Origin of the sequence: Bacteroides sp. GM023 (genome assembly GCF_014750685.1) — a bacterium.
GTDB lineage: Bacteria > Bacteroidota > Bacteroidia > Bacteroidales > Bacteroidaceae > Bacteroides.
The window spans coordinates 634384-749726 of the sequence record NZ_JAAXGE010000001.1; the positions used below are offsets into that span (position 1 = coordinate 634384).

General features: G+C 42.0%; 105 protein-coding genes, 2 tRNA genes and 1 riboswitch (2 of these 108 only partly in view). Of the genes, 82 read left to right on the plus strand and 25 right to left on the minus strand.

Features of this window, described 5'->3' with window-relative positions:
* The 5 genes from HC965_RS02370 to HC965_RS02390 form a co-directional block, all read left to right on the plus strand.
* Positions 1-417: the end of an SUMF1/EgtB/PvdO family nonheme iron enzyme gene (locus tag HC965_RS02370; protein WP_223854644.1), read on the plus strand. Its footprint begins 1242 nt before the window's first position; 417 of the gene's 1659 nt are visible here — the last part of the coding sequence; its start codon lies beyond the left edge, outside the window; it ends in the stop codon at positions 415-417.
* 363 nt (positions 418-780) lie between these two features.
* Entirely contained in the window at positions 781-1320 is a 540-nt protein-coding gene (locus HC965_RS02375) for a flavodoxin family protein (RefSeq protein ID WP_191029920.1), read from the plus strand.
* A 130-nt stretch (positions 1321-1450) separates the two neighbouring features.
* Entirely contained in the window at positions 1451-2263 is an 813-nt protein-coding gene (locus tag HC965_RS02380) for an MBL fold metallo-hydrolase (protein ID WP_191029921.1), read from the plus strand.
* Positions 2260-3198, plus strand: a complete 939-nt coding sequence (locus HC965_RS02385; RefSeq protein WP_223854646.1) for a homocysteine S-methyltransferase family protein — start codon at positions 2260-2262, stop codon at positions 3196-3198. Before HC965_RS02380 ends, HC965_RS02385 begins: the two co-directional genes overlap by 4 nt.
* 50 nt (positions 3199-3248) lie before the next feature.
* Positions 3249-6563, plus strand: a complete 3315-nt coding sequence (locus tag HC965_RS02390) for a S41 family peptidase (protein WP_191029922.1) — start codon at positions 3249-3251, stop codon at positions 6561-6563.
* A gap of 52 nt (positions 6564-6615) precedes the next feature.
* On the opposite strand, the gene HC965_RS02395 is transcribed toward HC965_RS02390, so the two are convergent.
* On the minus strand, positions 6616-7518 hold the full coding sequence (locus tag HC965_RS02395; RefSeq protein WP_191029923.1) for an AraC family transcriptional regulator: 903 nt from the start codon (positions 7516-7518) through the stop codon (positions 6616-6618).
* Between the two features lie 155 nt (positions 7519-7673).
* Here HC965_RS02395 and HC965_RS02400 point away from each other — a divergent pair, with 155 nt between their 5' ends.
* Entirely contained in the window at positions 7674-8345 is a 672-nt protein-coding gene (locus HC965_RS02400) for a YitT family protein (RefSeq protein ID WP_191029924.1), read from the plus strand.
* 107 nt (positions 8346-8452) lie between these two features.
* Here the strand turns inward: HC965_RS02400 and HC965_RS02405 are convergent, their stop codons facing one another.
* Complete coding sequence (locus HC965_RS02405) at positions 8453-10210, minus strand: 1-deoxy-D-xylulose-5-phosphate synthase (protein WP_191029925.1); 1758 nt, start codon at positions 10208-10210, stop codon at positions 8453-8455.
* Between the two features lie 195 nt (positions 10211-10405).
* Positions 10406-11311, minus strand: coding sequence for an AraC family transcriptional regulator (locus HC965_RS02410; protein WP_191029926.1), 906 nt, complete (start codon positions 11309-11311; stop codon positions 10406-10408).
* Positions 11312-11583: 272 nt separating this feature from the next.
* Here HC965_RS02410 and HC965_RS02415 point away from each other — a divergent pair, with 272 nt between their 5' ends.
* The 10 genes from HC965_RS02415 to HC965_RS02460 all read left to right on the plus strand — a co-directional run bounded on the left by HC965_RS02415 (position 11584) and on the right by HC965_RS02460 (position 21668).
* On the plus strand, positions 11584-12564 hold the full coding sequence (locus tag HC965_RS02415; RefSeq protein WP_191029927.1) for an aldo/keto reductase: 981 nt from the start codon (positions 11584-11586) through the stop codon (positions 12562-12564).
* Positions 12565-12627: 63 nt separating this feature from the next.
* Positions 12628-13449, plus strand: a complete 822-nt coding sequence (locus HC965_RS02420) for an AraC family transcriptional regulator (RefSeq protein ID WP_191029928.1) — start codon at positions 12628-12630, stop codon at positions 13447-13449.
* Positions 13450-13567: 118 nt separating this feature from the next.
* Complete coding sequence (locus tag HC965_RS02425) at positions 13568-14092, plus strand: cyclophilin-like fold protein (RefSeq protein ID WP_370539955.1); 525 nt, start codon at positions 13568-13570, stop codon at positions 14090-14092.
* Between the two features lie 444 nt (positions 14093-14536).
* Positions 14537-15232, plus strand: a complete 696-nt coding sequence (locus tag HC965_RS02430) for a flavodoxin family protein (protein ID WP_191029929.1) — start codon at positions 14537-14539, stop codon at positions 15230-15232.
* A 14-nt stretch (positions 15233-15246) separates the two neighbouring features.
* Positions 15247-16458 carry an MFS transporter gene (locus HC965_RS02435; RefSeq protein ID WP_191029930.1) on the plus strand — a complete coding sequence of 404 codons (1212 nt, stop codon included), beginning with the start codon at positions 15247-15249 and terminating at the stop codon, positions 16456-16458.
* Positions 16459-16559: 101 nt separating this feature from the next.
* A complete protein-coding gene (locus HC965_RS02440) occupies positions 16560-17423 on the plus strand; it encodes a DUF3737 family protein (protein WP_191029931.1) in 864 nt (287 codons plus the stop codon).
* Positions 17424-17426: 3 nt separating this feature from the next.
* On the plus strand, positions 17427-18584 hold the full coding sequence (locus HC965_RS02445; protein ID WP_191029932.1) for a MalY/PatB family protein: 1158 nt from the start codon (positions 17427-17429) through the stop codon (positions 18582-18584).
* Between the two features lie 66 nt (positions 18585-18650).
* Positions 18651-19574: an EamA family transporter gene (locus HC965_RS02450; RefSeq protein WP_191029933.1), complete on the plus strand. Its 924-nt coding sequence runs from the start codon at positions 18651-18653 to the stop codon at positions 19572-19574.
* A 103-nt stretch (positions 19575-19677) separates the two neighbouring features.
* A complete protein-coding gene (locus tag HC965_RS02455; protein WP_191029934.1) occupies positions 19678-20583 on the plus strand; it encodes an AraC family transcriptional regulator in 906 nt (301 codons plus the stop codon).
* Positions 20584-20666: 83 nt separating this feature from the next.
* The gene (locus HC965_RS02460) at positions 20667-21668 is read left to right on the plus strand and encodes an aldo/keto reductase (protein WP_191029935.1); all 1002 of its coding nucleotides are present in this window, start codon (positions 20667-20669) and stop codon (positions 21666-21668) included.
* 8 nt (positions 21669-21676) lie between these two features.
* On the opposite strand, the gene nrdG is transcribed toward HC965_RS02460, so the two are convergent.
* A complete protein-coding gene (gene nrdG / locus HC965_RS02465; RefSeq protein ID WP_191029936.1) occupies positions 21677-22162 on the minus strand; it encodes an anaerobic ribonucleoside-triphosphate reductase activating protein in 486 nt (161 codons plus the stop codon).
* Positions 22146-24239, minus strand: a complete 2094-nt coding sequence (nrdD, locus tag HC965_RS02470) for an anaerobic ribonucleoside-triphosphate reductase (RefSeq protein WP_191029937.1) — start codon at positions 24237-24239, stop codon at positions 22146-22148. Before nrdD ends, nrdG begins: the two co-directional genes overlap by 17 nt.
* Before the next feature lie 129 nt (positions 24240-24368).
* Positions 24369-24590, minus strand: a riboswitch (cobalamin riboswitch).
* Positions 24591-24830: 240 nt separating this feature from the next.
* Between nrdD and HC965_RS02475 the strand changes: the two genes are divergently transcribed.
* The 10 genes from HC965_RS02475 to HC965_RS02520 all read left to right on the plus strand — a co-directional run bounded on the left by HC965_RS02475 (position 24831) and on the right by HC965_RS02520 (position 35624).
* Entirely contained in the window at positions 24831-25964 is a 1134-nt protein-coding gene (locus HC965_RS02475; RefSeq protein ID WP_191029938.1) for an OmpA family protein, read from the plus strand.
* 214 nt (positions 25965-26178) lie between these two features.
* A complete protein-coding gene (locus HC965_RS02480; RefSeq protein WP_191029939.1) occupies positions 26179-27252 on the plus strand; it encodes an STM4015 family protein in 1074 nt (357 codons plus the stop codon).
* Positions 27253-27257: 5 nt separating this feature from the next.
* Positions 27258-28268, plus strand: coding sequence for an STM4014 family protein (locus tag HC965_RS02485; protein ID WP_191029940.1), 1011 nt, complete (start codon positions 27258-27260; stop codon positions 28266-28268).
* Positions 28255-29109, plus strand: coding sequence for an STM4013/SEN3800 family hydrolase (locus HC965_RS02490; RefSeq protein WP_191029941.1), 855 nt, complete (start codon positions 28255-28257; stop codon positions 29107-29109). The genes HC965_RS02485 and HC965_RS02490 overlap by 14 nt, the downstream gene beginning before the upstream one ends.
* Positions 29106-30383: an STM4012 family radical SAM protein gene (locus HC965_RS02495; protein WP_191029942.1), complete on the plus strand. Its 1278-nt coding sequence runs from the start codon at positions 29106-29108 to the stop codon at positions 30381-30383. The genes HC965_RS02490 and HC965_RS02495 overlap by 4 nt, the downstream gene beginning before the upstream one ends.
* Positions 30384-30394: 11 nt before the next feature.
* The gene (locus HC965_RS02500; RefSeq protein ID WP_191029943.1) at positions 30395-31951 is read left to right on the plus strand and encodes an STM4011 family radical SAM protein; all 1557 of its coding nucleotides are present in this window, start codon (positions 30395-30397) and stop codon (positions 31949-31951) included.
* Positions 31952-32155: 204 nt separating this feature from the next.
* Positions 32156-33520 (plus strand): MATE family efflux transporter, encoded by a 1365-nt coding sequence (locus HC965_RS02505; RefSeq protein WP_191029944.1) that lies wholly within the window; start codon positions 32156-32158, stop codon positions 33518-33520.
* 40 nt (positions 33521-33560) lie between these two features.
* Positions 33561-34109 (plus strand): Crp/Fnr family transcriptional regulator, encoded by a 549-nt coding sequence (locus HC965_RS02510; RefSeq protein ID WP_191029945.1) that lies wholly within the window; start codon positions 33561-33563, stop codon positions 34107-34109.
* Between the two features lie 125 nt (positions 34110-34234).
* Complete coding sequence (locus tag HC965_RS02515; protein WP_191029946.1) at positions 34235-35113, plus strand: AraC family transcriptional regulator; 879 nt, start codon at positions 34235-34237, stop codon at positions 35111-35113.
* A gap of 91 nt (positions 35114-35204) precedes the next feature.
* A complete protein-coding gene (locus HC965_RS02520; RefSeq protein WP_191029947.1) occupies positions 35205-35624 on the plus strand; it encodes a pyridoxamine 5'-phosphate oxidase family protein in 420 nt (139 codons plus the stop codon).
* A gap of 189 nt (positions 35625-35813) precedes the next feature.
* Here HC965_RS02520 and HC965_RS02525 read toward each other — a convergent pair whose 3' ends face one another.
* Both HC965_RS02525 and HC965_RS02530 read right to left on the minus strand, forming a co-directional pair.
* Positions 35814-36434 (minus strand): TetR/AcrR family transcriptional regulator, encoded by a 621-nt coding sequence (locus HC965_RS02525; protein WP_191029948.1) that lies wholly within the window; start codon positions 36432-36434, stop codon positions 35814-35816.
* Between the two features lie 4 nt (positions 36435-36438).
* Positions 36439-40650 (minus strand): acyl-CoA dehydratase activase, encoded by a 4212-nt coding sequence (locus tag HC965_RS02530; RefSeq protein WP_191029949.1) that lies wholly within the window; start codon positions 40648-40650, stop codon positions 36439-36441.
* Between the two features lie 266 nt (positions 40651-40916).
* Here HC965_RS02530 and HC965_RS02535 point away from each other — a divergent pair, with 266 nt between their 5' ends.
* The 4 genes from HC965_RS02535 (at position 40917) to HC965_RS02550 (ending at position 43785) form a co-directional block, all read left to right on the plus strand.
* Entirely contained in the window at positions 40917-41309 is a 393-nt protein-coding gene (locus HC965_RS02535; RefSeq protein ID WP_191029950.1) for an MmcQ/YjbR family DNA-binding protein, read from the plus strand.
* Between the two features lie 115 nt (positions 41310-41424).
* Positions 41425-41982 carry a hypothetical protein gene (locus tag HC965_RS02540; RefSeq protein ID WP_191029951.1) on the plus strand — a complete coding sequence of 186 codons (558 nt, stop codon included), beginning with the start codon at positions 41425-41427 and terminating at the stop codon, positions 41980-41982.
* 357 nt (positions 41983-42339) lie between these two features.
* Positions 42340-43167, plus strand: coding sequence for a carboxymuconolactone decarboxylase family protein (locus tag HC965_RS02545; protein ID WP_191029952.1), 828 nt, complete (start codon positions 42340-42342; stop codon positions 43165-43167).
* Between the two features lie 51 nt (positions 43168-43218).
* Positions 43219-43785 carry a flavodoxin gene (locus HC965_RS02550; RefSeq protein ID WP_191029953.1) on the plus strand — a complete coding sequence of 189 codons (567 nt, stop codon included), beginning with the start codon at positions 43219-43221 and terminating at the stop codon, positions 43783-43785.
* 343 nt (positions 43786-44128) lie between these two features.
* Here the strand turns inward: HC965_RS02550 and HC965_RS02555 are convergent.
* Positions 44129-44202 (minus strand) — tRNA-Asp (locus tag HC965_RS02555).
* 60 nt (positions 44203-44262) lie between these two features.
* Positions 44263-44336 (minus strand) — tRNA-Asp (locus HC965_RS02560).
* A gap of 441 nt (positions 44337-44777) precedes the next feature.
* Between HC965_RS02560 and purU the strand changes: the two genes are divergently transcribed.
* The 10 genes from purU to HC965_RS02610 all read left to right on the plus strand — a co-directional run bounded on the left by purU (position 44778) and on the right by HC965_RS02610 (position 54920).
* Positions 44778-45635, plus strand: a complete 858-nt coding sequence (purU, locus tag HC965_RS02565) for a formyltetrahydrofolate deformylase (protein WP_004297049.1) — start codon at positions 44778-44780, stop codon at positions 45633-45635.
* Positions 45635-46225, plus strand: coding sequence for an imidazole glycerol phosphate synthase subunit HisH (hisH, locus tag HC965_RS02570; protein WP_044653158.1), 591 nt, complete (start codon positions 45635-45637; stop codon positions 46223-46225). Before purU ends, hisH begins: the two co-directional genes overlap by 1 nt.
* Positions 46226-46418: 193 nt before the next feature.
* Positions 46419-47138 carry a 1-(5-phosphoribosyl)-5-[(5-phosphoribosylamino)methylideneamino]imidazole-4-carboxamide isomerase gene (gene hisA, locus HC965_RS02575; RefSeq protein WP_191029954.1) on the plus strand — a complete coding sequence of 240 codons (720 nt, stop codon included), beginning with the start codon at positions 46419-46421 and terminating at the stop codon, positions 47136-47138.
* Positions 47139-47211: 73 nt separating this feature from the next.
* Positions 47212-47967 (plus strand): imidazole glycerol phosphate synthase subunit HisF, encoded by a 756-nt coding sequence (gene hisF, locus HC965_RS02580; RefSeq protein ID WP_191029955.1) that lies wholly within the window; start codon positions 47212-47214, stop codon positions 47965-47967.
* A gap of 21 nt (positions 47968-47988) precedes the next feature.
* Positions 47989-48600 carry a bifunctional phosphoribosyl-AMP cyclohydrolase/phosphoribosyl-ATP diphosphatase HisIE gene (gene hisIE / locus HC965_RS02585; protein WP_191029956.1) on the plus strand — a complete coding sequence of 204 codons (612 nt, stop codon included), beginning with the start codon at positions 47989-47991 and terminating at the stop codon, positions 48598-48600.
* On the plus strand, positions 48585-49310 hold the full coding sequence (locus HC965_RS02590) for a cell division ATP-binding protein FtsE (RefSeq protein ID WP_191029957.1): 726 nt from the start codon (positions 48585-48587) through the stop codon (positions 49308-49310). Before hisIE ends, HC965_RS02590 begins: the two co-directional genes overlap by 16 nt.
* Before the next feature lie 13 nt (positions 49311-49323).
* Positions 49324-50643, plus strand: a complete 1320-nt coding sequence (locus HC965_RS02595) for an aspartate kinase (RefSeq protein ID WP_191029958.1) — start codon at positions 49324-49326, stop codon at positions 50641-50643.
* 77 nt (positions 50644-50720) lie between these two features.
* Positions 50721-51881 carry a diaminopimelate decarboxylase gene (lysA, locus tag HC965_RS02600; protein WP_167966059.1) on the plus strand — a complete coding sequence of 387 codons (1161 nt, stop codon included), beginning with the start codon at positions 50721-50723 and terminating at the stop codon, positions 51879-51881.
* A gap of 141 nt (positions 51882-52022) precedes the next feature.
* Positions 52023-52502: a ferritin gene (locus tag HC965_RS02605; RefSeq protein WP_191029959.1), complete on the plus strand. Its 480-nt coding sequence runs from the start codon at positions 52023-52025 to the stop codon at positions 52500-52502.
* Between the two features lie 162 nt (positions 52503-52664).
* The gene (locus HC965_RS02610; RefSeq protein ID WP_191029960.1) at positions 52665-54920 is read left to right on the plus strand and encodes a sensor histidine kinase; all 2256 of its coding nucleotides are present in this window, start codon (positions 52665-52667) and stop codon (positions 54918-54920) included.
* A 75-nt stretch (positions 54921-54995) separates the two neighbouring features.
* On the opposite strand, the gene HC965_RS02615 is transcribed toward HC965_RS02610, so the two are convergent.
* Both HC965_RS02615 and kbl read right to left on the minus strand, forming a co-directional pair.
* Entirely contained in the window at positions 54996-55403 is a 408-nt protein-coding gene (locus HC965_RS02615) for a DUF2721 domain-containing protein (protein WP_191029961.1), read from the minus strand.
* A 189-nt stretch (positions 55404-55592) separates the two neighbouring features.
* Positions 55593-56783 carry a glycine C-acetyltransferase gene (gene kbl, locus HC965_RS02620; protein WP_191029962.1) on the minus strand — a complete coding sequence of 397 codons (1191 nt, stop codon included), beginning with the start codon at positions 56781-56783 and terminating at the stop codon, positions 55593-55595.
* Between the two features lie 135 nt (positions 56784-56918).
* On the opposite strand from kbl, the gene HC965_RS02625 reads away from it, so the two are divergent.
* From HC965_RS02625 to HC965_RS02645, 5 genes are all read left to right on the plus strand, one after another.
* Positions 56919-57872, plus strand: coding sequence for an NAD-dependent epimerase/dehydratase family protein (locus HC965_RS02625; RefSeq protein ID WP_191029963.1), 954 nt, complete (start codon positions 56919-56921; stop codon positions 57870-57872).
* Positions 57872-58720 (plus strand): DUF4348 domain-containing protein, encoded by an 849-nt coding sequence (locus HC965_RS02630; protein WP_191029964.1) that lies wholly within the window; start codon positions 57872-57874, stop codon positions 58718-58720. The genes HC965_RS02625 and HC965_RS02630 overlap by 1 nt, the downstream gene beginning before the upstream one ends.
* Positions 58721-58739: 19 nt before the next feature.
* On the plus strand, positions 58740-59732 hold the full coding sequence (murB, locus tag HC965_RS02635; protein WP_191030049.1) for a UDP-N-acetylmuramate dehydrogenase: 993 nt from the start codon (positions 58740-58742) through the stop codon (positions 59730-59732).
* 225 nt (positions 59733-59957) lie between these two features.
* The gene (locus HC965_RS02640) at positions 59958-60716 is read left to right on the plus strand and encodes an MBL fold metallo-hydrolase (protein ID WP_191029965.1); all 759 of its coding nucleotides are present in this window, start codon (positions 59958-59960) and stop codon (positions 60714-60716) included.
* 83 nt (positions 60717-60799) lie between these two features.
* A complete protein-coding gene (locus HC965_RS02645) occupies positions 60800-62386 on the plus strand; it encodes a DUF3352 domain-containing protein (protein WP_191029966.1) in 1587 nt (528 codons plus the stop codon).
* A gap of 516 nt (positions 62387-62902) precedes the next feature.
* On the opposite strand, the gene HC965_RS02650 is transcribed toward HC965_RS02645, so the two are convergent.
* Positions 62903-63277: a DUF3127 domain-containing protein gene (locus tag HC965_RS02650; RefSeq protein ID WP_191029967.1), complete on the minus strand. Its 375-nt coding sequence runs from the start codon at positions 63275-63277 to the stop codon at positions 62903-62905.
* Positions 63278-63429: 152 nt separating this feature from the next.
* Here HC965_RS02650 and dnaN point away from each other — a divergent pair, with 152 nt between their 5' ends.
* The 25 genes from dnaN (at position 63430) to HC965_RS02775 (ending at position 92613) form a co-directional block, all read left to right on the plus strand.
* Positions 63430-64551, plus strand: a complete 1122-nt coding sequence (gene dnaN / locus HC965_RS02655) for a DNA polymerase III subunit beta (RefSeq protein ID WP_191029968.1) — start codon at positions 63430-63432, stop codon at positions 64549-64551.
* A gap of 109 nt (positions 64552-64660) precedes the next feature.
* The gene (locus HC965_RS02660; RefSeq protein ID WP_191029969.1) at positions 64661-65440 is read left to right on the plus strand and encodes a 3'-5' exonuclease; all 780 of its coding nucleotides are present in this window, start codon (positions 64661-64663) and stop codon (positions 65438-65440) included.
* Positions 65440-66648 (plus strand): bifunctional phosphopantothenoylcysteine decarboxylase/phosphopantothenate--cysteine ligase CoaBC, encoded by a 1209-nt coding sequence (gene coaBC / locus HC965_RS02665; protein WP_191029970.1) that lies wholly within the window; start codon positions 65440-65442, stop codon positions 66646-66648. The genes HC965_RS02660 and coaBC overlap by 1 nt, the downstream gene beginning before the upstream one ends.
* 26 nt (positions 66649-66674) lie before the next feature.
* Positions 66675-68336, plus strand: a complete 1662-nt coding sequence (gene recN / locus HC965_RS02670) for a DNA repair protein RecN (protein WP_191029971.1) — start codon at positions 66675-66677, stop codon at positions 68334-68336.
* A 55-nt stretch (positions 68337-68391) separates the two neighbouring features.
* Positions 68392-69135, plus strand: coding sequence for a 23S rRNA (guanosine(2251)-2'-O)-methyltransferase RlmB (gene rlmB / locus HC965_RS02675; protein WP_191029972.1), 744 nt, complete (start codon positions 68392-68394; stop codon positions 69133-69135).
* Position 69136: 1 nt separating this feature from the next.
* Positions 69137-70843, plus strand: a complete 1707-nt coding sequence (locus tag HC965_RS02680; RefSeq protein ID WP_191029973.1) for a serine protease — start codon at positions 69137-69139, stop codon at positions 70841-70843.
* Between the two features lie 455 nt (positions 70844-71298).
* Positions 71299-72240, plus strand: a complete 942-nt coding sequence (locus tag HC965_RS02685) for a site-specific integrase (RefSeq protein ID WP_191029974.1) — start codon at positions 71299-71301, stop codon at positions 72238-72240.
* A gap of 363 nt (positions 72241-72603) precedes the next feature.
* Positions 72604-73191, plus strand: coding sequence for a UpxY family transcription antiterminator (locus tag HC965_RS02690; RefSeq protein ID WP_191029975.1), 588 nt, complete (start codon positions 72604-72606; stop codon positions 73189-73191).
* Positions 73178-75592 carry an SLBB domain-containing protein gene (locus tag HC965_RS02695; RefSeq protein WP_191029976.1) on the plus strand — a complete coding sequence of 805 codons (2415 nt, stop codon included), beginning with the start codon at positions 73178-73180 and terminating at the stop codon, positions 75590-75592. Before HC965_RS02690 ends, HC965_RS02695 begins: the two co-directional genes overlap by 14 nt.
* Before the next feature lie 21 nt (positions 75593-75613).
* Positions 75614-76732 (plus strand): chain-length determining protein, encoded by a 1119-nt coding sequence (locus tag HC965_RS02700; protein ID WP_191029977.1) that lies wholly within the window; start codon positions 75614-75616, stop codon positions 76730-76732.
* Positions 76733-76869: 137 nt separating this feature from the next.
* Positions 76870-78018 carry a UDP-galactopyranose mutase gene (gene glf, locus HC965_RS02705; RefSeq protein ID WP_191029978.1) on the plus strand — a complete coding sequence of 383 codons (1149 nt, stop codon included), beginning with the start codon at positions 76870-76872 and terminating at the stop codon, positions 78016-78018.
* A 14-nt stretch (positions 78019-78032) separates the two neighbouring features.
* Complete coding sequence (locus HC965_RS02710) at positions 78033-79571, plus strand: lipopolysaccharide biosynthesis protein (RefSeq protein ID WP_191029979.1); 1539 nt, start codon at positions 78033-78035, stop codon at positions 79569-79571.
* A gap of 1 nt (position 79572) precedes the next feature.
* On the plus strand, positions 79573-80601 hold the full coding sequence (locus HC965_RS02715; RefSeq protein ID WP_191029980.1) for a glycosyltransferase family 2 protein: 1029 nt from the start codon (positions 79573-79575) through the stop codon (positions 80599-80601).
* The gene (locus HC965_RS02720; protein WP_191029981.1) at positions 80567-81547 is read left to right on the plus strand and encodes a glycosyltransferase family 8 protein; all 981 of its coding nucleotides are present in this window, start codon (positions 80567-80569) and stop codon (positions 81545-81547) included. Before HC965_RS02715 ends, HC965_RS02720 begins: the two co-directional genes overlap by 35 nt.
* Positions 81548-81555: 8 nt before the next feature.
* A complete protein-coding gene (locus HC965_RS02725) occupies positions 81556-82389 on the plus strand; it encodes a DUF4422 domain-containing protein (protein WP_191029982.1) in 834 nt (277 codons plus the stop codon).
* A gap of 12 nt (positions 82390-82401) precedes the next feature.
* Positions 82402-83598 carry a glycosyltransferase gene (locus HC965_RS02730; RefSeq protein WP_191029983.1) on the plus strand — a complete coding sequence of 399 codons (1197 nt, stop codon included), beginning with the start codon at positions 82402-82404 and terminating at the stop codon, positions 83596-83598.
* An 81-nt stretch (positions 83599-83679) separates the two neighbouring features.
* Positions 83680-84357: an acyltransferase gene (locus HC965_RS02735; RefSeq protein ID WP_191029984.1), complete on the plus strand. Its 678-nt coding sequence runs from the start codon at positions 83680-83682 to the stop codon at positions 84355-84357.
* A 57-nt stretch (positions 84358-84414) separates the two neighbouring features.
* Positions 84415-85635 (plus strand): hypothetical protein, encoded by a 1221-nt coding sequence (locus HC965_RS02740; RefSeq protein WP_191029985.1) that lies wholly within the window; start codon positions 84415-84417, stop codon positions 85633-85635.
* The gene (locus HC965_RS02745) at positions 85628-86443 is read left to right on the plus strand and encodes a glycosyltransferase family 2 protein (protein ID WP_191029986.1); all 816 of its coding nucleotides are present in this window, start codon (positions 85628-85630) and stop codon (positions 86441-86443) included. Before HC965_RS02740 ends, HC965_RS02745 begins: the two co-directional genes overlap by 8 nt.
* A 21-nt stretch (positions 86444-86464) precedes the next feature.
* Positions 86465-87565 (plus strand): glycosyltransferase, encoded by a 1101-nt coding sequence (locus HC965_RS02750; RefSeq protein WP_223854647.1) that lies wholly within the window; start codon positions 86465-86467, stop codon positions 87563-87565.
* Positions 87558-88679, plus strand: a complete 1122-nt coding sequence (locus HC965_RS02755; RefSeq protein ID WP_191029987.1) for a glycosyltransferase family 4 protein — start codon at positions 87558-87560, stop codon at positions 88677-88679. The genes HC965_RS02750 and HC965_RS02755 overlap by 8 nt, the downstream gene beginning before the upstream one ends.
* A gap of 5 nt (positions 88680-88684) precedes the next feature.
* On the plus strand, positions 88685-89758 hold the full coding sequence (locus HC965_RS02760; RefSeq protein ID WP_191029988.1) for an NAD-dependent epimerase: 1074 nt from the start codon (positions 88685-88687) through the stop codon (positions 89756-89758).
* Complete coding sequence (locus HC965_RS02765) at positions 89755-91071, plus strand: UDP-glucose/GDP-mannose dehydrogenase family protein (RefSeq protein ID WP_191029989.1); 1317 nt, start codon at positions 89755-89757, stop codon at positions 91069-91071. The genes HC965_RS02760 and HC965_RS02765 overlap by 4 nt, the downstream gene beginning before the upstream one ends.
* A gap of 49 nt (positions 91072-91120) precedes the next feature.
* Positions 91121-91747, plus strand: a complete 627-nt coding sequence (locus HC965_RS02770) for a sugar transferase (protein WP_191029990.1) — start codon at positions 91121-91123, stop codon at positions 91745-91747.
* A 632-nt stretch (positions 91748-92379) separates the two neighbouring features.
* Positions 92380-92613 (plus strand): DUF4248 domain-containing protein, encoded by a 234-nt coding sequence (locus HC965_RS02775; protein ID WP_191029991.1) that lies wholly within the window; start codon positions 92380-92382, stop codon positions 92611-92613.
* Positions 92614-92677: 64 nt separating this feature from the next.
* Here the strand turns inward: HC965_RS02775 and HC965_RS02780 are convergent, their stop codons facing one another.
* From HC965_RS02780 to HC965_RS02795, 4 genes are all read right to left on the minus strand, one after another.
* The gene (locus HC965_RS02780; RefSeq protein ID WP_191029992.1) at positions 92678-93121 is read right to left on the minus strand and encodes an N-acetylmuramoyl-L-alanine amidase; all 444 of its coding nucleotides are present in this window, start codon (positions 93119-93121) and stop codon (positions 92678-92680) included.
* An 18-nt stretch (positions 93122-93139) separates the two neighbouring features.
* Entirely contained in the window at positions 93140-93238 is a 99-nt protein-coding gene (locus tag HC965_RS02785) for a smalltalk protein (protein ID WP_156149973.1), read from the minus strand.
* 38 nt (positions 93239-93276) lie between these two features.
* Positions 93277-93750, minus strand: coding sequence for an HU family DNA-binding protein (locus tag HC965_RS02790; protein ID WP_191029993.1), 474 nt, complete (start codon positions 93748-93750; stop codon positions 93277-93279).
* Positions 93751-94005: 255 nt separating this feature from the next.
* On the minus strand, positions 94006-96351 hold the full coding sequence (locus HC965_RS02795; protein WP_191029994.1) for a DUF3987 domain-containing protein: 2346 nt from the start codon (positions 96349-96351) through the stop codon (positions 94006-94008).
* Between the two features lie 152 nt (positions 96352-96503).
* On the opposite strand from HC965_RS02795, the gene HC965_RS02800 reads away from it, so the two are divergent.
* The 3 genes from HC965_RS02800 (at position 96504) to HC965_RS02810 (ending at position 97966) form a co-directional block, all read left to right on the plus strand.
* Entirely contained in the window at positions 96504-96863 is a 360-nt protein-coding gene (locus tag HC965_RS02800) for a hypothetical protein (protein WP_191029995.1), read from the plus strand.
* Positions 96864-97002: 139 nt separating this feature from the next.
* Complete coding sequence (locus HC965_RS02805) at positions 97003-97488, plus strand: DUF805 domain-containing protein (protein ID WP_191029996.1); 486 nt, start codon at positions 97003-97005, stop codon at positions 97486-97488.
* A 103-nt stretch (positions 97489-97591) separates the two neighbouring features.
* Positions 97592-97966 (plus strand): RidA family protein, encoded by a 375-nt coding sequence (locus tag HC965_RS02810; protein ID WP_022137846.1) that lies wholly within the window; start codon positions 97592-97594, stop codon positions 97964-97966.
* Here the strand turns inward: HC965_RS02810 and HC965_RS02815 are convergent.
* Positions 97934-99424 (minus strand): folylpolyglutamate synthase/dihydrofolate synthase family protein, encoded by a 1491-nt coding sequence (locus HC965_RS02815; RefSeq protein WP_191029997.1) that lies wholly within the window; start codon positions 99422-99424, stop codon positions 97934-97936. The genes HC965_RS02810 and HC965_RS02815 overlap by 33 nt on opposite strands.
* Before the next feature lie 132 nt (positions 99425-99556).
* Between HC965_RS02815 and HC965_RS02820 the strand changes: the two genes are divergently transcribed.
* Positions 99557-100882: a PhoH family protein gene (locus HC965_RS02820; RefSeq protein WP_073342841.1), complete on the plus strand. Its 1326-nt coding sequence runs from the start codon at positions 99557-99559 to the stop codon at positions 100880-100882.
* A gap of 84 nt (positions 100883-100966) precedes the next feature.
* On the opposite strand, the gene HC965_RS02825 is transcribed toward HC965_RS02820, so the two are convergent.
* From HC965_RS02825 to HC965_RS02840, 4 genes are all read right to left on the minus strand, one after another.
* A complete protein-coding gene (locus HC965_RS02825; protein WP_191029998.1) occupies positions 100967-101941 on the minus strand; it encodes a dihydroorotate dehydrogenase-like protein in 975 nt (324 codons plus the stop codon).
* Between the two features lie 15 nt (positions 101942-101956).
* On the minus strand, positions 101957-102631 hold the full coding sequence (locus HC965_RS02830) for a YggS family pyridoxal phosphate-dependent enzyme (protein ID WP_191029999.1): 675 nt from the start codon (positions 102629-102631) through the stop codon (positions 101957-101959).
* 6 nt (positions 102632-102637) lie between these two features.
* Positions 102638-103117: a DUF4494 domain-containing protein gene (locus HC965_RS02835; protein ID WP_191030000.1), complete on the minus strand. Its 480-nt coding sequence runs from the start codon at positions 103115-103117 to the stop codon at positions 102638-102640.
* Between the two features lie 83 nt (positions 103118-103200).
* Positions 103201-103764 (minus strand): HdeD family acid-resistance protein, encoded by a 564-nt coding sequence (locus HC965_RS02840; RefSeq protein WP_191030001.1) that lies wholly within the window; start codon positions 103762-103764, stop codon positions 103201-103203.
* A gap of 137 nt (positions 103765-103901) precedes the next feature.
* Here HC965_RS02840 and tpx point away from each other — a divergent pair, with 137 nt between their 5' ends.
* Together tpx and HC965_RS02850 are read left to right on the plus strand one after the other, a co-directional pair.
* Complete coding sequence (gene tpx, locus HC965_RS02845; RefSeq protein ID WP_191030002.1) at positions 103902-104402, plus strand: thiol peroxidase; 501 nt, start codon at positions 103902-103904, stop codon at positions 104400-104402.
* A gap of 138 nt (positions 104403-104540) precedes the next feature.
* Complete coding sequence (locus HC965_RS02850) at positions 104541-105425, plus strand: DUF3078 domain-containing protein (RefSeq protein ID WP_191030003.1); 885 nt, start codon at positions 104541-104543, stop codon at positions 105423-105425.
* A gap of 104 nt (positions 105426-105529) precedes the next feature.
* Here HC965_RS02850 and HC965_RS02855 read toward each other — a convergent pair whose 3' ends face one another.
* The 4 genes from HC965_RS02855 to HC965_RS02870 form a co-directional block, all read right to left on the minus strand.
* The gene (locus tag HC965_RS02855) at positions 105530-106168 is read right to left on the minus strand and encodes a DedA family protein (RefSeq protein WP_167965993.1); all 639 of its coding nucleotides are present in this window, start codon (positions 106166-106168) and stop codon (positions 105530-105532) included.
* Positions 106169-106202: 34 nt separating this feature from the next.
* A complete protein-coding gene (locus tag HC965_RS02860) occupies positions 106203-107645 on the minus strand; it encodes a lipopolysaccharide assembly protein LapB (protein ID WP_191030004.1) in 1443 nt (480 codons plus the stop codon).
* 101 nt (positions 107646-107746) lie between these two features.
* Positions 107747-109489 (minus strand): glutamine--tRNA ligase/YqeY domain fusion protein, encoded by a 1743-nt coding sequence (locus tag HC965_RS02865; RefSeq protein WP_191030005.1) that lies wholly within the window; start codon positions 109487-109489, stop codon positions 107747-107749.
* 50 nt (positions 109490-109539) lie between these two features.
* Complete coding sequence (locus tag HC965_RS02870; protein ID WP_191030006.1) at positions 109540-110352, minus strand: PstS family phosphate ABC transporter substrate-binding protein; 813 nt, start codon at positions 110350-110352, stop codon at positions 109540-109542.
* Between the two features lie 177 nt (positions 110353-110529).
* Between HC965_RS02870 and pstC the strand changes: the two genes are divergently transcribed.
* The 6 genes from pstC to HC965_RS02900 form a co-directional block, all read left to right on the plus strand.
* Positions 110530-111726, plus strand: coding sequence for a phosphate ABC transporter permease subunit PstC (pstC, locus tag HC965_RS02875; protein ID WP_191030007.1), 1197 nt, complete (start codon positions 110530-110532; stop codon positions 111724-111726).
* A gap of 1 nt (position 111727) precedes the next feature.
* Positions 111728-112603 carry a phosphate ABC transporter permease PstA gene (gene pstA / locus HC965_RS02880; RefSeq protein WP_191030008.1) on the plus strand — a complete coding sequence of 292 codons (876 nt, stop codon included), beginning with the start codon at positions 111728-111730 and terminating at the stop codon, positions 112601-112603.
* Positions 112604-112613: 10 nt separating this feature from the next.
* Positions 112614-113372, plus strand: coding sequence for a phosphate ABC transporter ATP-binding protein PstB (gene pstB / locus HC965_RS02885; RefSeq protein ID WP_191030009.1), 759 nt, complete (start codon positions 112614-112616; stop codon positions 113370-113372).
* 130 nt (positions 113373-113502) lie between these two features.
* The gene (phoU, locus tag HC965_RS02890) at positions 113503-114192 is read left to right on the plus strand and encodes a phosphate signaling complex protein PhoU (RefSeq protein ID WP_191030010.1); all 690 of its coding nucleotides are present in this window, start codon (positions 113503-113505) and stop codon (positions 114190-114192) included.
* Between the two features lie 369 nt (positions 114193-114561).
* Positions 114562-115164 (plus strand): riboflavin synthase, encoded by a 603-nt coding sequence (locus tag HC965_RS02895; protein ID WP_191030011.1) that lies wholly within the window; start codon positions 114562-114564, stop codon positions 115162-115164.
* 1 nt (position 115165) lies between these two features.
* A protein-coding gene (locus HC965_RS02900) for a nitroreductase family protein (protein WP_191030012.1) crosses the window boundary here: on the plus strand, positions 115166-115343 show its 5' portion. Its footprint extends 371 nt past the window's final position; only the first 178 of its 549 coding nucleotides appear in the window; the start codon lies at positions 115166-115168; its stop codon lies beyond the right edge, outside the window.

Genomic DNA, 115343 nt, shown 5'->3' on the forward strand with positions numbered 1-115343 from the left:
AACTATCCAGTAGTGAATGTCACCATTGCTGAAGTCACAGCTTATTGCGACTGGCTCACTGCTCATGACAACTCGCATACATATCGTCTTCCAACCGATGAGGAGTGGGTTCTCGCTGCCGGGCACATGCCAAAAGATGTATCTATGAACTCCGGTCATGTAGAGTCGGGATTGACGGCGGTAGACGCTTATAGTCAGACGACTGGTGCTTGTGGAGGTACTGATTTTTGGGGTAATTGCTGGGAATGGACTTCTTCAACCGATGCAAGTGGTTCGTATATCGTTAAAGGAGGCAGTTGGGACTCTGAACGTGATGATTGCCGTAGCGAGAAATCGGATGTCGTGAGGACTGGTACACTAGGCTACACCAATGTCGGTTTTAGAGTGGTAAGGGTTGATTCCTCTGATATAAAATAGGTTCATGAAATCGAAATGCGGATTTATAAATACTTGTAATTTAATAATAGGAGAATTATGATGTCTGCCCAAGGTAATAACAACTGGTAAATGACGGAAAAGGTAACTGCTGAAAAGAAGGATAGAAAACGTAACAAGCCCAAAGAATGTAAAATATGGTTTCATCAGGTAGCTATCGCTGTTTTGTTATCAATGAGAACATACTTTCGATAATCTACTTTTGTGAATGGGCTTGAATCAGTAATTATGGTATGTATCTCTGTAATTTATCTACGTCCGATATACATTTAATTGTCTATTTTTGCAGAGTGGAAATTTGATAAAAGGAATTCTGATAATAGAAAATAATAAAGTAAGAAAGTTATGGCTAAAAAGGTTTTAATTATTTCATCCAGTCCACGTAGAGGTGGCAATTCGGATATGCTTTGTGACGAGTTTATGAAAGGTGCTCTCGAAGCCGGCAATGAAGTAGAAAAGATTTTCTTAAAAGACAAAACGGTTCATCCTTGTACTGGATGCAGTGTTTGCAGTATGTATGGTAAACCTTGTCCGCAGAAAGATGACGCGGACGAAATCGTAGGAAAGATGATTGCCGCAGATGTGATTGTAATGGCGACTCCTGTCTATTTCTACACCATGTGCGGACAGATGAAGATTATGATTGACCGCTGTTGTGCACGCTATACGGAAATGTCCGATAAAGAATTTTATTTCATCATTGCGGCAGCAGAAGAAAATAAAGGGATGATGGAACGCACCATTGACGGTTTCCGTGGCTTCCTTGATTGTTTGGAAAGACCGCAGGAGAAAGGTACTGTTTATGGAATCGGTGCCTGGAAGGTAGGGGAGATTAAAGAGACTCCATATATGCTGGAAGCCTACGAGATGGGTAAACAAATATAACGCTGACGTAAAAAAACTAGTCATTTTTAGTAGATAATTGTCCTGTTTGTTTGTTCTGCTACAGAATTGTTCTAATTTTGTAGCAGAACTTTTTTTGTCTGGTACAATATCTATCTAAAAGTGAAATATCATGAGTTATAAAATAACGACTCTTGTAGAGAACTGTGTTTATGGACGCAAACTTCAAGCAGAACACGGACTTTCTCTATTTATTGAAACAGCAGACAATAAACTACTTTTCGATACCGGAGCATCGGACTTGTTTATTTGGAACGCGCGCCTATTGCATATTGACTTACAAAAGGTGGATTATCTGATACTATCTCATGGACATAGTGACCACACAGGCGGATTACGTCATTTCCTGAAATTGAATACCCATGCCACAGTACTATGTAAACGTAGTATTTTCTCTCCCAAATTTAAAGACGAACGCGAAAATGGAATGAAGCATTGGGAAACATTCGACCTGTCCCGCTTTCACTTTATTGATGAACAGACAGAGCTTATTCCCGGTGTTTTCCTTTTTCCGACGATAGAAATTGTGAACCATGAAGATACTCACTTCGAACGATTCTTTGTTCAGGAAGGAGAGAATAGGATACCGGATACTTTTCAGGATGAACTGGCAGTAGCTTTGATTGATTCGACAGGTATCTCAGTGCTTAGTGCCTGCTCTCATCGTGGCATCACGAATATCTTGCGAACCATAAGAAACTCATTCCCCAATCTTCCTTGCAATCTGCTTTTGGGAGGTTTTCATATCCATAATGCAGAAGAACAAAAATATCAGGTAATTGCGGATTATCTACAAGGATATTTACCTCGTCAGGTTGGCGTATGCCATTGTACGGGAGTAGATAAATATGCTTTTTTCTATAAAGATTTTGGAGATAGAATATTTTATAGCCATACGGGGAAGGTAATTCAAACGAATCTATGAAAACAGACCTGATGAATTTAAAAAAGAGTTTTATATCTCATCCGTTTATTCTTATGGAAGGAGCTTTGGGAGAGCGTCTGAAAAGGGAGTATGGTTTGGATATAAGTGGTACTGTCGCAATGGCTGATTTGATTTATCAAGAACAGGGAAGAATAGCATTGAGGAAATTGTGGAATGAATATATAGATATTGCGCGTACTTATCAAATGCCTTTCATCGCAACGACTCCTACAAGGCGGGCTAATAAGGAACGTGTCTATATGGCTGGTTATAGTGATTCAATCATTATGGATAATGTCGAGTTTCTGCGAGAGATAAAAAAGACGTCAGGAATTGAAATGTATATCGGTGGTCTGATGGGATGCAAAGGAGATGCCTATACAGGTGAAGGTGCATTAAGTAAAGAAGAAGCGATTGATTTTCATCATTGGCAAGCTAATTTATTCCGTTTGGCAAATATTGATTTCCTTTATGCCGGTATTATGCCGGAGTTAATGGAAACATTAGGGATGGCTACAGTTATGTCTGATACGGACATTCCATATATTATAAGTTTCACAATTCAAAAAGATGGAAAACTGATAGACGGGCATACGATAAATTATGCAATACGTTTTATCGATGATAATGTATCCAATAAACCGGTGTGTTACATGACTAATTGCGTGCATCCTGATATTGTTTACCAAGCCCTGTCTCATGATTTCAATCAGACAGAAAGTGTACGAATGCGCTTTATGGGTATTCAGGCAAATACTTCTGCCTTGTCATATAACGAATTGGACGGAGCTAAAGAGCTGCAAACTTCTTCACCTGTCGATTGGGCAAAAGCTATGATGAAATTGAAATCCGATTATCATTTTAAAATCTTTGGCGGATGCTGTGGTACGGACAATAAGCATATGGAAGAAATAGCTAAAAGGATGAAACAATAGAGTGCTCAGACATTCTTAAAACGTGAGTATAATAAAAATAACGATGTAATATGAAGAAACTAATTATTTGTTTATCATTGGCGTTAACTGCGCTATCCGGTTACGCCATTACTCCATTGTGGATGCGTGATGCACGCATTTCACCCGATGGAGCAGAAATCGTCTTTTGTTATAAAGGCGATATTTATAAAGTCCCCGCACAGGGAGGGACTGCCGTTCAGTTGACAACACAAGCGTCTTATGAAGCCAATCCTGTATGGTCGCCCGATGGCAAGCAAATTGCTTTTGCCAGCGACCGTAATGGTAATTTCGACCTTTTTGTTATGCCTGCCACTGGCGGAACGGCCAAGAGACTGACTTATCATTCAGCATCGGAAATTCCCTCTGCTTTTACGCCGGATGGAAAGTATGTGCTTTTTTCCGCTTCTATTCAAGACCCGGCAACCAGTGCATTGTTTCCTACCGGAGCTATGACGGAATTGTATAAAGTTCCTGTTGTCGGCGGACGCACCGAACAAGTTCTGGGTACTCCTGCCGAATGGGTTTGTTTCGATAAAACAGGAAAGAACTTTCTTTATCAAGACCGGAAAGGCTTTGAAGATGAATGGAGAAAACATCATACTTCATCTATCACAAGAGATGTTTGGCTGTACAATACCCAAACCGGAAAGCATACAAACCTGACCAATCGGGCTGGGGAAGACCGTAACCCTGTTTATGCTCCCGATGGAAATACTGTTTATTTTTTGAGTGAACGCAATGGCGGTTCGTTCAATGTTTACTCTTTTCCGTTGAATACTCCGCAGGAAGTGAAAGCAGTAACTACCTTCAAAACCCATCCGGTACGTTTCCTGTCTGTCAGCGATAAGGGTACACTTTGCTATACTTATGATGGCGAGCTTTACACACAAGCGGTAAACGCCCGTCCCCAAAAAGTAAAAGTAGAACTTGTCCGGGATAACGAAGAACAACTTGCCGCACTTAAATTCTCTCAGGGAGCAACTTCAGCTTCTGTATCTCCCGATGGAAAACAGATTGCTTTCATCGTGCGTGGTGATGTATTTGTCACTTCTACTGACTATGCGACGACCAAGCAAATCACGAATACTCCTGCCAAAGAAGCTGCCGTTTCCTTTGCTCCGGATAACCGTACATTGGTCTATGCCAGTGAACGAACCGGAAACTGGCAATTATACACCGCCAAAATAACCCGTAAAGAAGACCCCAACTTTCCCAACGCTACCCTGATTGAAGAAGAAGTATTACTCCCTTCCAAAACCGTAGAACGTGCTTATCCCAAATATTCACCGGACGGAAAAGAACTGGCTTTTATTGAAGACCGCAACCGATTGATGGTGCTCGACCTGAAAACAAAAAAGGTACGTCAGGTCACGGATGGCTCTACATGGTATAGCACCGGTGGTGGATTTGATTATGAATGGTCGCCCGACGGTAAATGGTTCACTCTTGAGTTTATAGGAAATCGGCATGACCCCTATTCGGATATAGGTATAGTCAGTGCGCAGGGAGGAGCAATTACCAATCTGACGAATAGCGGATATATCAGTGGTTCTCCGCTTTGGGTACTCGATGGAAATGCTATTCTTTTTCAGACAGAACGTTATGGTATGCGTGCACATGCTTCCTGGGGTTCACAACAGGATGTCATGCTTGTATTCCTGAACCAGGACGCTTACGACCGCTATCGCCTGAGCAAAGAAGATTTTGAGTTACTCAAAGAATTTGAGAAAGAACAGAAAAAAGCTAAAGAGAACGATAAGGATAAAAACAAGAAATCCGATAAAGATAAAAAGTCTGATAAAGCCAAAAAAGATAAAGACGATAAGGACAAAGACGCTGAAAAGGATTCTGACGAAGCGGATAAAGATAAGGATAAAACAAAGGATATTGTCGTAGAGCTCAACGGCATCGAAGACCGCATCGTCCGTCTTACTCCCAACTCTTCCGACCTGGGCAGTGCCATACTTTCCAAAGACGGAGAGAACCTTTATTATTTCTCTGCTTTTGAAGGTGGATACGACCTTTGGAAGATGAACCTTCGTGAAAAAGAAACGAAACGTCTGCATAAACTAAATTCCGGCTGGGTGTCATTGATGTTGGACAAGAAAGGCGATATATTCTTGCTGGGAAGCAGAAATATGCAGAAGATGGATGCCAAATCAGATGCATTGAAACCAATCAGCTATCAGGCCGAAATGAGAATGGAACTGGCTGCCGAACGTGAAGCCATGTTCGACCATGTCTACAAGCAACATCAGAAACGTTTTTATAACGTCAAGATGCACGGAGTAAACTGGGATGCCATGACTGCCGCTTACCGCAAGTTCCTTCCTCACATTGACAACAACTATGACTTTGCTGAATTATTAAGCGAATGGTTAGGCGAGTTGAACGTCTCTCATACAGGAGGGCGTTATTCTTCGCGAGGTAAGGGAGACGTAACTTCTAATCTCGGTTTATTGTTCGACTGGAATTATCAGGGAAAAGGAATGCAAATCTCAGAAGTTGTGGAGAAAGGGCCGTTCGACCACTCCCGTACCAAAGTAAAAGCCGGCTGCATTATCGAAAAGATAAACGGTGAAGAACTGGCACCCGATAATGACATTACTTATCTGCTGAATAACAAAGCCGGAAAGAAAACCTTGATTTCACTTTACAATCCGGAAAGCAAAGAACGTTGGGAAGAAGTGGTGATGCCTATCACAAGCGGGCAACTGAACGGATTGCTGTACAAACGCTGGGTAAAACAACGTGCCGCCGATGTTGAGAAATGGTCGAACGGACGCCTTGGATATGTCCATATTCAATCTATGGGTGACGGTAGTTTCCGTACTGTTTACTCTGATATTTTGGGTAAATATAACAACTGTGACGGAATAGTAATCGACACTCGTTTCAACGGTGGCGGTCGTCTGCACGAAGATATTGAAATTCTGTTCAGTGGGAAGAAGTACTTCACGCAAGTGGTACGTGGCCGTGAAGCGTGTGATATGCCAAGCCGTCGTTGGAACAAGCCTTCCATCATGTTGCAATGCGAAGCCAACTACTCAAATGCGCACGGTACTCCTTGGGTATATAAACATCAGAATATAGGCAAACTTGTCGGTATGCCTGTTCCGGGAACAATGACAAGCGTATCTTGGGAAACTTTGCAAGACCCGTCTTTAGTATTCGGTATTCCCATTATCGGTTATCGTTTACCTGACGGCAGTTATTTGGAAAATTCCCAATTAGAGCCTGATGTTAAGGTTGCCAATAGCCCCGAAACCGTAGTGAAAGGTGAAGATACACAGTTGAAAGTGGCTGTGGATGAACTTCTGAAAGAGATAGATAGCAAGAAATAAGCTTGATATATAAAATGAAACTGTATTAAAGACAAGTAACTGATACTTTGCTTTAATACAGTTTTTCTTTGTAACATTCATTTCTGTAATTCAATGGGGTCTGACCTGTATTCCTTTTAAAGAATTTGCAAAAGCTGGCGGCATCACTAAAACCTAATTTGGCAGCAATCTCACCAATCGTTGATTTTGTCGAATTCAATAACGTACGTGCTTCCATTACCAGTAATTCTGTGATAATACTGTTGATGGTTTTACCTGTCCCGGTGCGCACTATTCGCGCCAAATACTGTTCGCTGATAGCCAGTTTGTCCGCATAAAAACTCACAAAATGTTCTTCTCTGAAATTAAGGGTAACAAGGGCATGAAATTCTTGCAAGACGTGGTCTTTGCGACTGACTTCTTTTTTGATAATTGTCTTTCGGGAAAGAAAATCGGCTATATCCAAAAATAGGGCATTGCACGCCGCCTGTATCCGCCGGAAAAGGAAATGATGTTTGATATTCATCAGATGCATCAGAACTTCCAATTCCTTATGGATGATTCCGGCTTCGTATTCCGTTAGTTGTATCGTATATTGCTTATTCTGTCTCATCGTTGCCAGTAGCGTAGCTGTTATTTGAGTCAGATAGGAATCGTCCGTCCGCATGGATTCGGAGATGGAGAGGGTGATAAACTTAATATCACGACTCGAATAAAGATGCTCCGTGAGATAATTCGCTCCATGAATAAGCAACATATTCGGCTCTATTGCAATAAACTCCCCATTCAGCAAAATCTCCGAACGGCCTTCAAGAACGAATATCATATACAGTTCCCGATTGAAGTAACGTTCGTTTTCGGGATAACTTCTGTCTTTATATTCACTCTGAAAGCAGACTACTTCCTCTTTATAATGAGGAATTTCAGGATGCTCCTTTAATAGCTGCGTGTTGTCGAATATGCGGGATTTTACCATTTATACCTTCTTTTCAAGACGTAAAAATACGATTTGTTTCGGATATGACAAAAACTGTATGGAATTAGATAACCTATTTCAGATAAAAAAGCGGGAACTTTGCATATCCTTTTCAATATATGGGAGGAAGTTATATAAAGAGGTTACAAAAAGATATGGAAATGAAAGATGTTTTTAAGAGGTATTCGGTGTTTGTTATCGGGCTGTATTTCCTGGCGGCCGGCATTGTTTTGATTATACGTTCCGCATTGGGCACAACTCCTATATCCAGTATCAACTATGTGTTGAGTCTGAATAGTCCTTTATCATTGGGTACTTGTACTTTTATCATCAATATGATACTTATCTTAGGACAGTTTTGGTTAATCCGAAAAAATAAAACCCGGCAGGATATTATTGAAATTCTTCTTCAGATGCCTTTCTCTTTTCTATTTTCGGCATTCATTGATTTCAATATGATGATGACAAGTGAACTGCGTCCTGCCAATTATGGAATGTCAATAGCTTTGTTGCTTACGGGATGTATGGTACAATCTATCGGAGTAGTTCTCGAACTAAAGCCGAAAGTAGCCATGATGAGCGCGGAAGCATTCGTAAAATATGCATCCCGTCGTTATAATAAAGAATTCGGGAAGTTTAAGGTGTATTTTGATGTGACTTTAGTTACTTTGGCGGTTATACTCTCGCTCCTGTTAACTCAAGGCGTTCAAGGAGTACGTGAAGGCTCTCTTATCGCTGCTTGTATAACGGGCTATATCGTCAGCTTCCTGAATCAGAAAATAATGACGAGAAAAACACTTTATAAATTGTTGCCTGTCTTGAAATAAAGAAAGGAGACAGGTCGATACAATTGCCGTAACGGACAATGTGCATCGACCTGCATATATAATGAGCGGGTTTGATTTTAATCCAGACCTTTATCTTAACTTTAATCTTAACCGAGAACAGTCTTTATATCTTCCACAATCTGCTCATCTGTAAGATGATTGGCACGAAGCAACTCCTGTATATCAAAGCGGTCTACAAATTCTTTCTTAGCTCCGTAATTTATCACTTTCATATCACTAACACCATAATACCGGGCAATCTTTTCACCGAAACCACCGTCCAGTACGCCATCTTCCAGTGTAATCACTAATTGATGGTCGGCTTTCAGTTCGTCCATAAGTTTAGTATCTACCCCTGTGATATAACGGGGATTAATCAGCGTTGCATCAATACCCGTTTTTTCTTTCAGCAATGACAGAACCGACTGTCCCAATCCAAAGAAAGAACCTAAAGCCACAATAGCTACTTTCGAACCACGATGCGCAACCTTATAACGATTCAGAATACTATAATCGGACTCAACAGGTTCACCGCAACTTATCACATCTGTTGCCGGTACACGGATAGCAACCGGATGCTCGTTCTGACGGATGCTCCATTCAAGCATCGCAAGATATTCTTCCTTGCAGGTCGGCGCCAAATAGACCATATTAGGAATATTACTGATAAGCGGAATATCGAAGAAGCAGAGATGCGTCACGTCATTCATGCCGGACAAAGTACCCCAAAATACCAGTAAGACAGCCGGATTATTATTAATACAAAGGTCTTGCGAAAGTTGATCGTAGGAACGTTGGATAAATGTGCTGTACACTCCATAGACTGGCTTTCCGCCTGCCTTTGCGATGCCCGAAGCAAGTGCTACCGCGTGCTCTTCGGCAATGCCGACATCTACAAACTGCTTTCCTGCTTCCTGGCGACGGTTGGGTGTAAATCCGAGAACCGTAGGAGTACCCGAAGTGATTGTCACTACACGAGAGTCCTCTTTCATCTTCTTCAGTAGGTATTGGGCAGTTACTTCACTGTAATCTTCTCCTTCATCATTGAATTTCGCTTCTCCGGTTTCTATATTGAACGGGGCACGCCAGTGATAAGTCTCCTTATCTTGTTCGGCACGTTCGTAGCCTTTGCCTTTCAGTGTATTAATATGCACTACTATCGGATGCTGAATATCTTTCACTTTAGAGAAAGCTTCGATTAATGCTTCCACATCGTTGCCGTCATTCACGTACATATAATCCAACCCCATAGCCTTGAAGAAATTGCACTCACATTGACCGTTGCTGTCGCGCAGTTCCTTTAGATTCTTATAGAGTCCACCATGATTCTCAGCAATAGACATCTGATTATCATTGACAATAATAATCATATTCGTACCAAGCTCTGCCACAAAATCCAGTCCTTCGAATGCTTCGCCACCGCTTAAAGAACCATCGCCTATCACAGCTATGATATTTTCATTGCCACCGGTCAGGTCACGTCCTTTGGCTAATCCGCTGGCCAGGCTGACAGAAGTGGAAGTATGACCGATAATAAAGAAATCATGCTCACTTTCCTGCGGCTCGGAATAACCGGACACATTATCATACTCGGCCGGATGAAGAAACGCATCCTTACGTCCGGTCAGCATCTTGTGTACATAACTCTGATGCGATACGTCAAATACGATTTTATCTTTTGGCGAATTGAATACATAGTGTAGCGCAATGGTCGCTTCCACCATTCCGAAATTAGGTCCGAAGTGTCCGCCGTGTTCGCTCAATTTTTGCAGGAGTGACGCACGTATTTCACCACTTAAATCATTCAATTCTTTTACTGACAGCTTCTTAACATCTTCAGGAGAATAAATATTTTCTAAATACATATCAAACAGTTTTTATAAATAACATTTCTACTTATTTTTTTATGACATTGCAAAGATACTGCCACATTTGAAATCTGTTTGTATATGAATTACGGATTATTTTACCTATATTACAGTTGCCCCTAAATTCTCCTTAAATTCTTTCTGAATTCTTCGTAAATGAAAGAATCCGCTCATTCTCTCCATCATCAACCATCAAGCCAAAGCCTGACTTCTGTACTCATTGGGCGTGCAACCGACACGTTTCTTGAACAACCTGCAAAGATGCTGCGGATACTGGAATCCTAAAGAATAAGCTATCTGACTCACCGTTTCATCCGTATCAGTAATATGTTCTTTCGCCAGTTCGATTACTTTTGCCTGAATATGTTCCTGCGGAGTTTTCCCTGTTTCCTTCTTTACCATATCACCGAAATAGTTAGGGGAGAGATAGACTTTATCAGCAAAGTACTTCACGGAAGGCAAACCGTCCTGCATAGGAAGCTCGCTTTGGAAATACTCGTCCAGCAGTTGCTCGAACTTTGTAAGCGCATCTTTATTCGCACTATTCCGCGTAATAAATTGTCTTTCGTAAAAACGCATACAATAATTCAGCAACAGTTCGATATTCATGGCAATTAATGCTTTGCTGTGTTTATCTATGCCATGCTCCAATTCTATACTGATTTTCTTCAGGCAATCCTTTACTATTTCCTTTTCCTGGTCAGAAAGATGCAAAGCCTCGTTGACCGCATAAGAAAAGAAAGTATATTTCTTTATCTCTTTGCCAAGCGATGTGCCGCGTATCAGGTCGGGATGGAAAATAATGCCATAAACCTCAGGACGGATTTCATCTTCAATGGTACTCACACCGGCAGTTTGACCGGGGCCGAAACAGACGATAGTTCCTTCCTGATAATCATAATACTGGCGACCGTATTTAATATCGCAGCTTTTAGTCTCTTTTAGAAAAAGCGCATATATGCCATAATTCATTTGGATATGATTGACCGATTTGGTTGCTTTCGTCAGGTCAACGACACTAACCAAAGGATGCAATGTCTCCAGTCCATACATTTCGTTATACAGATTCACATTCTCTAGTTTTATAACTTTATCCATAGCTTTTGGTATTTTGATGGGTAACAAAGATACAGATAAATATTTTATCTTCATAGAGAGGAAATGATGAATCAGTAATTTGGGTTATGAAATCAGTAATTGGTATAACTAAATCTATACTAAGCTCTTGAGTCCGGTCTCTTATATGAAAAATAGTCCGCACAGCAAAAGTCTTTTGTCTTTACAGCAAAGCCCGATTCGTTTTTACCATCTAACTTTGCAAACGGAAACAGATAAGTCCAATAATGGAATAATATTAAAAAGAATACATTATGAAGAAAAGAAAAATTGGTGCGGCAGGACTGGAAGTCTCGGCTGTTGGTTATGGATGCATGGGGTTGTCACACGGATATGGGGCGACACCGGATAAAAAAGAAGCAATCCGTTTGATGAGTCAGGTCTATGAGTCAGGATGTAATTTCTTTGATACCGCCGAAGGGTATAGTGCCGGTGGCAACGAAGAATTGGTGGGAGAGGGGATTGCTTCCTTTCGTCGGGAAATCATTTTGGCAACGAAGTTTGTGATTCGTCCCGATGAAGAAGTTTCTACTATTCCCCAGCTTATGAGAGTAGTGGAAGCACATTTGGATGCATCGTTGAAACGTCTGAATACGGATTATGTCGACCTTTATTATCAACATCGTATCAGTAAACAAATTCCGGTGGAAGCCATTGCATGGTGTATGGGTGAACTGATTAAGAAAGGTAAAATAAGAGGTTGGGGACAGTCGCAATCCACCGTGGAACAAATCCGACTGGCACACGCTGTCACTCCGATGACTGCCGTGCAGAGTGAATATTCGATGATGGAACGTATGTTTGAGAAAGAAGTGATTCCTGCGTGTAGCGAATTGGGCATTGGCTTTATACCATTCAGCCCGTTAGCTAGTGGTTTCCTTAGTGGAAAATATACATCCGGACAGGAATATAAGGGAGATGATGTGCGCCGTGTGATAACTCGCTTTGAAAAGGAGAATATGGAAGCCAATCAACCGTTGCTTGATTTGTTGAGGCTGTTTGCCCAAGAGAAAAATGTGACGTCGGCACAGATTTCTTTGGCTTGGATGTTACATAAATATGACTTTCTCGTTCCGATTCCAGGTTCACGCAAAATGGAACGTATTGTTGAAAACCTGGGTGCTGCTGACGTGGTATTAACGAAAGAAGAATTTGACAAGATTGAAGCGGAACTTTCAAAGATAGAGATTTACGGAAATAGGACAGATGAAGATATAGCCAAACTTTACCGATAAAATAAGGAGTGAAGTTCTTTTTTACAGATAAAATCGTATTTTTGCTGGTAAACAGTTGTCAACATGGAAGATGAACATTTCATAAACTATTCCAATATCTTTCTTAATATGAAAGTGACGGAGAATACCATATGCGATTATGGAGTAATGGAACATTGTTTGCTGTATGTTTATTCGGGTAAGGTAGAGTTTGAGGAAGCCAACCACTCTGTTACGATTTGTGCAGGAGAATGCGCTTTTATCCGCAAAGGACATCGCATAAAGATGATTAAATATAGTGATAAGGACACTCATATCTATCAGTCTATTCTTTTAAGATTTTCTCGCAAATTCCTGTTAGAATACTATCGTAGTCATGGCAGGGAGAAATTTTTGGAAACAACCAAGCGGAGCAAGGTGAGTATTTTGAAAATACCACCTCTTCCTGCTGTCACAAGTTTATTTGAATCCATATTTCCTTATTATGAATCTTCTGTTGCCCCCGATGAAGAATGGATGGATATGAAATTGAAAGAAGGGTTGTATATCGTACTTAAGTCCGATGCAAAAGTCTATGCTTCACTGTTCGATTTTGCCGAACCATGGAAGATTGATTTATTAGGCTTTATGGAAGAAAACTATATGTACGACCTTTCTATTGAGGAATTAGCATCCTATACAGGGCGGAGCTTGACCGGATTTAAGAATGATTTTCGGAAAGTGAGCGAACTGACTCCACAAAAATGGATTATCAAGCGAAGGTTGGAAGCTGCGCATGAGTTGATAATGAACCGGAATTGCAAGGTTAGTGAAGCGATGCTGAATGTCGGTTTTAAAAATCTGTCACACTTTTCAAGAATATATAAAGAGGTTTATGGAGTAGCGCCTAGTTATAATAATGTATAGATATAGGGCTGACTTTATTTAAACTGTAATTGAGGTTATCATACCCGTAATTTGTCTACAAGAACTTTGCTCCCTTTTATCGAACTTTGCAGTGTACAAATAAATAATAAATTATAGTATGGAATATGCAATGTTAAACAATGGAGTGAAGCGGTTCTCTATGTGCTTTTTTACCATTTTATTAGCCGTTATTTGGATGGCATGTAGCGAACATCCCGATAGTATGGGAAACCCGGAAACAGGTGGAGGAACGGAGATTAATAATGGAAATGAAGAACCCAATAAAGAAAGTATGAAAATTAAAATTACAGTAGGACAGCGTGTGGTGACTGCAACCATGGCTGATAATGCAGCAGCACAGGATTTTGTTTCCCGTTTGCCGCTTGAAGTGAAACTTGACGATTATAATAATACCGAGAAGATATTTTATCCTTCTCCTAAATTAACAATAGAGGGAGTGAAACGTGGATGTACGCCTTCCCCCGGTGACATTACTATTTATGCGCCTTGGGGAAATGTGGCTATATTCTATAAAAGTTGGTCGCAAAGTAATGATTTGATTCTGATAGGTCGTATTGACGGTGACGGAATCGAGGCATTGAGCGTATCGGGGACTGTAACGGTCAAATTTGAAAAGGAATAGAAGATGTCCTTCTTTCCTATTAGTAGAAATGTTCCTTAGCATACCGACTGTGAGCCTACTGTGCTCTTGAAAGGAGTTAGCCATCATTATATTGTATTTAATGATGGCTCTTTAATATAGTATTTTCTTCATTGCCTAATGAGTTTTCGTTCAACAACTGTTGAACGAACGCTCTACATATGTTGAACTATCGTTCGACAACTGTTGAACGAAAACTAACTTGCTACTTGGAGGAATAATATAAGTAAGAGAGAGAATTAAGAATTGCATAGCGTTGGCTTATTGTATGCAACAGCATTGTTTAGCTCATTTCTTGCCGTTTTTATAACCAGTAATTGGGGTTATCATACCCGTAATTCGTCTACAATGGTTTTGCTCTATTCTCCCGATCTTTGTCATGTCGAATAAATCCAACATAAAGAGGACATTAATAATATAAAGAATATGGATAGAAAACATTTTCTGAAAAGCGCACTGTTGACGACCGGTAGCTTATTATTAGGTAGCGCGGCTATCTATCGGTACTTGGGCGATAGGGGAACGACAGATACTCCGCTTCCTCAAGCAATAGATAAAATACAGGATGGAAATATGAAAAAAGTACTTGTAGTGATGAGCGCAGGAACAAAGTGCGGTAATACAGACAGACTGACCGATGCTTATATTAAAGGATTGGTGGAACGGGGACATTCCGTTACAAAAGTCTATCTAGGCAGTATGCGGATAGAAGGATGCAGAGGATGTGGAGTGTGTCAACGTTTGGCTCATCAGTGTGCAATCAAGGATGGTATGCAGGATATATACCCTTTGTTTGCGGAATGTGATACGATAGTGATGGCTTCTCCTTTGTACTTTTGGACGATAACCTCGCGTTTGAAATCTTTCATTGAAAGACTTTACGCCATCTCTACCGATGACAAATATCCTAAAAAAGATGCTGTGTTACTTATGACAGCCGGCGATGACGAGGATGCAACCTTTGAACAGCCTGTGCGATATTTCCGGCTTCTCAATCAGGCATTGGGCTGGAATGAAGCAGGAGTATATTGTGCCGGTGATTGTACCGGATGCGAAAAACTGGCACGGGAGATTGGTAAAGAACATCTTGAAAATGCGTATAAGATGGGATTGGCATTATAAACTGTATAGCAATTATGGAACAAAAGAATAAATTAAAACTCAATTCGGGCGGTTTGCTCGTATTTATCCTTACGGTCGGTGTATTCGGAATTATCAATACGGAAATGGGAGTGATTGGAATATTACCTCTGATAGCCGAAACTTTTCATGTCACTGTTCCCCAAGCGGGATGGACAGTTAGTATATTTGCATTGGTGGTAGCTATATCTGCTCCTGTTATGCCGTTGCTGTTTTCGGGAATGAACCGGAAAAAAGTAATGTTGCTGGCATTGGGGGTATTTACGCTAAGTAATATTATCTCCATGGTGACTTCCAATTTTACCGTATTATTGATTGCCAGGGCGCTTCCGGCCTTTCTTCATCCTGTCTATGTATCTATGGCTTTCACAGTGGCGGCTACATCCGTCAGCAAGGAGAAAGCTCCGAAAGCGGTGGCAAAAGTCTTTATAGGTGTTTCGGCAGGTATGGTGCTGGGCGTGCCGGTGACAAGCTACATAGCGAGTGAAGTTTCGTATTCTATGGGAATGTTGTTCTTCACAGTTGTGAATGCTTTGGTATTCATCGCGACTATCTTTTTAGTACCTTCCATGCCTGTAAAAGAAAAGTTGTCTTATGGTACACAACTCAATGTGTTGAAAAGAAAAGTTGTTTGGTATTCCATTTTGGCAGTGACGCTTATAAACGGGGCTTTATTCGGCTTCTTCAGTTATATGTCTGATTATCTTAAGAATGTGACGGGAGTTTCGTATGGTGTCATCAGTACGATGTTGTTGATTTATGGTTTGGCAAATATCATCGGGAATGTCATAGCCGGAAAGCAACTCGCCACCAATCCGGTGCGCAGCATGATAACAATTCCTTTTGCCTTGCTTGCTTTCTATATCTGTCTGTTTGTCTTGGGAGAATGGCTTGCAGCGATGGCGGTTATCATTCTGATTTTAGGAATATTGGCGGGATACGGTCAGAATACGATGCAGTATATGATAACCGAATCAGCACCCGAAGCACCGGACTTCGCCAACGGATTGTATTTGCTGTCTGCAAATCTTGGAACGACGATTGGAGCAGCTTTCTGCGGAATGTTCATCACTCTTTTCGATACACGATATTCTGTTTTCGGCTCGTTGCTGTTCCTGGTGGTAAGTATAGTATTTGTCGTTTTGAGAATCCGTATGATACAGTCGCGAAAACAGGCTGAAATAGAAGAAAGTATTATCTGTAATTGAGGTAGATATACCCGTAATTTATCTACAAAGAAACTCTTTTTTCTACTGTATTTTTGCAGTGTAGATAATAGGTAATCAATTAATCAAAAAACAATTAAACAATGGAACAAATTAAAAATACACATTACGAAGGCGAACGTCCTTTGTTCGCTTCTCACGGCCTTTACCTGGAAGACGTAACGATTCATACTGGTGAATCAGCGCTAAAAGAATGTAGTGATATAGAGGCTGTAAATTGTCGTTTTGAAGGGAAATATCCTTTTTGGCATAATGATGGTTTTGTAGTCAAAAACTGTCTGTTTACGGAAGGAGCGCGTGCCGCACTTTGGTACTCCAGGAATCTGCAAATGACGGACACACTGGTGGAAGCACCGAAAATGTTCCGCGAAATGGATGGAATAAAACTGGAAAACGTACAGTTGCCTAATGCTTTGGAGACGCTATGGTATTGTCGTAATGTAGAACTGAATAACGTAGAAATAGATAAAGGGGATTACCTCTTTATACATGGCGGTAATATCAAGATTCAAAACTTTGCAATGAAAGGCAACTACTCTTTCCAATACTGCATGAATGTGGAGATTCGCAATGCCGAAATACATTCAAAAGATGCTTTTTGGAATACGGAGAATGTGACAGTTTACGATTCCATACTCGATGGAGAATATTTGGGTTGGCACTCAAGGAATCTGCGCCTGGTGAATTGTAAGATTTCGGGTACTCAGCCACTTTGCTATGCACACGACCTGGTGATGGAGAATTGCACGATGGCGGATGATGCTGACCTTGCTTTCGAGCATAGCAGCGTACAGGCGACTATTAATAGCCCTGTCCATAGTGTGAAAAACCCACGTACGGGAAGTATCACCGCTAATAGTTACGGAACCATTATCCTGGATGAAAACATCAAAGCCCCGGGAAACTGCGAACTGAAACTTTGGGATGATCTGACCTGTTTTGATTGAAATATGAAGTATAATTTCGATGAAATTATTCCACGCAGAGGGACGAATTCTTATAAATGGGATTCATCCGACGATGCGGATGTCTTGCCGATGTGGGTAGCTGATATGGATTTCCGTACAGCTCCCCCTGTCGTGGAAGCATTGAAGAAACGGGTGGAACATGGTATTTTCGGATATGTGCGTGTGCCGGATGCTTATTTTGAAGCGGTGACGGGTTGGTTTGCAAGGCGTCATGCCTGGCCGATAGCTAAGGAATGGATTATATATACTACCGGAGTTGTCCCGGCATTGTCTGCTGTTATTAAAGCACTGACGATACCCGGTGATAAAGTGATAGTGCAGACACCGGTGTATAACTGCTTTTTCTCATCTATCCGTAATAATGGATGCGAAATGGTTGCGAATCCACTGCTTTACAGGAATGGAACCTATCAGATTGACTTTGCAGACCTGGAACTAAAAGCCGCTGACCCTCAAGTCAAAGTCCTGTTATTATGCAATCCTCATAATCCCGCCGGCAGAGTATGGACGAAACAGGAACTAACCCGTATAGGTGAAATCTGTATTCGCAATGATGTATGGATAGTTGCGGATGAGATTCATTGCGAGCTGGTTTTCCCCGGACATAATTATATTCCTTTTGCTTCTATTTCGGAAGAATTTCTAATACATTCTGTAACTTGTACTTCACCCAGTAAGGCATTCAACCTGGCAGGGCTGCAAATAGCCAATATTATTTCCGCCGACATGGATATACGGTTGAAGATAGACAAAGCCATTAATATAAATGAGGTTTGTGATGTGAATCCTTTTGGTGTGGAAGCCTTGATAGCTGCTTACAACGATGGAGAGGAATGGCTTGAAGAACTGAAACACTATCTGTTTGCCAACTATAACTACTTGCGAGCCTATTTTGATGAATATCTTTCGAAATTCCCGGTAATGGCATTGGAAGGTACTTATTTGGTATGGGTGGATTGTTCTGCCCTGAAACAGTCTTCGGAGGAAATAGTAAAAACATTATTGGAGAAAGAAAAACTTAGGGTGAATGGGGGGAGCCTGTATGGAGACGCAGGAGAAGGATTTATACGTATTAATATTGCGTGCCCCCGCCAACGATTGATGGATGGATTGGAAAGATTGAGGCGGACGTGGAAATAAAATAATTGTCAATATATTGAGAGTCCCCCTCCTCACTCCCCGTGAAAACTAATTAAAAGAAGCAATATGGAAAGTCTGAAGCATCCGAATGGGAATATAATAGGTGTCATCATCGCTTATTTCCTTATTTACGTAGTTTGGGGTTCTACCTATTTTTTTATAGGTGTAGCCTTGAAAGACTTTTCACCTTTTCTGCTCGGAGCATTGCGGTTCACTGCTGCCGGACTGATACTTCTTGGAATATGTTATTTGCGGGGAGAACAGATATTTAAGAAAAGCCTGATTAAACATTCTGCTGTCAGTGGTATAGTACTGTTGTTTGTAGACATGGCTGTGGTAATGTTGGCGCAGCGTTATCTCACCAGTAGCCTTGTAGCTATTATCGCTTCTTCTACGGCTCTTTGGATTCTGCTGTTGGATGCCCCGATGTGGAGAATGAATTTTCGCAATCCTTTCACGATAGTAGGGGGGATAATTGGTTTCGGGGGAGTTGTAATGCTTTATGTAGAGCAGCTTAACTCAGAACGGTTGCAGCCACATAGTGAATATGGTATTTTACTTCTTATTTTCGGATGCGTGTCCTGGGCATTGGGAACGTTGTATGCCAAATACCGTTCTTCCCGTGAGGAAGAAGTCAATGCCTTTGCCGGTTCTGCCTGGCAGATGCTTTTTGCCAGTGGAGCGTTTTGGATTTGTTCTGTTGTGAACGGTGATGTCCTGGAAGTTCATTGGGCAGGGATTTCAACTACAAGCTGGTTGTCATTGGCTTACCTGATTTCTTTTGGCTCTTTATTGGCGTATTCGGCTTATGTTTGGTTACTAAAAGTACGTCCGGCCGCAGAGGTAGGAACACATGCTTATGTCAACCCTGTTATTGCTGTTCTTTTAGGAGTGTTCCTGGGTGGTGAATATGTTACTTTCATTCAGATAGCCGGTTTATTGGTGATTTTGTTGGGAGTAATGCTGATAAATAGAAAACGCAAAGCCTGATGAGTAGAATATAGTATATTTTATCAGTTGAGAATACCCAATCGTATAATTCCTTATATTTGCGTTACGATAAAAAAATGTAGTTTCCATCAAAACGATTGCCATGACTGAAAGTATTTTCCAATTCTATAAAAGAATACAGCGTAATGATTCTGCTCTGAATGTCGTTTGTTCCAAAGAAAAAGAATGTTTTGATATATTTTCCCGGCAATGTCATTTCGGGAAAGTTCAATTCAGCTATCGTGATTTTTATAAAGTGACTTTAATTATAGGAAAAGGAAAGTTGTACTATGCTGATAAGTGGATTTTGGTTGACCGTCCGGCTCTGTTATTCTCGAATCCTCTGATTCCTTATGCTTGGGAATCTATCAGTGAAGAACAGAAAGGAATGTTTTGCATCTTTAACGAGCAGTTTATACGAGCCGAAGAGAAGAATGATTCACTGGCAGATACTCCTTTATTCAAGCTTACTGGCGATAAAGTGTTTTTCCCGGACGAGGTTCAGTTAAGTAAAATACAAAGCATATATACTCAAATGCAGGAAGAGATGCGGACTGATTACAGGTATAAGTCTGATATATTACATTGCTATCTCCACCTTTTAGTGCATACGGCAATGAGGATGCAGCACTCTAACCGGTATGAATCGCATCCGAATGCTGCGCAACGTATTGTAGAACTGTTTTTAGAATTATTGGAGAGACAATTTCCGATTGACTATCCACATGCTACTCTGACTTTACGTACACCTGCCGACTATGCGAACCGTCTATCTGTACACGTTAACCATTTGAATAAAGTAATCAAAGAGGTAACTGGCAGAACTACCACTGAATGGATTGCCGAAAGACTTATCAAAGAATGTAGCCAATATCTGTTGCACAGTAACTTGTCTGTTTCGGAAATAGCTTTTAGTCTGGGATTTGAAACCGTTTCATATTTCAGCAAGTTCTATCGAAAACATACAGGGAAGTCACCGACTGATGTCAGAAAATCGACAACTATTTGATTTGTACAACTGATGCTTTGATTTGTATCTCTTTATCTGCCCTGTTGCGTCTATCTTTGCCCTGACATAAACTTATGAAAATTATGAAGTACAGAAGACTAGGTAAAACGGAGGTACGCCTTTCCGCCATCGGATTGGGCTGTATGGGAATGAGCGCAGCTTACGGGATAGCTGATGAAAAAGAGAGTATGGCAACCTTATATCACGCGTTGGAACTCGGAATCAACTTTTGGGATACAGCCGATGTGTATGACAATGGTGCCAATGAAAAATTGCTTTCAACAGTACTGGCTGAGAAACGGGAACAAATTTTTATTGCGACAAAGTTTGGCTTTCGACTGCGCAATAGTCAAGGAAGTGTATTTGGCGGTGGTGAGAGTTATGTTGATGGTTCCCCTGCTTATATCAGGCAGGCAGTAGAAAATAGCCTGAAACGATTGAAGATTGAAACCATCGATTTGTATTATGCGCATCGGGTAGACCCGGCAGTTCCTATTGAAGAAACTGTTGGTGCGATGGCCGACCTGGTGAAAGAAGGGAAAGTCCGCTATTTGGGATTGAGTGAGTGTTCTCCTGAATCCTTGCGAAGAGCCTGTGCCGTGCATCCCATTGTAGCTCTCGAAAGTGAATATTCTTTGTTGACACGTGACGTAGAAGGAGAAATTCTACCTTTGACAAAAGAATTGGGAGTGACACTCATTCCCTTTTCCCCTTTAGGAAGAGGGCTCGTTACCAATACGATTCATACAGACTTATTGAAAGATAATGATTATCGCAAACATTTACCTCGTTATAATGGTGAATATTGGGAGAATAATCGGAAGTTAGCGGCCGAATTTGCAAATCTTGCAGCAGAGAAAAAAAGAACACCCGCCCAACTGGCATTAGCTTGGTTATTGGCACAGGGTGAAAACATTATACCGATTCCCGGAACAAAACGAATCAAATATTTAGAAGAAAATGCAGGAGCTGTAGACATCGAGTTATCTCCGGAAGATATGGTAAGTATAGAGCAACTGCTAATAAAATATCCTAATGTTGGAAATCGGTATAATGAGAATGATTTTAAGTTTGTGAATAAATAGATACCATATTATGAAATCTTTTCGACCGCGTTAGGAAGAAAACGATAAGTGATATCTTGCATATTCCCATCAACAATATGATATAAATGCTGATTAGTAGTAGCAGATTTTAATCCACCCAATGATTCTATGTATGGCCCCAGTTTGATGTACTGAAAATAGTCTATATTAAAATTATCCGGCAGTTTGGATTTCCCGGAATACCATCCTACTTTTACCTGAATCATGGTTTGCCGATGTAAAAAGCAGGCTAGCTGTTCTATTTCCGAAGGTGATGCATCGCCACCCATGAAACAAACACAGGTGATAGCCTTTCCGTATTTGTCAAGTAACATGGAAAGGCTCTCTTCCGTCAATGGCTCTCCAACGTTCTCCATCAGATACGAGCTGTGACACCCTTTACAATGATTGGGACAGTTGGAGAGATTGATGGCGAGAGTTACCTCATCCGGTATCTCCTGAAAGACAATATCGTAATCAGCGTACTTCAGCATAATATCTTAAGTCGGCTTCCTTCTGCCGTGCTTGTGAGAAATTGCTGATTCGTTTCATATATCCGATAACGCGGGTCAGATAATCCACATTCTTGCTGTGACATTCCGGACATTCATGCAGATACCTCTTGTCGATATGATTACATTCATTGCAAACAGTATTTGGAATGTTGAATGTGAAGTAATTACAGCCTTCGGTAGCAGATACACGAAGTAATTGTCTATACTGTTCCTTGCTGAGATGCTCTTCCAAATTCATATGGAGAGCAGAACCACCCGTCAGATGTTCAATATAGCGATGACCATGCATACGGAACTTGTCGACAATATTCAGCGATTTGTCTTCCACGATATAGAAATAGCTGTTATAACATTCACGGAAAGTTTGGAAACCGGCTTCTTTATCCCATTTGGCATGTTTTACACCCACATTTTCAGCAGGAATCATTTCACAGTTGAACAGTACATCTTTGGTGCGATACTTCTTATTGTATTTCTCAATCATGCCTAGAATCTCCTGTACAAAAGCCTCGTATTTGGGATTGTCATTAATATCAATACCCATAAACTGTGCAGCTTCTACCAATCCGTTGACACCAATTGTCAGATACTGGCGTCCCATATTGATATAGCCTGCGTCAAACAGAGGCAACATACCCTTTTCCTGCAACTGTTTCAGGTTCTCATTGTAGGCAAGCTGTACTTTATGTACCAAATCCACTACTTCTTCAAGGAAGAAAGGATAAAGTTTTCCTGATTTTACAGCATGTTGGATGCAGCGGTTCAGATTAATCGTGAGCACACTCTTTGAACCCGTGGAAACTCCACCGGCTCCCAGTGTATAACTGAAACCATTATCTTGTATTTCATTGCGCAAGCGGCAGCAGCTACTCAAAGAATCGGCATTATCACTCATATACGTAAAGAATGAATGACCTTCGGCATACATTTCGGCAGTAAAATCACCATATTCTTTGTCCAGTACATCACCGTCTTTAGTCAGAAGCGCCATTGTCTCAACGGGGAATGTCAATACAGAGCGCGTGCGTTCCTTATTAAACCATTTCATAAAGCGTTTTTGCAACCAACTCAGTGAATCCCAGTCGGGTTTGCTACCGTCGGGGAATACGAAGTGTTCAAAAAGGCTATTGAAATAATACTTGTCATAATAAGCCACGTTCCAGAAAACAGCCTGAAAATTGCGTGCTCCGGTAGGTTGATTGATAGAATATACGATTTGCTCGAAGCAATCTGTTATCATTTTATCAATCGTACGTTGCTTCTGAGATAAATCTACGATTTTATCAGCATGCTTATAATAATCCTGCCCATATTCCAGTCCTACAAAATAATTCATGTACATCAGAAATTCAGGAGTAGCACACGCGCCGCTCAACATACTGGATACGATGAACACCATATTGACGAATCCGCCACAGAAAGATTTCAGATTAGTCGGGGCTGTTGAATTACCGCCTACAGCCGTTGTTCCACTGATTAACCAAGGATACATGGTGATACTTGCGCAATAATTAGCTAGGTTGGTTTCATCATTTTTATAAATGAAGTGATGATTCAAAAGTTCCAAATAACGGTCGGAAACTTCCTTGCCATACATATCTTTCAGACGGTCAATCAGTAAACGGCGATTGAGACGGATAAAGTTGGACTTGGGCAGTTCACCTATCAGAGTGGCGATATTCTTATTTTCTACATTGGCGTTAGAGTCATACTTGCTGCCTGTTGCCGGGTTGGAAGCGTCACAATAATCCAGCAGGAACTTGAGCTTGTCCCTTACTTCGCGGTCTTCCAGGTGTTTTTGCCGATACAGCATATACGCTTTGGCTACGCTGTAATAATGTTCAGCCATCAGGGCTACTTCCACTTGGTTCTGAATTTCTTCCACGTTGCTTCCATCACTGATACTAACGCGGCTCAACACATTGGTGATAACATCCTGTGTTGCGAAACTGCCTACTGATAAAAATGCTTTGGATATCGCATTCTTAATCTTGTCCAGGGAAAAGACTTCCTTTTTCCCATCTCTTTTGATAATAAATATCTCCGAACTAATCATACCTATATTTTAAGAATTAACAAATAAAATCTGTGCTTACATAGTTATTCGCGCATGACAATCTTTGGAGATATGAATAAAATGGACCTGGTTAAGATACGTTCTATTGCCTTTCACCCGAAAGCCTGGAATAACGGATTACATATCGGCAGGTCTTCTGACTTGTTTCTGTAGTGACGCCTTCCCGGTTCGCTTGCGAACCAGTGGCAGAGAATGTCACAACGCTTCTTTTAAACTTTTCAAGAAATGAAACTTACAGCTACGGGGATAGTTCCTGACTTTCACAGGATTCCCTTTTGATTCCGTTTCGGGCATGAGGCTGATTCGGAAACCGATACTGCGGCAAAGTTAGAAATTAAATCAATATTCCAACTGAAAAGGGAAAAAAAATATTCTTTATCAGAATAAGGGTAGAAAGTTATCCCGAAAACACAATAGATGTTAATTACCCTCAGGGCTTGCGAACTAATATTTGATATGATATGTTGTCTAAAGTGAATAACAAACTTAATTATGAACTAGAAAATTAGACATGGCCAAACAAAACATTTCTAATGATTTAGCAAATAAAACATTACATTTTTAAAACGTATGATTATGAGAAAATCTATTATTCTATTAGCTTTTGTATTGGGTGGTTTTACAGCGAATGCCCAGTCAGTTGTAGAAGGTACAAAATTGACAGACAATTGGGCTGTCGAAGTAAATGCTGGTGCAATCACTCCTTTGACTCACAGTGCTTTCTTTAAGAATGCACGTCCTGCTTTCGGAGTCGGTATTTCAAAACAATTAACTCCTATTTTCGGATTAGGATTACAGGGTATGGGATATATCAATACCACTCAGAGTAAGACTGCTTTCGATGCTACGGATGTTAGCGTATTGGGTAAAGTCAATCTGATGAACCTGTTTGCAAGTTATAACGGCAGTCCTCGTTTGTTTGAGGTGGAAGCTGTTGCAGGAATGGGATGGTTGCATTATTATGTGAATGGTGATGGTGACCAAAACTCCTGGTCTACCCGCTTCGGACTGAATTTCAATTTCAACTTGGGTGAAAGCAAGGCATGGACATTGGGTATCAAACCTGCCATCGTATATGATATGCAAGGTGATTTCAATGAATCAAAGAGCCGTTTCAATGCCAATAATGCTGCTTTCGAATTGACAGCCGGATTGACTTACCACTTTAAGACGAGTAACGGAACTCACCATTTTGCTAAAGTGAGAGTTTACAACCAGGCAGAAATCGACGGTCTGAACTCTTCAATCAACGCTCTTCGTTCAGAAGTAAACAACAAGGATGGTGAACTGAACAGTGCAAATCAGAGAATCAACGGATTGCAAGAAGAACTTGAAGCATGCCGCACAAAGGTTGTTCCTGTGGAAACAGTAGTAAAAACTGCCCGTGTACCTGAATCTATCATTACTTTCAGACAAGGCCGTTCATCTGTTGACGCTTCACAGCTTCCTAACGTAGAACGCGTAGCTTCTTACATGAAGAAATATGCCGATGCAAAAGTCGTGATTAAGGGATATGCTTCTCCTGAAGGTAGTGTGGAAGTCAATGCAAGAATTGCCGCTGCACGTGCTGAAGCTGTTAAGACTATCTTAGTCAATAAATACAAAATCAGTGCTTCTCGTATCACAGCTGAAGGTCAGGGTGTAGGCGATATGTTCACCGAACCGGATTGGAACCGCGTAAGTATATGTACTATTGAAGATTAAGTAGATACATTGAGATAGAATAATGGGGCTGCTCTTTCAAAGGGCAGCCCTTGTTGTATATAGTAGGTATGATAAATGAATGGATTGTTCTCTAAAGGTATGAAAGTTTAGTATGCGATTTCTTTGTACATAACATAAAATAGCTATTTTTGCAAACATTGTTCATGCAGGTTCAAAACTGAACGTGCAAATATCAACCATTAAAAACTGTATTATGAAGAGAGTGTTCGTATTTCAAGACTTTAAGTCACAGAAATTTTGGAGTATCGATGTAGCCGGAACAGATGTTACTGTAAATTATGGTAAACTGGGAACGGACGGACAAACACAAGTGAAGAACTTCGCAACTACCGAAGAAGCCGAAAAAGCCGCTAATAAACTGATAGCTGAAAAGACAAAGAAAGGCTATGTGGAGACTGCGGAAGAAACAGCACGCGAGATGAAAGTGGAAGCTAAGAAATTTGCGTTGAGCTACGATGAATATGATAATGGTGTTAATCTCCTGGATAAGATTCTGAAAGACAAGCACCTGCCTGACTATAAACAGATTACTATCGGTTGCTGGAATTACGAGTGTGAAGATTGCTCGGAATTACTGGAAGGAATGCTCGAACATAAAGATAAGTTTGCGCAAATAGAAGGACTGTTTTGGGGAGATATTGAACAGGAAGAACAGGAAGTTTCCTGGATTGAGCAGACAGACCTTAGTCCGTTGCTCGATGCCATGCCCAAATTGAAGGACTTGAAGATAAAAGGAACGAATAACCTGCGCCTGGGACAGACTTCACGTCCGGAATTGCGTTCACTCGAAATTATCAGCGGCGGTCTTCCTACCGAAGTAGTGGAAGATATTATAGCTTCCGATTTTCCTAATCTGGAAAAGTTGATTCTGTATGTAGGTGTCGAAGATTATGGATTTGAAGGAGATTTAGAGATATTCCGCCCGTTGTTCTCCAAAGAACGTTTCCCGAAACTAACTTATTTTGGACTTGTAAACTCCGAAGAACAAGACAATATTGTAGAAATGTTCCTGCAATCGGATATTCTTCCCCAACTGGAAACAATGGATATTTCTGCCGGTACTCTTAAAGATGAAGGCGCTCAATTGTTACTGGATAATTTGGATAAGATTTCTCATCTGAAATTTATTGATATGAGCTATAATTACCTGAGTAAGGACATGAAGAAGAAATTGCAGGCTCTTCCTATGAAAATAGATGTTTCCGATACTCAGGATGCGGACGAGGATGATGACGAAGTATACTATTACCCGATGATTACGGAGTAGGGGGAATGCAGATAATCGTTGTCAGCAACTCTTTGTCCAAACGTGTCGAATACTTTGTCGAAGCAGGCAGATGCTTGCAGACGGAGATTCGTTTTATGACTTACGAAGAACTTTTTAACTGCTTGCCGTTGTTGCGGCAGGCAGTTATCAAACTGGAGCCTTGGGTAAGCAGTGAAACTGATTTTCTGAAATATGCTTTGTCGAACCAGGAGTATAAGGAGACATTAAGACGTTTGGGTGGGATAAGACTATCTGATGATGTGCATTTTTTGAATACTCCCCATGCATTATTGCGTGCTCTCGATAAGCAGGAAACCAAACGGATTCTATCGGATAGGGGATTGAAAGTCACTCCGATGTTACCTTCTCCACAGTCTTTCGATGAATTGCGGCAACTTCTTGCCGGTTGTAGCAGAGGATGTTTTCTGAAACCCCGTTATGGTTCGGGGGCAGGCGGCATTATGGCTATCCGCTATCAGTCCGGCCGGAAGAAATGGGTGGTTTATACTACGCTGCAACAAGTGGACGGAGTGATTCATAATACTAAACGGATTCATCGTTTGAGCACGGAAAAAGAGATTGTCCCGTTGGCGGAAGCTGTGATACAAACGGAAGCCATATTGGAAGAATGGATTCCTAAAGAACAGTTACAGGGAGAGAATTATGACCTTCGGGTAGTGTGCCGGGAAGCTGAAATAGATTATATAGTAGTGAGATGCAGTAAAGGAAGCATTACCAATCTGCATCTGAACAACAACGCGCATCTGTGGAGCGAATTACCTTTATCGGAAGAGATGCAAAAACAAATCTTTTTTCAGTGCCAGGAAGCCGTCCGAACGTTGGATTTGCAATATGCCGGAGTAGACGTGCTGATAGAGAGAGGAACAGATATACCTTATATAATAGAAGTCAACGGGCAAGGCGACCATGTTTACCAGGATATGTTTGACCGTAATTCTATATATACCCAACAAATAAGAACTATAAAAAAGAACTATAATCATGCAAATAGATGAACTACCGGCTGGAGAACAGAATCAATATCCGGATTTGGATATGAATCAGGTGGTGGGTACTCATGATATACTGATGCTTTGCTTTGATACTTTACGCTATGATGTCAGTAAGGAAGAAGAAGCTGCCGGACGAACGCCTGTGCTGAATAGTCATGGTGGAGAATGGGAGAAGCGACACGCTCCGGGAAATTTCACGTATCCATCCCACTTTGCCATCTTTGCCGGGTTTCTGCCTTCTCCGGCAGAACCTCATTTGCTGCGAAGCCGTAAATGGTTGTTTTTCCCTGTGCAAGCAGGTACAGGACGTATTCCGCCCAAAGGAAGCTATCCCTTTACGGAAGCTACATTTGTGCAGAGCCTTGCCAATGTCGGATATGAAACGATTTGCATAGGCGGCGTGAATTTCTTTAGTAAACGCAATGAGATGGGACGTGTATTCCCCGGCTATTTTACTAAAAGCTATTGGTTGCCTACCTTTGGTTGCACTGCCATTGACAGTACGGAAACTCAGATAGACTTTGCGCTCAGGAAACTTGAAAACTATCCTGCGGACAAACGGATTTTTATGTATATCAACTTCTCTGCCATCCATTATCCGAACTGTCATTACGTGAACGGTAAAGTGAAGGATGACAAAGAATCGCATGCCGCTGCGCTGCAATATATAGACAGCCAGTTGCCCCGTTTGTTTGAAGCTTTTCAGAAGCGGGCTGATACGCTGGCGATTGCCCTTTCCGACCACGGCACTTGTTATGGCGAGGATGGATATGAATATCATTGTATATCCCACGAAACAGTTTACACAGTCCCTTACAAACACTTTATCTTACCGAAAAAATGAATCAACCGTTATCACGATATGTAGATTATATGTATAGCTATCCACATAAAACTGCTTATCGTCCTTTTTCGTCTCCGGTTTCGCTGCTTCCTTACCTGGAACAAGTGGAAGGGAGAAATGCGTCTCTTTATTTTCATATCCCTTTTTGCAGCCATAAATGTGGCTACTGCAATCTGTTTTCTCTGCAAACGAATCGTGAGGAGTACATCACGGATTATTTGAATACGCTTCGTAAGCAGGCACAACAATTGGCGCCACTCACCACCGGACTGGCATTTGACAGTTTTGCTATCGGTGGCGGTACGCCATTACTTCTCACTGTTCCCCAACTGGAGTTTCTTTTAGATACTGCCGCATTGTTTGGCGTGCATCCGTCCAATGCTTTCACTTCTGTAGAAACGTCACCCGAATATGCCGATGCGCCCCGTTTGAATTTATTAAAACAGGCAGGCGTGGCTCGTGTAAGTATTGGCATACAAAGTTTCCAGGATAAAGAACTGATAGCTTTGAAAAGGCGTCCCCGACAGGATTCTATCTGCCAGGCGCTTAACGCTATTCGGGAAATGGACTTTCCATATTTTAATATCGACTTGATTTATGGAATCAAAGGACAAACTGTTGAAAGCTTCCTTTATTCATTAGAACAAGCTCTTCGGTTCCAGCCTAATGAGCTCTTTATTTATCCGTTATATGTACGTCAAGGAACAGCTATCACGGAACGGGAATCTGATGCCGTTTGTTTTCAGATGTATTGTGCGGCTCGTGATTTTTTGAAGGAAAGAGAATTTTTACAGACTTCCATGCGCCGTTTCATTCAACATCCATCTACGGATGCGGAAGTTTCGTGTGGTGATGAAGTAATGCTTTCCTGTGGTTCCGGTGGACGTAGTTATTTAGGTGATTTGCATTATGCCACCCGCTATACGGTTTACCAACGGTGTATCGGAGAGGAGATAGACAAGTATATGGCAATAACTGATTTCACAGTAGCCCGGAACGGGTTTATCCTTTCTCAAAAAGAACAACAACAGCGTTTCATTATCAAAAATCTGATGTACTATATGGGGATTGATAAAGCCGAATATGAACGGCGGTTTGGAGAACCTTTGGAAATGATTCCACTGTTTCAGCAATTGGCGGAACATCAATGGATAAAGGAAATGGATAACGGTCGTATTTGCCTTACTTCTGAAGGAATGGGATATTCTGATTATATCGGTCAGCTATTTGTTACTTCTGAAATAAGACAACTAATGGAAACTTATTCTTATTGAATGAAACTGTAATGGCAAACGAAGGCTCTCTGCTCTCTATCAAACGCATATACTATCGTGGCAAACTGGATAGTTGCAATTATACTTGTTCTTATTGTTCTTTTGGTAAGAAGTCTCATTTGACAGCTACCACAAACGTGGAGCAGGACAAACAGACTTGGGAGAATTTTATCACAGCCATCGAACAATGGAAAGGAGAGTCTTTGCAGTTATTTATCATTCCCTACGGTGAAGCATTGATACATCGCTATTATCGCGAGGGAATGATGCGTTTGGCAGCATTACCACACGTTATCGGAATTTCCTGTCAGACTAATCTTTCTTTTCCTGCAGGACAATGGTTGAATGAACTTCAAACAACTCCGGCTTTAATAAGTAAGATAAAGGTGTGGGCTAGTTTTCATCCGGAAATGACTTCGGTCGGGAAATTCGTCAAGCAACTTCATACGCTCCATCATGCAGGAATGCAGGTTTGTGCCGGAGCAGTAGGAAATCCGTCTGCGAAAGCTGAACTTAGCGACTTGCGGAATACTCTTTTGCCGGATATTTATCTGTTTATTAATGCCATGCAGGGATTAAGGACACCTCTTAGTCGGGAGGATATACGTTTTTTCAGTCAGTTGGATAACCTTTTTGAATATGATTTGAAGAATGCTCCGGCGCAATGGGATGTTTGTACAGGTGGAAGAAGTAGTTGTTTGGTCGATTGGAAAGGTGATATTTATGCTTGTCCCCGAAGCCGGGTGAAGGTTGGAAATCTCTATAAGAATGAAAATTTGAATCTTTCGCTTCCATGTAAGCGGAAAGTCTGTGATTGCTACATTGCTTTCAGTAATCTGCACAATCATCCCTTGCATAGGATAATGGGAGAGGGAACGTTTTGGCGAATACCGGATAAACCACTTATTACCACTGTCTTTTTTGATGTGGACGGGACATTGACAGATGCACAAGGAAAGGTTCCCGAGAGCTATGCTAATGTTTTGCGATATATGGCGCAATCTGCTTCGTTGTATCTTGCTACTTCTCTGTCGATGGAGCAGGCACGAAGAAAATTAGGAAAGACTTTTTTCAGCTTGTTCAAAGGGGGAGTTTTTGCAGATGGTGGTTTATTGTCTTATGCTGGTCAAAGTAAATGCTTGCCGGTTGAAATGTTATCAATTACCTGCGAAGAACCGATAAAGATTACGACTCATAGCTATGAAGGACAGATTTATAAGTATAGCCTGCTTGTACGTAACAAGAAACAAAGAGAAGAGATTCTATCTCAACTAAAAGAAAGACCGTATCAGATATTTTATAAAGCTCCCCTAATAACGGTAATCCATCACGAAGCAAGTAAGAAAGAAGGAATGCTTCAAATCTGCAAGGCTTTAAATCTGCCTACAGAACATGTCCTGGTAGTAGGAAATTCGTTGAAAGACTGGTCTATGATGTCCGTAGTTCCTCACTCCTGTGCGGTGATGGATGCAGAGTCCGCTTTAAAAGAACGGGCACGTTATATTTTGAATCCGGATAGATTGCCAGCTTTCTTTCATTTAAACAGTTATACTCTCGAAAAAAAATAAAAACCGATTTAAATTTGGTAGTTATGAAAACAAAGCCCATATTTGCAGCCCTAAAATAGGGACAGGCATAAAAATCCTCATCGGAGGGTGCTATAATAATAATTATAGTGCTGGATAAGATGAATGGTGTAAATCATTCGCTTGTCCGGCACTTTTTTTATGTTGTAACAAAATAAGATTAAGAGGATAAGTATCGAAAGAACTATGAAAGAGTTAAATTTGACACAAGGAAGTGTACCGAAAGTACTGTTACAGTTTGCAGTACCTTTCCTGATTGCCAATGTGCTCCAAGCGCTTTATGGCGGGGCTGACCTTTTTGTTGTAGGACAATACGACGATTCGGCAAGTGTGGCGGCCGTAGCTATCGGTAGTCAGGTAATGCAGACAATTACAGGTATCATTCTTGGTATTACTACCGGAACAACTGTATTGATCGCCATAGCTACCGGAGCGAAAGATAACCGAAAAGTAGCTTTTACTATCGGATCTTCCATATGGCTGTTTTCAATTACCGGTGTACTGCTTACTCTGCTTATGGTCATGTTTCATGGTCAGATAGCCGAATGGATGCATACTCCGCCGGAAGCGATGGCCGATACAAGAAACTATATTTTAGTGTGCTCGATGGGGATTCTATTTATAGTAGGCTATAACGTAGTGTGTGGTATTATGCGCGGATTGGGAGATTCCAAAACACCGCTTTATTTTGTAGGGTTGGCATGTGTGATAAATATAGTGCTTGATTTTGTACTGGTAGGATATTTCCATTTGGGAGCTACCGGAGCTGCTGTTGCTACGATAACGGCACAAGGAATCAGCTTTGTAATAGCTCTTTGGTTTCTCTACCGTCATGGATTCCATTTTGATTTTTCAAAGAAAGATATCCGCTTGAATCGGAATCTGTCTAAGAAAATCATGGTATTGGGCGCACCTATCGCATTGCAGGATGCTTTAATCAACGTCTCGTTTCTGCTAATCACTGTTATTGTGAATCAGATGGGAGTGATTGCATCGGCTTCTTTGGGTGTTGTAGAGAAAATCATCGTGTTTGCCATGTTGCCGCCAATGGCTATATCATCCGCTGTGGCAACTATGACAGCACAGAACTATGGAGCGGGACTTATAAAGAGGATGAATAAATGTCTTGCTTCAGGGATTGGAATTGCTCTTGTTTTCGGTGTGTCGTTTTGCGGATATTCGCAATTCTTCCCGGAAACTCTCACCTCATTCTTTACTAAAGATACTGCGGTGGTGGCAATGGCGGCAGATTATTTGAGAAGTTATAGTCTTGACTGTATCGTTGTAAGTTTCGTGTTCTGCATTAATTCATATTTCAGCGGACAAGGAAACTCGTTGTTCCCGATGATTCACAGTCTGATAGCTACTTTCCTGTTCCGCATCCCGTTGTCGTATTGGTTCAGTCAGATAGACAGTTCGTCGCTGTATATCATGGGATTCGCTCCGGCTATATCGACGGTGGTTTCTCTGTTAATATGTATTTGGTATTTACGATATAATCAGAAGAGAATGTATTTGAAAGGCACAATGATGCCTGTTATGACGAATTAGGTGTTTTTAAGTGACATATATTAACTAAAATCAATTTTGTATGGAAGCTTATTTAAAGAAACTCTGTTTTGAGTATCAGGTTGATGAAAAAGAAGTGAAAGAGCTGTTGGCTCGTATGGAAATGGTGTATTGGGATAAAGGGGAACGAATTGCTTCTGCCACAATGCCCGAGCAGAGCTTGTATATTATTGTTTCCGGCATCCTGCATACCTATGCTACTTATGAGGGAGAGGATAGAACCATCAGATTCCTGTCTGAAGGTGACGCTATACTATGTTACAATTCCAGTACATACTCTGTTAAAACGCTGACGAAGTGTGCGGCTTATTATATCAGTGAAGATGAGATTGAAGAGTTGTGCGCAACATCCATATCATTTGCAAACTTAGTCCGCCAACTGATGGAGTATCAGTTTTACTTTAAAGAGGAGGAGAATGTAAACGTACGCAAACTAACGGTAAGAGAAAGGTATCTCTCTTTATTGTCAGAGATTCCGGATATTCTTTACAGAGTCCCTCTGAAACACATCACTCATTATTTGGGAGCTGATGTGACAAGTTTGGGATATTTGGCGGGAAGTTCCAAATAAGGAATACTACCTTGACTTATATATTTAAGAGTATTCCTTATCAGATAAATCATTGATAACTCAATTCTATTGAATCGGGAAAGTCTTTGGATTATTTGGTAAGGAATATTATTTTTGTATTCTATATGAAAAACTCAATACCCCGATATACTTTCTATAAGAACAAGTATGGCAGCGAACTCCTGGTAGATGTCGTAGAACTGAAATACGTGAAGAAGTTCTTGGCAAAAAATACTGTCCATACGTTGACTTACTATGACATTACTTTTATAACGGAAGGTGAGGGGAGTTTTTCGATAGACAATCAGACTTATGCGGCAACTCCCTGTGATGTGGTTTTCTCCAAACCGGGAGAGATACGGAATTGGGATACCCAATGCATAGTCAATGGGTATGCTTTGATTTTTGAAGAAGAGTTTCTGTCCTCTCTTTTTAAGGATTCTCTGTTTGTGCAGCATCTTTCATTCTTTGAGATGGGAAGGACGTCGTCGAAATTGCATTTGCCGGCTGAACTTTATACTCGCATTCTTCAAACGCTGCACAATATTAAGATGGAAATTGATTCGTATCAGCAGAATGACGTGCATGTATTACGAGCCTTACTTTATGAAGTGCTGATGTTGCTGAATCGTGCCTATCTTCAAATGAACTCCACAGGGGAGGATAGAGGGAAAGAATCCGCCAATACCCATGTAAGTAAATTCATGAACTTGGTATCCGCTCATTCCAAAGAACAACATTCTGTTCAATATTATGCGGACAAACTCTGCATCACCCCTAATTATCTGAATGAGATTATCACCTCAACAATGGGACTTAGCGCGAAACAATATATTCAGAATAAGGTGATGGATGAGGCTAAAAGACTGCTTGTTTATACGGACTTTCCTATATCTGATATTGCACTTGAACTCTGCTTTTCAACGGTTTCTTATTTTATACGCAGTTTCCGGCAACATACGGGGGAAACTCCATTGATGTATCGAAAAACGCATAAACCGTAAAAAGTGCTATTTCTCCCTTTCTTTTTATTACACTGCTTTTCTGGCATTTTCCTACTTTCGCATCAGCTAATAACTAAAAAATAAAAGAACAATGAGAGACGCAGAAAAAACAGTAGGAAATATGATTGATAAGCTGAAAATAGCTTTTATCGGTTCGGTGGATAATGAAGGATTTCCCAATATCAAGGCAATGTTACAACCAAGGAAAAGAGAAGGGATAAAGACGATTTATCTGACAACGAACACTTCATCCATGCGTGTTGCGCAATACCGGGAGAACGGTCATGCCTGTATTTACTTTTGTGATACAAGATTCTTCAGGGGAGTCATGCTGCGCGGCACTATGAAAGTACTAACTGACGCTGCCAGCAAAGAGATGGTATGGCAGGAAGGGGACACGATGTACTACCCGGAAGGAGTGACAGACCCCGATTATTGTGTCTTGAAGTTTACAGCGGTTTCAGGTCGCTTTTACAGTAACTTTAAGTCTGAAAGCTTTGTTGTAGAGTAGTATAATTCTAATCCCTCTTTTCAATATTCATTTCTTGCTTATAGATGGTTGTGCCACCACGGTGGCACAACTGTGCCATGACTTTGTCACAAGCGTGCCACTTCGATGGCACTGTTGTGACATCGAAGTGGCATTGATGTGGCACATATTATACTGAATAATTTAATTTATCTATGGATGAAAACGAACTTATTTATCATTGGATAATAAGTTCGTCAACTCGGTAATGATATGTTGTTTCCATTCTTGCAGGAAGCTTGTAAAATCCTCTTCATTATCCAGAAACAAAGTCGTTATCAGATTTCTTACAAGAAAAGGATAAGTCAGCAGGCTGTAAAAGGTTAGAAAGACCATCGGTAATGGCACTTTCTTTATTTTTCCTGCTTCCATTTCTTTCAGTAGAGTATCTTTTACAAGAGACAAAGCCGCATCAAACTGAAGCTCTTTGGCTGACTCGAGCAAATGGTTCACATCCCGTTGTATCTCTCCGCATATGAACTTGGGGAGATAAGGGTCTTTCGTGAAAAGCTCGATATATTCATCCAAAATCATCCCCATGCGGTCTACAAAGGAGACATCCAGTCTTATAATATCATGTATTTTAGGCATTAATGACATCACTATCGAACCGAATACCGCCTTGAACATCTTATCTTTCGTCCGAAAGTAATAATGCAGCGTGGGCCTGTTGATTCCAACAGTTGCAGCTATATCACTCATGCTTGTTCCTGCAAATCCTTTTTCAATAAAAATCTGTTGAGCGGTGTCGATTATCTGTCGCTCCAAATCGTTATATTCCGTTGTTGCCATAATTCTAGTTGCTTATGTTGTCAATAAAAAGTAAGAGCCTGTTTGTTATGTTTACATCGCTGACGCTACTATCAAAGTCTAAAGATAGTATATTCATTTGAGGATACAGTGATTTTATACGTTTTTCTATTCCTTTTTGTACAATATGATTGGCTATGCAGCCGAAAGGCTGTAAACTAATTACATGATTGACATTTTGGGAAGCGAAAGAAAGTATCTCACCGGAGATCAGCCAACCTTCTCCAAACTGTGTGCTTAGAGTGATTACTTGTTTAGCTTTTTTCGCCTTTTCATAGATAGATTCGAACGGAGTAAAATAATCGAAACTTTTTCCTATCTCATTCACTTTATTAATTTGTTTTTGAACTTTCTTGTATAACCAGTCAATTACAAAATCAGGAATATTTTTCCGTTGCAAATGCTCGTTCTGCCTTACTTTCAGATTGACAAATCCTTGCATGAAGAAGTCCGTCATCAATGGCGGAATGACTTCTATCTGCTGATTGATAAGCCACGAAGTAATATCCTTTTGTGCGAATGGGTTGAATTTCAGGAATATCTCTCCGACAATACCCACTTTGTGGCAGGATTTCTGCTCGCAAATCTTATTGAATTCTTTGGCAGCCAAATACAGATAGCTTAATAAATCTTCCGGCTTATTTTTTTCAACGATAGATTGCGCTGTATTCAGGTATAAATCGCGTAGACGGGCCGCCTGTCCCTTTTCCTTTTCGCGGACAACGGCTGCATAGTAGAATTTGGCGATACAGTCACTGTACAACACAGACGCGAGTATTATCGGCAAAACTTTGAGCCAGTTCACTTTAAAACCGGATTGCTCGTTCTCGATGCCACTACCGAAAGCAAGTGATATGACCGGAGTTTCTGTATATCCATTCTCTATCAATGCTTTCTTTATCAATGAAATATAATTGCTGGCACGACATTGCCCACCGGTTTGCGTGATGGCAACACAGGTGTCCGAAGGGTTGTAACGTCCGCTTTTAAAAGCTTTCACAATGTCCCCGACAATCAATGTTGCCGGATAGCACACTTCATTATTCGAATATTTCAGTCCCCAGTCACATGAATCTGCGTCACTCAGCGGCAGAGTCTCCATTTCATATCCGGCTACTCTCATAATCGACGGGATAAGCGGTGAAATAAAAGGTGTAAAGAAGGGAGCTATGATTTTCTTCTTCTTATCCTTCTTGGTGAAAGGAGCGGTCGAAACAAATGCTTCCGGCTCTTTCGTTACTGTTTGCCGCAGACTGAAATTCAGGCTTTCCACCAGCGAACGAACCCGTAACTTGATAGAACCGATATTGTTGACATCATCTATTTTTAATAGGGTAACATTTTTCCCGTGCCGTTTCAGCAAGCTACGCACTTCATCTATCAGGAAAGCATCCGGCCCGCAACCGAATGAAGTCATTTGCATATATTGTACATCGGGCTGCTGCAATGCCGCCCATTTCGTCGCTTTCAGAATACGGTTGGTAAATGCCCATTGAGAAAGATAATGAGTCTCTTCCAATGAAATATTGTCATGGCGGATGATATCATCCGTCACTACATACACTCCCATATCGGCAATCATATCCGAAACCTTATGCTGTATCAACGGGTCGCTATGATAAGGCCGTCCGGCGAGAAGTATAATCAGTTTATGCTTTCTTTGTCCTTCTTTCAGCACTTCCTTATTATAGGCAACAAGTTTTCCTTCAAAAGCATGCTGTTCCTTTAAAGCCTTTGCAAAAGCCGCTTTGCATATCTCATCCGGAATACCTAAAGATTTCAGATACTCATTGCATTGCTTATACAATAATGCTTCATCTTTGAATGTTACAGACGGAGCATCTATCGGTATATTTTCCTCTTGTACACTCTTGATTACTTCCGAATAACCGGAAACGATAGGGCAGTTGTAACTGTTTTGCTGCTGCTTGTCCTTTTTCTCAAAAACGACGAACGGCATAAATATCCGGTCTACATTGTGCTGTATCAGATTGTCGATATGACTATGTACCAGTTTGGCAGGGAAACAGATGTTGTCGGACATCACCATATTGGCGGCAGTCTCATATTTTCTATACGTAGAAGGTTCCGACAAACGTACCTGAATGCCGCAGGCAGTAAACAATGTATGCCAAAAAGGATATTCCTCATACATATTCAGGATACGCGGAATTCCTATCGTCGATACCGGACTCGGAATATTTACATTCCGGTCGAACAGTAACGCCACCTTTTTATTATATGTATTGACGCCTTTCTCCGAATCGCTTCCTTTGTTGGAATACACCTTTTCACATCGGTTGCCGGAGAAATAATGGTTTTCATTATTGAATGTATACCGCATGATGGCACACTGATTTTCACATCCACGGCATTGTAGTTGTTTGGAAGTATATTGTGCCCATTGCAACATTTCTTTCAGTTCTGTCGTCCTGGTGCATCCGAGTTGTTTAGCATACAGGGCGCAGCCGATAGCTCCCATCAATTCGGGGCAGTTGCTTCGGAAAGTCTGTTTTCCTGTCAGCATCTCCAGGCTTCGCACGATAGAATCATTGCGCATAGTTCCGCCTTGTACGACGATATGGTCGCCAAGCACATCCGTATCTTTTAGCTGTAACACTTTATACAAACAGTTTCTCACGACAGAATAAGATAAACCGGCAGCAATATCCGCTACGGTTGCCCCTTCACGAAGCACCTGTTTTACTTTTGAATTCATAAAGACCGTACAGCGTGTGCCCAGGTCACACGGCGCCTTGGAGAAACAAGCCGCTTTAGCGAAATCTTCCACACTATAATCCAGTGATTGAGCAAAAGTACTGATAAAAGAACCACATCCTGACGAGCAGGCTTCATTGATTTCTATTCTGTTGATTACTCCATTGCTGACAAAAATAGCCTTCATATCCTGTCCGCCAATATCCAGGATAAAAGAAACCTCCTTGCTGATATACTTCGCAGCGGCATAATGAGCGATTGTTTCAATAATTCCCGCATCCATGCGGAAGGCTGCTTTTATCAAATCCTCTCCATATCCGGTAGAACATCCCCCTTTTATCTTGAGGACAGTTCCGCGTCTCCGGCATTCCTCAGCCAGTTTCTGCAATCCGTTCTCTACTGTCTTTATCGGGTTTCCGTTATTGTCATGATAATAAGAGTAAAGAATTCGATTATCATTATCCAGTACTACAATTTTGGTGGTAGTAGAACCGGAGTCGATACCGATAGTTGCTTCCTGCAATCCGGGTTGTAAGGCTGCATATTCAATCTTATACTGTTCCTTCTCCTTTTTCCATGACTCATATTCTTGTTCATTATTGAATATAGGCGAGAGGTTACTTTGGAAAGGAGATGTGATACTTAACTTACTTTCCAACCTGTTTATCAGCATAGAAAGAAGCATTGTTTCATCATCGCTTTCTGCCAATGCTGCTCCCCAGGCAGGTATTAGATTTCCTTTTTCCGGTAATATGAAATCCGTTTCCTGCGATAACTTCAGATAATTGGCAAATGCTTTGCGAAGAGCCGGAATAAAAGTCAGCGGACCACCGCATAGCAACACAGGCGCAGTGATATTACATCCGCGTGCAAGCGTAACAGTAGTCTGTACGGCTACTGCATGAAAAATTGATGCCGCTATATCTTCCTTAGATATATTCTTAGCTATCAGATTTTGTATATCCGTCTTGCAAAATACACCGCAACGCGAAGCGATGGGATATATCTGTGTAGAGCGAAGTGCCAAATCATTCAACTCCTCAATGGAAACTCCGAGCAGGATAGCCATTTGGTCAATAAAAGCTCCGGTTCCGCCCGCACAGTTCCCATTCATGCGCAAGTCTGTAGCTTGTCCGTCCTGAAAGAAAACAACTTTAGCATCTTCTCCACCGATGTCAATCATAGTAGAGGTATGCGGATAATTCCGATGAACATAGTTTGTTGCCGCTACAACCTCTTGCACAAAAGGTAAAGCACATTTTTCGGAGATTCCCATACCGACAGACCCTGTGATATGAAAGGAGAGAGGAATATCACCCAACTGTTCCTTTATCTGATGAAGAAATGCCAGCAAGCATTCTTGTATCTTTGCCTGATGTCTTTTGTATCCGGAGAATAAGACCGTAGTTTCGTTTTTGTCCAATACCACCATCTTTGCAGTAGTAGAACCAATGTCTAAGCCGACTTTATAAACATTCATATAAAAAATAGATTATATATAACTTAGTGTTTGACATATGTGTCAGACGCAAATGTATGTAAAAAGATTGTAGATGTGGTAAGTTGCCTACGAAGTTTTTGTCTTAATTAACAAGTCGCTTAAAATAAGCTACTTATATATAGGCCTATGATAAATAACTATCCTTTTTGTATAGAAAATAAGTATCTCCACCCGCTAATTTTGCTTTTCTCTTTTGCTTTGCCATTATTTTTAATAGTTTTGTACCTACTATTATAGAAAACAATATGAATATCGAAGAATTTAGAGAATATTGCCTGTCTCTTAAAGGTGTTACAGAAAAAATGCCTTTTTCTCATGTGCGCGATACATACAGTCGTGATGTCCTTTGTTTCTATATCTTCGACAAATGGTTCTGTTTTGTCAACATAGAAATATTCGATTTTTGTTGTATCAAATGTAACCCTGATGAATCCCTGGCTTTGCAGAGTGAATATATAGGAATCAAACCGGGATGGCACATGAATAAAAAGTACTGGATTAGTGTCTACTTTAACCAGGATGTATCCGATGAAAAAATAAAAGAGCTTGTAGGCAAGTCTTATAATATAGTTGTCAATAGTTTGACGAAAGAGGAACGTTGCAGCCTTTTGAATTTGGAGAATTCTCAGATAGAATAAAAAAAGTTGTATTGTATGTAATTGAGTAAACATTACCTTTATATACTATAATAATGTAGAAAGGGAAAAAAGCATAAGTAGATTAGGTCATCAAAACAACTAAAATAATAATGATATGAAACAGTTTTTGATAATTTTCTTTATCGGATTGAGTAGCTTTTCATTTGGTCAGAGTAAATATGGTTATGTTCATTTCGACAAATTAATCGAGGTGAAAGGAACTGAGTATGTTATCGCCTCCATTGAGAATCGTGGAAAAGTATTTGATGTCAATGAGAAAAAGCTACTGTTCATCAATACGATGAATGATGAAACAAAACAAATAGATTTTGATAAAGATGCCTATATTAGAGAAGTCAAACAAATCAAAATAGATAGTTTAGGGATAAATCTTATTCTTCTTTCTGCCCGTACTATTGATTTAAATGGTAAAAAGGGTATTGATTGGGAAGATCCTATGCAAATCATCATCTTATCTACCGATGGAAAAGAGAGGACTCAACTTACGGAAGATAAGTTCTTCGCAGGTGATTGGACTGTCAATGCACAAACAGGAAAACTTGTTGTCACAGGTTATTATGATACAAACAACAATAACAAGCATGATAAGGCAGATAAGAATGAAATATTAATCTATGATTTGAAAACTTTGAAGTTGATTTCGAGAATATAAGCTCTAATTATAGAGATAAAAAGCTCCGTAATTTTTAAATTGCGGAGCTTTTATTCTTTTAAAAAATGATATGTACGGTTCTTGGGCTGTAAATAGGATAATTGATTTGTAATGATAATCCGTCCTCAAATAGAATAGAAGCAAGAAAAATGTTACATAACTTTTCCTGGATGTTTAAATATTCCTTTTTTAAGATTTAATTCAAATTATATGCGGTTCTATTGCAGAATCGGGAATTTGGGTACAAATATCCGTAAATCATATACAAGTTTGTTTGTTGCATTGCAGTAAATTTGCAGTTAGAAGTTTAACAATGAAAAATAAACAGTTAATAGAAATCCAATAAATGAAATAATTATGAATAAACTCTTTTTATTTTCAGTATTCAGTATTCTAACACTCAATGTTATGGCACAGGAAAAGATAGTACAGACAGCAGGGCGCGACCAATTGGGAGAGTTCGCCCCAAAATTTGCGGAACTCAATGATGACGTTCTCTTTGGAGAAGTATGGAGCCGCACTGACAGACTCGGTTTGCGTGACCGCAGTTTAGTAACCATTACTTCTCTGATTAGTCAGGGCATCACGGATAATTCGCTCGTTTACCACCTTCAGTCAGCCAAGAAGAATGGTATCACTCGTACTGAAATCGCTGAGATTATCACTCACATAGGCTTCTATGCCGGTTGGCCGAAAGCGTGGGCAGCATTCAATTTGGCAAAGGGCGTGTGGGCTGAAGATACGACTGGTGAAGATGCCAAAGCAGCCTTCCAACGCGAAATGATTTTCCCCATCGGTGAGCCCAATGCAGCCTATGCGCAGTATTTCGTCGGTAACAGCTACCTTGCTCCGGTTTCACGTGAGCAGGTAAATATCTCCAATGTCACCTTTGAACCCCGTTGTCGTAACAATTGGCATATACATCGTGCAACGAAAGGCGGCGGGCAGATGCTTATCGGCGTGGCCGGTCGCGGTTGGTATCAGGAAGAAGGGAAATCGGCGGTAGAGATTCTGCCTGGCACAGTTATCCATATCCCCGCCAATGTGAAACACTGGCATGGTGCTTCAGCCGACAGTTGGTTTGCTCATTTGGCCTTTGAGATTTCCGGCGAAAACACTTCCAATGAGTGGCTTGAACCGGTTACAGATGAAGAGTACAATAAGCTCGAACGGGCTAAGCAATGATTTCTGTCAATTCAGTTTCTAGCGATAAAAAATATTTAAAATCAAAGTAAAATGAAACAGATTATATTAATATTTATGAGTCTCCTTTGCTTTAGCTGTCCATCAAAAGCACAGAAACAGGCAGCGAATACCAATGTGCAATCTGACAAGAAAATCCTTGTCGCCTATTTCTCTTGTACTGGAACTACGGAAAAGGCTGCTGATGCCATTGCCAAAGCAGTCGGTGGTAAACTTTACCGGATAACTCCCGCTACAGCCTATACTTCGGCAGATCTCAATTGGCACAACAAGAATAGCCGTAGTTCAGTCGAAATGACGACTGAAAATTCACGTCCGGAATTGGGTGGAGAGGTGCTTGACCTGAAAGATTACGACGTGGTATTTATCGGTTACCCGATATGGTGGGACTTATGCCCACGTCCGGTTAATACATTCCTTGAGAAATATGATTTCTCCGGTAAAACCGTTATTCCATTCGCCACTTCCGGAGGAAGTTCGATAACCAACAGTGTGAAACAGCTTAAGAAACTTTATCCAAAAATCGTATGGGGGGAAAGCCGGTTACTTAACGGAAGTGTCAAACAAGCCGGAGAGTGGGCAAAACAAGTAATCAAATAGACGTATGGAAGAGTTTAAAATAGACTGTCTGCATCGGAACCATTCACAATACCAACACTGTATGCGCATTTACATCCATTCAGAGTAAGTGTTATCTGAACAATACAATGCTGAAGGGGATGTGTAAAAACTTTCCTTTTAACAAAATCACCCTCGCTACAACAATCTGAACTACACTCCTAAAGTTTTGTGTCCAACTTTGGGGGTACAGTTCAATCTGTAGCAAGGGTGATTTTAATTTATGAGAGTTCTGACACCCTCTTTTTCTTTCGGATAGAGCTTTGAGTCGGATAAACATTTCTTATAATAAAAAAAGGAGAATGACTTTAATCATTCTCCTTTGCGGTGCGTACGAGACTCGAACTCGTGACCCCCTGCGTGACAGGCAGGTATTCTAACCAACTGAACTAACGCACCAATTTTATAATTGGATTAACTCGTTTCATTTCTTTCTGCTTCTTCTTTTTATGAAAGAAGCGGTGCGTACGAGACTCGAACTCGTGACCCCCTGCGTGACAGGCAGGTATTCTAACCAACTGAACTAACGCACCAGAATTTCAACTTGTTAATCTGCATCTCTCTCGATTGCGAGTGCAAAGGTAGTTGTTTTTTGTAAATCTGCAAGCGTTTTAAAAAAAGTTTTTTTCAAGAAAATGCGAGAAAAAAGCTTAGTGTCTCATTTTGAGTACTTTTGTAATGAAAAAAAATATTGTTTTTTTCTGTTTGGATAGTGACGGTATCCGGTTGTTATAGTGACACTATCATGATAAGATACCGTCACTATCTGAAACCGATAGCGTCACTATCCTAAAGTTTTGTCATTCTTTCCATAGGAAATAACCCTCAATATCTTTCTATCTGTAAGAAATCACCGTTTTTATATCAACTTTCTGCTTGAATAATTCGTAATTTTGCAATAAATCGTTATTTTTGCGGACTAAAATAAGAAAGGTGGAAAAGATTCCGCCTAGAATCGTAAATTACTAGAAAGAATGATGACAACAGCCAAACTGTTATTGCACTGTCCCGACAAACCGGGAATCCTTGCGGAAGTAACAGACTTTATTACGGTAAACAAAGGAAATATTATCTATTTGGACCAATATGTAGACCATGTAGAAAACATATTCTTCATGCGTATTGAATGGGAATTGAAAGACTTCTTAGTTCCCCAGGAAAAGATTGAAGATTACTTCAGGACACTTTACGGCCAAAAATACGAAATGGATTTCCGCCTTTATTTCTCGGATGTGAAACCGCGTATGGCTATTTTCGTTTCCAAGTTGTCTCATTGTCTTTTCGATATGTTGGCTCGCTACACTGCAGGCGAATGGAATGTGGAGATACCTCTTATTATAAGTAACCATCCCGATTTGCAGCACGTGGCCGAACGTTTCGGTATTCCTTTCTATCTGTTTCCTATTACAAAAGAGACAAAAGAAGAACAGGAGCGCAAAGAAATGGAACTGCTTGCCAAACATAAGATTACATTTATCGTACTGGCACGCTATATGCAAGTAATCTCCGAACAGATGATTAATGCTTATCCGAATAAGATAATCAATATCCATCACTCTTTCCTTCCTGCATTCGTAGGGGCGAAACCTTACCATGCAGCCTTCCAAAGAGGTGTGAAAATTATCGGAGCGACCAGCCATTACGTGACAACTGAGTTGGATGCAGGCCCAATCATCGAACAGGATGTGGTACGCATCACTCACAAAGATGCCATTGAAGACCTGGTAAATAAAGGAAAAGACCTTGAGAAAATCGTTCTTTCCCGTGCGGTACAAAAGCACATTGAACGCAAAGTCTTGGCTTATAAAAATAAAACAGTAATATTCAGCTAATGAAAGTAGCAGTCGTAAAATATAATGCCGGCAATATCCGTTCTGTGGATTATGCTTTGAAGCGGTTGGGTGTGGAAGCAGTGATTACTGCCGATAAAGAAGAACTCCAGTCGGCCGATAAAGTAATTTTCCCCGGAGTAGGAGAGGCGGAAACTACCATGAATCACTTGAAAGCGACAGGACTGGACGAATTGATAAAGAACCTTCGGCAGCCTGTATTCGGAATTTGTCTCGGTATGCAATTGATGTGTCGTTATTCCGAAGAAGGGGGAGTGGACTGTTTTAATATCTTCGATGTAGACGTGAAGCGTTTTGTTCCACAGAAACATGAAGATAAAGTGCCGCATATGGGCTGGAATACCATTGTAGATACGAATAGTAAACTTTTCGAAGGATTCACCGAAGAAGAATTTGTTTACTTCGTACACAGCTTTTATGTGCCGACTTGTGAATTTACTGCCGCTACGACTGATTACATTCATCCGTTCAGCGCGGCATTGCACAAAGATAACTTTTATGCCACCCAATTCCACCCGGAAAAGAGTGGAAAGACAGGCGAAAAGATTCTGACGAACTTTCTTAATCTCTGATAAACCGATTTATCGTTTTAGATGAAGCTTTCAGAAGATTAAAATAGAGTGACACGGAAGATATATGAGCAGCTAAATGCACGAACAGTTAAATGCATAACTAGTTAAATGTACGACTAGCTAAATGCAGGACTAATTAAATGTCTGAACTATTAAATAGTAAATAGTAAATTGTCAAATAGTAAATAAATAGATGATAGAAATTATTCCAGCCATTGATATTATTGACGGAAAGTGCGTACGCCTTTCCCAGGGAGACTACGATAGTAAGAAGGTATATAACGAGAATCCGGTAGAAGTTGCCAGGGAGTTCGAAGCGAACGGAGTTCACAGACTTCATGTGGTCGACTTGGACGGTGCTGCTTCTCATCATGTAGTCAACTATCGTGTGTTGGAACAAATTGCTACACATACCTCGCTTGTGATAGACTTCGGTGGTGGAGTAAAAAGCGACGAAGACTTGAAGATAGCCTTTGAAAGCGGCGCGCAGATGATAACAGGCGGAAGCATTGCTGTAAAAGACCCTGTACTGTTTACCCATTGGCTGGAAACATACGGCAGCGAGAAGATTATCCTGGGAGCAGACGTCAAAGACCATAAGATAGCCGTCAATGGCTGGAAAGACGAAAGCGCCTGCGAACTATTCCCATTCCTCGAAGACTATATGACGAAAGGAATACGAAAAGTAATCTGCACCGACATTAGTTGTGACGGAATGTTGAGCGGGCCATCTATTGATTTATATAAAGAAATGCTTGCCAAATTCCCCGACCTCTATCTGATGGCCAGTGGTGGAGTAAGCAAGATAGATGATATTATCGCCCTGGACGAAGCCGGAATCCCCGGAGTCATCTTTGGCAAAGCGTTGTACGAAGGACATATCACATTGAAAGATTTACGAATCTTTCTGTAAGCAGTCAACCATACAACGGTATCCTCGTTCAAAGCACAGGTTTAAATTGTCAAATAGTAAATAAAATAGGATTGTGTTAGCAAAAAGAATTATCCCTTGTCTCGACATCAAAGACGGACAAACAGTAAAAGGAACGAACTTCGTTAATTTGCGCCAGGCCGGAGACCCGGTAGAACTTGGGCGGGCTTATAGTGAACAAGGAGCAGATGAACTTGTTTTCCTTGATATTACTGCAAGCCACGAAGGACGCAAGACCTTTACCGAACTAGTCAAGCGGATTGCAGCAAATATCAGCATCCCGTTTACCGTAGGTGGCGGAATCAACGAATTGAGCGATGTAGATCGTTTGCTGAATGCCGGAGCAGATAAGATTTCAATCAACTCTTCCGCTATCCGTAATCCGCAACTGATTGATGATATCGCCAAGAACTTCGGCTCCCAAGTCTGCGTACTGGCAGTAGACGCCAAGCAAACAGACCACGGTTGGAAATGCTACCTCAACGGCGGTCGCATCGAAACCGATAAAGAACTGATGGCATGGACAAGAGAAGCCCAGGAACGTGGTGCAGGTGAAATCCTGTTCACGAGCATGAATCATGACGGCGTGAAGACCGGCTATGCGAACGAAGCCCTTGCTTCACTCGCCGACCAGCTCTCTATTCCAATCATCGCTTCCGGCGGAGCAGGATGTAAAGAACACTTCCGCGACGTATTTTTGCAAGGAAAGGCAGATGCGGCGTTGGCAGCCAGCGTTTTTCATTTCGGAGAAATCAAAATTCCCGATTTAAAATCGTATCTTTGCGGCGAAGGTATTGTAATGCGTAAATAGTAAATTAAGATATTAAATAAAATGGAATTGGATTTTGATAAAATGAACGGACTTGTTCCGGCTATCATACAAGACAACGAGACGCGTAAAGTCTTGATGCTGGGCTTCATGAACCAGGAAGCCTATGACAAAACGGTAGAAACAGGAAAAGTAACCTTCTTCAGCCGTACCAAGAACCGCTTGTGGACAAAAGGTGAAGAAAGCGGTAATTTCCTTCATGTCGTTTCTATCAAAGCCGATTGCGATAATGACACCCTGCTGATTCAGGTAAACCCGGTAGGACCGGTATGCCACACAGGTACGGATACTTGCTGGGGCGAAAAGAACGAAGAACCGGTAATGTTCCTGAAAGCATTGCAAGACTTCATCGACAAACGTCACGAAGAAATGCCCGAAGGTTCCTATACAACCAGCCTGTTTGAATCCGGCGTCAATAAGATGGCGCAGAAAGTAGGCGAAGAAGCAGTGGAAACGGTAATCGAAGCAACCAACGGAACAGACGAACGCCTGATCTATGAAGGAGCCGACCTTATCTACCACATGATTGTATTACTAACTTCAAAAGGCTATCGCATCGAAGACCTTGCACGCGAATTGCAGGAAAGACATAGCAGTACATGGAAGAGACATTAATTCTATATAAGAACGTAGAAATCCATCAACAGGAACTCTGTGTGCTGAATGATGTCAATCTTGAACTGCACAAAGGCGAGTTCGTCTACCTGATAGGAAAAGTAGGCTCCGGCAAAACGAGCTTGCTCAAAACCTTCTATGGCGAACTGGAAGTAATGGACGGTGAAGCAGAGGTGCTGGGCTATAATATGCGTTCCATCAAACGCAAGCATATCCCTCAACTGCGCCGGAAATTAGGCATTGTATTTCAGGACTTTCAGTTGCTGACAGACCGCACCGTTTACAACAACCTCGAGTTTGTGCTCCGCGCCACAGGCTGGAAAAACAAACAAGAGATAAAGGAACGTATTGAAGAAGTGCTCGACCTGGTAGGAATGTCCAACAAAGGCTACAAACTGCCCAACGAACTTTCCGGCGGCGAACAGCAACGCATCGTGATTGCACGTGCCGTACTCAACTCCCCGGCTATCATCCTGGCGGACGAACCGACCGGAAACCTGGACGTAGAAACAGGAAAATCCATTGTAGAGTTGCTGCACAATATCTGTGAATCCGGCTCATCCGTAGTGATGACAACCCACAACCTGCAATTGCTGAAAGACTACCCCGGCAGAGTATACCGTTGCGCCGACCATCAGATTGTAGATGTCACCGGCGAATACATGCCCCGTCAGAGAACAATAGAAATAGATTTAAATATAGATAACTAAAACAGTAACGAAAATGAAAGTTTTAAAGTTTGGAGGAACTTCCGTAGGTTCTGCTCAACGCATGAAGGAAGTAGCCAAATTGATTACCGATGGTGAACAGAAGATTGTTGTCCTTTCAGCTATGTCAGGCACGACAAACACATTGGTGGAAATTTCGGACTATCTGTATAAGAAGAATCCGGAGGGTGCCAACGAGATTATCAATAAGCTGGAATCTAAATATAAACAGCACGTTGATGAACTTTTCGCAACCCAGGAATATAAACAGAAAGGTCTTGAAGTTGTCAAGTCTCACTTCGACTACATCCGCTCCTATACGAAAGACCTTTTCACTTTGTTCGAAGAGAAAGTGGTTTTGGCACAGGGCGAGCTCATCTCTACGGCTATGGTAAACTTCTACCTGCAGGAATGTGGCGCGAAGTCCGTATTGCTTCCGGCTTTGGAATTCATGCGTACTGACAAGAACGCAGAGCCGGACCCTGTATATATTAAGGAGAAGTTGCAAGCGCAGCTCGACCTCTATCCTGATATGGACATCTACATCACGCAAGGTTTCATCTGCCGCAATGCTTACGGTGAGATAGACAACCTGCAACGTGGTGGCAGCGATTACACCGCTTCCTTGATTGGTGCAGCCGTGAACGCTTCTGAAATCCAAATTTGGACAGACATCGACGGTATGCACAACAACGATCCGCGCATTGTGGACAAGACAGCCCCGGTTCGTCAACTTCACTTTGAAGAAGCAGCCGAGCTGGCTTACTTCGGCGCAAAAATCCTGCACCCGACTTGTATCCAGCCTGCCAAATACGCCAACATCCCTGTGCGCCTGTTGAACACAATGGACCCGGAAGCTCCCGGCACATTGATTTCCAACGACACGGAAAAAGGCAAAATCAAAGCAGTAGCCGCCAAAGAAAACATCACAGCTATCAAAATCAAATCCAGCCGTATGTTACTGGCCCACGGTTTCCTACGCAAAGTATTTGAAATCTTCGAAAGCTACCAGACTTCCATCGACATGATTTGTACGTCAGAAGTAGGTGTATCCGTTACGATAGACAACACCAAGCATCTGAACGAAATTCTCGATGACCTGAAGAAATACGGAACAGTGACCATTGACAAAGATATGTGTATCATCTGCGTTGTAGGTGACCTGGAATGGGAAAACGTCGGTTTCGAAGCAAAAGCGCTCGATGCGATGCGCGACATACCGGTGCGAATGATTTCTTTCGGTGGAAGTAACTACAACATCTCCTTCCTCATCCGGGAATGTGATAAGAAGACAGCATTACAGTCGCTGAGCGACATGCTTTTCAACAACAAATAATTCCACAAATAACACGAGCGCTTTTACCAACCTGATAAAAGCGCTCTTTTCAACTAACCAAACAAGTTTTTCGAATTATGAAAGGAATATTTCCAATCGATAAGTTCCGCACTTTGCAGACCCCTTTCTATTATTACGATACCAAGGTGCTGCGTGATACATTGTCGGCTATAAACCACGAGGTTGCCAAATATCCTAACTATTCAGTGCATTACGCTGTCAAAGCCAATGCCAACCCGAAAGTACTGACCATCATCCGCGAGAGTGGGATGGGAGCCGACTGCGTGAGCGGCGGAGAAATCCGTGCGGCTATCCGTGCCGGATTCCCTGCAAATAAAGTTGTTTTCGCCGGAGTAGGCAAAGCCGACTGGGAAATCAACCTCGGCCTGGAATACGGTATCTTCTGCTTCAATGTAGAATCCATCCCCGAACTGGAAGTTATCAACGAACTGGCTGCCGCACAAAACAAGATAGCCAACGTTGCCTTCCGCATCAACCCCGATGTAGGCGCGCATACTCATGCCAACATCACCACCGGACTGGCTGAAAACAAATTCGGCATCAGCATGCAGGATATGGACAAAGTGATTGACGTAGCTCTCGAAATGAAGAATATCAAGTTCATCGGACTCCACTTCCATATCGGTTCGCAGATTCTCGATATGGGTGACTTTGTCGCCCTCTGCAATCGTGTCAACGAATTACAGGATAAACTGGAAGCTCGACGGATTTTAGTGGAACATATCAATGTGGGCGGTGGACTCGGCATTGATTACGGACACCCCAACCGCCAGGCAATCCCGAACTTCAAAGAATACTTCACAACCTACGCTGGACAACTGAAACTGCGTCCCTACCAGACACTGCATTTCGAATTAGGACGCGCAGTCGTGGGTCAGTGTGGCACATTAATATCCAAAGTACTGTATGTGAAACAAGGAGCGAAGAAGAAATTCGCCATCCTCGACGCCGGTATGACCGACCTGATTCGTCCCGCCCTCTACCAAGCCTACCATAAAATGGAAAATATTACATCCGAAGAACCGGTAGAAGCCTATGACGTAGTAGGCCCTATCTGCGAATCGTCCGATGTTTTCGGAAAGGCGATAGACCTGAACAAAGTGAAGCGTGGCGACCTGATAGCCCTTCGCTCAGCAGGTGCATACGGCGAAATCATGGCATCCGGCTACAACTGCCGTGAACTGCCGAAAGGATATACCTCCGATGATTTGGTGTAATTAAAAAATAAGTAGCCACGCCCAAAGTGTGAATGTAATTTAAAAATGCAGAGGGCGTGGAACAATTTTAACTGAAATCTTGTTATTTTTGTAATGAGTTCAATAGGAAACTACATTAACAACTTAATAAAAAATACGATTATGATTTCAGAAAAATTACAAAAGGCAATCAATGAACAGATTACAGCTGAAATGTGGTCTGCTAATCTGTATTTGGCAATGTCTTTCTACTTTGAGAGAGAAGGTTTCAGTGGATTTGCGCATTGGATGAAGAAACAATCCCATGAAGAATTGGAACATGCCTATGCTATGGCCGATTATATCATCAAACGTGGTGGAATTGCAAAAGTTGACAAAATAGACGTTGTGCCTAACGGCTGGGGAACTCCGCTGGAAGTGTTTGAACACGTTTACAAACACGAATGTCATGTATCTGCTATGGTAGACAAATTGGTTGACGTAGCTGCTGCTGAAAAAGATAAAGCAACTCAAGATTTCCTGTGGGGATTCGTTCGCGAGCAAGTAGAAGAAGAAGCTACTGCGCAAGGAGTTGTTGATAAGATTAAGAAAGCTGGTGACACCGGAATTTTCTTTGTTGACTCACAACTAGGACAACGCTAACAGACTGCAAATTAGGAAGGTAGTTTATATATACAAGAAGCTGTTCGGGTCGATCCGGACAGCTTCTTTTTTTCACTTATTTAGCTTATATTCAAAAAATAAACTACCTTTGTCTTTGAGAATAAGAGAGATATTAGTTCTGATATATAGAGAGAAAAGCGCGTGAACAGAGGACTTGTTAATTTATTACCTTTATTTTTGTTGTTATTTTTAGGGGTGAGTAGTTGTTCTAAAAAAGAGGAACGACGCATCTTGGTCGTCCATTCCTATGAAGAAAGCTATGATGCTTATCCCGATTTCAATCGGATGATAGCAGAGCAGTTTAAAAAAGAGAAAGTAGACGCAGACATCCGTACCGTTTATTTAGACTGTGAGTCCTACTGGGAAGAACCGGAACTGGCGCGCATGCGCTTCCTTGTCGATTCCATCTCGCAAGACTGGAAGCCTGAAGTAATTCTGGTAAACGAAGACCAAGCCGCCTATTCATTGATGAAATGTAATGTCCCTCTGGCAAAAGAAATACCCGTCGTTTTCGGTGGAGTCAACTACCCGAATTGGGGATTGCTGAAATATCATCCCAATGTGACAGGTTTCCACGATAAGATTGCCTTTAATGAGAATGTCGAAGTAGCAAAAACACTGTTCGGATCGCGTGTCCGTATGTTTACTATGCTCGACACCACCTATATTGACCGGAAAATCAGAGCAGACGCCAAGGAACAGTTTCAAGGTCACAAAGTGACCGGATTCATAGATAGTTCCACTGTCTCTCCGGAAGAACAAGTACGTTTGAGTGAAGAAGAAGGGTACACCCGTTTTATGGCTATCCCTTTGCGAAATAGCAGAAATCAGTCTGATGCCAACCTGATGTGGATTCTGAACAAGAACTACCGGGATCAATGTTATATTCAGTTGAAACGCGACTTCACCACCATTAATATTGGAAGTATCTGCGTCAGCCCCAGCCTGACAGCCATCAATGAAGCCTTCGGTTACGGTGAAAAATTATTGGGTGGCTACATGACTACACTGCCCATCCAGGTGGAAGAAGAAGTGAAAACTGCCGTTCGCATCCTGAATGGCGAGCGCCCGCAAGACATACCTATCTCTGAAAGCAGGAAGGAGTATGTTGTCGATTGGAAAACAATGAAACAAATCGGGCTGAGTAAAGACAAGATTCCCGCTAATTACACAATAGTCAATATTCCTTTTAGTGATGAATATCCTCTGTTGTGGGGTGTCACAGTCGCTTCCCTGTTCCTGTTCTTAATCATTCTTTTGGCTTATTTCTGGTGGCTTTACCTGCGTGAGCAGGCAAGAAAGAAACAGGCTCTTGCCGCATTGGCCGATGAAAAAGAAAACCTCTCTTTAGCCATTGAGGGTGGAACGACTTATGTGTGGAAACTGGATAAAGAACATTTTATCTTCGAAGATGCCTTTTGGAAAGCGCAGGGATTAACTCCCAAACCCATTTCATTCCATGAACTGCTCAATTTTGTGCATCCCGACCATTGGGGAAGTGTGAAGCTAAGCTGGCAAAACTTGAAAAACGCACGGAAAAGGATTGCTCACGTCCGTTGTAACTTCGACGGTAAGGAATACCAATGGTGGGAATTTCGTTATACCACCACCATGTTGCCCGGTGGCGAATATAGGACAGCCGGTCTGTTGCTCAACGTGCAAGAAATAAAAGACCGTGAAAGAGAACTGGAAGCTGCGCGCCTGCTGGCGGAGAAAGCCGAACTGAAACAGTCTTTCCTTGCCAATATGAGCCACGAGATACGTACTCCGCTCAATTCCATTGTCGGCTTTGCCAATATTCTCGCAGTAGACGAAGCACTGAGTACGGAAGAACGGCAAGAGTACATTGACACTATCAACAAAAATAGTGAGCTATTGCTCAAACTGATAAACGACATCCTCGAACTATCCCGTATCGAATCCGGCTATATGTCTTTCACCTACCAAAGATGCCGTGTGAAAGATTTGATTGATGACATCTACATGACTCACCAGGTGTTGATAGCCCCACGCCTGGATTTCTTGAAAGAAACCAATGATTTGCCTTTGGAGATAAATGTAGACAGAGAGCGCCTGATACAAGTACTGACTAACTTCCTGAACAACGCCGGAAAGTTCACGGAAAGAGGATATATCAAGTTGGGCTACGATTATCTGCCGAATGAAGGAAAAGTCTTGATTTATGTAGAAGATACCGGACGAGGCATCCCACAGGAAGAACAACGGATGATTTTCAGCCGTTTCTACAAACAGAACGAGTTCTCGCAAGGAGCAGGACTCGGATTGTCCATCTGTCAGGTGATTATAGAAAAACTGGGCGGTAAGATAACACTCCAATCGGAAGTGGGCAAAGGAAGCCGTTTTACGGTCATTCTTCCTTGCTGGATAGAGCCTTGAAAGTCTTGAATGGAATGGTATTGAGTAGTCCTGAGCCCTTTTATCAGCATCGGACTAAAGATAAAAGGAACAGGATTAATGTTTCGTTTTTCCTTTCTCCATCGCTCCCAGATAAATTTCCAATGAACGGGTAGAAATCTGTATTTCCCGGAAAGACACGCCGAGAGAACCGATAAGCAGAAGCAAAGCCACCCCAAAAACATAAGCGGAGAGCAGTTGCAACCCAATATAAATAAAGAACATACTGACTACACAGAGAAACAGGCTTGCAATCCCCAATCCCTGCATGGTACGGGTGAGGTTCAATCGTTTCCGTAAATTCTCGATTTGTGCTACAGTGATATCCGAAGGATTCTCCATATAGCGGTCACGCAGTTGGCGAACGAGCTGTGCGTACGATAAAAACCGATTGGTATAAGCCAATAAAATCAGAGAAACTGCCGAGAAAAGCAGGGCAGGAGTAGTGAGAGTCAGTTCTTCCATTTTCTTATAGTCAAATAGCGGTTTAAAATTTGTTTTATAAAAAGAATTTTAGGCACGGATTACACAGATTTCACGGATTATATGTTTTTAGAATGATTCTTGTCATAAAACAACCGTACATGAGAACCGTGAAATCCGCGTAATCCGTGCCTGAAATGATATATCCCGCAAGGAAACCTTGCTCCGGCGTTACGCCGGCAATACGCCAAGCTCTTTACCTACTTTGATAAAGGCAGCGATACATTTGTCGAGATGTTCCTTCTCGTGTCCTGCGGAAATCTGCACACGGATACGAGCCTGGTCTTTCGGAACTACCGGATAATAGAATCCCGTCACGTAAATACCCTCTTCCTGCATACGTGCAGCATAAATCTGCGACAACTTCGCATCATACAGCATCACGGCGCAGATAGCACTTTGAGTCGGCTTGATGTCAAATCCGGCAGCCGTCATCTTGTCACGGAAATAATTTACATTCTCCACGAGCTTGTCATGCAGCGCATTGCTCTCCTTCAACATCTTGAATACCTCAAGACTTGCGCCGATAATGCCCGGTGCCAATGAGTTAGAGAACAAATACGGACGGCTACGCTGACGCAACAAATCAATAACCTCCTTACGTCCCGTAGTAAATCCACCCAGCGCACCGCCGAAAGCCTTGCCCAGCGTACCGGTATAAATATCCACACGTCCGTGAGTCTTATATAATTCGCTTACTCCATGGCCCGTAGCACCCACCACGCCGGCAGAGTGAGACTCGTCTACCATAACCAGCGCGTCATACTTCTCAGCGAGATCACAAATCTGATCCATCGGAGCCACATTGCCATCCATAGAGAACACACCGTCGGTAACGACAATGCGGAAACGTTGTGCCTGCGCCTCTTGCAGACATCTTTCCAAATCCTTCATATCAGCATTGGCATACCGATAGCGTTTCGCCTTACACAGACGAACACCGTCAATAATAGAAGCATGATTCAGAGAATCCGAGATGATAGCATCCTCTTCAGTGAAAAGCGGTTCAAATACACCACCGTTCGCGTCGAAACAGGCAGCATACAGAATCGTATCTTCTGTCTGGAAATAATCAGAGATTGCGGCTTCCAGTTCCTTGTGTATATCTTGCGTTCCGCAAATGAAACGAACGGACGACATACCGTATCCGCGTCGGTTCATCATTTCCTGTGAAGCCTTAATCAGTCGGGGGTGATTGGACAATCCCAGGTAGTTGTTAGCGCAGAAGTTCAGCACTTCTTTGCCTTTAACAGTGATGGCAGCTTGCTGCGCACTTTCGATCAGTCGTTCTTCTTTGTAGAGTCCGGCCTCCTTAATTTCAGCCAATGTTTGGCTGAGGAATTCTTGCATTTTACCGTACATGGTGTTTATGTATTAAGTTAGATTGCAAAGGACATTATTTTTCTTGGAATAACAATGTCTTTTTGATTAAAATCTGAAAAAAAAGTGCTTACTTTGCGCACTATTTAAGCTTAATATTCTAAGTCAGAAGAAAAAATGAAACACATTTTGATTATTGGAGCTACCGGACAGATAGGTTCGGAGCTAACGATGGAGCTACGTAAACGTTACGGAAATGCAAATGTAGTAGCTGGTTACATCCCGGGTGCAGAACCTAAAGGTGAGTTGAAAGAATCCGGACCGTCAGCGATTGCCGATGTAACGGATGCGGAAGCGATAGCATCCGTGGTAAAAGAGTATCACATCGATACGATCTATAATCTTGCTGCGCTGCTGTCAGTCGTAGCAGAGTCAAAGCCTAAGCTGGCTTGGAAAATAGGTATCGACGGATTATGGAACGTACTGGAAGTTGCGCGCGAACAAGGATGCGCGGTATTCACTCCCAGTTCAATCGGCTCGTTCGGTGCTACTACGCCGCATACGCAAACCCCGCAGGACACTATACAGCGTCCGCGTACCATGTATGGAGTCACTAAAGTAACCACCGAGTTACTGAGCGACTACTACTTTAATAAATACGGTGTCGACACTCGTGCAGTCCGTTTTCCGGGCATCATCTCGAACGTGACACCTCCGGGTGGCGGAACCACCGACTATGCTGTCGACATTTATTATTCGGCAGTGAAAGGAGAAAAATTCGTGTGCCCCATCAAACAAGGCACCCTGATGGATATGATGTATATGCCGGACGCGCTGAACGCAGCCATTACGCTGATGGAAGCCGACCCGACAAAATTGATACACCGCAATGCTTTCAATATCGCCTCTATGAGTTTCGACCCGGAGACGATTTATCAGGAAATCAAGAAGCATGTGCCACAGTTCGAGATGGTTTATGACGTAGACCCCTTGAAGCAGCGCATCGCCGACAGTTGGCCTGATAGTCTGGACGATACCTGCGCTCGCCAAGAGTGGGGGTGGAAGCCGGCCTACAATTTGGAAAGCATGACGGTGGATATGCTTGAAAAGTTAAGAGAGAAACTGAAATAATGAAAAAACTAATTGCAGGGGTCATATTGCTCTGCATGTTTGGTGCTTGTGGTAACAAGAAAACCAAGATTGACCCCTTCGCATCTATTACTAAAGAAGTGGATTCAATCCGCCAACAAGCGGATTCTATCCATGGAGATGAATTGCCGGAAGAGCCGCAGCCTATACAGGCTGACGAATCTTTCGACGATTTCATCTACAATTTTGCTTCCGATGATGCTTTGCAGCGTCAACGTGTGAAATTTCCTTTGCCCTACTACAAAGGAGATGAAAAGTCGAATATCGACGAAAAGCACTGGAAGCATGACAACTTGTTTACCAAGCAGCACTATTATACGCTCCTGTTTGATAAAGAGGAAGACATGGATTTGGTAGGAGACACCTCACTCACATCCGTACAGGTAGAATGGATATTCGTCAAGACCCGGATGATGAAGCGGTATTATTTTGAGCGTATCAAAGGAGCATGGATGCTGGAAGCAATCAATCTGCGCCCTATCGAGAAGAGTGACAACGAGAACTTTGTAGAGTTCTTCGGTCGTTTCGCCACCGATAGCGTTTTCCAGAGTCAGCGTGTGCGTGAGCCGTTGGCTTTCGTCACCAGCGACCCGGACGATGACTTCTCCATCCTGGAGACCAGTCTCGACCTCAACCAGTGGTTTGCCTTCAAACCCGAACTTCCTTCCGAACGCCTTTCCAATATCAACTACGGACAACGGAATGACGACAATTCCACAACGAAAATCCTGGCATTGAAAGGCATCGGCAACGGTTTCTCCAATATCCTTTATTTCTGCCGGAAAGCCGGAGAATGGGAACTGTGTAAGTTTGAAGATACAAGTATATAACCCTAAAACAGTATAGATGATGTACTCTCTTTTGTCTTACAATACATTCGGCATTGATGTCAGTGCCGCCCGTTTTTTAGAATATACTTCCGTGGAAGAACTGCAACAACTGATTGCGCAAGGTGCCGTTACGACACCTTTTTTGCATATAGGTGGTGGCAGTAACCTCCTGTTTTCCAAAGACTATGACGGGCTGATACTTCATTCGCGCATCGAAGGAATCGAAGTGACGGAAGAAGATGCGCGCTCCGTATCCGTACGGGTGGGCGCAGGCATTGTATGGGATGACTTTGTGGCATACTGCGTGGAACGCGGATGGTATGGAGCAGAAAATCTCTCCCTGATTCCCGGTGAAGTGGGAGCGAGCGCCGTACAGAACATCGGAGCCTACGGCGTCGAAGTAAAAGACCTCATAACCGCCGTGGAGACAGTGAACATTCAGGGCGAAAAACGTGTTTACTCCGTAGAAGAATGTGAATATGCCTATCGCAACAGCCTCTTTAAACGCCCGGAAAATAAGTCGGTCTTTGTCACCCACGTACGTTTCCGGCTTAGCAAAGAAGCGCATTACACACTGGACTACGGAACCATCCGCCAGGAACTTGACAAATACCCTGAACTGACGTTACCGGTAGTCCGGAAAGTAATCATTGATATCCGCGAAAGCAAGTTGCCCGACCCGAAAGTCATGGGAAATGCCGGCAGCTTCTTTATGAACCCCATCGTCCCTAAAGAAAAACTGGCAGACCTGCAACGGGAATATCCGCGGATACCCTATTACGAACTGGCTGACGGACGGGTGAAAATCCCTGCGGGATGGATGATAGACCAGTGCGGCTGGAAAGGAAAATCCCTGGGCCCTGCGGCTGTGCACGATAAACAAGCACTCGTGCTGGTCAACAAAGGCGGAGCGAAGGGGAGTGATATAATTGCGCTTTCGGACGCAGTACGGGCTTCCGTCCGTGAGAAGTTCGGCATAGACATTCATCCTGAAGTAAACTTAATAAATTGAGAATTGAGAATTGAGAATTGAAAAATAGAGAGTTGAGAATGAAAAACGGGAATTGGGAATGAAAAAGAATGAATAACTATACAGCATTCCCGCATCAGTCCATTCTCATTGTTCATATGACTGTTCTTCATTTTCAACTCTCTATTTTTCAATTCTCAATTCTCAATTCTCAATTTATTAACTCTCTATTTTTTAATTTTTAATTTTTAATTCTCAATTTAAGAAGTGAAAGTAAGAATCATAGGAAGTGGAACATCGACGGGAGTGCCCCAAATCGGCTGCACATGCGCAGTCTGTACTTCTGCCGACCCGAAAGATAACCGTCTGCGTGCATCCGCCCTCGTGGAAACGGACGACGCACGGATACTGATAGACTGCGGTCCCGATTTCCGGGAACAAGTATTGCATCTCCCTTACGAGCGGATAGACGGCGTGCTCATAACGCACGAACACTACGACCACGTCGGCGGACTGGACGATTTGCGCCCCTTCTGCCGTTTCGGTTCTGTACCCATCTACGCCGAAGAATATGTAGCGAAAGCATTGCGCCTGCGCATGCCCTACTGTTTCGTAGACCATCGTTACCCCGGCGTGCCCGACATTCCTTTGCAGGAAATTGAACCGGGACAGCACTTTTCCATTAACCATACTGAAATACTTCCCCTGCGCGTGATGCACGGCCGACTGCCGATTTTGGGCTACCGCATCGGGCCACTTGGCTATATCACCGATATGCTGACCATGCCCGAAGAATCTTTTGAACAATTAGCGGGAATAGATGTTTTGATAGTGAATGCGCTTCGGATTGCCCCGCATCCTACCCATCAGAACTTGGAGGAAGCATTGGCAGTGGCGCGGCGTATTCAGGCAAAGGAAACTTACTTCATACATATGAGCCATGATATAGGCTTGCATGCCGAGGTTGAACGGAAACTGCCGGACAATATTCACCTGGCATTTGACGGAATGGAAATTCATCTCTGATTGTCGGTGAAATTTTTAGCAAAAGTTTTGTTTTCTTTGTAGAAATTATTATTTTTGCACCTAACCGATAAACAGCGAATATTATGAAACTTCGTACGATAGTGAAAATAGCGGTCACTTCTTCTGTTGTACTTTTGTGCGCAGGTTTCGCCTTATACTCTTTTTTTCGGCTGTCAGCCGCCGAAGGACAGAAGGATTTCAACCTTTACGAGTTAGTTCCAACCACCGCTTCGGCGGTATTTGCCACCGATGACGTGCTCGAATTTGTCACCGAAATAGACGGTCTGACTTGTAGCAAAAATCAGCAATATCTGCATGTATCCAAACTTTTCTCTTATCTGAAGCAAACTCTCTATACCCTTTCGGAAGACAGCCCGCATGGATTAAGCCGGCAAATGAACCAAATGCTGATTAGCTTCCACGAACCGGATAATGAGCGCAACCAGGTACTTTATTGCCGGTTGGGCGCAGGAGACAGGGAATTAATCGACAGATTTGCGCAGAGATTTATATCATCGCTCTACCCGCCGAAAAGCTTCGACTATAAAGGAGAGGAAATAATGATTTACCCCATGTCCGACGGTGACTTCCTAGCCTGCTACCTGACACCCGATTTTATGGCATTGAGTTTCCAGAAGAAACTGGTGGAAGACGTCATTGATGCCTACAAGAAAGGCGGTTCGCTAGCGGATGACCCTACTTTCACCGGAGTGCGCGCGCCGAAGAAAAGTACGGCTGCCGCCACCATTTATACCCGTGTGAACGGTATGATTGGATGGACGGAATTCGATATGAAGATGAAAGACGACTTTGTCTATTTCACGGGAATCAGCCACGACGCAGATACCTGCTTCACCTTTATCAACCTGCTCCGCCAGCAAGAATCCGTCAAAGGATTTCCCGGCGAAGTGTTGCCCTCTACCGCATTTTATTTCAGTAAACAAAGCATAACCGATTGGAACTCCTTGCTCTCTTACAGCGATTTGCAAGGATACACAACCGCAGGACGCACCACTGAAATGCAAAACAGGGACAGGGAATTATCGCATTACCTGATGGAGAATACCGGGCACGATTTAGTTGCCTGCCTGTTTCAGCGGGAAGATACCTTGCAAGATGCAGCAGCAGTATTGAGCCTGTCCGTATTGGACGTGACGGAAGCCGAACGGATGCTGCGCTCGTTGGTCAATACCGCTCCCGCCGAAGAAGGGGTTAGAAAACCCCGTATAACTTTTTGTTATACCGCCAATAAGGCTTACCCTGTCTATCGGCTCCCTCAAACAACGTTGTTTACGCAACTAACCAGTTTTGTGGAACCGACATCTCATATGTATGCCGCTTTCTATGGCGGACGTCTGCTGCTGGCTCCCGATGAAGACAGTCTCTCCCGTTACATTCGCCAGTTGGACAAAGGCGAAGTGCTCGATGGAGCAATCGCTTATCGGGCAGGAATGGATAGTATGTCCGATTCCTATCATTTTATGTTGATGGCGGACTTCGACCATCTGTTCCATCAAGCAGAAAAACAAGTTCATTTCGTGCCGGATTTCTTCTTGCGCAACTCCGACTTTTTTCGCAATTTTATACTTTTTGCCCAGTTTACTTACACTGATGGAGTACTCTATCCTAACATTGTTTTGCGGTATAAAACGGAGCAGAATCCTAATTGAAAATCCATCCGTAATCCTGTTTTTCCACACAGCAAAAAGTAGATTTCCCGAGTGAAAACTTCCCAAGTTGAAAGGTGAAAAACTCACGAGAAAACTGCGAAAAACCTACGAGAAATAACGATAGGAAAAATACCGCTTTTTTCAAAAACTAAAACCTCTGAAACGCCTTCTGGCAGGGCGCAAAAACCCAACCATAACCCAACCATAACCCAAGAGAGGAGAAGAGAATAAAAGAGAATAGAAAAACAGAAAGAAAAAGAAAGATAAAAATCCTGTTACTGTTGCCGATAATATTTTGGAAGAGAAGAACCGTTGTTGCCACTGCTGCTTATTCTCTTTCGTAATCCGTGGGCGGATTTTTCCGAGCCCGTAGCAGAGTGTTGCCCACCCCCGGGATAAAGACTATTCAGCCCACGGCGGAATCTTTACAAAGTGCGGGCATAAAAAAAACTCCCGGCAAGAATCATTCTCACCGGGAGTTTTTTTATCTGTATCGTTAAGCGGAATACTTTCGGCTTAGAACGGCAGGTCGTCTTTAGCGTCGCCCGAAGTGAAATCCGGAGTAGCTGACGGAGGCGGGGGAGGAACAGAACCACCGGTAGCCATCGGAGCACCTGCGCCGACACGTTCAACTTTCCATGCACGGATACTGTTGAACCAGCGGTCTTGCCACTGGCGGGCGTCAACGTCAAATGATACGGTCAGTTCTTCGCCCATCTGAATGTTGAATTGCTCGATTTTGTCTACGCCAAATACATCGAAACACATTTTGCGTGGATATTGGTCGTGATTTTCGATAACGAACTCTTGTGATTTCCACTCGTTGCCGCTAGTCTTTGAAACTCCACCTCTCGGAGGGAGTATAGCGATGATTTTTCCTGTAAATTCCATTGCGATTATTTTAAATTCTGCGGCGAAGTTACAATTTTTTAGGAATATCCCTCACACAAACTCAGTTTTTTCTTTTGTTTTGTTGGGTAGCCCGAATCTTTTTTCGTAACTTTGTGCGTTAGAACATTTAAAACTTAAATACACGAAAATATATGAAATTTATCGTTTCAAGTACTGCTCTTTCCAGCCATTTACAGGCCATCAGCCGTGTGATTAATTCCAAAAATGCGCTGCCGATTCTCGATTGTTTCCTCTTCGAACTGGAAGACGGAACATTGTCTGTGACCGTATCTGACAGCGAAACGACGATGGTGACTACCGTTGAAGTGAATGGCGATACAAACGGGCGTTTTGCCGTAGTAGCGAAAACATTGCTTGATGCACTGAAGGAGATCCCGGAGCAACCGTTGACATTTGACATCAATCCGGACAATTACGAAATCACAGTACAGTACCAAAACGGAAAATACAGCCTGATGGGACAGAATGCGGATGAATTTCCGCAATCGGCTACACTGGGTGACAACGCAGTCCGCGTAGAAATGGCGGCTGAAGTATTGCTGGGTGGCATCAACCGCTCCGTGTTTGCCACTGCCGACGACGAACTTCGTCCCGTGATGAACGGTATTTATTTTGATATTACAACAGAAGACATCACAATGGTGGCTTCGGACGGTCATAAACTGGTACGTTGCAAGACGTTAGCTGCCAAAGGCAACGAACGCGCAGCCTTCATCCTTCCGAAGAAACCGGCTACCTTGCTCAAGAACCTTCTGCCGAAAGAACAGGGAACTGTGACTATCGAATTTGACGAACGCAACGCTGTATTCATGCTTGAAAAGTACCGCATGGTGTGCCGTCTCATCGAAGGACGTTATCCGAACTACAACTCGGTAATTCCTCAGAACAACCCTCATAAGGTAACCGTAGACCGCCAGCAGTTGGTAGGTGCTTTGCGCCGTGTGTCCATCTTCTCGTCACAAGCGAGCAGTTTGATTAAACTCCGTGTGCAGGAAAATCAGATTGTGATTTCCGCGCAGGACATCGACTTCTCCACTTCTGCCGAAGAAACACAAGTGTGCCAGTATGCAGGTGCCGCCATGAGCATCGGCTTCAAGTCTACTTTCCTTATCGACATCCTGAACAATATCTCGGCCGACGAAGTGATTATCGAACTGGCTGACCCGTCACGTGCCGGAGTTATCATCCCTGTGGAACAGGAAGAGAACGAAGACCTGTTGATGCTGCTGATGCCGATGATGCTGAACGATTAATCAAATATCACCATATGGTCAAACGGATTCACACAGATGAGATTTTCCTTGCGAGAATTAGAGTCTGTGTGAATCTGTTTAATCTGAAGTGATTACAAAATAACAAGAAATGAAATTAAACCTGAAAAACCCCATCGTCTTTTTCGACCTCGAGACGACCGGAACCAATATCAACACAGACCGGATTGTTGAAATCTGTTATTTGAAAGTTTACCCGAACGGGAATGAGGAAGCAAAAACCTTGCGTATCAACCCCGAAATGCATATCCCCGAAGCATCTTCCGAAGTACATGGCATTTATGATGCCGACGTGGTGGATTGCCCTACTTTCAAGGAAGTGGCAAAGAACATTGCTCGTGACATCGAAGGCTGCGACCTGGCAGGATTCAACTCCAACCGTTTCGATATTCCGGTGTTGGCAGAAGAATTCCTGCGTGCCGGCGTAGACATCGACATGACGAAGCGCAAATTTGTAGACGTACAGGTGATTTTCCACAAAATGGAACAACGCACCCTGTCTGCCGCCTACAAGTTCTATTGCGAGAAGAACCTGGAAGATGCCCATACCGCGGAAGCAGATACACGGGCTACCTACGAAGTGCTGAAAGCACAGCTCGACCGCTATTCCGACCTTGAGAATGATATTGCATTCCTGGCGGACTACTCCAGCTACAACAAGAATGTAGACTTTGCCGGACGCATGGTGTACGACGACAACGGGGTGGAAGTGTTTAACTTCGGAAAGTACAAAGGAATGTCCGTAGCCGAGGTCCTGAAGAAAGACCCCGGATATTACAGTTGGATTTTAAACAGTGATTTCACGCTGAATACGAAAGCGACACTGACCAAAATCCGTTTGCGTGAAATGAGTAATTTGATTACAAAATAATGCTAAAAGGAAAAAAGATAATTCTTGGAATTACCGGCAGTATTGCCGCGTACAAGGCTTGCTACATCATCCGCGGACTCATTAAGCAAGGAGCGGAAGTGCAAGTCGTAATTACTCCGGCGGGAAAAGAATTTATTACTCCCATCACACTTTCGGCTTTGACCAGCAAACCGGTCATCAGTGAGTTTTTTGCCCAGCGCGACGGAACGTGGAACAGCCACGTAGACCTCGGCTTGTGGGCGGATGCCATGCTGATTGCGCCGGCCACTGCTTCTACCATCGGCAAGATGGCAAACGGGATAGCCGACAATATGCTGATAACGACTTATCTTTCGGCCAAAGCTCCGGTGTTTGTAGCTCCGGCGATGGACCTCGATATGTTTGCCCATCCTTCCACACAGAAGAATCTGGATATACTCCGCTCGTTCGGCAATCATATCATCGAGCCGGGGACGGGAGAACTTGCCAGCCATCTGGTAGGGAAGGGGCGCATGGAAGAACCGGAAGCGATTATCCGCGCGCTGGATGAATTCTTTTCGGCAAGCGACGAACTGCAAGGAAAGAAAATCGTGATTACGGCCGGCCCGACTTACGAAAAGATAGACCCTGTCCGTTTCATCGGCAATTATTCTTCAGGAAAGATGGGATTTGCCCTGGCAGAAGAATGTGCCCGTCGTGGTGCGGAAGTGACGCTGATAGCAGGCCCTGTGCAACTGGAAGCGAAACATTCCCGTATCCGCCGTGTCGATGTGGAATCAGCGGAAGAAATGCATTCGGCTTCGCAAGCCTGCTTCTCCGATGCCGACGCTGCTATCCTCTGCGCGGCAGTAGCCGACTATCGCCCTGAAAAGGTAGCCGACAGGAAGATTAAACGGGAGAAGGAAGAAGAATTAACCCTGCATCTCCGGGCAACGAAAGATATTGCAGCCAGCTTGGGAACAACGAAAAGAAAAGGCCAGTTGTTGGTAGGTTTTGCCCTCGAAACGAATAACGAGCAGCAGAATGCCGTAGGAAAGCTCGAACGCAAGAACTTCGACTTTATCGTGCTCAACTCGCTGAACGATGTGGGAGCAGGCTTCCGTCACGATACAAACAAAATCAGCATCATCGACCGGAAAGGTCGCACGGACTATCCACTGAAACCGAAAACGGAAGTGGCCGTCGACATTATCGATCGTCTTGTGATTGCATTGTCTTTTATTTCTTAATTTTTAATTCTTAATTTTTAATTTACTTGTTACGTTCACTATACATTCAGAATTATGCGTTGATAGAGAAACTGGATATTAGTTTCGACACAGGTTTTTCCGTTATAACAGGTGAAACGGGAGCCGGAAAATCAATCATTCTAGGAGCCATCGGTCTGCTGTTGGGACAGCGTGCCGATGTGAAGGCGATTCGCCGTGGAGCTTCTAAATGTATAATAGAAGCTCGTTTTGATATATCAGGTTATGGCATGCGCCCGTTTTTTGAGGACAACGAACTGGAATATGACGAAGAGTGCATCCTGCGCCGCGAAGTGCAGGCATCCGGCAAGAGCCGGGCATTCATCAACGATACTCCCGCTTCGCTGGCACAGGTGAAGGAGCTGGGCGAACAGTTGATTGATGTACATTCACAACATCAGAACCTGTTGCTCAATAAAGAAGGTTTCCAGTTGAACGTGCTCGATATCCTGGCACATAATGACGCTGCATTGGAAAAATACCATGCCCGTTATGCGGAGTGGAAGCAGACCGAGCGCGAACTGGCGGAGTTGATGGCATTGGCAGAGAAAAGCCGTTCCGATGAAGATTACATCCGTTTCCAACTGGAACAGCTTGAAGAAGCCCACCTTTCCGAAGGTGAGCAGGAAGAGCTGGAACAGGAAGCCGAAACGTTGAGCCATGCGGAAGAAATCAAGGCAGGACTCTATCGGGTGGAACAATCCTTTTTCTCGGACGAAGGTGGCTTGCTCGCATCCCTGAAAGATAGCCTGAACACGCTGAATAGTCTGCAAAGAGTCTTCCAACCCGCCAAAGAACTTACCGAACGCATGGAAAGCGCCTATATCGAATTGAAAGATATTTCGCACGAAGTTTCTTCGCAAAGTGACTCCGTAGAATTTAACCCCGTGCGTCTCGACGAAGTGAACGAGCGGTTGAACCTGATTTATTCCCTCCAACAGAAACACCATGCGCAGACGCTCGACGAGTTGATAGCGTTGACGGAAGAATACCGCAGCAAGCTATCCGATATCACTTCTTATGATGAACGTATCGCCGAACTGACCGCCCGCAAGGATGAACAATATACGAAAGTGAAACAACATGCCGAACTGCTTACGAAAGCCCGTACAAAGGCTGCCCGTGAAGTAGAAAAGCAGTTGGCCGCCCGACTGATTCCACTCGGCATGCCGAACGTCCGTTTCCAGGTGGAAATGGGACTCAAGAAAGAACCGGGCTTGCAGGGAGAAGATACGGTCAGCTTCCTGTTCTCTGCCAATAAGAACGGTATGTTGCAGAATATTTCTTCCGTAGCTTCCGGCGGTGAGATAGCCCGCGTCATGCTTTCCATCAAAGCCATGATTGCCGGAGCCGTGAAGTTGCCGACTATCGTATTTGATGAGATAGACACGGGAGTATCCGGCGAAATAGCCGACCGCATGGCAGATATGATGAAAGAGATGGGCGAGCAGAACCGCCAGGTTATCAGCATCACCCACCTGCCGCAAATTGCCGCCCGTGGATGCGCGCATTATAAGGTATATAAGAAAGACAGTGATACGGAAACCAACAGCCATATCCGCCGTCTCACCGACGCGGAGAGGGTAGAGGAAATCGCTCATATGCTGAGTGGCGCTACACTGACCGAAGCAGCCCTTAGCAACGCCAAAGCTCTGTTAAATAGTAATTAGCGATTAGTAGCCAACAAATAGTAACTGGTAAATAGAAAAATAGTAAATAACCGCGATGATAGATAAAAGTGAAATGATTTTCGGCGTTCGTGCCGTGATAGAAGCCATTCAGGCTGGAAAAGAGATTGATAAAATCCTTGTAAAGAAAGACATTCAGAGTGAACTTTCTAAAGAGCTGTTTGCGGCTTTGAATGGTCTGCTGATTCCTGTTCAGCGTGTTCCGGTAGAGCGTATCGACCGTATCACCCGCAAGAATCATCAGGGTGTGATTGCCTTCATTTCTTCTGTGACCTATCAGAAGACGGAAGATATGGTTCCTTTCTTGTTTGAACAGGGGAAGAATCCGTTTTTCGTGATGCTGGATGGAATAACCGATGTGCGCAATTTCGGTGCGATTGCCCGTACTTGCGAATGTGCCGGTGTGGACGCAGTGATTATTCCTGCCCGTAACAGCGTGTCGGTGAATGCCGATGCCGTGAAAACCTCGGCAGGAGCCTTGCATACGCTTCCCGTATGCCGCGAACAGAGCCTGCGCTCAACGCTGAAATTCCTGAAAGATAGCGGTTTCCGCATCGTGGCTGCCACCGAAAAGGGGGACTATGACTATACGAAAGCCGATTATACAGGGCCGGTGTGCGTCATTATGGGCGCGGAAGATACGGGTGTGTCTTATGATAACCTGGCACTTTGCGACGAATGGGTGAAGATACCAATGTTGGGAACTATCGAATCCCTGAATGTGTCTGTTGCCGCCGGTATCCTGATTTACGAAGGTGTGAAACAAAGAAACAACGAGTGATATGAAGAAGATTTTAATCCTACCTTTACTGTTCATCTTCCTGGCACAGGGAAGCATGGCACAAACCCCAAAATGGGTAGAGAAGGCGAAACGCGCTGTCTTCTCTGTGGTGACTTACGACAAAAACGACAAAATGCTGAATACCGGAAACGGATTTTTTGTATCCGAAGACGGGGTGGCTTTGTCCGACTACTCTCTCTTTAAAGGTGCCGAACGTGCGGAGATTATCACGGCCGAAGGCAAACAAATGCCTGTCAGCACGATATTGGGAGCGAATGATATGTATGATGTTATCAAGTTCCGCGTAGCTATTACTGAAAAGAAAGTGCCTGCGTTGATTGTGGCGAATACTGCTCCGGCAGTGGGAGCTGACGCGTGGATGCTTCCTTATTCTACACAGAAAAGCATTGCTTGTGTGTCGGGTAAAGTGAAAGAGGTTTCCAAAGTGGCGGGCGAATATCATTACTATACGTTGAGCATGCAGATGAAAGACAAGATGGTGAGCTGTCCGGTGATGAGCGCGGATGGCCAGGTGTTCGGCATTGCGCAGAAATCATCCGGACTTGACACGGTGACTACCTGCTATGCCGCAGGAGCTGCCTTTGCCATGTCGCAGAAGATTAGCGCCCTTTCTTTGGGAGATGCGGCACTGAAAAGCATAGGTATCCGCAAAGGTCTGCCCGAAACGGAAGACCAAGCGTTGGTATATCTGTTCATGGCTTCTTCAAGCCTGTCGGAAGAAGATTACGGAAAGCTGTTGGATGATTTTATCCGTCAGTTCCCGATGAATGCGGATGGGTATCTTCGCCGTGCGAATTATTACGTAGCTAAGGGCAAGGACGACCAGTCTTGGTTCGATAAGGCCGTTGCCGACTTTAACCAAGCGTTGAAAGTAGCTCAGAAGAAAGATGATGTATATTATAATATAGGTAAGCTGATGTACGCTTATCAACTGTCGAAACCGGAGAAACCGTATAAGGACTGGTCATATGACACTGCTTTGAAGAATGTACGTCAGGCCATCACTATCGACCCACTGCCTGCTTATGTTCAACTGGAAGGTGATATCTTATTTGCCCAGCAGGATTATGCCGGAGCTTTGGCTGCTTACGAGAAAGTAAATGCCAGCAATATCGCTTCTGCCGGTACGTTCTTCAGTGCTGCCAAAACAAAAGAATTGATGAAAGCCGAACCAACAGAAATTTTAGTGCTGCTGGATAGCTGTATCGCCCGTTGCCCGCAACCGATGACGGCAGACTTCGCTCCTTATCTGCTGGAACGTGCGCAGATGTATATGAACGCCGACCAGCCACGAAATGCTATGCTCGATTACGATGCATATGACACTGCGGTAAAAGGTCAGGTGAACGACGTATTCTATTATTATCGTGAACAGGCTGCTTTGAAAGCACGCCAGTATCAACGTGCATTGGACGATATTGCCAAAGCCGTCGAACTGAATCCGACCGACTTGACTTATCAGGCTGAACACGCTGTAGTAAATCTGCGTGTAGGACGTTATGAGGAAGCTATTCAGATTCTGAATAATATCCTGAAAACAGACCCGAAATATGGCGAAGCCTACCGTTTGCTGGGACTCTGTCAAATACAGTTGAAAAAGACAGACGAGGCTTGCGGAAACTTCAAGAAAGCGAAAGAATTGGGTGACCCGAACGTGGATGAGCTGATTAAGAAATACTGCAAGTAAAAAAGCAATGGTGCCTAATGCCTAAAGACAGGCATAGCGCTTAAAAACAAACTTACTGTTTAAAACAAGCTTACTGTTTAAAAGACAAATTATTATCACTTAAAGATAAGCTTAGTACCTTAAAAATAAAACCCCTGCCAACTTCAAAGTTAGCAGGGGTTTCTTTTTTGGGGACGTTAAATAAAAAAACTCTCTCTCTTTTTTGTTTTTTCCCCCACTTGTTAAGCTCAGGTTTTAGGTCTTATGATATAGGTCTGATTATCTTTTTTATTTCTTGGTTTTATAGGGTAAATGCAAAGATTCTCGGAATACTGCATCACTGCACTTCTTTTTTTTAGAAAAAAAACGAAAATCAGTTGAAAACAGTGAGTTTATTTAAAATCATAACCAGTTTTATTTATAATCTTATTATATTCAGTTCGTCATTTAATGACTAACACGATAAGTAATCATTTATGAAGAAAAAGCAATTTACTAATTGTGCAAACGAATATATAGATCGTTTGCGAAGGGAGGGCCGTTATTCAACGGCTCATGTGTATAAACATGCTATTCGTTCCTTTACGAAATTTTGCGGAAGTCAATTCATCACTTTCAGTAGGGTGAACCGCGACACGTTAAAGGCGTATAGCAACTATTTGGCGGCTTCTCATCTGAAGCCTAATACGATTTCTACATACATGCGTATGTTGCGTTGTATCTACAACCGGGGTGTCGATAGTCGGCAAGCTCCTTATGTGTATGGTCTGTTCCGGGATGTCTTTACGGGTGTCGATACCCGTCAGAAGAGGGCGCTTCCGATACGTGAACTTCACGTCTTGCTCAACGAAGATCCGAAGACGGAGAAACTGCGTCGTACACAAGCTGTTGCCAGTCTGTTGTTCCAGTTTTGCGGTATGCCGTTTGTCGACTTTGCCCATTTGGAGAAGTCTAACGTCGAGCAGGGGCTTTTGAAGTACAACCGTATGAAGACCGGTACGCCCATGAGTCTCGAGATCTTGGATTCGGCACAGGATGCCATTGCCCGTTTGTGCAACGGATATAATAAGGAGCATCCCGATAATCATCCCGACTATCTCTTCCGGATATTGAGCGGAGAATATAAGAGAACGGATGAAAAGGCATATCGCGAGTATCAGACGGCTTTGAGACGATTTAATAATGACTTGAAGTGTTTGTCCAGGCAGCTGAGAATACGGTCGTCTGTCACGTCTTATACGCTTCGCCATTCATGGGCTACCACTGCGAAATACAGAGGGGTTCCTATCGAGATGATTAGCGAATCACTGGGGCACAAATCGATTAAAACAACACAAATCTATTTAAAAGGCTTTGAACTAGAAGAAAGAACTAAAGTAAATAAAATGAATTATTCTTACGTGAAGAGTTTTATATAACTCTGCAGAATGTAGCTAAAGTATTAGGGTTTAGGGACTTATTAATCTGTTACTTCTTAGGTAACGGATTTTGATTTGCTACAAAGATAGGTAAAAATAGTAATAGGAAACAAGCAAAAACTTCTTTTTTTCCTTTTTTCTCCCAAATATATCCACACAAAGTATCCGAACATGAAGAATTGACTCTTTATGCTCCGTGACTTTCTATTTCCTAACTTCAACCTGTATTGATATTGAAGGCTAGGAATCTTCGTTATTACTTCCCTCATGTTGTCTTTTTTCCTTTTTATTGTAATTGTATGCGTTTTGTATGCGTATTATCCGTTACCTAAGAAGTAATGGATTAAAATGGGGTAAAAAATTATGATTTTTACAAAGGAAAAATCTATTAGCGCCGTGCCTAGTTGTGGGACAGGGGAAGGCGTAGCACACTCAAAACGCTGGTATGTAGCACTGGTTCGTATGCATCACGAGAAGAAAGTTGCCGAGCGTTTATTCAAAATGGGAATCGATACTTTCGTTCCCGTCCAGCAAGAGATACATCAATGGAGCGACCGTCGTAAAGCAGTCAATACAGTATTGCTTCCGATGATGGTATTCGTTCATGCCACTCCCAAAGAACGTATGGAAGTCCTTTCCTTTTCCACAGTCAGCCGTTATATGGTGATGCGTGGTGAAAGCACTCCTGCCGTTATTCCCGATGAGCAAATGGCGCGTTTTCGTTTCATGCTCGATTATTCCGACGAAGCAGTTTGTATGAACAGTTCTCCCCTGGCACGTGGCGAAAAAGTCCGTGTCATCAAAGGCCCTCTTAGCGGTCTTGTCGGCGAACTCGTCACGATAGGCGGCAAGAGCAAAATCGCCGTCCGTTTAAATATGCTTGGCTGTGCTTGCGTGGACATGCCAATCGGTTATATAGAATCTACAAGAAATACCAATGACACTATCTAAAAAGATTACTGCGTTTCTATTCATTCTAATGTTAGGGGGTTCCTCTCCTTTGCTGGCTCAAAGTATGAGTGATTCCCAAGTTCTTGAATACGTAAAAGACGGCATCAAGCAAGGAAAAGAACAAAAGCAACTGGCCTCGGAACTAGCCCGCAAAGGTGTGACCAAGGAACAAGCGATGCGTGTGAAACAGTTGTATGAACGTCAGAACAATGTAAATACCTCCAACGCCACCGGCACCGACGTCAATGAATCTCGCCTTCGTGAAGAAACGAAAGAGAATACTTCCGATATGCTGGAAGACCACCCGAGCACACAAGACCTCGCCCGTGGCAACCAAGTCTTCGGCCGAAACATCTTCAATACCCGCAACCTGACTTTTGAACCCAGTGTGAACATCGCCACTCCCTTAAGCTACCGTCTCGGCCCGGGCGACGAAGTGATTATCGACATATGGGGAGCCAGCCAGAATACTATCCGCCAACAGATTTCCCCTGACGGCACCATCAACATTCAGAAAATCGGCCCTGTCAACCTGAACGGTCTGACGATCGCCGAAGCCAACGACTATCTCAAGAAAACTTTAAATAAGATATACAACGGCCTTAACAACGCCAGCGACCCCACCTCGGATATCCGTCTGACTCTAGGCAGCATACGCACAATCCAAATCAACGTGATGGGCGAAGTTGTACAACCGGGCACATATTCCCTTTCTTCTTTTGCCACTGTATTTCATGCACTTTACCGTGCTGGCGGAGTCAGTGACATAGGCAGCCTTCGCAATGTCCAACTGGTAAGAAACGGTAAGAACATCGCTACAATTGATGTCTACCAATTCATACTGAAAGGAAACATCCAGGACGACATCCGTCTCCAGGAAGGCGACGTTGTCATCGTCCCCGCCTATGAAGTATTGGTAAAAATCGACGGAAAAGTGAAACGCTCCATGCGTTTTGAAATGAAGAAGGACGAATCCTTATCTACCCTTCTCAGCTACGCCGGTGGTTTCGAAGCGGACGCCTACACCCGTTCACTGCGTGTAGTACGTCAGAACGGGCAGGAGTACGAAGTAAATACAGTAAAAGACCTGGATTACAGCGTCTATAAAATGAGAAACGGTGATGTCGTTACAGCCGAAGCCATCCTTAACCGTTTCATTAATAAACTTGAAATCCGTGGTGCAGTCTACCGTCCGGGAATTTATGAACTGAACGGTAAACTGAATACAATCCGCGAACTTGTCAACGAATCGCAAGGTCTTACAGGCGATGCGTTCCTGAATCGTGCCGTCCTTTATCGCCAACGCGAAGACTTGACCAGCGAAGTTATCCCGGTAGACATCAAAGCCATAATGGATGGTACTTCCCCCAATATCATCCTGATGAAAAACGACATCCTCTATATCCCCAGCATCCATGATTTGGAAGATAAAGGTGATGTTGTCATCCATGGCGAAGTAGCCAAACCGGATTCTTATCCCTACGCAGATAATATGACTCTTGAAGACCTTATCATCCAAGCAGGTGGCTTGCGTGAAGCAGCTTCAGTTGTCCGTGTAGATGTATCCCGCCGAATCAAGAATCCCCACAGTACAGTAGACAGCGATACAATCGGTCAGATATATACTTTTTCTTTGAAAGAGGGTTTTGTGGTAGATGGTAAGCCGGGATTTGTGCTCCAACCTTATGATCAGGTTTACGTACGTCGTAGTCCCGGCTATCAAGCCCAGCAAAATGTGGTTATTGAAGGTGAAATTCTTTTTGGTGGCTCTTATGCAATGACTAGCCGTGAAGAACGTCTTTCAGATTTAATCAACAAAGCCGGTGGTGCTACGAACTACGCATACCTGCGTGGTGCGAAATTGACTCGTGTCGCCAACGCCAGCGAAAAGAAACGGATGGGTGATGTGATTCGTTTAATGAGCAGACAACTGGGAGAAGCGATGATGGACTCTTTAGGTATCCGTATAGAGAACACATTCACAGTCGGTATCGACTTAGAAAAAGCCTTGGCTAAACCGGGAAGTACGGCAGATATTGTATTGCGTGAAGGTGATGTGGTTTCTATTCCGAAGAATAATAATACAGTTACTATCAATGGTGCTGTGATGGTTCCGAATACTGTTTCTTATATGGAAGGTAAAAATATAGATTACTATCTGAATCAATCCGGTGGTTATTCTGATAATGCAAAGAAGAGTAAGAAGTTCATCGTTTATATGAATGGTCAGGTCACGAAAGTGAAAGGCAGTGGTAAAAAGCAAATAGAGCCTGGTTGTGAGATAATTGTGCCTAGCAAAGCTAAGAAAAAGGTAAATATGGGAAATATTTTAGGATATGCTACTACATTTAGCACTTTAGGAATGATGGTTGCATCTATTGCTAACTTAATCAAGAAATAACGAATACTGCTTATAACCACTATGATAGAACGAGAATCTGAAAAGGAAATAAAACAGAGACAAGATAATTATATGGATGAAGAGAACGGAATATATCTGGTAGATTTTCTTCATAAGATTATAGCTATTCGTAAGACAATTTATAAAGCCATCGGTATTGGATTAGTGATGGGGGTTATTGTGGCAATAAGTATTCCTAAACAATATACAGTTGAAGTTACTCTTTCTCCGGAGATGGGTAATGCTAAAGGTGGTGGTTTGTCAGGTTTAGCAGCTTCTTTTTTGGGAAGCAGTGCTACAATGGGCGATGGGGTTGATGCTTTAAATGCTTCTTTATCTGCTGATATTGTATCTTCCACTCCTTTTTTGCTTGAACTCTCTGCGATGAAAATACTTGTATCAACAGGTGAAACTATGACTCTAAACACTTATTTAGATGAAGAGTCTTCTCCTTGGTGGAGTTATGTAATTGGGTTACCTGGTATGATAATTGGCGGAGTAAAATCATTATTTGTTCAAGAAGAATATGAATCAAAACTTTCTGATAAATCAAATCGAGGTACGATTGAATTATCTAAAAAAGAGTTGCAGAAGATTGGAATGTTGAGAGAAAAGATTACGGCTTCAGTAGATAAGAAAACATCTATGACTTCTGTCGCTGTGACCTTGCAAAATCCAATGGCAACTGCGGTGGTTGCCGATTCTGTTGTGAAGAAATTGCAAAAATATATCATAGACTACCGTACTTCCAAGGCGAAAGAAGACTGTGCCTATTTGGAGAAACTTTGTAAAGAACGTCAACAAGAGTATTATATTGCCCAAAGAAAATATGCTCATTATGTAGATTCTCATGATGATCTCATTTTGCAGAGTGTCCGTACAGAACAGGAACGACTGCAAAGTGATATGAGTTTGGCTTATCAAGTATATAGTCAGGTTGCAAATCAGCTTCAAGTTGCCAGAGCTAAAGTACAAGAAGAGAAACCTGTATTCGCGGTTCTAGAACCTGCGATAGTGCCATTGAACCCTTCAGGAACTAGTAAAAAAGTATATGCTTTAGCTTTTATTTTTCTTTGTGTAGTAGGGGCCATTAGTTGGGAGTTGCTAGTGAAGGATTTTTGGACGAAGCTAAAAAAATGATAAAATGCTGTACTGGTTACGTTATGAATTATTTTTTGAATAGTAAAAATACTCGGTGCAGGCTACCAAACTTTACTCAGTCGGCTGTTTAGCAACGAGTGTTTACTTCGATATATTGAAATGTTTATTCTAATAATATGATTCCTTATTATGATTATTTGATAGTAGGCTCAGGTCTTTTTGGAGCTACTTTTGCTTATTGTGCAAAACAAATGGGTAAGAAATGTTTGGTAATTGACAAGCGTCCACATATAGGAGGAAATGTTTATTGTGAAAATATTGAGGGGATTAATGTGCATAAGTATGGTGCACATATCTTCCATACCTCTAATAAAGCAGTTTGGGATTTCGTAAATTCAATAGTGGAATTTAATCGTTACACAAATTCTCCAATTGCCAATTATGAAGGTAAGTTTTATAATCTTCCTTTTAATATGAATACATTCTATCAGATTTGGGGAATAACGACTCCAACTGAAGCGATGGCTAAAATAGAACAACAGAAAGCAGAAGCTATAGCAAGGATGAGAGCTGACGGAGTTAGTGAACCACGTAATTTGGAAGAGCAGGCCTTGATTCTTGTAGGGAAAGATATTTATGAAATATTGATTAAGGGCTACACGGAAAAACAATGGGGACGGAAGTGTACAGAGCTTCCTGCGTTTATTATCAGACGTATTCCTGTACGTTTGGTTTTTGATAACAATTACTTCAACGATAAGTATCAAGGTGTTCCAATAGGTGGATACAATAAACTTATTGAGGGTTTACTGGATGGCGTAAAATGCGAAACATCTGTCGATTTTTTTGCTACGTATAAAGACTGTTGGCGAGAAATTGCAAATAAGTTAGTGTTTACCGGTGCTATTGATGAGTTCTTTAACTACAAGCTTGGCAAGCTGGACTGGCGTACTGTCTCTTTTGAGACGGAGGTTGTTGATACACCTAATTATCAAGGAAATGCAGTTGTGAATTACACTGAGCGTGTGATTCCTTATACTCGGATAATTGAACATAAACATTTTGAAATGTTGGGACAGAAGGTATATGATTGTCTGAAAACGGTAATATCAAAGGAATATTCAGTAGAATATAAAGAAGGAATGGAGCGATATTACCCAGTGAATGATAATCGTAACAATCAACTGGCAGAGGCGTATCGAAAACTAGCAGAAGATGAGCAGGATATTATCTTTGGTGGAAGGTTGGGGCAATACAGATATTATGATATGGCTCCTATAATACAGCATGTGCTAAATAGTAAAGAATTTCGTGTAAACTTCTAATAGAACGCTATCAGGTGAAATCTCCTACCCGTACAACACAAAGCATCAATAATGTCCGTGTTTCTTTATTTTTTAGTGTTGGGGTTTTAGTTCTCGGATTCTTTTCGCGTAAAATTCTTATAGAATGTTTAGGCGCAGAGGTCTTGGGAATAAATACGACGGCAGCTAATCTACTTGGATTTCTTAATTTGGCGGAACTGGGTATAAGTGCTGCTATTTCATATACACTTTATACTCCGTTATTCCAAAAAGATTATGATGCTATCAATGAAATTGTTGCCGTACAAGGTTGGCTTTACAGGCGTATCGCTTATATTGTCCTTGCAGGCGGAGTTGTTTTAATGTGTTTCTTTCCGTTGATATTCTCCAAAATGGAATTGCCATTATGGTATGCTTACAGTTCATTCGGAGTTTTGTTGGTAGCTGCCATGTTGGGATATATCATCAATTATCAGCAGATTGTATTAAGCGCCGACCAGCAGGAGTATAAAATAAACTATAACGTACAAGGGTTCAGAGTTTTGAAATTACTGTTGCAGATTGTTGGTATCGGTTATTTTCAGCAAGGATATATTTATTGGTTGATAGTGGAACTATTAATGTCCGTCATTACTTGTTTCTTTTTGCATAAGACCATTCGTAAAAGTTTTCCTTGGCTTCATCCTGATTTGTCTAAAGGGAAAGCCCTGTCTCGGAAATATGTTGAAATCATAAGAAAAACAAAGCAGTTGTTTTTTCATAGGTTTGCATCTTACGTACTGGGGCAAACCAGTCCTTTGATTATTTATGCATTTTTGTCATTGACGGTTGTTGCTATTTATGGGAACTATATGTTGTTGGTAGTGAGTGTATCCATGATTATCACTTCTATTTATAATGGGGTAAATGCTGGCATAGGTAATTTGGTCGCTGAGGGGAATAAAGATAAAATTCTTTCTTTTTTCAAAGAATATACGGTCAGTCGTTATTGGATTGTTTCTGTGATATGTTTTTGTTTATTTCATCTGACTCATTCTTTCATGTTACTTTGGATAGGGGAAGACTACTTACTTGATTCTACATCTTTTACTCTACTGGTTGTTTATGCTTTTATTTCCATGACTCGTACTAATGATTCTTTTCTTTCAGCCTATGGACTATTTCAAGATATTTATGCTCCGATTATTGAAGCAGTATTAAATTTGGGCTTATCCATACTATTGGGATATTATTATGGATTACCTGGTATCATTGCAGGTGTTTTGATTAGTTTGTTAGTGATTATTTGTTGTTGGAAACCCTATTTTTTATATAGCCGTGGCTTTAAAATACCTATATGGAACTACTTGTGCTTTATCGGTAAAATAGTATGCTTGATACTTGTGTCGTGGTATATTTCTCGTTTTTTTCTTGAATACATAAATCTGTCATGCAGGAATTTTATGGACTGGATTCTCATTTCGTTTAAGGTATTAATTCTTTATGGATTGGTCAGTCTATGTCTTTTTCAATTGATTGATAAGAATTTTAGAGTATTTACTCGGCGAATTTATCAAATAATAAAACGTAAATAAGATGCTAGAAAAGTCAAATCCTCCCAAAATCAGTGTATTGATACCTGTTTATAATGTGGAGAAGTATGTGGAACGTTGCATCCTTTCTGTTTTGAATCAGACTATACAGGAAAGCATGGAAATAATAATAGTAAATGATTGCACTCCTGATAATAGCATGAGAGTGATTAATGAGATATTTCATAGTTCTTCAAATGCACTAAATGGAAAAGAACTAAAGATTATAAATCATGAAATCAATAAAGGAATTGCTTTTACTAGGAATACAGCTTTGAACTATGCAACAGGAGAGTATATAATTCAAATAGATAGTGATGACTATATAGAAAAAGAAATGTTGGAAAAGATGTATGCAAAAGCTATAGCAACAGATGCGGATATTGTTGGATGTGATTTGTGGCGTGTATATCTGGACGAAAAAGTATATGAAAAAGATGATATTCTAAAGAATAAAGTGGAATTATTGGGTGAGGTTATTAAAACGCAACATGCAGCAAGATGGAATAAACTAATAAAGAGAGAATTATTAACGGAAAATACTATAGAAACAGTAGAGGGGCTTGATTATGGCGAAGATTATGTATTTATGATTCAATGTTTTTATTTTGCAAATAGAATTGAATATATTCCGCAGGCTTTTTATAACTATGTTCAATATAATGATTTGTCGATATGCCATTTACCTGTTAGTGAAAAGGATTTGAGTAATTTTATTGGTGTGATAGATTTTACTACCAAATTTCTTGAAAATAACAATATAATAGGATATGATTATGAATTAGCCTATAAGCAACTTAAAGCAAAATTTGTTTGTATGAAAAATGCAACAAAGCAATTAAGAAAGCAATATTCTGAGATGTATTCGGAGGCTAATGTTTATAAATATCGTTTTCTGAAAGAATGGAGAAAAGAGGTGAGTATTTATCAACTACTTACTTGTTATTTTGCTTTAAGTGGCAATTTATCTTTATTCAATGCCATGTTACAACTGCGATATGGTTTGGAAAGTATACGAAGAAAGAAATATTAAGCTGGAAAAGATGAATATTGTTTGTTGTACGGATAGTAATTATATTATGCCTTGTGGTGTTTTATTGTGCTCTATATGTGAGAACAATACACAAGGAGATGTATGTTTTCATGTAATCATCAATAAGAATGTTTCTATAAGAGAAAAGGAGAGTTTAATAAATATCGTCAATAGATATAAAAATAAAGTCACTTTCTATGAAATAGATGAGTCGTGGGTGGTCAATTTACCTGTCGGAATGGCTGGACAACAATCCCATATAACATTAGCAACTTATTTTCGTCTCTTTTTGACGGAAATCTTGCCTAAGGATTTGGACAAGGTCTTATATTTGGATTGTGATATTATAGTCCGTCATTCTTTAATCAATTTGTGGAATATGGATATAGAAAATTATGCAATAGGTTGCGTACCTGATGCAGACGATGGACAAATTTTGAACTATAATCGTTTAAGATACCTTCAAAGATTAGGCTATTTTAACGCAGGTGTATTGCTAATCAATTTAAAATATTGGCGAATTCATAATGTGTTCGATAGATTTCTTTTATTCATAAAGCAGTATCCTGAACGGATTTTGTATCATGATCAGGATATCATGAATTATGTATTAAAAGACGAGAAGTTTATATTGCCACTAAAATATAATGTGACAGATGGATTGCTGAACGAAGAATTACATATTTCTTGGGAGTATGAGTCTGAATTAAATGAAGCGCTTAAAGATCCATATATCTTGCATTATATTTCATATGACAAACCTTGGATTAAGAATTGTGCTCACCCGTTCAAATCTGAGTTTTTTAAATATCGTGATATGACACAATGGAAAAATACACCATTACTTAATAGACAGTTGACTTGGAGGAAAAGAGTAAAATATGTATTATGCAAAGTAGGTATGTTACCTTATCAATCAACTTTTCGAGATGATTTATTCTTATAATAAATTTTATGGAACAACAGAAAAGCAAAGCGAAAATTCTTGTAGCAATTCATAAAGCGGATGCTGTTTACAGCGACAATATATATACACCTATTCATGTTGGAAAAGCCATTTCAAATTATAATTTAGGTTTTCAAGGAGATGATACGGGGGATAATATTAGCGAAAAGAATTCGATGTATTGTGAACTTACTGCCCAATATTGGGCATGGAAAAACTTAAAAGATACAATATATATTGGTCTGTGCCATTATCGAAGGTATTTTAAAACTAAGTACACCGAAAATAGTCTGGAATCTTTATTGCAAAAGTATGATATAATATTGCCTGAACCTATATATCGCTCGTATTCTATGGAGCAGAAACTATATCGCGCTGCAATAGAGGAAGATGTAGCTATATTATATCAGGTAATAGAAAGATTATATCCTGAATATAAGAACACAGTATTGGCATATATGCATGGAAACAGGGATATAGCTTTTAATATGTTTGTATGCTCAAAGGAATTGTTTGACCAATTTGCTGAATGGCAGTTCTCTATTCTTTTTGAATGTGAGAAGTACATACGTTTTTCCGGTTACTCCAGAGCTCGACGTATTTTAGGTCATTTTTCAGAGTATTTACTTCCTATTTATTGTTTCCATCATCATTTACGAATAAAGCGTGGAGAGTTGGTTTCATTTGTAGATGATAATGAATTATTATATTCACAGTCTTGTTTAACAAAAATAATTAATACTATACGCTATAGGTTCACTACTCCTCGGAAAAGAACGGATTGGGGATTATCTTCAGTCATTCTACAGGGGTTGCGTAATGATGGCATAGAAATAAAATAATAAAGTTTTTGTATGAAAAGCCTTATTAAAGAAGTAGTGCGTAGTTTGTTACAAAAACACCTTCAATTAGCTGTTAAAATAGGTCGCTTCTTTGGTGGAAAATACCAAGTAAATATTAATCTAGATTTACTTAATTCACAACAAAAAAAAGTGCTTTTATGCTATCTGTATTTGGAGGATGTAGATTGGACGAAAGCTAAGCATGCTAATTATATGCATGCAAATCAAGTAGTCAAGTATTTCATTGATAATGATTATTGTGTAGATGTATGTGCTTGTTCTGATGTTTTTTCATATGAGATATTGAAAAATAAGAAATATAATATAATAATCGGATTAGGCGAGGTGTTCAAAAGAATCTGTAAGAATCAGCCTGATGCCTACAAAATAATATTTATTACTGAAAATAATCCTGTAATTGTTGCACAGAAATACGCTGAACGGATATTATATTTCAAACAAAGGCATCCATCTATTAATTGTAATGCTTCTATTATACGAAAAGGCTATATTGATGAAGATATGCTTACATCTTCTGATTTGGCGATAATAATGAATTCCAGGTATAATGCAGAGTCAATGAAGCATTATTTTGACAATGTGTATCTTATAAATAGTAATGCATTAATTAATACAGAATATATTTTTGACAGAGCGAAATTGGAGAATGGAATTGAACAAATAAAACGTAATTTCCTTTGGTTTGGATCAGATGGCTTTATTCATAAAGGAGTTGATATTCTTATTGATGCATTTAAAGAGATGCCTGAATTTTCTATTAGTTTCTATGGATTGCCTACAACTGAAAAAAGTTTGTTTCATAAGTTGAAAACTTCCAATACGGTAGATTGTGGACGTATAAATGTTAATAATCCGGAGTTTATTGATAAAGTTATAAATAGACATTGTTTTATCATTTTTCCATCTTGTTCTGAAGGTATGAGTACTGCTGTCGCTACTTGTATGGCTCATGGTATTATTCCAATTCTTACTAAAGAATGCGGTTTTGAGCCCAATGAATATATTATTGAATTAGAAGGATGGCATGTTGAGGATATAAAGAATGCGGTAAAGCGTGCTGTATCTATGAGTAATGAAGAGATTCTGATTTTTAGGGAAGGATGTTTTCAGTATGCCCGTGAAAACTTCTCGCTTAAAAAATTTGATAGTTTATTTAAGGATATCATGGACAAGATTTTAAAGGAGTAATAATAGTAATGCTTATCTATTGTGTAAGTAATCGTTGTAAGACTTTTGATCTCTTTTTGATTAGAATGTAAAAAGCTATTTATGTATCCTATTAATATGTTGTTTTCTAGAATGAGAGAGATGAACTTATTCTCTACCATTTATCTTAATTTCGTAACTTTTCCGTTTGATCAAGCAATACGTTTTCCCATCCTTATATATGGTAAAGTGACTATTAAAAATGCGCGAAAGGCAAGATTGATTTTCCATTGTCCATTACGAATGGGGATTCTTCAAATTGGAAAAAATAATTTGGGGTTTATCGATAAAAAAAGATGTTGTTCAATATGGAATGTAGCTGGTACTTTACATATATATGGTAAGGCTGGGTTTGGTCAGGGATGTTGTGTGGAAGTAGGGAGGAATGCCGTACTAACGCTTGGCGAAAATTTTAATGTGACCGGTCGTTCTACGTTGCTTTGTCAAAATAGTATAACTTTTGGAAATGAATGCCTTTTGTCGTGGGACTTGCTTATTATGGATAACGATTGGCACCAAGTGGCTTCGACTGTTGATGGCAGAATATTAAATCCTTCGAAACCGATTACTATAGGAAATCATGTGTGGATTGGCTGTAGAAGCATAATTCTTAAAGGAGTAAGTATCTCGGATAACGTAATTGTAGCTGCTAACTCAACTATTACTCGTAGAGTGGATAAAGAGTTTGTGGCAGTGAGTAGCAATGGAGTTTTGAAAGAAAATGTAAAATGGGACTATTAATGAAAGCTATGCGCTCTAAATCAGATATATTATGACTACTAATAAATATTTAAGATAGTGAAATTTATAATAATACGTATTCTTATAGCTTACCTTTTTGTCGGGATATTTACAAATGCCTTTGCTGTGTCATCATTTATTTCAATGCCGACATTCTTGGCTGCTATATACTCTTTACTTTATTTGATTTTACTTCTTTCTTCTCGAATAAAGCTACATAAAGAAGGATACTGGCTACTTGCGTATTGGCTTGTCTTGACGTTTTCTTTTATTTTGTTTGCTACAGGAGAAAAATGTCTTAATCATTATATAATGTGGACGTTCTCTTTTTTTGCCTTTTATTATGTGTTCAAGTCATTAGTTCTATATTTGCTGAAATTCGATAGCGGAATATTCAATACTATGTTGAATATTATTTCATTTTCCGTTTTTATATCTTCACTATTTGCCATTGTAGAATTTTTATTGGTAAACTTTGTTGGAGTAAATTTGGAGAACATTATTCCTAGAGGAAGAGTGGAGGGATATACTCCGTTAGCATCTAATTTTATTCGTGCCAGATCATTTATGGAAGAATCCGGTCATTTTTCGTTATATCTAGAGATTTTTACTCCCATCACTTTGGCATGGCTTCTTAGAAATAAAAGAAATAAGATTATTTTGATATCGTATATAAGTATTGTGTTGATTGCTTTGTTCTTTTCATTTAGCGCTTATGGCTTGGTTGCATTAGTGATAGCTATATTTATTTATTTATATTATTATGTTTTCTCAGTAGGGAATTTAAAGTCTTTGATGAAAAAATTATTTATTGTTTTTATTCTTTTTCTAGTTATTATAATTGTTTTCCCTTCAATTTGGGAAATTGGCTATCAAACTGTTACCGCCAAATTAGATGTTGATAATAGTTCGTTCAGTGATAGAAATAGTAGAATTGTAGGACTGGATCAATATCTTACTGGCATACATTTAATGGTGGGCTATGGCTCTGCCGCTTTTAGTACGCTAAAAACACCCTCTTTTATTTCTCTATATGTTGGTATTTTAATGAGTGCAGGTATTTGCGGTATCATATTGTTCTTGGGTTTTCTATTGTGTACATTCTATCATATATTACAGATAAAGAATAAAGATATGCGTTGTGGATTTGTGATTGCATTTACTCTCTCAACCATTCATTTTTGTTTTGTTGATTTGATTTATCTTCCTTGGTTCTGGACTATGTTGGCCTTAGCGTATGTTTATCGAACGAAAGAAAAACTTTTGCCACATGATTAAAATAAGTATAATTACAGTCTGCTTCAATAGTGAAGCCTATATAGAACAAACAATAAAGAGTGTTCTGGCTCAGACTTATGAGAACATAGAGTATATTGTGATAGATGGAGGGTCTACGGATGGTACTATTGATATTATAAATAGATACCAGAAAGATATAGCGATTTTTATTAGTGAACCTGATAAAAATATGTATGATGCAATAAACAAGGGTATGAAATGGGCCACAGGAGATTATATTGCTATTCTGAATTCTGATGATTTTTATTTAGACAATGAAGTCATATCTAGTGTTGCAGATAAATTGAAGGGGCTTCCGTCATGCTATAAAGGTCTTTACGGTAATCTGCAGAAGTTTACAGCAGAAGGGTGTTTTATGAAAAGAAAAAAAGGTATTCCTGCTGGATTCAAGACTCTGCTGTGCTCTAGAAAGCTGACATTTGTTGGTCATGGCACGCTTTTCGTTTCCAAAAAGGCATGTGATGAAGTAGGCTTGTATGATTTTGAACAGTTTAGCGCAGCGGCAGATTATGATTATATTCTGAGATTGTTTAAAAAATTCAAGTTTAAATATGTGGATTGCGATATAATGGGGTTTAGAGTGCATGAAGCAAGTATTACTTCGTCAGGCAGAATAGTTGAGGAGTCGTATGCTGTTCTTCGTAAAAATGGATATAAGAATATTTTGTTTGGGGAGAGGGTGGTTCGGTATTATGTTTCTTGGAGTTATTTTGTTTTAGTGAACTGCCGGAATATGCGAAAAACCAATTGGAGGTATTTCTTTTGTCGATGCAATAGTACGGTATAATAACAGTATTTTGAAACGAATATGATTGAAATTCTGCATATAATAAATTCATTGGAGATCGGAGGAGCACAGAAACTGCTTGTTGATATACTGCCTTTAATGAATAATGAAAAAATGAAAGTTTCTCTACTTGTTCTGAAAAGCGTTGATTCCTCTTTTTACACTAGAATAAAAAATAGTGGTATAGAAATTTTTTCTTTAAATTCAGGAAGCTACCATAATCCATTTATAATTTTACGTTTAATCCCATTTTTGCGGAAATTTAGTATTGTACATGTACATTTGTTTCCATCCTTGTATTGGGTGGCATTGGCCAATATCTTTGTTTCAACTAAGTTGATATTTACGGAGCATAGTACAAATAATAGGCGAAGAGGAAAAGTCGGATTTTCTTTTATAGAACGTTATGTGTATAGGCAGTATAGTAAGGTAATTTCAATTAGCTCACAAACTCAGCTAATCTTAAAACAGTGGCTGAAAGTAAATGAGATTGATTCGAGATTTATTCAAATAGACAATGGTATCAATCTAAATGATTTTCTTCCTTCAAATAAAACTATAAATGTTGCAGATGCATCGCAATTCTCTAAGATTGTATTGATGATATCTAGATTTTCTGTGCAGAAAGATCAGGAAACTGTCATTAGGGCTATTCCATATATACCTGTAGATGGAGTACTTTTTGCTTTTGCCGGTTCGGGGCCTACTCTTGAGAAATGTAGGCAATTAGCTCATGAGTTAGGAGTATCTGATAAAGTTGTCTTTTGGGGGCAAAGAACGGATATCCCTGATTTGATAAATGCTTCTTATATTGGGGTACAATCATCTTTTTGGGAAGGATTTGGGTTAACAGCTGTGGAATTCATGGCTGGAAATAAACCAATTGTAGCTTCAGATGTAGCAGGGTTAAAGCAAGTGGTGGAAGATGCAGGTCTACTGTTCCCGGCAGGTGATGAGAAACGGTTGGCAGAAGCTATTACTCATTTGTTGGTTGACAAACAATATTATAGTCAAGTATCGGCAAAATGTTGGGATAGAGCTAAAAGATATGATATACATCACATGGTTGAGAAATATACTAGGCTATATACGAATATTTTAAGTGGAATATATAATGAATAATCTTTTTATAGTAATCAATATCGATCATTTTTTTCTTTCTCATCGTAAAGAAATTGCTTTAAATGCCCAAAAAGCAGGCTATGAAGTTACTATTGTAACGAAAGATACCGGAAAGATTAAAGAGATAGAAATGTTGGGGCTAAAGGTAATAGATTTACCAATGAGTCGTTCAGGGAAGAAAATATGGGAGGAATTATATACTTGTTGGTTTCTTTACAATCTTTATCACCGCGAAAAACCAGAGATTGTACATCATGTGGGATTGAAGACAATACTTTGGGGAACATTAGCGGCAAAGTTGGCTAAAGTTCATGGAGTTGTTAATGCAGTGAGTGGTTTGGGGATAATTTTCTCGGAGGAGAAAAGAACAATGATAGCAAAGCTTCTTCCTGCAGTATTACGATTTTCTCATCATCGTAAAAAACTGGCTGTCATTTTTCAGAATGATGATGATCAATTATTATTTCTAAAATCTAGAATAATAAATGAATCTCAAGCTTATAAAATAAAGGGCTCCGGGGTTGATTTGAAGCAGTATAGTTATACTCCTGAACCTGAAGGGCAGAGAATTAAGGTTTTGTTAACAGCACGTATGATTGTAGAAAAAGGAATTTTCATTCTTACAGATGCTGCCATGAAATTAAAGGAGCAATATAAAGATAGGGTTCAGTTCTTACTATGTGGCGGACTTGATGATAATCCCGTCGCTATCAAAGAAGATGAACTGCAAGCTGTGTGTGATGGGGATTACATTAAATGGTTAGGATATCGGACAGATATTTTAAATCTATTAAAAGATTGCCACATAGTTGCTTTTCCTTCTTACTACAAAGAAGGATTACCCAAATCTTTGATAGAAGCAGCTGCTATAGGCAGGCCTATAGTTACTACTAATTCTGTGGGGTGTAAAGATACTGTGGTTGAAGGGTATAATGGTTTTTTAGTTCCTGTTAAAGATAGTGATGCTTTAGCTGATCGATTGAAAATATTGATTGAAAATAAACATCTTAGGTGGGAAATGGGTAAAAATTCAAGGCGGTTAGCGGAGAAATATTTTTCTATTGATGATGTCGTAACAAAGCATTTGGAGATTTACGAAAAAATATTAAAATAAATAGTATGAATTTGTTAGTAACTGGCGCTGCCGGATTTATAGGTTCACACGTTTGTGAGCGTTTGCTACAACGTGGTGATAAAGTAATAGGGGTGGATAATCTGAATTCGTATTATGACAGAGATTTGAAATACGGCCGTCTTTCAACCTTAGGAATTTCTCAATCTGAGGTGGTATGGTATAAGTTTACTTCAAGCAGTATTTATCCTTTGTTCAATTTTGTACAGATGAATCTTGAAGATAAACATGCCATGCAGATGCTTTTTGCAAATGGGGATTTTGATATAGTTATTAATTTGGCAGCGCAGGCGGGTGTACGTTATTCAATTGAGAATCCATATGCTTATGCTGAAAGTAATATTGACGGATTTTTAAATATTCTTGAGGGGTGTCGCCATAATCATATCAAACATCTTGTGTATGCCAGTTCTAGCAGTGTTTATGGATTAAATGGGCGAGTCCCTTTTTCTGAAGAGGATAGTATTGCACACCCAGTGAGCCTGTATGCTGCTACAAAGAAATCAAATGAACTTATGGCTCATGCTTATAGTCATTTATATAAAATACCTTCTACCGGCCTTCGTTTTTTTACGGTCTATGGCCCGTGGGGGCGGCCGGATATGTCACCTTTCCTCTTTACGGATGCAATATTGCATAACCGTCCTATTAAGGTGTTTAATAATGGTGATATGCTTCGGGATTTCACTTATATCGATGACATTGTAGAGGGGATAATTCGTGTGATAAATCATATTCCTCAGCCGGATACCACATGGGACCCTGTAGTGTCTTCACCTGGATCTTCATCTGCTCCTTATAGAGTCTATAATATTGGAAATTCACAGCCCATACGTTTAATGGACTTTATTCAGGCTATTGAAGAAGCGATTGGTTATGAAGCAGAGAAAATGTTTCTTCCTATGCAGCCGGGGGATGTATATCAGACTTATGCAGATACTAGCCGCTTACAAAAAGAATTAGGTTTTAAGCCATGTAAGCCATTAAAAGAAGGTGTACATGAGACGATTGAATGGTATCGTAATTATTATAGATTAAATAAGGAGGATATTAAAGTATGAATATAGCTATTGCCGGAACGGGATATGTAGGTCTTGTATCAGGTGCTTGTTTTGCTGAGATGGGGGCTAATGTTATATGCGTAGATGTAAATCAAGAAAAGATTTCTGCACTTCAGAGTGGAAGAATACCAATTTACGAGCCGGGACTGGAAGAAATGGTACTACGTAATTGTAAAGAGGGAAGATTGCGTTTCACTACGGATATCGTTACTTGCCTGGATAATGTGGAAATTGTATTCAGTGCAGTGGGAACACCTCCTGACGAAGATGGGAGCGCTGATTTGAAATACGTGCTTGAAGTAGCACGTAGTGTAGGAAGAAACATGAATAAATACCTTGTGCTAGTCACGAAATCTACTGTTCCTGTTGGCACTGCCAAGAGAGTAAAAGCAGCCATTCTTGATGAATTGGACAGGCGGGGAGTACAGATTCCTTTTGATGTAGCTTCTAATCCGGAGTTTCTGAAAGAAGGTGCTGCCGTAAATGATTTTATGAGTCCGGATAGGGTGGTGATTGGTGTAGAGACTGAAAGGGCTAAAGAGGTTATGAGTCGGCTCTATCGTCCTATGATGCTTAATAATTTCCGAGTTATTTTTACAGATATACCTAGTGCAGAAATGATAAAATACGCTGCCAACTCAATGCTTGCTACTCGCATTAGTTTTATGAATGACATTGCCAATCTATGTGAATTGGTGGGGGCGGATGTAAATATGGTGCGCAAAGGTATTGGAACTGATTCTCGTATAGGAAATAAATTTCTGTATCCTGGTTGTGGGTACGGAGGAAGTTGTTTCCCGAAAGATGTGAAAGCATTGATAAGAACAGCGGAGAATAATGGCTACAATATGCGTGTATTGAAAGCTGTGGAGGAAGTAAATGAAAAACAGAAAGAATTGCTTTTTGATAAACTATATCGTTATTACCAAGGTTCATTAGTTGGCAAAAATATAGCTATTTGGGGGGTGGCATTTAAACCGGAAACTGATGATATGCGAGAAGCTACTGCATTGGTGATTATTGAAAAACTTCTTAGTGCAGGATGCAATGTAAGGGTATATGACCCTGTGGCAATGGATGAGTGTAGGCGAAGAGTGGGAGAGAAAGTCGTATATGCTTCTGATATGTATGACGTTTTGCTTAATGCTGATGCGTTACTATTACTTACAGAATGGAAGCAATTTCGAATACCGGCTTGGGGGGTAGTAAAAAAGTTAATGAATCAACCTGTATTGATAGACGGACGGAATATTTATGATGAGCAGGAATTGATGAAGTCAGGTATAGATTATATATGTATAGGTAAAAAATGAGAGTATAATTCTTAATAGATACTTATCAAATTTACAATTTATAATTATTATGGGGTATAGTGAGGAATTCATTCCTGATGGAATGAATGCTTTTGAGCGTAATGTAAAGCGAATTGGGGACTGCATAATTGCAGCAGTTTTAATGGTTGTTTTTTCTCCGCTATTTTTAATTTGTTATATAGCTGTGAAACGGGAAGATGGTGGACCGGCTATATTTAAGCAAGAACGTATTGGGCGTTTCGGCCGGCCGTTTAATATCTATAAGTTTCGCAGTATGCGACTGGATGCAGAGTCGGCAGGGCCCAAACTTTATGCTGGAGGGAAAGACGGTCGACTAACGGATATTGGAAAATTCCTGCGTGAACATCATTTGGATGAACTACCGCAGCTATGGAATGTTTTCTGTGGTGATATGGCTTTTATCGGACCTCGTCCGGAACGTAAGTTTTATATTGACCAAATAATAAAGTATGATCCGCGTTATCAATACTTGTATCAGATTCGACCGGGAGTAACCTCTTATGCTACCTTGTATAATGGCTATACAGATACAATGGATAAGATGTTGCGTCGTTTGCGGTACGATCTATTCTATTTGCAACACCGTTCCTGGTGGTTTGATTTTAAGATATTGGTGAAGACTTTCTTGAATATCTGTTTTGGCAAGAAGTTTTAGATATATAAAGCAATTAGGAAAATAAAAAGATATAAAATATAATGTTGAGATGTAATCAGCACTAAGAGTGTTTGTATGTGAGATGAAAAAAATGTAGGTCCCTAGCTTCATGCCGTAAAAAGCATGATTCTCCTACATTGTAGATTAGAAATCGTGCGACGGTACATTTCTAATTTACGCCCTGTCATCGGAGGCTAAAGCCGATGTGAATTTCCCACTATATCAACTGTCTGTGAAGATCGTTGATGTATTATTATATTTCTGCTTCGGCAAGAAGTTTTAGAAATATGGAATAATTAGAAAATAAAAGGTATAAAATATAATGTTGAGATGCAATTAAAACTAAGAGTGTTTGTATGTGAGATGAAAAAAATGTAGGTCCCTAGCTTCATGCTGTAACAAGCATGATTCTCCTACATTATGAATTAGGAAAGTACGACGGTATATTTCTAATTCATGCCCTGTCATCGGAGGTTAAAGCCGATGTGAATTTCCCACTATATCAACTGTCTGTGAAGATCGTTGATATATTTTTTTTGTCACTTGCTGTTCGAAATAATAATGAATATATGCTTTGGATATTTGTCTGATTTTTTGTACCTTTATGGCTGTAAATCAAGCATAAAGGAACGATGGAACATCCCGATTTTGTGGTGAAATGTTATAATAAACAAGAGCTTGCTCAAATGTATTTTCCCGATTTAAGCATTCGTGCTTCAGTCAATAAATTGCGGCGTTGGATGCGGAGATGCCAGCCGTTGATGGATGAAATTCTGACTACGGATTTCCATCCGAAGACAAAGGCGTTTTCTGTGAGGGAAGTACGGCTAATCACGTATTATTTGGGAAGACCGGGAGATTTGTAATTTTGAAAGATATATAAAAGAACTACGGGAGATAGCAAAAATGCCATCTCCCGTAGTTCTTTTATTATATTTCGGAATACTCTTTCTGAGCATTAAAGCAAGGACACGCCTTATGAATCGAGGCACTCAACTGATAATGTCCCAGAATCTGTGCATCCGGATACTGATGCCTGAGAATCGTCAATAAGTCAAGTAGCGCAAAACGCTGTGCCTGTGTCCTCGTATCTGCCGGACGACCTTCTTCATCCAGTCCACCTTCATAACATATCCCGATACTGTGCCGATTAAATCCCCTTACGTGCGCACCCATTTCCGATACCGGACGGCAGTGATGGAGCTCGCCATTTCGCGTAATATAAAAATGGTAACCGATATCTTTGAAACCTCGTTGCAGATGACACTGACGGAGTTGCTCTACAGTGAAAGGAACATTGCAGCGCGTAGCGCTGCAATGAACCGCCAACAATTTAATCTCTCGTGGGAGATAACTTTCTTCCTGATTTTCCATGCGGGATTGTTTAGAAGATTACTGCCCTACGCAGGACGTCACACCGATGGCTGAGATGATAGACGTCGCGATGGTCACGATAAACTGGAGAATGTTTTTCCAAAGTTGCTTTTTCATACTGTTTTAATTAAAAATGGATAATTGGTAATTAATAATTAAGCTGCCGGATCCGGAGTTTCACCGCCATCACCCTTGCCGCCATCATCGGGAAGTGGCTCTTCGTCCGAATTGGTAGGGGCATCACTTTTATACAGCGAGTAATCCAACGCTTTGCACAATTTGCGAAGATCATTTCCCGGGAAAAATAGCACCTTGCCTTTTTCGATACAGGAAGAGTTGAACTCTTTCGCGGTTTTGGTAGGAATGCCGGTTTTGAGACTCATGCGGAAATTGCCCAGGTCGCCCATCTGAACGATATTTCCTTCTTCCAGGACATTGACGGTTTCGAGCAGAAACTCGCCGATACAACCCTCCAGCTCGCCCTTCGAATAAGAAGAACGTTCGGAAATACGTTTGCAGACTTCCTTGACGGAAACTTTACGTCCGCTGCGAGCTACTGCGTAATACTTCGGAGCTTCGTCAGGTTTCAACAGGTTCTTGCGAGCCATGATAGTGTAATTCTGTGCCATAAGATTCTAGTTTTTAATGGTTAATTTTAAATTCTTCTTGTAATCGATTACATGACAAAAGTACAATATCAGGAAAGCCGCACGACGCACAGTGACGCACACGGGCGCACTGGGAAAAAGAAAAAACATTGAGAGGTTTGTATCGAAACCTCCCAATGTTTGAATGTAATCATTGAGATGTTTTTTGCAAATCTCCCAATGCTTTTTCGCCTTACTTAAAAGGACAAAAGGACAAAAAGGACAGATATGACCGTCTTAATTCATTTTAGAATAAACTCCATGAGACAACTTATTGATTTTTACTCCGTTGAGCGACTTCAGAAGCCGTGTTACCTTGCGGTGGCTGAAATCATATTTTTCGCCAAGGCGGATGGCTTCGTCCGTACTGAAATTTTCGGGAAGCTCATTGACAAAATTGCGTACAGTGTCCGGATTCTTCAACGGACGTATAGAAGGAGAGGGCATCGAAGACAACAACAAACGGCTATGTTCGTAACAACACAACACAATCCGCAGAGAACGCTCGAAATCCTCGTCCGTACAATAAATATCGAGAGAAGGATCACAAGATTCAAACTGGCGGATGCGAGTCTGAATCATGCTGATGCGCATCACCAGGAAGGCATAGCGTTTCACTACCGCCTGGAGGTCATCATTACCCTCGGTCGCCACTTCAGACAGCATACGCGAGAATATTTCATTCAAGCGATTCCATTGCGGGCGGCTCAAATGGAAAACAACAGGATGCTCCAGGCAAAAGGCGTACAACTCGGAGACATGATGGGCGATAGGCTTGAAACTGTCTTCCAGAGAAATGGAATCATCACCCATATCTTTCCAATGGGGAGTCTCACGGAAAGTGTAAGTCAGAATACGGCTTGGCAGTCCACCCTCGTAATTGCTCAGCAGAATGTCCACCTGCCCCAGGGTACCTGTCAGAAACAAGGCGAGTTTCGGATGACGGATATATATAGGGCGGATTCCGTTCGCCTTGTACGAAGAATCAATGTTTTCGTGCTCGAAGGCTTTTCGGAGCATGTCATCAAAATTGCCACAGTCCAGATGGTTGGCGGTGGTGAGAGTCTGCGCTTCCGTGTCAAAGATGATACTTCCTTGAGGACCATTGTCCTGCATTTGTATCTGCATACGCGTATAGCTGGTAGTGGCAGGGATAAACAGCATTTTGAAAGGAGGTCTTTGCGGTTCTTCGGAACAAGTTTCTCCGCTTCTCTTTCTCTGCGAACACTCCCGTTGCCAGTTGCTGTGCTGAGTGTCATATTTCTTCTGCAAAAATTCACTGGCTGACAGTATCTGCTCCTGTATTTCCTCCAGCAGATAGCGACCGGTTTGGGCTATGCCTTTACCGCTGCCGGCAGGGGAGAAGACAACACTGTAGAGATGCGTGGAATATCTCTTATGATTGTAAATGCCGAAAGTCTGCGGAAGTGCTGCGCTAAGTGCCGTGAGGACGGAGAGGAACGAAATATCCTGCTCGCGGTCACTGCCTTCTTCAAGCAGGCAGGCATTCAATATTTCGGGAAGATTATCATACACATTGTGCGGAAATGTGGGAGTTGATTTTCGCAACTCTTCCCCTGTCCAATAGTTCTCGTCCATTTCATCGGAATATTCCGGGGCATCATAGTGTCCTTTTGGCTTTTTGTCCTTTTGATAAGAGCTTGCGACACCGGCTGAATTGTCCGCCGATTGTTCCGCAACTTTCTTATACCCAGAGGAAAGGACGCTGGATATTTCTGCGGATGGGAAATCTGTATGTTCGAAATACGACGTTAGCTCACGTAATATGTTTTTTTGCGGATAATGTCGGCGACAGGCTTCGCAGGCAAGTTTAAAGAGGTTGGAATGACGTTGCCCGGCGGTTAGAGGATAAAGGAAAATATAGGACGAAAGGAACTGCTTTATTTCTTCTTCGGACACCTCACTCTTTTCTTCGGACGAGTTTTCCGGACTGTTTTTTGAGGTGGGAAAAGGGAGCGGAATCTCGTTCTCGAAAGAGGGCGAAGACTCTTCCCGGCAAGTGGACGGCTCCATTACAAAAGACTGATAAAGACTGGCAACATATCCGTTGGGCGAATAAGTAAAATAGCAAAGGCGGCTTTCATCTTTGCAGGCAGGGTCGCTTTCCAGTCCGAGCAGGCGGTTGTAGTATTGACTGACCAGCAGTTGTCCTTCACGATGGCGGCCTTCGATACCTTCTACGTAGGCGAAGATTTTCACACCGTCGGTAGGGCTTTCAAGTGCGGCTACCGTGTGAGGATCTGCCGCGCAACGTTGGATTACTTCCAGGCGATTGGGGACATGGTCATAATCCAGTCCGACAATACAACTGTGCTGAAGGAAATTTTTGATAGCGTGCGCTCCGTTGAATGTGCCTGCCGGGGTGAAGCAGGGGAGTTGGCTTTTCAATTTCTGCGCGGCAGCCTGGTCGCCTTCCGTATGATAACGGCGGATGGTGTTGATGATGGTGGCATAGACCGGATGGATACACATAAAGATGATTTCGAGGAAAGACATGATTTTAGGTTGTTTGGAATACACATTTTCATAAACCGATACTTTAATTTCTTCTAAAACTTTCATATAAAATTGATTTTATTTAAATTGATTGTCCGACTATCGGATAACGGGTGCAAAGGTAGGCAGATGGAAAATGGAGGGACTTCCCTACGTGGGAAGTAATTGATAAACCAAATATGAAACAAAACATTATAAATTATTAATAATACGACGACATGGTAAAAGAAAAACGGGAAACTTATGAGTTTTTAGGCAATTTGGTGGTTAGTTTAATGAATATGGATGGGTTATTTACGTATGGTTTCTTCGAGAAAGAGCTTTGTGTCTCCCCCAAAAAGTTGAGTGAGATGAGACAGGGTGAAGACGAGTATATTTATCAGTATGTACGCTTGCTCCGGTGTATTTTAGAATATATCAATTTGGTGATATGGATGGATAAGATACAGGAACAGTTGAGAGTGGTGTTGGATTCCCATTATGATTTGGTGATTGCTGCCGTTCCGCATGGCTTCCGTGGAGCCATTCAGCCCGGACAATGGGAAACAGTGTTGCAATGGGATGGCGTGATTTTGTGAATAATACCGGGAATGAGACAATTTTTTAATATTTTAGGCGATTTCCTTTCTTTATTTAATTTATTTTATATCTTTGCTTTCTATATAAGAGGAACACGAATGAAAACTCACTTATTTATTCATATAAACTTAATAAATTATGTTCAAAGCTCCTTTTTCTTTTGACGGACGTATTCGTAGAATCGAGTATTTCCTGTCTGGTATCATTGGTGGTATCGTTTCAAGTATCGCATGGGCACTGGGTGTGGGCACATTCGTTATGGGTGCGGCTAGCGGTTCGGCCGGCGGTTCTGTCATCGGTTTATTGATTGGTCTTGCAGCTTTGGTCGCTTCCGTGTGGTTCTCTTTGGCACAGGGAGTGAAGCGTCTGCATGACTTGAATAAATCCGGTTGGTTGATTCTGTTGTGCTGTGTTCCTATCGTAGGCTGGATTTTTGCATTGTACATGCTGTTTGCCGACGGTACGGTAGGCCCCAATCCTTACGGTGAAGATCCTAAAAACCGTATGCCATATCAGGCACAACCCGCTTCTGTGAATGTGACAGTAAACGTTTCGAGAGAAGAAGTGAAAGTGGCGGAACCTGTTGCGCCTGCTGAAGCTCCTGCAGAAGAAAAAGCTGAATAAACTTTTTTAAGAAGAAATAGTGAAGCCTCTTGCGAAATTCGTTTTGCGAGAGGCTTTTTTTTGCTATCTTTGAAAGTTAGTAAAACAGAAAATAGAAATAAATATGAAAAAAGTAATTTGCAGTGAGAAGGCGCCCGGAGCTATCGGTCCTTACAGTCAGGCGATAGAAGCCAATGGAATGGTATTTGTGTCGGGTCAGTTGCCTATTGATGCCGCTACGGGAGAGATGGCGGAAGGGATTGAAGCACAGGCACGCCAGTCGTTGGAGAATATGAAACACATTCTTGAAGAAGCAGGATTGACAATGGCAAACATTGTCAAAACTACTGTCTTTCTTCAGGATATGTCCCTGTTTGCAGGGATGAATGGTGTGTATGCCACCTATTTCGACGGGGCTTTCCCGGCACGCTCGGCGTTTGCCGTAAAAGCCCTGCCAAAGGATGCGTTAGTAGAGATTGAGTGCATCGCGGTTCGCTAACAAGTCGGCGACAATGAATGTGCTGCCTCCCACGAAGATAAGGTCTTTAGGGGGGCAGTTCTTTTTAGCTGCCTGCACGGCATCTACCACAGTGGGGTAGGATGTTCCTTTTAGTCCGGCTTCTTCTGCCAGTTCCATCAACTCATTTTCAGGCAGCGCACGCTTCACGCTTGCTTTGGTGAAGTAGTAAGTGGCATCTTTCGGCAACACTTGCAGGACGCCGCTGATATCTTTGTCATTGACCATACCGAATACGATATGAATATCCTTGTCGAAAGTTTTGCGGATAGCATCGAGCTGTACGCGGATATATTCGATTCCGTCGACGTTGTGTCCCGTGTCACAGATAATGTCCGGATAGCTGTGTACTTTCTGCCAACGCCCCATCAGGCCGGTGAGACGACATACATTGGCAAAACCTTCTAAACAGTTCCGCGGCGTGATGTTGTAGTTCAGATGGGTCAGGGCTGCAAGAGCCTTTAGAGTGGTGTGCATGTTTTCGAATTGGTAAGCCCCGCTCAATTCGCTGAAAAGTCCGGAAGGAAACATGTTATTGAGGATCCTGATGGCATCTTTTCTTCTGTCGAGTATTTGGTCTATCGCACGTATACTGTTTACTGTATCTAACATGGCTAGTAGTTGCCGGATTTGATTTTTCTTTTCTTCCGACAGTCCGTCTGTTTCTTCGACTATTTTGTATGCTTTCTTTATACTTCTGTCCATTCCTGTTCTTATTTCCTGCAACCTCGAATAAGGAAGTATTTCCATGCTCCAGTGTTGGGGAACCTTGCCGGCAAATTCGATGGGCGCATTCTTTTCTTTTGCCTTCATGGTAAATACACGTTTCACCGCTCCTTGGGCTCTGCCGATAATGACCGGAACGCCTTCCTTGATGATACCTGCTTTCTCTTTGGCAATCTTCGTCAGCGTGTCGCCCAGATATTGGGTGTGGTCAAGACCGATATTAGTGATAACGCATAAATCCGGATGGATGATGTTCGTACAGTCCAGTCGCCCGCCCATACCTACTTCGATTACTGCCACGTCCACTTTCTGATCGGCAAAATAGCGGAACGCCATGGCAGTAGTCAGTTCAAAAAAGGAAGGGTGCAGCGGTTCGAAGAAAGCGCGGTGTTCTTCCACGAAATTGACTACATACTCTTCCGGTATCATCTCGCCGTTGATGCGGATGCGTTCGCGAAAATCAATCAGATGAGGGGAGGTGAATAATCCGACCCGGTAGCCGGCGCACTGCAATACTGCCGCGATAGTATGTGAGCAAGAACCTTTTCCGTTCGTTCCTGCGATATGTATCGTTTTGAATTGTCGATGGGGATGCCCGAAATGCTCGTCCAATTTGTGTGTTGTCTCTAACCCCGGCTTATATGCTTTGCTTCCTATTTGCTGAAACATAGGTACACTTTCATATAAGTACTTTAAAGTGTTCTGATAATCCATGTTTTATAAAATTTAACTCAGGGCAATCTTTATTGCCCACTAATTTGTTTATCTTTAGAACCGTCAATCCTACGATGTATGCGGGGTTGACGATTTGAGATTGCAAATATCAACATTTAAATCTAAGAAATCATGGGAACTAAGAAAAATTTTGTACTAGACACAAATGTTATTCTTCACGACAGTAATTGCTTGAAGAATTTTCAGGAAAATGATATCTATCTCCCTCTTGTCGTACTCGAAGAACTGGATAAGTTCAAGAAAGGGAACGAGCAGATAAATTTCAATGCCCGTGAGTTTGTGCGTGAGCTGGATGTGTTGACCAGCGACGAACTTTTCACTGACGGAGTGAAACTGGGCGAAGGCTTGGGACGTCTGTTCGTGGTGACCAGTAAGGTGGAAGCTACCAAAGTATGGGACTCTTTTCCTATCAAGAAACCCGACCATCTGATTTTGGCGGCGACTGAGTATCTGACAACCAAATATCCGGATATGAAGTCTATCCTGGTGACTAAAGATGTGAACCTGCGCATGAAAGCCCGTTCCATCGGTCTGCTTTGCGAAGACTATATCACGGATAAGGTAGCCAATGTGGATATTTTCGAGAAGTCCAATGAAATCTTTGAAAATGTAGACCCGGCGTTGATCGACCGTATCTATTCTTCTAAAGAAGGTATCGACCTGAGCGAGTTTGACTTTAAAGACCTGATTCATCCTAATGAATGTTTCGTGTTGAAGAGTGACCGGAATAGTGTACTGGCACGTTACAATCCTTTCACTCATTCTATCTGCCGGGTGATGAAAGGCAAGAATTATGGAATCGAACCTCGTAATGCCGAACAGAGCTTTGCTTTTGAGATTCTGAACGACCCGAACATCAAACTGGTGGCACTGACCGGAAAGGCGGGAACAGGTAAGACATTGCTGGCTTTGGCAGCCGCTTTGGGTAAGTTGACGGATTACAAGCAGATTTTGCTGGCACGTCCTATTGTAGCGCTTTCTAACAAGGATATCGGTTTCCTTCCGGGAGATGCACAAGAAAAGGTTGCTCCTTATATGCAACCCTTGTTTGACAACCTGAATGTGATTAAGCGTCAGTTTGCCGCTAGTTCTACGGAAGTGAAGCGTATCGAAGATATGCAGAAAAGCGAGCAACTGGTGATTGAGGCACTGGCATTTATCCGTGGGCGTAGCTTGAGCGAGATGTATTGCATTATCGACGAAGCGCAGAATCTGACTCCGAATGAAATAAAAACAATCATCACCCGCGCGGGCGAAGGTACGAAGATGGTGTTTACGGGGGATATTCAGCAGATTGACCAACCGTATCTGGATAGTCAGTCCAATGGCCTGGTATATATGATTGACCGCATGAAGGATCAGAACCTCTTTGCGCACGTCAACCTGTTGAAGGGTGAACGAAGCGAGTTGAGTGAGTTGGCTAGTAACCTTATGTAAATTGAGAATTGAGAATTGAGAATTAAAAAATAGCTGGCGCAATTAATGATGCCATCGTATTTTTTAATTCTCAATTTTTAATTTTCAATTTCTTGCAAAGTATTTCAAGAATTGAGTACGTTCGAAAGTATTGATACCTTTCACATCCTTCGTATTCAGTTTGCCTTTGAACTGGGCGATGCTGTTGAATCCCTTTCGTGCCATCCATGCGGAGAGGAAACGTGTTGCTTCTCCGATAAATGCGTTGGTGTTCAGGTAGACAGCGCTACACACTTCTACGGCCGAAGCGCCGGCAAGAATCGCTTTTACTACTGATTCTGCATTGGCAACACCACCGGATGCTGCATAGTCGATTTTGTCTACTACGGCCGACGCAATTCCAATCCAGCGAAGCGGAGTGGCGAGGTCGGAAGCATTGCTGAATACTTCACCGGAGATATGCTCCAGTTTCTCGATATTGATGTCCGGCTGATAGAAACGGTTGAAGAGGACAACTGCTGCCGCACCGTTAGCGTAGAGCTGGTCGATCAGTGCAACGGGATTTGTCAGGTTGTCACCCAGTTTCATGATAACCGGAATGTTGACTGTCTTTTTGATGTGACGGAGAATATCAATGTGACGTTGCTCGAAAGAACCATACGCATATTGTACGTCCGACTGCAACGCGAGAATATTGATTTCCAATGCGTCGGCACCGGCTTCTTCGATTTGCTTGGCAAAGTCCACCCATTCGGAATCAGAGTAGCAGTTGATGCTGGCAATGATGGGAATAGGACAAACCTTCTTGCTCTCCTTAATCAAAGTCAGGTATTCGGACAACTTGTGTTCACGGATATACTCTTCCAGATAATCGCTGCCTTCAGCAGAGAAAGCCGGATCACGCAGTTGTTCTGCTTCCAGCATAATCTGTTCTTCGAACAGTGATTTCAGGACGATGGCGCCGGCACCTTCTTCGGCCAGCTTTTTATTTTTGCCGACACTGTTGGTCAGTCCCGAGCTACTGATAATGATAGGGTTTCTAAGAGAAAGCCCTGCGAAAGTAGTTTTTAAATCGGTCATGGTCATAATGATTGGTTAAATATTATAATTGCGTTCTCCGAAAATCTTGCTTCCCACCCGTACCAAGGTACTTCCTGCGGCAATGGCCTCGTGATAATCGTGTGACATTCCCATCGATAACTCCCGGAAATCATCCGAGCCGGCGAACCAAGTTTCTTTGATCTCATTAAAGAGCCTATCAAGTAAACGGAATTCCCGGTTGATTTGTTCAATATTATCGGTGTTGCTAGCCATTCCCATCAATCCGCAGATGCGCACGTGGGTCAGTTCCTTCCATTCTCCGGCGTTCAGCATCTCCTTACATTCCTCGGGGCTGAAACCGAATTTTGTCTCTTCCTGCGCTACGTGTATCTGTAACAGGCAGTTTACGACGCGTCCCGCTTTGACAGCTTGCTTGTTGACTTCTGTCAGTAATTTGTAAGTGTCAATCCCATGTATCATCGCTACGTATGGTATCATGTACTTGATTTTATTACTTTGCAGGTGTCCGATAAAATGCCATTCGATGTCTTTGGGCAAACTTTCGTATTTAGCTGTCATTTCCTGCACTTTGCTTTCTCCAAAAATACGCTGTCCCGCCTGATATGCTTCTTCTATCGCTTCATTGGGATGGAATTTTGAGACAGCAACCAGCCGGACTCCTTGTGGGAGCTCGGCCAGCACTTGCTTTAAATTGTCAGCAATACTCATTGTTACTTATGCTTTTGACGGATCAAACTCCGGTTTGTCATTCGGCTCGGCACTGTAAGGATATACGTCCATCAGCGGAGTTTCAGATACCATTCCGATCTGATAGTCTGCCATTGTTCCCTTCATGCCTTCGTCCAGTTTCTTCACTGCGTCACGCAAGTCGGCAGCCTGTACCAATACTTGTGTGGAAGTCTTTTTCTCCGCACCGCTTTTTTCATCCAGCGTGATGAAAATAAGTTTGCATTTGAACCAGCGGTCGGCACTTTCTTCGTCGCTGGGGAAAAGTTCGCTATAATTGGCACGTTTGATGTCAGAAACGGTAAACTCTCCGGTCATAAACGGAGTCATTTCTTCGATGATGCGTGCTTCGGCTTCTGTAAAGCTAAGCGCGTCAACGAGATAAGGTTCGGTTACTTTTTTCTGCATTCCGTTCTCCATTACTTTTTCATAACGGATTTTACATTCAAACCATGTATGCATTGCCATAATTTTCTTCCTTTTTAATTAATTGATTTATGTAAATTGCCTACAAAGATAAACAAAATACCAAAGTAAGTGCCGAAAGCTTTTTATTTTCTTTTATGCAGATTTTTTAGTTCAAATGAAAGCATGATGCGGAAAAGTCCGATAATGAGGAAAGTAAAAGAAATCATGTACACTGCGTAGAGTGCTCCAACAGCAGGTTGCCACAATATCAGCAGCGAGCAGAGGATGGCGAGGATACCGAAAGCCATATACCAGCCCCAGTCGCGGGTTCCGTAACGTTTCAGGTCGATGGAATAGCCGGTAGAGGAGAAGCCGCGGAACATCAGCCAGAAGGCTATGATAAAGGGAATTACTTCCATGCTGACCAGCGGATAGGCAACCAGGTAGATACCCAGAACGAGGTCGATCAGCCCGCCTACGACATACCATCCCCAACTGGGCACACCTTTCTTATTACTAAGGGCGAAGATGATTTCCAGTATACCGCTTATCAGCATGGATACGCTGAATACGATGCTGAGAGCTACATAGCTGCTCAAAGGGGAAAACATGAGCCAAAGGGCTACAATAATATACACAATACCTAAAAGAAGGGAAGTCCACCAGTTTTTTACCGAGTGTTGAATCTCATTAAATACAGTTTCCATACATTTTATTTTTTAAGTTGATTACTAGGGTGATTTCGTTGTGGAATAACAATCTGCATTTAGAAATGTTTCTCCGTGAACATTTTTTTGGTAATAGTTGTTTTCTATATAAAGTAAATATTAAATATAAAAGCATTATGGCAACAACAAATTTCAAAGGACAACCGGTGAAACTGATCGGTGAATTTATAAAGGTAGGTAAAGTCGCTCCTGACTTCGATTTGGTAAAAACAGATTTATCTTCTTTCTCTCTGAAGAACTTGAATGGTAAAAATGTGATTCTGAATATTTTCCCGAGTCTGGACACAAGCGTATGCGCTACGTCTGTACGTAAGTTTAATAAGATGGCTGCCGGTATGAAAGATACAGTGGTGCTGGCTATCTCTAAAGACCTTCCGTTTGCACACGCTCGTTTCTGTACGACCGAAGGCATTGAGAACGTGATTCCATTGTCGGATTTCCGCTTCTCTGATTTTGATGAAAGCTACGGTGTACGTATGGCTGACGGCCCATTGGCAGGACTTTTGGCACGTGCGGTAGTCGTAATCGGTAAAGATGGTAAAGTGGCTTATACAGAGCTCGTTCCTGAAATTACACAGGAGCCTGACTATGACAAGGCACTCGCAGCAATACAATAAGTATCAAGTATTAAGTATAGAACCTGATACTTATTTTAAAGATTTTGACCTAATGAGAACTGGTAAATGAGTTTGGTATTTCGCCAAACTTATGTTCTTGTTAGGTTGTGTTTTTTTCTACACTAAACCTCGACTATCATGAACAAAATGAAAACTTTATTCATCGCCCTGTTATGTATGGGCGCTGGAACTCTTTCGGCGCAGACTGCCGATAGTACACAAACTTCTCCCTGGACGAAAGAAGGATTTGCCGGACTGAAACTGACACAGGTCAGTCTCACCAATTGGGCTGCCGGAGGTGACAACTCCGTTGCTTTTGACTTACAAGGTACTTATCAAATTAATTATAAGAAAGGAAAGCATTTGTGGAACAACCGTATCGAACTGGCTTATGGATTGAATAAGACCGGCGATCAAGGTACAAGAAAGGCGAATGATAAAATCTATCTGAATACGAATTATGGTTATTCCATTGCCAAGAACTGGTATGCCAGCGCATTTGCCACTTTTCAGACTCAATTCTCTCCGGGATATGATTATTCGGTCAATAAGGATGTTGCCATCTCTGAATTTATGTCTCCGGGCTATCTGACTACGGGTTTGGGTTTCACGTACGATCCGGGCAAGATATTTACTGTTGTATTATCTCCTGCTTCCTGGCGTGGCACGTTTGTCCTGAATGACCGTCTCTCTGACGAAGGAGCTTACGGAGTAGACCCCGGCAAACATTTGCTGTCCAGCTTCGGAGCTAATCTGAAAGGGGAAGTGAAATATGAATTCTTGAAAAATATGACTGTATATTCACGTCTGGACTTATATTCCGATTATTTGCATAAACCTCTGAATATAGATGTCAACTGGGAAGTGCAAGTGAATATGATTATCAATAAGTGGTTCTCAACTACATTGACCACCAATCTGATGTATGACGATGATGTGAAGATTGCGCAAAAGGACGGCACGAAAGGTGCACGTGTGCAGTTCAAGGAAATATTGGGAGTGGGAGTACAATTCAACTTCTAAAATAAAAGAAAAGATTCAGGCACGGATTTCACGGATTAACACGGTTTTTTAATGATATATTTTATTGAAACCGCGTAATCCGTGAAATCCGTGCCTGAAATATATTACTTCTTCTTCATCCCCTTATAAATCAGGAATGCAACGACAAATACGGCGATGGCAATAAAGACATAGCCTATTTCGTGGCTGTACTCCGTCACTTTAGCAATAAGTTGTGCTTCGCTTTCGATGCCGGGAACTTTAGCCAGGTGATAACCGATAATCGCTAAGATAGTATTCCATAATCCGGCTCCCAAAGTGGTATAGATCAGGAATGTGTGCAATTTCATCTGAGCCAGTCCGGCAGGAATTGAAATCAATTGGCGGACAGCGGGAATCAAACGACCGATAAAGGTGGACAATGCGCCGTGCTTGTCGAAATAGATTTCAGCATTGCGTACTTTTTCTTCATCAATCAGGCACATATGACCGATACGGCTATTGGCAAATTTATAGATGATAGGGCGTCCCAGCCATTTAGCCAGGTAATAGTTGATTAACGCTCCGATATTTGCCCCGATAGTAGCGAATAAAACTACCAGATAAATATTAAGCTCGTCGTTGACTGCAGCTTTGTAGGCTGCCGGCGGGATGACCACTTCCGAAGGGAAAGGGATAAAAGAACTTTCGATGGTCATTAATAAGGTGATAGTCCAATAATTTAAATGATCCAGACACCACTGGATAAAAGCTACTGATTCCATGTTTTTTAGGGATAGAGTTTATTTAATTGATTGATTATTTTCCTTTCTTTTTATTCTCTTTCTTCATGCGCTTCAATACTTCCTTGAGTGTCTTTTCATCTTCCTCCCTATGATTGGGACTGGCAAGCAAGTCCTCGATGACGTCCAATCCGAGCGGACTCTTACATTCACTGTTGTATTTGAAGAAATCTTCTATTTCGTTGCTCATGAGACAGAGAACACTTAGCTTTTCCGTCACTAATTCATACTTCGGGTCGAGCTTGTAGGCCATCTCGTAGTATTCTTTCGCGTCATACAGATAGTCGTTTTCCGAATAGGTGGAAGCAACCATATAACACATTTCCACACCGGGATTAAGCTCCATAGCCTTTTGGAAAGCTTCGGATGCCAGGTCTTCCATTTCTTCCGCCAGATATACTTTTCCTTCTGTCAGGTAGATAAGTCCTTCGTCGGGGCCTAGTTTCTTGGCTTTGTCGCAGAGTTGATGCGCTTCTTCATATCTTTGCAGATGGGAGAGGGCAAAGGCTTTGCTGGTATATGTGTCTATCAATAAGATAGAGTCTCTGTCTCCTTCTTTTTCAAAGCAGTCGATTACTTTGGTATAATAATCGTCGGCTTTCTGCCATTCTTCCTTATTGGCGTAGGACAATCCCATGAACATATAGCCCAGTTCGGGGGGAATCGACTTGTATTTAATAGCCTTCCGGTAATTCTCGATGGCTTCGTCCGAGTTGTTCAGATAGAAAAAACTATGTGCCTTGTAGGCATAGGCTTCTCCGTAATTTTCGTCGGCTGCCAGGGCGAAATCACAAGCTTCGATGGTCTTGTCTACATTCTCTTCGATAAAATGGCATTTTGCCAGTCCCATCCAGTAGGAGGGATTGTAAGGAGCTTTGTCAATCAGTTTGTTGTAAGCTTCGATTGCGACTTCCGTTTGGTGAGTGGCGAATAGATAATCGGCGGTAAGAGCCAGATAATCCTGTTCGTCGGCATAGCGGGATTTTCCTTTTTCCAGCCATTCTTTGGCATTTTCAGGATAGCCCAAATCCAGGAAAAGATATACAATATCGGTGATGGTGACAAGATCGTCGGCATCTTCTATTGAGTTCAGAAGCTCTTGGGCTTCTTCCAGGTTCCCTTCGTTCAGCAGTAGTTCGGCTTTCAGCATCTTCACGTCAGGTTCGTATTCTTCGGTGATGGCGGCGGCTACTGTCTTTGCTTTTTGCAGTTTTTGGGTGTCCAGGTAAAGATAAGCCTGTTCTATCAGCAAGTCCGTGCTTCCGGGGTGCAGATGAAGTCCGTAACTGATGACTTCCTGCGCTTCGGCAAATTTTCGTTCGGTGGCATACCAGTCGGCAATGTCCGCCAGTTGATCTCCGTCCAGGTAGATTTGTCGCTCCTCAGCTTTGGCAGCTTCGTAGTTTGTGATTAGTTCGACTAGTTCTTTTCTTGCGGACGGTGAATTTTTTCTCCCCATTTTAATTTTCTCGTTTTTTTGATTGCTAAGATGGGGCTGTTGCAAAAGTGTTTATTCTCTCTTTTGTCACAGCCCCATTTTATAAAGTCAAGCCGGTTGGCTTATTTATTAATCTTGCCCCACGTATCTTTCAAGCCTACTGTGCGGTTGAAGACCATTTTTTCAGGGGTAGAGTCTTTATCTATATTAAAGTAACCGATTCGTTGGAACTGCAAGTAGGAGAGTGTCGGCAGGGTTGCTGCGAACTTCTCTATGTAGCAGTCGGGCAATATTTTCAGTGAATCGGGGTTTATAATTTCCTTCATGGCTTCGAGGGCTTCGCAATTCTTGGCTTCGCGGATAGCGGCCATTTCGTCGCGAGGATTCTCTACTTTCCACAGGCGGTCGTACAGGCGTACTTCTGCTTGCAAACAGTGGTCGCAGCTTACCCAGTGCAATGTACCTTTCACTTTGCGGTTGGCATCCGGCATACCGCTGCGGGTATTGGCGTCGTATTCGCAATATACTTCTGTAATAACGCCGTTCTCGTCTTTCTTGCAGCCTGTGCATTTCACGATATAGGCATTTTTCAGACGTACTTCCTGTCCCGGTGTCATACGGAAGAATTTCTTAGGAGCATCTTCCATGAAGTCCTCACGTTCCATCCACAATTCGCGGCTGAACTCGATAAGGTGGCTTCCTGCTTCCGGATCTTCCGGGTTGTTGATGGCTTCCAGTTCTTCTACCTGTCCTTCGGGATAGTTCGTAATGATGAGCTTCACAGGGTTAACGACGGCAGACACACGGATAGCGCGGCTGTTCAGGTCGTCACGGAGAGAGCTTTCAAGCAGGGCGATGTCATTCAGCGCGTCATAGGTAGTATAACCGATTTTGTCGATAAACTTATGGATGGCTTCCGGTGAGTAACCACGACGGCGGAAACCGCAGATAGTCGGCATACGGGGGTCGTCCCATCCGTTCACCAAACCTTCTTTTACCAGAGTCAGCAAGTTACGTTTACTCATCAGCGTATAGCTCAGGTTCAGTTTGTTGAATTCTGTCTGACGGGGACGGTTGTCGTTCAGGTCTTTGCCTTCTTTCAGCCAGTCGATGAAGAGGTCGTAGAGCGGACGGTGTACCACAAATTCGAGGGTACACAGTGAATGGGTCACTCCTTCAAAGAAGTCACTCTGTCCGTGGGCGAAGTCGTACATCGGATAGGCTTTCCAGGTAGTGCCCGTACGGTGGTGCGGATGATTCACTACACGATAGATAATCGGGTCGCGGAAGTGCATATTCGGGTTTGCCATGTCAATCTTGGCACGGAGCACCATAGCACCTTCTTCAATCTCGCCGGTGTTCATCTTTTTGAAAAGCTCTAGGCTTTCTTCGATGGGGCGGTTCCGGTAAGGGCTTTCCACGCCCGCCTGGGTGGGAGTACCTTTCTGTTGTGCGATCAGTTCAGAACTCTGTTCGTCGATATATGCTTTTCCTTCCTCTATCAGGCGGATAGCGAAGTCCCATAATTGCTGGAAATAATCGGAAGCGTAGTATTCATTTCCCCAACGGTAGCCTAACCACTGGATATCCTCTTTGATGGCTTCTACATATTCCACATCTTCCTTGGTAGGGTTTGTGTCGTCGAAACGAAGGTTGCATACACCGCCATGTTTTTCTGCGATGCCGAAATCAAGGCAAATAGCTTTGGCATGGCCGATGTGAAGGTATCCGTTAGGTTCGGGCGGGAAACGTGTCTGCACTTTTCCACCGTTTTTACCTTCTTTCAAGTCTTTCTCTACTGCCTGTTCTATAAAGTTCAGGCTTTTCTTTTCACCTGCTACTTCTTCGTTTTTAATATCTGTCATAACGATTTATGTTAATACATGATTCAGGCTACAAAAGTAGGACATTTTTTTTATTTAACCGGAATATAACCGCTCTTTTTTATAATGTCCTGTCCGTCGGGTGAAAGAATATATTGAATCAGGGGATCGACTTGTTCTTTGTTCTTTACATTATAATAGTAGTAAAGGGGGCGTACGATGGGGTAGGTCTTGTTGGTGGCGTTCTCTACTGTGGGGGTGGCGTAGTGGCTACCGTCATAGGATACGGAGAGTGTCTTGACGCGGGGAGACACGTACGCCAGTCCGACGTATCCGATGGCTCCTTTGGTCTGGCTGACGGACTGGATGATGGCACCCGTTGCCGGCATGGAAAGGCTGCTCGCCATATAGTTCTTGTTTTTCAGGACACTCTCTTTGAAAAATTCATAAGTACCGGAAGATGTTTCGCGGGAGTAAACCACTATTTTGCGGTCGTCTCCACCCACCTGTTTCCAGTTGGTTATCTTTCCCCGGAAGATGTCTTCCAGTTGCTGGCGGGTGAGCTGCTTCACCGGGTTGGAGGGGTGTACCACTACGGCAAGGGCATCATAGGCTACGATTACTTCGTTCACTTCTTCTCCTGCCGCTTTGATTTTCATCTTTTCGCTGAATTTTATCGGGCGCGAAGCCATTGCGATGTCCGTAGTGTTATCCATCAAAGCGGAGATGCCGACACCGGTTCCGCCACCGGTGACGGTGACACGGGCATCGGGCTGCTGGTTCATAAACCGTTCTGCTGTCTGCTGGGCGACAGGCAATACCGTGTCGCTGCCTTTGATACGTTGTGCACTGGCAGTAATTGCGAACAGCGAAAGGGCTATTAGTAAGTTTCTTCTTATTTTCATAATGATTCTTTGTTTATTGCTGGTGCAAATAAAGCAATCGGATATTACATTTCTGTTTCATGCGGCGGGGAAACGATACTTGTAATACAAATGTAACAGGATTGAAACATTTCCTTCAAATGTTAGTCACACCCCCTTAATAAGGAGATGCTTTCTTTGCATCAGAAATCAAGAGGTATGAAAAAGGTTTTAGAAAGGATTATAGAAGGAGTTTTGACTTGTAGCGGCTTCGTAACAAGTATTACTATTTTGCTGATTGTGCTTTTCCTGTTTACAGAGGCTTTCGGATTGTTTAAGAGCAAGGTAATCGAGGAAGGGTATGTGTTGGCATTGAATAAGACAAATAAGGTAAGCGTATTGAGTCCTGAACAGATAAAGAATGTGTTCGACGAGGAGATAACGAACTGGAAAGAGCTCGGTGGGGATGATCTTCCTATCCGGGTGTTTCGTTTGGAAGATATTACGCAGTATTATACGGAAGAAGAACTCGGCCCTGCTTATGAGTATGCAGGGGATAAAATCACGGAACTGGTAGAGAAAACGCCCGGTATCGTGGCATTCGTACCGCAGAAATTCATTGTCCAACCGGATGCGGTGCATTTCATAGAGGACAATACGATTTCCGTGAAAGATGTGTTTGCGGGTGCCGAATGGTTTCCGACGGCTACTCCGGCAGCGCAATTCGGCTTTCTGCCCTTGATTACCGGTACGTTATGGGTGAGCTTGTTCGCCATTCTTTTTGCTTTGCCGTTCGGCTTGTCGGTTTCTATCTATATGTCCGAAGTGGCAAATCCGAAAGTGCGGAACTGGCTGAAACCTATTATCGAATTGTTGAGCGGTATTCCTTCCGTAGTCTATGGCTTTTTCGGGCTGATTGTCATTGTGCCGATGATTCAGAAAGTTTTTAATCTTCCGGTAGGGGAGAGCGGATTGGCGGGCAGTATCGTGCTGGCTATTATGGCGCTGCCTACCATTATAACGGTGACGGAAGATGCGATGAGGAATTGCCCGCGTTCCATGCGGGAAGCGAGCCTGGCGCTGGGAGCTACGCAATGGCAGACTATCTATAAGGTGGTGATTCCGTATTCCATATCGGGGATTACTTCGGGCGTGGTGCTCGGCATCGGACGTGCTATCGGAGAGACGATGGCGGTATTGATGGTGACGGGTAACGCGGCTGTGATTCCGACAACGATTCTCGAACCGTTGCGAACCATTCCGGCTACTATCGCGGCGGAGTTGGGAGAAGCGCCGGCGGGCGGGCCTCATTATCAGGCTTTGTTCCTGCTGGGTGTCGTTCTGTTCTTCATTACATTGATTATCAACTTTAGTGTGGAGTATATTTCCTCTAAAGGATTAAAACGTAGCAAATAACATGGAAATAAGAAGTAATAATAAGGCTAAGCATCGTTCGCAGAAGATTGCTTTCGGGATATTCCGACTGTTGAGTCTTTGCATCGTGCTGATATTGTTCGCGATTTTGGGCTTCATTATTTATAAGGGGAGCGGTGCTATCAGTTGGGAGTTCCTCACATCGTCTCCTACGGACGGGATGACAGGGGGCGGCATCTGGCCGGCTATCGTCGGAACTTTCTATCTGATGACGGGCAGTGCGCTGTTTGCTTTCCCGATAGGGGTGATGAGTGGAATTTATATGAATGAATATGCGCCGAAAGGGAAGTTGGTACGCTTTATACGGGTGATGACCAATAACCTGAGCGGTATTCCTTCTATCGTGTTCGGTCTGTTCGGTATGGCGCTGTTTGTCAATTACATGAGTTTTGGAGATAGTATCCTGGCGGGGTCTTTGACATTAGGTTTGCTTTGCGTACCTTTGGTCATTCGGACAACGGAAGAAGCCTTGAAAGCAATTCCCGACAGTATGCGTGAAGGCAGCCGGGCGTTGGGAGCGACAAAGTTGCAGACTATCTGGCACGTGATTCTGCCGATGGGAATGCCGAATATTATCACAGGATTGATTTTGGCATTGGGACGTGTCTCGGGTGAGACGGCTCCGATTCTGTTTACTTGTGCCGCATACTTCCTGCCGCAGTTGCCGACCAGTATCCTGGATCAGTGTATGGCGTTGCCTTATCATTTGTATGTGATTTCTACGAGTGGAACGGATATGGAAGCGCAGTTGCCATTGGCCTACGGTACGGCATTGGTGCTGATTGTGATTATCTTGCTGGTGAACCTGCTGGCAAATGCATTGAGAAAATATTTTGAGAAAAGAGTAAAAACGAATTGAGTAAGTATATATGGATACAGTGAAAATAGATGCGCGTGAAGTGAACTTCTGGTATGGTAATTTCCATGCGTTGAAGGGCATCAGTATGCAGATTGAAGAGAAGTCGGTCGTTGCCTTTATCGGCCCTTCCGGTTGCGGAAAGTCTACCTTTCTCCGGCTTTTCAACCGCATGAACGATTTGATTCCCGATACCCGCCTGGAAGGGGAAATCCGTATCGACGGACAGAATATCTATGCGAAGGGCGTGGAAGTGGACGAGTTGCGCAAGAATGTGGGAATGGTGTTCCAGCGTCCCAATCCTTTTCCGAAAAGCATCTTCGAGAATGTGGCTTACGGACTTCGGGTGAATGGGGTAAAAGATAACGCTTTCATCCGTCAGCGCGTGGAAGAAACACTGAAAGGTGCGGCTTTGTGGGATGAAGTGAAGGATAAGTTGAAGGAATCGGCTTATGCACTCTCCGGCGGGCAGCAGCAGCGTCTTTGCATTGCCCGTGCGATGGCGGTATCTCCTTCGGTGCTGTTGATGGACGAGCCTGCGTCTGCGCTCGACCCAATTTCTACGGCGAAAGTGGAGGAGTTGATTCATGAACTGAAAAAGGACTATACGATTGTCATCGTCACGCACAATATGCAGCAGGCAGCCCGTGTCAGTGATAAGACGGCTTTCTTTTATTTGGGTGAAATGGTGGAGTTCGACCAGACGAAAAAGATATTCACCAATCCGGAGAAAGAGGCTACGCAGAATTACATAACGGGACGCTTCGGATAATATATTAGGCACGGATTTCACGGATTGCACGGTTGCTTTATGCAATCATAATTCTAAGAATCGTGTAATCCGTGAAATCCGTGCCTGAAATGTAGAAGAAAGAATATTAATCATTTATATATAATAGACTATGGTAAAGTTTATAGAATCGGAACTCATCCTGTTGAAGAAGGAAGTGGATGAAATGTGGACATTGGTGTACAATCAGCTTGACCGTGCCGGGGAGGCTGTGTTGACACTTGATAAGGAACTGGCTCAACAGGTGATGGTTCGTGAACGCAGGGTGAATGCTTTCGAGTTGAAGATAGACAGTGACGTGGAAGATATTATTGCCTTATACAATCCGGTGGCAATCGACCTTCGTTTTGTGTTGGCGATGCTGAAGATTAATACAAACCTGGAGCGTTTGGGTGACTTTGCAGAGGGGATCGCTCGTTTTGTGATTCGCTGTAAGGAGCCGGTGCTCGATGCGGAACTGATGAACCGTCTTCGTTTGGCGGAAATGCAGGCGGAGGTATTGTCGATGCTCGAACTGGCGAAGCGTGCCTTGAATGAAGAGAGCATCGAACTGGCAGCGGGTGTATTTGCTAAAGATAATCTCTTGGACGAAATCAATGCGGAAGCCACCGGAATCCTGGCGAACTATATCATTGAACATCCGGAGACTGCACTTACCTGCGTCGACCTGGTCAGCGTATTCCGTAAGATGGAACGCTCAGGCGACCACATCACGAATATAGCCGAAGAGATCGTCTTTTTCGTTGATGCAAAGGTCTTGAAACATCGTGGAAAAACGGAGGAACACTATCCCGAGAAATAAATATTTGCATATTTTTAAACAGAAATTAGTGCTCCTTAGAAATTTGTCTTATATTTGTCTCCTGTAACGGACAGGTTACGGGTGTTCTTGCTCAAATGATAATAAATCCAAAGAATTTTCAAAAAGATGTTATATGACATGTTTTATAATTTGGATAATATCGGTAAAAGCACCTATATTTGCACCGTTATCCTGAAAACAATCTTTTTACCTTAAAAAAAACTAATACCTATTGAAAACTGAAAAATGGAGCTTTGTGAAAAGCCCCATTTTTTTTTGCTCTTATTTTCTTTCCTGCCAGCTTATTTGTATCTTTGAGCCGTATATAAAATGGTGTAATAGAATTGTATTAAATAAGTAAATAACATTATGTTTTCCGGAATCGTAGAAGAATATGCTACCTTGGTAGCGCTGGTGAAAGACCAGGAGAATATACACTTTACATTTAAGTGTTCGTTTGTGAATGAGTTGAAAATCGATCAGAGTATTTCTCATAACGGCGTATGTCTGACAGTAGTAAGCATGACGGATGAAACGTATACGGTGACTGCCATGAAGGAAACGCTGGAACGTTCTAACCTGGGCCTGCTGAAGGTGGGAGATAAGGTGAACGTAGAGCGTAGCATGATGATGAACGGTCGTCTGGATGGTCATATCGTGCAGGGACATGTGGATCAGACTGCTACTTGCATTGATATAAAGGACGCGGAAGGAAGCTGGTACTTCACTTTCCAATATGCGTGTGACAAGGAGATGGCGAAACGCGGATATATCACTGTGGATAAAGGTTCGGTGACTGTGAACGGTGTCAGCCTGACGGTATGTAATCCTACGGATGATACATTCCAGGTGGCTATCATTCCTTATACTTATGAACATACCAACTTCCATACGTTTGCCATCGGCAGTGTGGTGAATATCGAATTCGATATTATTGGTAAGTATATCAGTAGAATGATTCAATATAAGTAAGATGGAATCCGGCGATTTTCTGCAATTGGTGCTTTCACGTCAGAGTGACCGGGCGTATGATAAGGAACGCCCTGTGGAAGCTGACAAGCTGGAACGGATTTTAGAGGCGGGGCGTATGGCTCCTTCTGCCTGCAATGCGCAGCCGTGGAAGTTTGTGGTAATAACCGACCGTGAACTGG

Excerpts from the sequence above, each read along its gene's own strand:
- HC965_RS02505 (WP_191029944.1), top strand. The coding sequence starts at position 32,156 with ATGAAAGAGTTAAATTTGACACAAGGAAGTGTACCGAAAGTACTGTTA.
- HC965_RS02430 (WP_191029929.1), top strand. The coding sequence starts at position 14,537 with ATGGATAGAAAACATTTTCTGAAAAGCGCACTGTTGACGACCGGTAGC.
- HC965_RS02680 (WP_191029973.1), top strand. The coding sequence starts at position 69,137 with ATGAAGAAGATTTTAATCCTACCTTTACTGTTCATCTTCCTGGCACAG.
- glf (WP_191029978.1), top strand. The coding sequence starts at position 76,870 with ATGATTCCTTATTATGATTATTTGATAGTAGGCTCAGGTCTTTTTGGA.
- HC965_RS02460 (WP_191029935.1), top strand. The coding sequence starts at position 20,667 with ATGAAGTACAGAAGACTAGGTAAAACGGAGGTACGCCTTTCCGCCATC.
- HC965_RS02495 (WP_191029942.1), top strand. The coding sequence starts at position 29,106 with ATGAATCAACCGTTATCACGATATGTAGATTATATGTATAGCTATCCA.
- HC965_RS02510 (WP_191029945.1), top strand. The coding sequence starts at position 33,561 with ATGGAAGCTTATTTAAAGAAACTCTGTTTTGAGTATCAGGTTGATGAA.
- HC965_RS02390 (WP_191029922.1), top strand. The coding sequence starts at position 3,249 with ATGAAGAAACTAATTATTTGTTTATCATTGGCGTTAACTGCGCTATCC.
- HC965_RS02425 (WP_370539955.1), top strand. The coding sequence starts at position 13,568 with ATGGAATATGCAATGTTAAACAATGGAGTGAAGCGGTTCTCTATGTGC.
- HC965_RS02755 (WP_191029987.1), top strand. The coding sequence starts at position 87,558 with ATGAATAATCTTTTTATAGTAATCAATATCGATCATTTTTTTCTTTCT.
- HC965_RS02800 (WP_191029995.1), top strand. The coding sequence starts at position 96,504 with ATGGTAAAAGAAAAACGGGAAACTTATGAGTTTTTAGGCAATTTGGTG.
- HC965_RS02795 (WP_191029994.1), bottom strand. The coding sequence starts at position 96,351 with ATGAAAGTTTTAGAAGAAATTAAAGTATCGGTTTATGAAAATGTGTAT.
- HC965_RS02825 (WP_191029998.1), bottom strand. The coding sequence starts at position 101,941 with ATGACCGATTTAAAAACTACTTTCGCAGGGCTTTCTCTTAGAAACCCT.
- HC965_RS02480 (WP_191029939.1), top strand. The coding sequence starts at position 26,179 with ATGAAGAGAGTGTTCGTATTTCAAGACTTTAAGTCACAGAAATTTTGG.
- HC965_RS02860 (WP_191030004.1), bottom strand. The coding sequence starts at position 107,645 with ATGGGGAGAAAAAATTCACCGTCCGCAAGAAAAGAACTAGTCGAACTA.
- HC965_RS02415 (WP_191029927.1), top strand. The coding sequence starts at position 11,584 with ATGAAGAAAAGAAAAATTGGTGCGGCAGGACTGGAAGTCTCGGCTGTT.
- HC965_RS02785 (WP_156149973.1), bottom strand. The coding sequence starts at position 93,238 with ATGAAAAAGCAACTTTGGAAAAACATTCTCCAGTTTATCGTGACCATC.
- HC965_RS02380 (WP_191029921.1), top strand. The coding sequence starts at position 1,451 with ATGAGTTATAAAATAACGACTCTTGTAGAGAACTGTGTTTATGGACGC.
- HC965_RS02765 (WP_191029989.1), top strand. The coding sequence starts at position 89,755 with ATGAATATAGCTATTGCCGGAACGGGATATGTAGGTCTTGTATCAGGT.
- coaBC (WP_191029970.1), top strand. The coding sequence starts at position 65,440 with ATGCTAAAAGGAAAAAAGATAATTCTTGGAATTACCGGCAGTATTGCC.
- HC965_RS02520 (WP_191029947.1), top strand. The coding sequence starts at position 35,205 with ATGAGAGACGCAGAAAAAACAGTAGGAAATATGATTGATAAGCTGAAA.
- HC965_RS02385 (WP_223854646.1), top strand. The coding sequence starts at position 2,260 with ATGAAAACAGACCTGATGAATTTAAAAAAGAGTTTTATATCTCATCCG.
- HC965_RS02625 (WP_191029963.1), top strand. The coding sequence starts at position 56,919 with ATGAAACACATTTTGATTATTGGAGCTACCGGACAGATAGGTTCGGAG.
- HC965_RS02685 (WP_191029974.1), top strand. The coding sequence starts at position 71,299 with ATGAAGAAAAAGCAATTTACTAATTGTGCAAACGAATATATAGATCGT.
- tpx (WP_191030002.1), top strand. The coding sequence starts at position 103,902 with ATGGCAACAACAAATTTCAAAGGACAACCGGTGAAACTGATCGGTGAA.
- HC965_RS02870 (WP_191030006.1), bottom strand. The coding sequence starts at position 110,352 with ATGAAAATAAGAAGAAACTTACTAATAGCCCTTTCGCTGTTCGCAATT.
- HC965_RS02375 (WP_191029920.1), top strand. The coding sequence starts at position 781 with ATGGCTAAAAAGGTTTTAATTATTTCATCCAGTCCACGTAGAGGTGGC.
- HC965_RS02840 (WP_191030001.1), bottom strand. The coding sequence starts at position 103,764 with ATGGAAACTGTATTTAATGAGATTCAACACTCGGTAAAAAACTGGTGG.
- HC965_RS02490 (WP_191029941.1), top strand. The coding sequence starts at position 28,255 with ATGCAAATAGATGAACTACCGGCTGGAGAACAGAATCAATATCCGGAT.
- HC965_RS02400 (WP_191029924.1), top strand. The coding sequence starts at position 7,674 with ATGGAAATGAAAGATGTTTTTAAGAGGTATTCGGTGTTTGTTATCGGG.
- HC965_RS02700 (WP_191029977.1), top strand. The coding sequence starts at position 75,614 with ATGATAGAACGAGAATCTGAAAAGGAAATAAAACAGAGACAAGATAAT.
- dnaN (WP_191029968.1), top strand. The coding sequence starts at position 63,430 with ATGAAATTTATCGTTTCAAGTACTGCTCTTTCCAGCCATTTACAGGCC.
- HC965_RS02645 (WP_191029966.1), top strand. The coding sequence starts at position 60,800 with ATGAAACTTCGTACGATAGTGAAAATAGCGGTCACTTCTTCTGTTGTA.
- HC965_RS02615 (WP_191029961.1), bottom strand. The coding sequence starts at position 55,403 with ATGGAAGAACTGACTCTCACTACTCCTGCCCTGCTTTTCTCGGCAGTT.
- HC965_RS02530 (WP_191029949.1), bottom strand. The coding sequence starts at position 40,650 with ATGAATGTTTATAAAGTCGGCTTAGACATTGGTTCTACTACTGCAAAG.
- HC965_RS02535 (WP_191029950.1), top strand. The coding sequence starts at position 40,917 with ATGAATATCGAAGAATTTAGAGAATATTGCCTGTCTCTTAAAGGTGTT.
- HC965_RS02790 (WP_191029993.1), bottom strand. The coding sequence starts at position 93,750 with ATGGCACAGAATTACACTATCATGGCTCGCAAGAACCTGTTGAAACCT.
- HC965_RS02715 (WP_191029980.1), top strand. The coding sequence starts at position 79,573 with ATGCTAGAAAAGTCAAATCCTCCCAAAATCAGTGTATTGATACCTGTT.
- HC965_RS02775 (WP_191029991.1), top strand. The coding sequence starts at position 92,380 with ATGGAACATCCCGATTTTGTGGTGAAATGTTATAATAAACAAGAGCTT.
- HC965_RS02660 (WP_191029969.1), top strand. The coding sequence starts at position 64,661 with ATGAAATTAAACCTGAAAAACCCCATCGTCTTTTTCGACCTCGAGACG.
- HC965_RS02395 (WP_191029923.1), bottom strand. The coding sequence starts at position 7,518 with ATGGTAAAATCCCGCATATTCGACAACACGCAGCTATTAAAGGAGCAT.
- HC965_RS02895 (WP_191030011.1), top strand. The coding sequence starts at position 114,562 with ATGTTTTCCGGAATCGTAGAAGAATATGCTACCTTGGTAGCGCTGGTG.
- HC965_RS02450 (WP_191029933.1), top strand. The coding sequence starts at position 18,651 with ATGGAAAGTCTGAAGCATCCGAATGGGAATATAATAGGTGTCATCATC.
- HC965_RS02720 (WP_191029981.1), top strand. The coding sequence starts at position 80,567 with ATGGTTTGGAAAGTATACGAAGAAAGAAATATTAAGCTGGAAAAGATG.
- HC965_RS02550 (WP_191029953.1), top strand. The coding sequence starts at position 43,219 with ATGAAACAGATTATATTAATATTTATGAGTCTCCTTTGCTTTAGCTGT.
- HC965_RS02735 (WP_191029984.1), top strand. The coding sequence starts at position 83,680 with ATGTATCCTATTAATATGTTGTTTTCTAGAATGAGAGAGATGAACTTA.
- HC965_RS02780 (WP_191029992.1), bottom strand. The coding sequence starts at position 93,121 with ATGGAAAATCAGGAAGAAAGTTATCTCCCACGAGAGATTAAATTGTTG.
- kbl (WP_191029962.1), bottom strand. The coding sequence starts at position 56,783 with ATGTACGGTAAAATGCAAGAATTCCTCAGCCAAACATTGGCTGAAATT.
- HC965_RS02805 (WP_191029996.1), top strand. The coding sequence starts at position 97,003 with ATGTTCAAAGCTCCTTTTTCTTTTGACGGACGTATTCGTAGAATCGAG.
- hisIE (WP_191029956.1), top strand. The coding sequence starts at position 47,989 with ATGGAATTGGATTTTGATAAAATGAACGGACTTGTTCCGGCTATCATA.
- nrdG (WP_191029936.1), bottom strand. The coding sequence starts at position 22,162 with ATGCTGAAGTACGCTGATTACGATATTGTCTTTCAGGAGATACCGGAT.
- nrdD (WP_191029937.1), bottom strand. The coding sequence starts at position 24,239 with ATGATTAGTTCGGAGATATTTATTATCAAAAGAGATGGGAAAAAGGAA.
- rlmB (WP_191029972.1), top strand. The coding sequence starts at position 68,392 with ATGATAGATAAAAGTGAAATGATTTTCGGCGTTCGTGCCGTGATAGAA.
- HC965_RS02500 (WP_191029943.1), top strand. The coding sequence starts at position 30,395 with ATGGCAAACGAAGGCTCTCTGCTCTCTATCAAACGCATATACTATCGT.
- pstA (WP_191030008.1), top strand. The coding sequence starts at position 111,728 with ATGGAAATAAGAAGTAATAATAAGGCTAAGCATCGTTCGCAGAAGATT.
- HC965_RS02695 (WP_191029976.1), top strand. The coding sequence starts at position 73,178 with ATGACACTATCTAAAAAGATTACTGCGTTTCTATTCATTCTAATGTTA.
- HC965_RS02745 (WP_191029986.1), top strand. The coding sequence starts at position 85,628 with ATGATTAAAATAAGTATAATTACAGTCTGCTTCAATAGTGAAGCCTAT.
- HC965_RS02690 (WP_191029975.1), top strand. The coding sequence starts at position 72,604 with ATGATTTTTACAAAGGAAAAATCTATTAGCGCCGTGCCTAGTTGTGGG.
- HC965_RS02540 (WP_191029951.1), top strand. The coding sequence starts at position 41,425 with ATGAAACAGTTTTTGATAATTTTCTTTATCGGATTGAGTAGCTTTTCA.
- HC965_RS02485 (WP_191029940.1), top strand. The coding sequence starts at position 27,258 with ATGCAGATAATCGTTGTCAGCAACTCTTTGTCCAAACGTGTCGAATAC.
- HC965_RS02515 (WP_191029946.1), top strand. The coding sequence starts at position 34,235 with ATGAAAAACTCAATACCCCGATATACTTTCTATAAGAACAAGTATGGC.
- HC965_RS02455 (WP_191029934.1), top strand. The coding sequence starts at position 19,678 with ATGACTGAAAGTATTTTCCAATTCTATAAAAGAATACAGCGTAATGAT.
- HC965_RS02595 (WP_191029958.1), top strand. The coding sequence starts at position 49,324 with ATGAAAGTTTTAAAGTTTGGAGGAACTTCCGTAGGTTCTGCTCAACGC.
- HC965_RS02475 (WP_191029938.1), top strand. The coding sequence starts at position 24,831 with ATGATTATGAGAAAATCTATTATTCTATTAGCTTTTGTATTGGGTGGT.
- HC965_RS02545 (WP_191029952.1), top strand. The coding sequence starts at position 42,340 with ATGAATAAACTCTTTTTATTTTCAGTATTCAGTATTCTAACACTCAAT.
- HC965_RS02435 (WP_191029930.1), top strand. The coding sequence starts at position 15,247 with ATGGAACAAAAGAATAAATTAAAACTCAATTCGGGCGGTTTGCTCGTA.
- HC965_RS02405 (WP_191029925.1), bottom strand. The coding sequence starts at position 10,210 with ATGTATTTAGAAAATATTTATTCTCCTGAAGATGTTAAGAAGCTGTCA.
- HC965_RS02440 (WP_191029931.1), top strand. The coding sequence starts at position 16,560 with ATGGAACAAATTAAAAATACACATTACGAAGGCGAACGTCCTTTGTTC.
- purU (WP_004297049.1), top strand. The coding sequence starts at position 44,778 with ATGATGACAACAGCCAAACTGTTATTGCACTGTCCCGACAAACCGGGA.
- phoU (WP_191030010.1), top strand. The coding sequence starts at position 113,503 with ATGGTAAAGTTTATAGAATCGGAACTCATCCTGTTGAAGAAGGAAGTG.
- HC965_RS02730 (WP_191029983.1), top strand. The coding sequence starts at position 82,402 with ATGAAAAGCCTTATTAAAGAAGTAGTGCGTAGTTTGTTACAAAAACAC.
- HC965_RS02525 (WP_191029948.1), bottom strand. The coding sequence starts at position 36,434 with ATGGCAACAACGGAATATAACGATTTGGAGCGACAGATAATCGACACC.
- HC965_RS02605 (WP_191029959.1), top strand. The coding sequence starts at position 52,023 with ATGATTTCAGAAAAATTACAAAAGGCAATCAATGAACAGATTACAGCT.
- HC965_RS02830 (WP_191029999.1), bottom strand. The coding sequence starts at position 102,631 with ATGAGTATTGCTGACAATTTAAAGCAAGTGCTGGCCGAGCTCCCACAA.
- hisA (WP_191029954.1), top strand. The coding sequence starts at position 46,419 with ATGATAGAAATTATTCCAGCCATTGATATTATTGACGGAAAGTGCGTA.
- HC965_RS02815 (WP_191029997.1), bottom strand. The coding sequence starts at position 99,424 with ATGGATTATCAGAACACTTTAAAGTACTTATATGAAAGTGTACCTATG.
- HC965_RS02650 (WP_191029967.1), bottom strand. The coding sequence starts at position 63,277 with ATGGAATTTACAGGAAAAATCATCGCTATACTCCCTCCGAGAGGTGGA.
- HC965_RS02750 (WP_223854647.1), top strand. The coding sequence starts at position 86,465 with ATGATTGAAATTCTGCATATAATAAATTCATTGGAGATCGGAGGAGCA.
- pstC (WP_191030007.1), top strand. The coding sequence starts at position 110,530 with ATGAAAAAGGTTTTAGAAAGGATTATAGAAGGAGTTTTGACTTGTAGC.
- pstB (WP_191030009.1), top strand. The coding sequence starts at position 112,614 with ATGGATACAGTGAAAATAGATGCGCGTGAAGTGAACTTCTGGTATGGT.
- HC965_RS02760 (WP_191029988.1), top strand. The coding sequence starts at position 88,685 with ATGAATTTGTTAGTAACTGGCGCTGCCGGATTTATAGGTTCACACGTT.
- HC965_RS02445 (WP_191029932.1), top strand. The coding sequence starts at position 17,427 with ATGAAGTATAATTTCGATGAAATTATTCCACGCAGAGGGACGAATTCT.
- HC965_RS02590 (WP_191029957.1), top strand. The coding sequence starts at position 48,585 with ATGGAAGAGACATTAATTCTATATAAGAACGTAGAAATCCATCAACAG.
- HC965_RS02820 (WP_073342841.1), top strand. The coding sequence starts at position 99,557 with ATGGGAACTAAGAAAAATTTTGTACTAGACACAAATGTTATTCTTCAC.
- HC965_RS02420 (WP_191029928.1), top strand. The coding sequence starts at position 12,628 with ATGGAAGATGAACATTTCATAAACTATTCCAATATCTTTCTTAATATG.
- HC965_RS02630 (WP_191029964.1), top strand. The coding sequence starts at position 57,872 with ATGAAAAAACTAATTGCAGGGGTCATATTGCTCTGCATGTTTGGTGCT.
- HC965_RS02410 (WP_191029926.1), bottom strand. The coding sequence starts at position 11,311 with ATGGATAAAGTTATAAAACTAGAGAATGTGAATCTGTATAACGAAATG.
- lysA (WP_167966059.1), top strand. The coding sequence starts at position 50,721 with ATGAAAGGAATATTTCCAATCGATAAGTTCCGCACTTTGCAGACCCCT.
- HC965_RS02770 (WP_191029990.1), top strand. The coding sequence starts at position 91,121 with ATGGGGTATAGTGAGGAATTCATTCCTGATGGAATGAATGCTTTTGAG.
- HC965_RS02835 (WP_191030000.1), bottom strand. The coding sequence starts at position 103,117 with ATGGCAATGCATACATGGTTTGAATGTAAAATCCGTTATGAAAAAGTA.
- hisH (WP_044653158.1), top strand. The coding sequence starts at position 45,635 with ATGAAAGTAGCAGTCGTAAAATATAATGCCGGCAATATCCGTTCTGTG.
- HC965_RS02855 (WP_167965993.1), bottom strand. The coding sequence starts at position 106,168 with ATGGAATCAGTAGCTTTTATCCAGTGGTGTCTGGATCATTTAAATTAT.
- HC965_RS02725 (WP_191029982.1), top strand. The coding sequence starts at position 81,556 with ATGGAACAACAGAAAAGCAAAGCGAAAATTCTTGTAGCAATTCATAAA.
- murB (WP_191030049.1), top strand. The coding sequence starts at position 58,740 with ATGTACTCTCTTTTGTCTTACAATACATTCGGCATTGATGTCAGTGCC.
- HC965_RS02810 (WP_022137846.1), top strand. The coding sequence starts at position 97,592 with ATGAAAAAAGTAATTTGCAGTGAGAAGGCGCCCGGAGCTATCGGTCCT.
- HC965_RS02865 (WP_191030005.1), bottom strand. The coding sequence starts at position 109,489 with ATGACAGATATTAAAAACGAAGAAGTAGCAGGTGAAAAGAAAAGCCTG.
- HC965_RS02850 (WP_191030003.1), top strand. The coding sequence starts at position 104,541 with ATGAACAAAATGAAAACTTTATTCATCGCCCTGTTATGTATGGGCGCT.